Source organism: Acinetobacter sp. GD03645 (assembly GCF_029845285.1).
Classification (GTDB): Bacteria; Pseudomonadota; Gammaproteobacteria; order Pseudomonadales; family Moraxellaceae; genus Acinetobacter; species Acinetobacter corruptisaponis.
On the sequence record NZ_JAOCLL010000011.1, the window covers coordinates 1 to 115,343 of the forward strand.

General features: G+C 41.6%; 108 protein-coding genes and 1 pseudogene (1 of these 109 running past the window's edge). 59 read left to right on the forward strand and 50 right to left on the reverse strand.

What is annotated here, in order from left to right; all coding sequences use genetic code 11:
• The first annotated feature begins 18 nt into the window (after window positions 1-18).
• The gene (locus tag N5J47_RS10285; protein ID WP_279959811.1) at window positions 19-624 is read left to right on the forward strand and encodes a hypothetical protein; all 606 of its coding nucleotides are present in this window, start codon (window positions 19-21) and stop codon (window positions 622-624) included.
• Window positions 621-1,250, forward strand: coding sequence for a transglycosylase domain-containing protein (locus N5J47_RS10290; RefSeq protein WP_279959812.1), 630 nt, complete (start codon window positions 621-623; stop codon window positions 1,248-1,250). Before N5J47_RS10285 ends, N5J47_RS10290 begins: the two co-directional genes overlap by 4 nt.
• A gap of 106 nt (window positions 1,251-1,356) precedes the next feature.
• Here N5J47_RS10290 and metH read toward each other — a convergent pair whose 3' ends face one another.
• On the reverse strand, window positions 1,357-5,043 hold the full coding sequence (metH, locus tag N5J47_RS10295) for a methionine synthase (RefSeq protein ID WP_279959813.1): 3,687 nt from the start codon (window positions 5,041-5,043) through the stop codon (window positions 1,357-1,359).
• A gap of 438 nt (window positions 5,044-5,481) precedes the next feature.
• Here metH and N5J47_RS10300 point away from each other — a divergent pair, with 438 nt between their 5' ends.
• From N5J47_RS10300 to N5J47_RS10330, 7 genes are all read left to right on the forward strand, one after another.
• A complete protein-coding gene (locus N5J47_RS10300; protein ID WP_279959814.1) occupies window positions 5,482-7,110 on the forward strand; it encodes an inorganic phosphate transporter in 1,629 nt (542 codons plus the stop codon).
• Between the two features lie 204 nt (window positions 7,111-7,314).
• The gene (locus N5J47_RS10305) at window positions 7,315-8,550 is read left to right on the forward strand and encodes a hypothetical protein (RefSeq protein WP_279959815.1); all 1,236 of its coding nucleotides are present in this window, start codon (window positions 7,315-7,317) and stop codon (window positions 8,548-8,550) included.
• 265 nt (window positions 8,551-8,815) lie between these two features.
• Window positions 8,816-9,997 (forward strand): helix-turn-helix transcriptional regulator, encoded by a 1,182-nt coding sequence (locus N5J47_RS10310; RefSeq protein ID WP_279959816.1) that lies wholly within the window; start codon window positions 8,816-8,818, stop codon window positions 9,995-9,997.
• A gap of 128 nt (window positions 9,998-10,125) precedes the next feature.
• Complete coding sequence (locus N5J47_RS10315) at window positions 10,126-11,268, forward strand: helix-turn-helix transcriptional regulator (protein ID WP_279959817.1); 1,143 nt, start codon at window positions 10,126-10,128, stop codon at window positions 11,266-11,268.
• A 210-nt stretch (window positions 11,269-11,478) separates the two neighbouring features.
• Window positions 11,479-12,888, forward strand: coding sequence for a hypothetical protein (locus tag N5J47_RS10320; RefSeq protein ID WP_279959818.1), 1,410 nt, complete (start codon window positions 11,479-11,481; stop codon window positions 12,886-12,888).
• A gap of 102 nt (window positions 12,889-12,990) precedes the next feature.
• Complete coding sequence (locus N5J47_RS10325) at window positions 12,991-14,115, forward strand: DUF1566 domain-containing protein (RefSeq protein ID WP_279996979.1); 1,125 nt, start codon at window positions 12,991-12,993, stop codon at window positions 14,113-14,115.
• 13 nt (window positions 14,116-14,128) lie between these two features.
• On the forward strand, window positions 14,129-14,641 hold the full coding sequence (locus N5J47_RS10330; protein WP_279959820.1) for a DUF1566 domain-containing protein: 513 nt from the start codon (window positions 14,129-14,131) through the stop codon (window positions 14,639-14,641).
• 49 nt (window positions 14,642-14,690) lie between these two features.
• On the opposite strand, the gene N5J47_RS10335 is transcribed toward N5J47_RS10330, so the two are convergent.
• Window positions 14,691-15,695 (reverse strand): Tim44-like domain-containing protein, encoded by a 1,005-nt coding sequence (locus N5J47_RS10335; protein WP_279959821.1) that lies wholly within the window; start codon window positions 15,693-15,695, stop codon window positions 14,691-14,693.
• Window positions 15,696-15,799: 104 nt separating this feature from the next.
• Window positions 15,800-17,188 carry a DNA repair protein RadA gene (gene radA / locus N5J47_RS10340; protein WP_279959822.1) on the reverse strand — a complete coding sequence of 463 codons (1,389 nt, stop codon included), beginning with the start codon at window positions 17,186-17,188 and terminating at the stop codon, window positions 15,800-15,802.
• A 282-nt stretch (window positions 17,189-17,470) separates the two neighbouring features.
• On the opposite strand from radA, the gene N5J47_RS10345 reads away from it, so the two are divergent.
• The 12 genes from N5J47_RS10345 to N5J47_RS10400 all read left to right on the forward strand — a co-directional run bounded on the left by N5J47_RS10345 (window position 17,471) and on the right by N5J47_RS10400 (window position 30,349).
• A complete protein-coding gene (locus tag N5J47_RS10345) occupies window positions 17,471-18,886 on the forward strand; it encodes an amino acid permease (RefSeq protein ID WP_279959823.1) in 1,416 nt (471 codons plus the stop codon).
• 122 nt (window positions 18,887-19,008) lie between these two features.
• Window positions 19,009-19,221, forward strand: coding sequence for a lipoprotein (locus N5J47_RS10350; RefSeq protein ID WP_279959824.1), 213 nt, complete (start codon window positions 19,009-19,011; stop codon window positions 19,219-19,221).
• A gap of 22 nt (window positions 19,222-19,243) precedes the next feature.
• Window positions 19,244-20,494, forward strand: coding sequence for a diaminopimelate decarboxylase (gene lysA, locus N5J47_RS10355; protein WP_279959825.1), 1,251 nt, complete (start codon window positions 19,244-19,246; stop codon window positions 20,492-20,494).
• 6 nt (window positions 20,495-20,500) lie between these two features.
• Window positions 20,501-21,355 (forward strand): diaminopimelate epimerase, encoded by an 855-nt coding sequence (gene dapF / locus N5J47_RS10360; protein WP_279959826.1) that lies wholly within the window; start codon window positions 20,501-20,503, stop codon window positions 21,353-21,355.
• A 71-nt stretch (window positions 21,356-21,426) separates the two neighbouring features.
• Window positions 21,427-22,104 carry a hypothetical protein gene (locus tag N5J47_RS10365; RefSeq protein ID WP_279959827.1) on the forward strand — a complete coding sequence of 226 codons (678 nt, stop codon included), beginning with the start codon at window positions 21,427-21,429 and terminating at the stop codon, window positions 22,102-22,104.
• A complete protein-coding gene (locus N5J47_RS10370) occupies window positions 22,101-22,703 on the forward strand; it encodes an alpha/beta hydrolase (protein ID WP_279959828.1) in 603 nt (200 codons plus the stop codon). The genes N5J47_RS10365 and N5J47_RS10370 overlap by 4 nt, the downstream gene beginning before the upstream one ends.
• 37 nt (window positions 22,704-22,740) lie before the next feature.
• Window positions 22,741-23,634 (forward strand): site-specific tyrosine recombinase/integron integrase, encoded by an 894-nt coding sequence (xerA, locus tag N5J47_RS10375; protein ID WP_279959915.1) that lies wholly within the window; start codon window positions 22,741-22,743, stop codon window positions 23,632-23,634.
• 431 nt (window positions 23,635-24,065) lie between these two features.
• On the forward strand, window positions 24,066-24,815 hold the full coding sequence (locus N5J47_RS10380) for an electron transfer flavoprotein subunit beta/FixA family protein (RefSeq protein WP_267980519.1): 750 nt from the start codon (window positions 24,066-24,068) through the stop codon (window positions 24,813-24,815).
• A gap of 17 nt (window positions 24,816-24,832) precedes the next feature.
• Entirely contained in the window at window positions 24,833-25,768 is a 936-nt protein-coding gene (locus N5J47_RS10385) for an FAD-binding protein (RefSeq protein WP_267980521.1), read from the forward strand.
• Window positions 25,769-25,885: 117 nt separating this feature from the next.
• On the forward strand, window positions 25,886-26,401 hold the full coding sequence (locus tag N5J47_RS10390) for a DinB family protein (RefSeq protein ID WP_279959829.1): 516 nt from the start codon (window positions 25,886-25,888) through the stop codon (window positions 26,399-26,401).
• A gap of 356 nt (window positions 26,402-26,757) precedes the next feature.
• On the forward strand, window positions 26,758-29,487 hold the full coding sequence (gyrA, locus tag N5J47_RS10395) for a DNA gyrase subunit A (RefSeq protein WP_279959830.1): 2,730 nt from the start codon (window positions 26,758-26,760) through the stop codon (window positions 29,485-29,487).
• 148 nt (window positions 29,488-29,635) lie between these two features.
• Window positions 29,636-30,349 carry a hypothetical protein gene (locus N5J47_RS10400; protein ID WP_279959831.1) on the forward strand — a complete coding sequence of 238 codons (714 nt, stop codon included), beginning with the start codon at window positions 29,636-29,638 and terminating at the stop codon, window positions 30,347-30,349.
• A gap of 29 nt (window positions 30,350-30,378) precedes the next feature.
• On the opposite strand, the gene N5J47_RS10405 is transcribed toward N5J47_RS10400, so the two are convergent.
• The 4 genes from N5J47_RS10405 to N5J47_RS10420 are packed head-to-tail and all read right to left on the reverse strand — an operon-like array spanning window position 30,379 to window position 35,285.
• Window positions 30,379-31,485, reverse strand: coding sequence for an ABC transporter permease (locus N5J47_RS10405; RefSeq protein ID WP_279959832.1), 1,107 nt, complete (start codon window positions 31,483-31,485; stop codon window positions 30,379-30,381).
• Window positions 31,482-32,612, reverse strand: coding sequence for an ABC transporter permease (locus N5J47_RS10410; RefSeq protein WP_279959833.1), 1,131 nt, complete (start codon window positions 32,610-32,612; stop codon window positions 31,482-31,484). The genes N5J47_RS10405 and N5J47_RS10410 overlap by 4 nt, the downstream gene beginning before the upstream one ends.
• 3 nt (window positions 32,613-32,615) lie before the next feature.
• Entirely contained in the window at window positions 32,616-33,776 is a 1,161-nt protein-coding gene (locus N5J47_RS10415) for an efflux RND transporter periplasmic adaptor subunit (protein WP_279959834.1), read from the reverse strand.
• A gap of 12 nt (window positions 33,777-33,788) precedes the next feature.
• Window positions 33,789-35,285 carry a TolC family protein gene (locus N5J47_RS10420; RefSeq protein WP_279959835.1) on the reverse strand — a complete coding sequence of 499 codons (1,497 nt, stop codon included), beginning with the start codon at window positions 35,283-35,285 and terminating at the stop codon, window positions 33,789-33,791.
• A 349-nt stretch (window positions 35,286-35,634) separates the two neighbouring features.
• Between N5J47_RS10420 and serC the strand changes: the two genes are divergently transcribed.
• Entirely contained in the window at window positions 35,635-36,714 is a 1,080-nt protein-coding gene (gene serC, locus N5J47_RS10425) for a 3-phosphoserine/phosphohydroxythreonine transaminase (RefSeq protein ID WP_279959836.1), read from the forward strand.
• Between the two features lie 81 nt (window positions 36,715-36,795).
• Here the strand turns inward: serC and N5J47_RS10430 are convergent, their stop codons facing one another.
• The gene (locus N5J47_RS10430; protein WP_004761646.1) at window positions 36,796-36,939 is read right to left on the reverse strand and encodes a hypothetical protein; all 144 of its coding nucleotides are present in this window, start codon (window positions 36,937-36,939) and stop codon (window positions 36,796-36,798) included.
• A gap of 36 nt (window positions 36,940-36,975) precedes the next feature.
• Window positions 36,976-37,914 (reverse strand): hypothetical protein, encoded by a 939-nt coding sequence (locus N5J47_RS10435; RefSeq protein ID WP_279959837.1) that lies wholly within the window; start codon window positions 37,912-37,914, stop codon window positions 36,976-36,978.
• A gap of 182 nt (window positions 37,915-38,096) precedes the next feature.
• Here N5J47_RS10435 and N5J47_RS10440 point away from each other — a divergent pair, with 182 nt between their 5' ends.
• Together N5J47_RS10440 and N5J47_RS10445 are read left to right on the forward strand one after the other, a co-directional pair.
• The gene (locus tag N5J47_RS10440; RefSeq protein ID WP_279959838.1) at window positions 38,097-38,588 is read left to right on the forward strand and encodes a YaiI/YqxD family protein; all 492 of its coding nucleotides are present in this window, start codon (window positions 38,097-38,099) and stop codon (window positions 38,586-38,588) included.
• Between the two features lie 10 nt (window positions 38,589-38,598).
• Window positions 38,599-39,492: an EamA family transporter gene (locus tag N5J47_RS10445; RefSeq protein ID WP_279959839.1), complete on the forward strand. Its 894-nt coding sequence runs from the start codon at window positions 38,599-38,601 to the stop codon at window positions 39,490-39,492.
• Window positions 39,493-39,511: 19 nt separating this feature from the next.
• On the opposite strand, the gene N5J47_RS10450 is transcribed toward N5J47_RS10445, so the two are convergent.
• Complete coding sequence (locus tag N5J47_RS10450; protein WP_279959840.1) at window positions 39,512-40,093, reverse strand: PilZ domain-containing protein; 582 nt, start codon at window positions 40,091-40,093, stop codon at window positions 39,512-39,514.
• A gap of 25 nt (window positions 40,094-40,118) precedes the next feature.
• Here N5J47_RS10450 and N5J47_RS10455 point away from each other — a divergent pair, with 25 nt between their 5' ends.
• From N5J47_RS10455 to N5J47_RS10465, 3 genes are all read left to right on the forward strand, one after another.
• Window positions 40,119-41,354: a lipoprotein-releasing ABC transporter permease subunit gene (locus N5J47_RS10455; RefSeq protein WP_279959841.1), complete on the forward strand. Its 1,236-nt coding sequence runs from the start codon at window positions 40,119-40,121 to the stop codon at window positions 41,352-41,354.
• The gene (gene lolD / locus N5J47_RS10460; RefSeq protein WP_279959842.1) at window positions 41,347-42,033 is read left to right on the forward strand and encodes a lipoprotein-releasing ABC transporter ATP-binding protein LolD; all 687 of its coding nucleotides are present in this window, start codon (window positions 41,347-41,349) and stop codon (window positions 42,031-42,033) included. The genes N5J47_RS10455 and lolD overlap by 8 nt, the downstream gene beginning before the upstream one ends.
• Before the next feature lie 84 nt (window positions 42,034-42,117).
• Window positions 42,118-44,544 carry a DNA internalization-related competence protein ComEC/Rec2 gene (locus N5J47_RS10465; protein WP_279959843.1) on the forward strand — a complete coding sequence of 809 codons (2,427 nt, stop codon included), beginning with the start codon at window positions 42,118-42,120 and terminating at the stop codon, window positions 44,542-44,544.
• Window position 44,545: 1 nt separating this feature from the next.
• Here the strand turns inward: N5J47_RS10465 and N5J47_RS10470 are convergent, their stop codons facing one another.
• Window positions 44,546-45,502, reverse strand: coding sequence for a lysophospholipid acyltransferase family protein (locus tag N5J47_RS10470; RefSeq protein WP_279959844.1), 957 nt, complete (start codon window positions 45,500-45,502; stop codon window positions 44,546-44,548).
• Between the two features lie 138 nt (window positions 45,503-45,640).
• On the opposite strand from N5J47_RS10470, the gene sppA reads away from it, so the two are divergent.
• Window positions 45,641-46,663: a signal peptide peptidase SppA gene (sppA, locus tag N5J47_RS10475; protein WP_279959845.1), complete on the forward strand. Its 1,023-nt coding sequence runs from the start codon at window positions 45,641-45,643 to the stop codon at window positions 46,661-46,663.
• 165 nt (window positions 46,664-46,828) lie between these two features.
• Window positions 46,829-47,620, forward strand: coding sequence for an alpha/beta hydrolase (locus N5J47_RS10480; RefSeq protein ID WP_279959846.1), 792 nt, complete (start codon window positions 46,829-46,831; stop codon window positions 47,618-47,620).
• A 37-nt stretch (window positions 47,621-47,657) separates the two neighbouring features.
• Here the strand turns inward: N5J47_RS10480 and purN are convergent, their stop codons facing one another.
• Both purN and purM read right to left on the reverse strand, forming a co-directional pair.
• Entirely contained in the window at window positions 47,658-48,299 is a 642-nt protein-coding gene (gene purN, locus N5J47_RS10485; RefSeq protein ID WP_279959916.1) for a phosphoribosylglycinamide formyltransferase, read from the reverse strand.
• Window positions 48,296-49,366 carry a phosphoribosylformylglycinamidine cyclo-ligase gene (gene purM, locus N5J47_RS10490; protein ID WP_279959847.1) on the reverse strand — a complete coding sequence of 357 codons (1,071 nt, stop codon included), beginning with the start codon at window positions 49,364-49,366 and terminating at the stop codon, window positions 48,296-48,298. Before purM ends, purN begins: the two co-directional genes overlap by 4 nt.
• 133 nt (window positions 49,367-49,499) lie before the next feature.
• Between purM and cxpE the strand changes: the two genes are divergently transcribed.
• The 4 genes from cxpE (at window position 49,500) to N5J47_RS10510 (ending at window position 55,864) form a co-directional block, all read left to right on the forward strand.
• Complete coding sequence (gene cxpE, locus N5J47_RS10495; RefSeq protein WP_279959848.1) at window positions 49,500-50,693, forward strand: chloramphenicol efflux transporter CxpE; 1,194 nt, start codon at window positions 49,500-49,502, stop codon at window positions 50,691-50,693.
• Window positions 50,694-50,713: 20 nt separating this feature from the next.
• Window positions 50,714-51,412 (forward strand): DnaA regulatory inactivator Hda, encoded by a 699-nt coding sequence (hda, locus tag N5J47_RS10500; protein ID WP_279959849.1) that lies wholly within the window; start codon window positions 50,714-50,716, stop codon window positions 51,410-51,412.
• Between the two features lie 112 nt (window positions 51,413-51,524).
• On the forward strand, window positions 51,525-53,405 hold the full coding sequence (gene rbtA, locus N5J47_RS10505; protein WP_279959850.1) for a rhombotarget A: 1,881 nt from the start codon (window positions 51,525-51,527) through the stop codon (window positions 53,403-53,405).
• A 14-nt stretch (window positions 53,406-53,419) separates the two neighbouring features.
• Window positions 53,420-55,864 carry a CSLREA domain-containing protein gene (locus tag N5J47_RS10510; RefSeq protein WP_279959851.1) on the forward strand — a complete coding sequence of 815 codons (2,445 nt, stop codon included), beginning with the start codon at window positions 53,420-53,422 and terminating at the stop codon, window positions 55,862-55,864.
• 91 nt (window positions 55,865-55,955) lie between these two features.
• Here N5J47_RS10510 and N5J47_RS10515 read toward each other — a convergent pair whose 3' ends face one another.
• The 5 genes from N5J47_RS10515 to N5J47_RS10535 form a co-directional block, all read right to left on the reverse strand.
• Window positions 55,956-56,345 carry a DUF3106 domain-containing protein gene (locus tag N5J47_RS10515; protein WP_279959852.1) on the reverse strand — a complete coding sequence of 130 codons (390 nt, stop codon included), beginning with the start codon at window positions 56,343-56,345 and terminating at the stop codon, window positions 55,956-55,958.
• Entirely contained in the window at window positions 56,335-56,658 is a 324-nt protein-coding gene (locus tag N5J47_RS10520; RefSeq protein WP_279959853.1) for a hypothetical protein, read from the reverse strand. Before N5J47_RS10520 ends, N5J47_RS10515 begins: the two co-directional genes overlap by 11 nt.
• Window positions 56,645-57,262, reverse strand: a complete 618-nt coding sequence (locus tag N5J47_RS10525; RefSeq protein ID WP_279959917.1) for an RNA polymerase sigma factor — start codon at window positions 57,260-57,262, stop codon at window positions 56,645-56,647. Before N5J47_RS10525 ends, N5J47_RS10520 begins: the two co-directional genes overlap by 14 nt.
• A 157-nt stretch (window positions 57,263-57,419) precedes the next feature.
• Window positions 57,420-58,196, reverse strand: a complete 777-nt coding sequence (locus tag N5J47_RS10530) for an RNA methyltransferase (protein ID WP_279959854.1) — start codon at window positions 58,194-58,196, stop codon at window positions 57,420-57,422.
• A gap of 57 nt (window positions 58,197-58,253) precedes the next feature.
• A complete protein-coding gene (locus N5J47_RS10535; protein WP_279959855.1) occupies window positions 58,254-59,228 on the reverse strand; it encodes a class 1 fructose-bisphosphatase in 975 nt (324 codons plus the stop codon).
• 173 nt (window positions 59,229-59,401) lie between these two features.
• On the opposite strand from N5J47_RS10535, the gene N5J47_RS10540 reads away from it, so the two are divergent.
• On the forward strand, window positions 59,402-59,596 hold the full coding sequence (locus tag N5J47_RS10540; protein WP_267980558.1) for an NF038105 family protein: 195 nt from the start codon (window positions 59,402-59,404) through the stop codon (window positions 59,594-59,596).
• Window positions 59,597-59,634: 38 nt separating this feature from the next.
• Here N5J47_RS10540 and pal read toward each other — a convergent pair whose 3' ends face one another.
• The 9 genes from pal to N5J47_RS10585 all read right to left on the reverse strand — a co-directional run bounded on the left by pal (window position 59,635) and on the right by N5J47_RS10585 (window position 67,850).
• The gene (gene pal / locus N5J47_RS10545) at window positions 59,635-60,201 is read right to left on the reverse strand and encodes a peptidoglycan-associated lipoprotein Pal (RefSeq protein ID WP_004761618.1); all 567 of its coding nucleotides are present in this window, start codon (window positions 60,199-60,201) and stop codon (window positions 59,635-59,637) included.
• A gap of 22 nt (window positions 60,202-60,223) precedes the next feature.
• Window positions 60,224-61,507 (reverse strand): Tol-Pal system beta propeller repeat protein TolB, encoded by a 1,284-nt coding sequence (tolB, locus tag N5J47_RS10550; protein ID WP_279959918.1) that lies wholly within the window; start codon window positions 61,505-61,507, stop codon window positions 60,224-60,226.
• Window positions 61,508-61,606: 99 nt separating this feature from the next.
• Entirely contained in the window at window positions 61,607-63,103 is a 1,497-nt protein-coding gene (gene tolA, locus N5J47_RS10555; RefSeq protein WP_279959856.1) for a cell envelope integrity protein TolA, read from the reverse strand.
• A 3-nt stretch (window positions 63,104-63,106) separates the two neighbouring features.
• Window positions 63,107-63,559 (reverse strand): protein TolR, encoded by a 453-nt coding sequence (tolR, locus tag N5J47_RS10560; protein WP_279959858.1) that lies wholly within the window; start codon window positions 63,557-63,559, stop codon window positions 63,107-63,109.
• Window positions 63,559-64,257, reverse strand: coding sequence for a protein TolQ (tolQ, locus tag N5J47_RS10565; protein ID WP_279959859.1), 699 nt, complete (start codon window positions 64,255-64,257; stop codon window positions 63,559-63,561). Before tolQ ends, tolR begins: the two co-directional genes overlap by 1 nt.
• Before the next feature lie 24 nt (window positions 64,258-64,281).
• Window positions 64,282-64,689, reverse strand: coding sequence for a tol-pal system-associated acyl-CoA thioesterase (ybgC, locus tag N5J47_RS10570; protein WP_004676848.1), 408 nt, complete (start codon window positions 64,687-64,689; stop codon window positions 64,282-64,284).
• Window positions 64,690-64,748: 59 nt separating this feature from the next.
• Entirely contained in the window at window positions 64,749-65,747 is a 999-nt protein-coding gene (gene ruvB, locus N5J47_RS10575; protein WP_279959860.1) for a Holliday junction branch migration DNA helicase RuvB, read from the reverse strand.
• A 7-nt stretch (window positions 65,748-65,754) separates the two neighbouring features.
• Window positions 65,755-66,363: a Holliday junction branch migration protein RuvA gene (ruvA, locus tag N5J47_RS10580; RefSeq protein WP_279959861.1), complete on the reverse strand. Its 609-nt coding sequence runs from the start codon at window positions 66,361-66,363 to the stop codon at window positions 65,755-65,757.
• A gap of 146 nt (window positions 66,364-66,509) precedes the next feature.
• Window positions 66,510-67,850, reverse strand: a complete 1,341-nt coding sequence (locus tag N5J47_RS10585; protein WP_279959862.1) for a deoxyguanosinetriphosphate triphosphohydrolase — start codon at window positions 67,848-67,850, stop codon at window positions 66,510-66,512.
• Window positions 67,851-68,230: 380 nt separating this feature from the next.
• On the opposite strand from N5J47_RS10585, the gene purL reads away from it, so the two are divergent.
• The 4 genes from purL to N5J47_RS10605 all read left to right on the forward strand — a co-directional run bounded on the left by purL (window position 68,231) and on the right by N5J47_RS10605 (window position 74,618).
• Entirely contained in the window at window positions 68,231-72,082 is a 3,852-nt protein-coding gene (gene purL, locus N5J47_RS10590; RefSeq protein WP_279959919.1) for a phosphoribosylformylglycinamidine synthase, read from the forward strand.
• A gap of 202 nt (window positions 72,083-72,284) precedes the next feature.
• Entirely contained in the window at window positions 72,285-72,758 is a 474-nt protein-coding gene (locus tag N5J47_RS10595; RefSeq protein WP_279959863.1) for a hypothetical protein, read from the forward strand.
• A gap of 167 nt (window positions 72,759-72,925) precedes the next feature.
• A complete protein-coding gene (locus tag N5J47_RS10600) occupies window positions 72,926-74,140 on the forward strand; it encodes a multidrug effflux MFS transporter (protein ID WP_279959864.1) in 1,215 nt (404 codons plus the stop codon).
• A gap of 70 nt (window positions 74,141-74,210) precedes the next feature.
• Window positions 74,211-74,618 (forward strand): NUDIX domain-containing protein, encoded by a 408-nt coding sequence (locus N5J47_RS10605; protein WP_279959865.1) that lies wholly within the window; start codon window positions 74,211-74,213, stop codon window positions 74,616-74,618.
• A gap of 43 nt (window positions 74,619-74,661) precedes the next feature.
• Here N5J47_RS10605 and N5J47_RS10610 read toward each other — a convergent pair whose 3' ends face one another.
• Entirely contained in the window at window positions 74,662-75,306 is a 645-nt protein-coding gene (locus N5J47_RS10610) for a 2OG-Fe(II) oxygenase (protein ID WP_279959866.1), read from the reverse strand.
• A gap of 142 nt (window positions 75,307-75,448) precedes the next feature.
• Between N5J47_RS10610 and N5J47_RS10615 the strand changes: the two genes are divergently transcribed.
• Both N5J47_RS10615 and N5J47_RS10620 read left to right on the forward strand, forming a co-directional pair.
• Entirely contained in the window at window positions 75,449-75,580 is a 132-nt protein-coding gene (locus tag N5J47_RS10615; RefSeq protein WP_279959867.1) for a KGW motif small protein, read from the forward strand.
• Window positions 75,581-75,642: 62 nt separating this feature from the next.
• Window positions 75,643-75,957, forward strand: coding sequence for an NGG1p interacting factor NIF3 (locus tag N5J47_RS10620; protein ID WP_279959868.1), 315 nt, complete (start codon window positions 75,643-75,645; stop codon window positions 75,955-75,957).
• A 2-nt stretch (window positions 75,958-75,959) separates the two neighbouring features.
• Here N5J47_RS10620 and N5J47_RS10625 read toward each other — a convergent pair whose 3' ends face one another.
• Window positions 75,960-76,721: a nitroreductase family protein gene (locus tag N5J47_RS10625; RefSeq protein ID WP_279959869.1), complete on the reverse strand. Its 762-nt coding sequence runs from the start codon at window positions 76,719-76,721 to the stop codon at window positions 75,960-75,962.
• A 113-nt stretch (window positions 76,722-76,834) separates the two neighbouring features.
• Window positions 76,835-77,635: an enoyl-CoA hydratase-related protein gene (locus tag N5J47_RS10630; protein ID WP_267978935.1), complete on the reverse strand. Its 801-nt coding sequence runs from the start codon at window positions 77,633-77,635 to the stop codon at window positions 76,835-76,837.
• A 107-nt stretch (window positions 77,636-77,742) separates the two neighbouring features.
• On the opposite strand from N5J47_RS10630, the gene N5J47_RS10635 reads away from it, so the two are divergent.
• Complete coding sequence (locus N5J47_RS10635) at window positions 77,743-78,309, forward strand: nicotinate-nicotinamide nucleotide adenylyltransferase (protein WP_267980002.1); 567 nt, start codon at window positions 77,743-77,745, stop codon at window positions 78,307-78,309.
• 1 nt (window position 78,310) lies between these two features.
• Here N5J47_RS10635 and N5J47_RS10640 read toward each other — a convergent pair whose 3' ends face one another.
• Window positions 78,311-79,228, reverse strand: a complete 918-nt coding sequence (locus N5J47_RS10640; RefSeq protein WP_279959870.1) for a LysR family transcriptional regulator — start codon at window positions 79,226-79,228, stop codon at window positions 78,311-78,313.
• Between the two features lie 97 nt (window positions 79,229-79,325).
• On the opposite strand from N5J47_RS10640, the gene gstA reads away from it, so the two are divergent.
• From gstA to N5J47_RS10655, 3 genes are read left to right on the forward strand one after another with little or no spacing between them, the layout of a single operon-like run.
• Entirely contained in the window at window positions 79,326-79,928 is a 603-nt protein-coding gene (gstA, locus tag N5J47_RS10645) for a glutathione transferase GstA (protein WP_279959871.1), read from the forward strand.
• Window positions 79,929-79,971: 43 nt separating this feature from the next.
• A complete protein-coding gene (locus N5J47_RS10650; protein WP_279959872.1) occupies window positions 79,972-80,199 on the forward strand; it encodes a 4-oxalocrotonate tautomerase family protein in 228 nt (75 codons plus the stop codon).
• A gap of 5 nt (window positions 80,200-80,204) precedes the next feature.
• Window positions 80,205-80,585, forward strand: coding sequence for a nuclear transport factor 2 family protein (locus N5J47_RS10655; RefSeq protein ID WP_279959873.1), 381 nt, complete (start codon window positions 80,205-80,207; stop codon window positions 80,583-80,585).
• 42 nt (window positions 80,586-80,627) lie between these two features.
• On the opposite strand, the gene N5J47_RS10660 is transcribed toward N5J47_RS10655, so the two are convergent.
• From N5J47_RS10660 to dapD, 8 genes are all read right to left on the reverse strand, one after another.
• Complete coding sequence (locus N5J47_RS10660) at window positions 80,628-80,990, reverse strand: glyoxalase superfamily protein (protein WP_279959874.1); 363 nt, start codon at window positions 80,988-80,990, stop codon at window positions 80,628-80,630.
• Between the two features lie 11 nt (window positions 80,991-81,001).
• A complete protein-coding gene (locus N5J47_RS10665) occupies window positions 81,002-81,571 on the reverse strand; it encodes a CAP domain-containing protein (protein WP_267978941.1) in 570 nt (189 codons plus the stop codon).
• 113 nt (window positions 81,572-81,684) lie between these two features.
• Window positions 81,685-82,149, reverse strand: a complete 465-nt coding sequence (locus N5J47_RS10670; RefSeq protein WP_279959875.1) for a peroxiredoxin — start codon at window positions 82,147-82,149, stop codon at window positions 81,685-81,687.
• Between the two features lie 19 nt (window positions 82,150-82,168).
• On the reverse strand, window positions 82,169-82,855 hold the full coding sequence (locus N5J47_RS10675; RefSeq protein ID WP_279959876.1) for a diphthine--ammonia ligase: 687 nt from the start codon (window positions 82,853-82,855) through the stop codon (window positions 82,169-82,171).
• Window positions 82,856-82,948: 93 nt separating this feature from the next.
• Window positions 82,949-83,368: a hypothetical protein gene (locus N5J47_RS10680; protein ID WP_279959877.1), complete on the reverse strand. Its 420-nt coding sequence runs from the start codon at window positions 83,366-83,368 to the stop codon at window positions 82,949-82,951.
• Window positions 83,369-83,398: 30 nt separating this feature from the next.
• A complete protein-coding gene (queC, locus tag N5J47_RS10685) occupies window positions 83,399-84,067 on the reverse strand; it encodes a 7-cyano-7-deazaguanine synthase QueC (RefSeq protein WP_279959920.1) in 669 nt (222 codons plus the stop codon).
• Between the two features lie 71 nt (window positions 84,068-84,138).
• Window positions 84,139-84,849 carry a 7-carboxy-7-deazaguanine synthase QueE gene (gene queE / locus N5J47_RS10690; protein WP_279959878.1) on the reverse strand — a complete coding sequence of 237 codons (711 nt, stop codon included), beginning with the start codon at window positions 84,847-84,849 and terminating at the stop codon, window positions 84,139-84,141.
• An 86-nt stretch (window positions 84,850-84,935) separates the two neighbouring features.
• Window positions 84,936-85,757 (reverse strand): 2,3,4,5-tetrahydropyridine-2,6-dicarboxylate N-succinyltransferase, encoded by an 822-nt coding sequence (dapD, locus tag N5J47_RS10695; RefSeq protein ID WP_267978946.1) that lies wholly within the window; start codon window positions 85,755-85,757, stop codon window positions 84,936-84,938.
• A 291-nt stretch (window positions 85,758-86,048) separates the two neighbouring features.
• Here dapD and carO point away from each other — a divergent pair, with 291 nt between their 5' ends.
• From carO to N5J47_RS10710, 3 genes are all read left to right on the forward strand, one after another.
• On the forward strand, window positions 86,049-86,783 hold the full coding sequence (gene carO, locus N5J47_RS10700) for an ornithine uptake porin CarO (RefSeq protein ID WP_279959879.1): 735 nt from the start codon (window positions 86,049-86,051) through the stop codon (window positions 86,781-86,783).
• Between the two features lie 273 nt (window positions 86,784-87,056).
• The gene (locus N5J47_RS10705; protein WP_279959880.1) at window positions 87,057-88,184 is read left to right on the forward strand and encodes a ferredoxin reductase; all 1,128 of its coding nucleotides are present in this window, start codon (window positions 87,057-87,059) and stop codon (window positions 88,182-88,184) included.
• 11 nt (window positions 88,185-88,195) lie between these two features.
• Window positions 88,196-89,350, forward strand: a complete 1,155-nt coding sequence (locus N5J47_RS10710) for an acyl-CoA desaturase (protein ID WP_279959881.1) — start codon at window positions 88,196-88,198, stop codon at window positions 89,348-89,350.
• A 59-nt stretch (window positions 89,351-89,409) separates the two neighbouring features.
• Here the strand turns inward: N5J47_RS10710 and N5J47_RS10715 are convergent, their stop codons facing one another.
• The 6 genes from N5J47_RS10715 to N5J47_RS10740 form a co-directional block, all read right to left on the reverse strand.
• On the reverse strand, window positions 89,410-90,333 hold the full coding sequence (locus N5J47_RS10715; RefSeq protein ID WP_267978950.1) for a CysB family HTH-type transcriptional regulator: 924 nt from the start codon (window positions 90,331-90,333) through the stop codon (window positions 89,410-89,412).
• 76 nt (window positions 90,334-90,409) lie between these two features.
• Window positions 90,410-91,480: a sulfate ABC transporter ATP-binding protein gene (cysA, locus tag N5J47_RS10720; protein ID WP_279959882.1), complete on the reverse strand. Its 1,071-nt coding sequence runs from the start codon at window positions 91,478-91,480 to the stop codon at window positions 90,410-90,412.
• 11 nt (window positions 91,481-91,491) lie between these two features.
• On the reverse strand, window positions 91,492-92,376 hold the full coding sequence (gene cysW, locus N5J47_RS10725) for a sulfate ABC transporter permease subunit CysW (protein ID WP_279959883.1): 885 nt from the start codon (window positions 92,374-92,376) through the stop codon (window positions 91,492-91,494).
• Complete coding sequence (gene cysT / locus N5J47_RS10730; protein WP_279959884.1) at window positions 92,373-93,206, reverse strand: sulfate ABC transporter permease subunit CysT; 834 nt, start codon at window positions 93,204-93,206, stop codon at window positions 92,373-92,375. Before cysT ends, cysW begins: the two co-directional genes overlap by 4 nt.
• Window positions 93,207-93,290: 84 nt before the next feature.
• On the reverse strand, window positions 93,291-93,893 hold the full coding sequence (locus tag N5J47_RS10735) for an alpha/beta hydrolase (protein ID WP_279959885.1): 603 nt from the start codon (window positions 93,891-93,893) through the stop codon (window positions 93,291-93,293).
• Window positions 93,894-94,048: 155 nt separating this feature from the next.
• Entirely contained in the window at window positions 94,049-95,056 is a 1,008-nt protein-coding gene (locus N5J47_RS10740; protein WP_279959886.1) for a sulfate ABC transporter substrate-binding protein, read from the reverse strand.
• 271 nt (window positions 95,057-95,327) lie between these two features.
• On the opposite strand from N5J47_RS10740, the gene pabC reads away from it, so the two are divergent.
• Genes pabC through tmk form a run of 3 tightly spaced genes read left to right on the forward strand, consistent with a single transcriptional unit; the run spans window position 95,328 to window position 97,817 of the window.
• Entirely contained in the window at window positions 95,328-96,140 is an 813-nt protein-coding gene (gene pabC, locus N5J47_RS10745; RefSeq protein WP_279959887.1) for an aminodeoxychorismate lyase, read from the forward strand.
• Between the two features lies 1 nt (window position 96,141).
• Complete coding sequence (gene mltG / locus N5J47_RS10750; RefSeq protein ID WP_279959888.1) at window positions 96,142-97,218, forward strand: endolytic transglycosylase MltG; 1,077 nt, start codon at window positions 96,142-96,144, stop codon at window positions 97,216-97,218.
• Entirely contained in the window at window positions 97,218-97,817 is a 600-nt protein-coding gene (tmk, locus tag N5J47_RS10755; protein ID WP_279959889.1) for a dTMP kinase, read from the forward strand. The genes mltG and tmk overlap by 1 nt, the downstream gene beginning before the upstream one ends.
• On the opposite strand, the gene N5J47_RS10760 is transcribed toward tmk, so the two are convergent.
• The 3 genes and pseudogenes from N5J47_RS10760 to N5J47_RS10770 form a co-directional block, all read right to left on the reverse strand.
• Complete coding sequence (locus tag N5J47_RS10760) at window positions 97,810-99,027, reverse strand: HAMP domain-containing sensor histidine kinase (protein ID WP_279959890.1); 1,218 nt, start codon at window positions 99,025-99,027, stop codon at window positions 97,810-97,812. The genes tmk and N5J47_RS10760 overlap by 8 nt on opposite strands.
• Window positions 99,028-99,711 (reverse strand): Fe2+-dependent dioxygenase, encoded by a 684-nt coding sequence (locus tag N5J47_RS10765; RefSeq protein ID WP_267978959.1) that lies wholly within the window; start codon window positions 99,709-99,711, stop codon window positions 99,028-99,030.
• 99 nt (window positions 99,712-99,810) lie between these two features.
• Window positions 99,811-102,159 (reverse strand): annotated as a pseudogene (locus N5J47_RS10770) (TonB-dependent receptor).
• Between the two features lie 473 nt (window positions 102,160-102,632).
• Here N5J47_RS10770 and N5J47_RS10775 point away from each other — a divergent pair.
• Window positions 102,633-103,064: a transcriptional repressor gene (locus tag N5J47_RS10775; RefSeq protein WP_279959891.1), complete on the forward strand. Its 432-nt coding sequence runs from the start codon at window positions 102,633-102,635 to the stop codon at window positions 103,062-103,064.
• 86 nt (window positions 103,065-103,150) lie between these two features.
• On the opposite strand, the gene nadB is transcribed toward N5J47_RS10775, so the two are convergent.
• The gene (gene nadB / locus N5J47_RS10780; protein ID WP_279959921.1) at window positions 103,151-104,791 is read right to left on the reverse strand and encodes an L-aspartate oxidase; all 1,641 of its coding nucleotides are present in this window, start codon (window positions 104,789-104,791) and stop codon (window positions 103,151-103,153) included.
• Between the two features lie 520 nt (window positions 104,792-105,311).
• Here nadB and N5J47_RS10785 point away from each other — a divergent pair.
• The 5 genes from N5J47_RS10785 to N5J47_RS10805 all read left to right on the forward strand — a co-directional run bounded on the left by N5J47_RS10785 (window position 105,312) and on the right by N5J47_RS10805 (window position 111,727).
• The gene (locus tag N5J47_RS10785) at window positions 105,312-105,854 is read left to right on the forward strand and encodes a hypothetical protein (RefSeq protein ID WP_279959892.1); all 543 of its coding nucleotides are present in this window, start codon (window positions 105,312-105,314) and stop codon (window positions 105,852-105,854) included.
• 125 nt (window positions 105,855-105,979) lie between these two features.
• Window positions 105,980-106,720, forward strand: coding sequence for a molecular chaperone (locus N5J47_RS10790; RefSeq protein ID WP_279959893.1), 741 nt, complete (start codon window positions 105,980-105,982; stop codon window positions 106,718-106,720).
• Between the two features lie 23 nt (window positions 106,721-106,743).
• The gene (locus N5J47_RS10795; RefSeq protein WP_279959894.1) at window positions 106,744-109,368 is read left to right on the forward strand and encodes a fimbrial biogenesis outer membrane usher protein; all 2,625 of its coding nucleotides are present in this window, start codon (window positions 106,744-106,746) and stop codon (window positions 109,366-109,368) included.
• Window positions 109,369-109,370: 2 nt separating this feature from the next.
• Complete coding sequence (locus tag N5J47_RS10800) at window positions 109,371-110,960, forward strand: fimbrial protein (protein WP_279959895.1); 1,590 nt, start codon at window positions 109,371-109,373, stop codon at window positions 110,958-110,960.
• On the forward strand, window positions 110,957-111,727 hold the full coding sequence (locus tag N5J47_RS10805) for a molecular chaperone (protein ID WP_279959896.1): 771 nt from the start codon (window positions 110,957-110,959) through the stop codon (window positions 111,725-111,727). The genes N5J47_RS10800 and N5J47_RS10805 overlap by 4 nt, the downstream gene beginning before the upstream one ends.
• A 7-nt stretch (window positions 111,728-111,734) precedes the next feature.
• Here N5J47_RS10805 and N5J47_RS10810 read toward each other — a convergent pair whose 3' ends face one another.
• Window positions 111,735-112,748: an AraC family transcriptional regulator gene (locus tag N5J47_RS10810; RefSeq protein ID WP_279959897.1), complete on the reverse strand. Its 1,014-nt coding sequence runs from the start codon at window positions 112,746-112,748 to the stop codon at window positions 111,735-111,737.
• Window positions 112,749-113,052: 304 nt separating this feature from the next.
• Between N5J47_RS10810 and N5J47_RS10815 the strand changes: the two genes are divergently transcribed.
• The 3 genes from N5J47_RS10815 to lepA all read left to right on the forward strand — a co-directional run.
• Window positions 113,053-114,429 carry a Do family serine endopeptidase gene (locus tag N5J47_RS10815; RefSeq protein WP_279959898.1) on the forward strand — a complete coding sequence of 459 codons (1,377 nt, stop codon included), beginning with the start codon at window positions 113,053-113,055 and terminating at the stop codon, window positions 114,427-114,429.
• Window positions 114,430-114,539: 110 nt separating this feature from the next.
• A complete protein-coding gene (locus N5J47_RS10820; RefSeq protein ID WP_279959899.1) occupies window positions 114,540-114,998 on the forward strand; it encodes a thioesterase family protein in 459 nt (152 codons plus the stop codon).
• Window positions 114,999-115,155: 157 nt separating this feature from the next.
• Window positions 115,156-115,343: the beginning of a translation elongation factor 4 gene (lepA, locus tag N5J47_RS10825; protein WP_279959900.1), read on the forward strand. Its footprint extends 1,630 nt past the window's final position; 188 of the gene's 1,818 nt are visible here — the first part of the coding sequence; the start codon lies at window positions 115,156-115,158; its stop codon lies off the right edge, out of view.

The window sequence follows — 115,343 nt, forward strand, 5'->3', positions numbered from 1 at the left end:
ATTTAGTATGGGGAATATATGAGTATACCTATGACTGCTAGTTTCATCTTTGAGGATTTTGCATTAGGGGATGTTTGGGAAGCTGTTCTTGCTGCTATAATTATTGCAATAGTTTTTTTCTGGGTTAGAGAAAGAGTTTTTGGAATTCCAGATTTTTCAGGTCAATGGTATTTAAAATCAAAAACAAATACAACTGCATATAGGCCTTATGAAAAAATGGAGTTACAACATAATTTATTTTTAAGATTAGAGGGAAATAATATAAGAGGTGCTTCTGAAAAAATTTACGAAGACTCAAGTTATGGGAAAAGAAAAACACATCGGAGACATATTTTAGAATATACAGGTAAGAATAGAGCACGAGCTAGTATAGAAGGTTCGATTCAAAAGAATATCTTTGGTCCAGATATATTGACTTTACATGCGACAGAATATGGTGAAAAAAGACAATCAACTATTTATTGTCGTTTTGAATTGAAGAAAAAGTATTTCTTTTTTAGTGATCGTATGGCAACAAGGTTTGATGGAGATTTTTATTCTATGGTTGCTGATCAAAGAGGAATAGTTTGTCTATCCAAAACACCATTTCAGAAGTTTATTCCTGAAGTTCGAGAAAAAGTATGAGAATTTTATACTTTTTCTTAACGACTCCATTTTATGTTTTAGGCAAGGTCTTTATATTTTTTAATTTAGATAATTCAAATAATGATTTTTTAAAATGTTGTAATTATTTAGAAAATTTAGATATATTATTAGACGATGAAATTATAAAAATATTATATTTAGCAGAAGATCATAGATCTAATTTTCATTATGGTATTGATCACTACGCTATGTTGAGGGCAATTTATTTTACGCATGTAAGGAAAGATTTTCAAGGAGCAAGTACTGTAGCTCAGCAATTTGTAAGAGTCATTACGGGACGGTATGAAAGGACTTTATTTCGTAAATTAAGGGAACAACTATTGGCAGTTTTAATTACTTATGAGTTCAATACTAAGATTATTGGGACTGCATATTTAAATATAGCATTTTTAGGATCTGGAATGAATGGTTTGACTGGCTATTTAAGGCGTAAAAAAATATTTTTGGATCAGCTTGATACATTAGAGAAAATAAAAATAGTTAGCAGATTAAAGTATCCAGAGCCTATTAAAGATAAAGAAAGATGGTCATTTAAAATGAAAGTTAGAGTGGGAAATATTCAGTCTAAAATTGTAAAGTACAAATCCCTCCCAACCTCCCTTTGAAAAAGGGAGGAGCTGTCACATAATTCATTTAATTACATGACATCCTCCTCTTTTTAAAGAAAGTGAAAAGCATTGCTTCGTAAGGGAGTTAAAAGGACTTTCTAAATTACCCAATCGAATCATCTAAATTCGGAGCTAACCACCGTTTCGCTTCGTCCAAAGTCCAATTTTTACGTTTTGCATAATCTTCTAACTGGTCTTGCGAGATTTTACCCACATTAAAGTAGTCACTGTCAGGATGTGAATAATAGAATCCACTGACCGAAGATGGTGGCATCATGGCAAAATGTTCAGTCAGCTTGGTTCCAATCTTTTCCTCAGAGCATAACCAGTCAAATAACACGGCTTTTTCTGAATGTTCAGGGCAGGCAGGATAACCAGGGGCAGGACGAATACCGACATATTTCTCTTTGATCAGTTCTTCATTATCCAACACTTCATCAGCTTTATAGCCCCAGAACTCTTTACGGATACGCTCATGCAAATGCTCGGCAAATGCTTCAGCAAAACGATCCGCTAAAGACTGAACCAAAATCGCAGAATAATCATCACCTTTGGCTTTATATTCATTAGCGAGTTCTTCCGCGCCGAAAATGGATACAGTGAAACCACCTAAATAATCCGTATTTTCTTTGGAAGTACTAATATAATCTGCTAGAGATAAATTCGGTTTGCCTGTGACTTTATCCGATTGTTGGCGTAAATGTTCAAAGCTATGTGTGACATTCTGACCATTTTCATCAAACACACTGACGGTATCCGCATCGGTACGTTGTGCAGGATATAAACCAAACACGGCACGAGCATCAAAAAGCTGATTGTCGATAATGTCTTTCAACATGATCTGTGCCTGATTATATAAATCAGTCGCTGCTTCACCCACCACTTCATCTTCCAAAATTTTCGGGAATTTTCCTGCCAAGCTCCAAGAGATAAAGAATGGTGTCCAGTCAAAATATGGTACTAAAGTTTCAAGCGGATAATTTTTAAGAACCTGTGTGCCTAACGTATTTGGTTTTGGTGGTACATAGTTGTCATCAATTTTAAAGCCATTTTCAATGGATTCTGCATAGCTCAATTTAGCCGCTTTCGGTTGCTTGTTGGCTAGGCGTTCACGAATCTTGGCGTATTCAGCACGATGCTCGGCAATAAAGTTACCACGCATTTCCTGAGACAGTAGAGTCGTCGCTACACCGACCGCACGAGAGGCATCTGCCACATAAATCACAGCATCATTTGAATATTGTGGGTCAATTTTAACCGCAGTATGCGCTTTAGAGGTGGTTGCACCGCCAATCAGTAAAGGAATGCTAAAGCCTTTACGCTGCATTTCTTTGGCAACAAATACCATTTCATCTAACGATGGCGTAATTAAACCTGATAAACCGATAATGTCACATTTTTCATCAATGGCAGTTTGCAGAATTTTTTCAGCAGGCACCATAACGCCCAAGTCAACGATGTCATAGCCATTACAGCCCAAGACCACCCCCACGATATTTTTACCAATATCATGTACGTCACCTTTGACGGTTGCCATCAACACTTTACCTTTAGACTGGCTACCTGTTTTTTCCGCTTCGATGTACGGATTGAGCCATGCCACCGCTTGTTTCATGACACGGGCAGATTTGACCACTTGCGGCAGGAACATTTTCCCTGAGCCAAACAAGTCACCGACCACATTCATGCCATCCATCAATGCGCCTTCAATCACATCAAGGGGACGCTTGGCTTTTAAACGGGCTTCTTCGGTATCTTCATCAATATAAGTGGTAATACCTTTCACTAAGGCATATTCAAGACGTTTCTCAACAGACTGATTACGCCATTCAAGGTTTTCAGCCTCTTTGGCTGCACCGCCGTGACTACGGTATTTTTCTGCAACTTCAAGTAGTTTTTCAGTGGCTTCCTGTCCACTTTCACCCTGATTTTGATTCAGGATAACGTCTTCAACCGCATCTTTGAGTTCTTTGGGAATGTCGTCATAGATTGCCATTTGCCCAGCATTGACGATCCCCATGGTCATGCCTTGTTTAATGGCATAGTAAAGGAACACAGAGTGAATCGCTTCACGCACAGGTTCGTTACCACGGAAAGAGAATGATACGTTGGACACACCACCTGAAATCATGGCATGTGGCAAGTTTTGTTTAATCCAGCCTGTCGCTTCAATAAAATCGACACCGTAGTTATTATGTTCTTCAATCCCTGTTGCGACTGCAAACACATTCGGATCGAAAATAATGTCTTCGGCAGGGAAGCCAACATCATTGACCAACACATCATAAGAACGTTTACAGATTTCACGTTTACGCGCAGCCGTATCTGCCTGACCTGTTTCATCAAATGCCATGACGATAATCGCCGCACCATATTGACGGCATAAACGTGCTTTTTCCACGAACTCATCATAACCCTCTTTGAGGGAAATCGAGTTCACCACAGGTTTACCCTGAACACATTTCAAACCCGCTTCAATGATTTCCCATTTAGATGAGTCGATCATAATCGGTACACGGGAAATATCGGGTTCAGAAGCGACTAAATTCAGGAAATGTACCATCGCATTTTGCGAATCGAGCATGCCTTCATCCATATTAATGTCGATGATCTGTGCGCCAGCTTCAACCTGTTGCTGTGCAACTTCTAAAGCTTCGGCAAAGTTTTCTTCACGGATTAAACGCAAGAATTTTTTTGAACCTGTGACGTTGGTACGTTCACCGACATTGACAAATAGTGAATCATCATAAATGTTAAACGGTTCTAAACCACTGAGGCGACAAGCAGGCTTAGTTTCAGGAATCTGGCGTGGCTTGATATCTTTAACAGCATGATAAATGGCACGGATATGGTCTGGCGTTGTACCACAACAACCGCCTGTAATATTAATTAAGCCACTTTCAGCAAACTCTTTAATAAATGCTGCGGTTTGCTCGGGCGTTTCATCATATTCACCGAACGCATTTGGCAAACCAGCGTTTGGATGCGCTGATATAAAAGTATCTGCGACATCACTAATGGTTTTAACGTGTGGACGCATCGCATCTGCACCGAGTGCGCAGTTAAAACCAATCGACAATAAATCACCATGACGCACTGAGTTCCAGAATGCTTCAGCCGTTTGTCCTGTCAGGGTACGACCAGAGGCATCGGTAATGGTGCCCGAAATCATTAAAGGCAATTCATAACCGATTTGCTTAAACACTTCTTTAACCGCAAAAATCGCTGCTTTACAGTTCAGCGTATCAAATACCGTTTCAATCAGAAGAATATCGGCACCACCTTCGATGAGGGCATGTGCTGCCTCGATATAGTTTTCTTTGAGTTCATCAAAAGTAATGTTGCGGAAAGCAGGGTCATTCACATTCGGTGAAATGGAACAGGTACGGGAAGTGGGACCAAGCACACCTGCAACAAAACGTGGTTTGTCTGGGGTGGAATATTTTAAACAGGCTTGTTTAGCGAGACGTGCAGCCTCACGGTTGATTTCTGGAACGAGGTCTTCCATGTGGTAGTCAGACATGGAAACACGGGTGCCGTTAAAGCTGTTGGTTTCAATAATATCTGCACCAGCATCCAGATAGGCTTCATGGATGCCCTGAATAATCTGTGGCTGGGTTAAAACCAGTAAGTCGTTGTTGCCTTTAAGGTCTGATGCCCAATCTGCAAAGCGTTCACCACGATAATCTTCTTCTTGTAATTTATGGCGTTGAATCATGGTTCCCATTGCGCCATCAATAATCAGGATACGCTGGGCAAGAAGTGATTTCAGGGTGGCAAGTGTGGACATAAGGAACCCCAGTACATAGCAAGTTTAAAAAGCAGTCGCATTGTAACAGAAGCTACGCCAAAGCGTGTATTTTCAATGCCCAGTCAGGGTGATTCATCAGACCAAATGGAAAATGTCATAAAAGCTTCATTAAGTTGTCATAATTGAGCTGAATAATGCTTAAAAAAAACGCAAATAATCTGAAATATGACAGTAAGATGTCATATTTCATTGTATTTGTTGCAAAATCAGACAAACAGTTTTGGTTTAAAAGTATTTTTATTAACATACTGTTTTTAATAATTAATTTTTTAAAAAATAGTGAGATTGTCCTAATAAAATCCCAGAAAATGTGACAAAACTATGAAATTTTGGCTTCATGTGACAGTCCTTTGTCATATAATTGTCATAATTTAATTAAACAATACAGGGGATTTAATTATCCTCTTGCCGTCATACATGAATTCTAATCTTCCTCCTGTTTCGGATTCACCGCTTGCCAGTTCACAGGCAAAATCGACGAATGTGCATGTTCCTACACCGAAATTCTTTATGCCGGTGTTTTTAACAATTATTATTGCAACACTTATTTATATTGGTTTTCAGGTGAGCGCTGATTTGGCGCATGTTCCACCATTAAGTTTATATTCAGTTATTCTTCTATCAACGGCACTTTTTATTGCGTTGGGCTTTGAATTTGTTAATGGTTTTCACGATACAGCAAACGCTGTAGCCACGGTGATCTATACCAATGCATTGCCTGCACCAGTGGCCGTCATGTGGGCGGGCTTCTGTAACTTCCTTGGCGTTATGGTGGCGAGTGGTGCGGTTGCATACGGTATTATTGCCTTACTTCCTGTTGAACTCATTATGAATGTGGGAAGTGGGGCTGGTTTTGCCATGGTGTTCGCCATGTTGATTGCCGCAATTTTATGGAATTTGGGAACCTGGTTTCTGGGAATTCCAGCATCAAGTTCACATACTTTGATTGGTTCGATTTTAGGTGTAGGCATTATGAACTACATTCTAAATTCGAGTAATGGTGGTGCATCTGGCATAGATATGGATCAGGTGATTAAGGTCGGTAAGGCCCTACTGTTCTCTCCACTGATTGGTTTCGCCTTTGCGGCTATCGTCTTTTTATTGGTAAAAACAGTCTTTAAGCGTCAACTGGAGTTATTCCAGCCGCCAGAAGGCAACAAGCCACCGCCACCATTAATCCGTGCCATCCTGATCTTTACCTGTACAGGGGTAAGTTTTGCGCATGGTTCAAATGATGGGCAAAAAGGTATGGGGCTGATCATGTTGATTCTGATTGGTTTGGTGCCGTTGGCGTATTCTTTAAACAAGAATCTTGATGCAAAACACTTACAGTCATTTGAACAACTTTCAGTACAAACAGCGACTGTGCTTAATGTCAATCAAAATGAGCTGACAGATGCCAAAGCACGTGATGTGCTAACCAAATACATCCAGACCAAAGAACAGACACCTGAGGTTGTGCCTGCACTTGCCAGCATGACTGCACATTTGGGTGAGCGTGTTGCCAATTATGGTGACTTGAAAGCCATTCCAGAGGCAGCGGTAAGTGAAATCCGTAATGATATGTACTTAAGTACCACCACATTCAAGCGTCTGGACAAGGCTGAGGCTTTACCTGCAATGAATCAGGATCAGGCAAAAGTTGTCAAAGAATACCGTGGCAATCTGGATTCATTCCTGCAATACATCCCGAACTGGGTGAAAGTTGCAGTAGCTTTGGCACTGGGTCTGGGCACGATGGTCGGCTGGAAGCGTATCGTGGTGACTGTAGGCGAGCGTATTGGTAAGAACCATATGACCTATGGGCAGGGGATGTCGGCTGAACTGGTTGCGATGAGTACGATTGCTGCTGCCGATGGCTTGGGTATGCCTGTATCCACAACACACGTTTTAAACAGTGCAGTTGCAGGTACAATGGTTGCGAACAAGTCAGGACTCAACTTTGCGACAGTGAAAACAATCCTTTCCGCATGGATATTTACCTTGCCAGCAACGATTGCAATCTCAGGCGGATTATACTGGTTGTTCCTACAGTTCGTGTCTTGATTGCAAAGAATTGAATCTGTTTTAAATGCCTTGCTTCAGCAAGGCTTTTTTTTGATCAAAATACCTGTTTTGTATCGCCTTATCTAAAAAAATATAAAAAGTCTATTCCTCAAATGAGGAATATTTTTTTAACAAAAAATAACATACCATCTACCAGTTGAAATATTTGTTTTTTAAAATGGATTCATTCGGGGGAATGGTTAAATGAATATCAAGATTTGGACAACGGGTCTAGCAATTGCTGTGATGGGAACAGGTTCAGTATTTGCAAAAGATATCTTCACTGCTGAAGTGCAGGTGGATGGTGTGACCCAGATGATTGGCTATAACAAGATCCTGAATGTTGCCGATCAGTATGAATCTGAAAATATGCGTAAAATATTCCCAAATTATTCAGATACATCAGCAGTGAATGCAAAACTTGATTTGCGTAGTGTTCCTGTCAATATCAGTTATGCCCAGAACTCATCTACCTTGGTTTTCAAGATTCCATCTTTAGGTATTGAGCGTAGCTATACGGGTGCAACCCGCGAGGAAAGTAAGGAAAAATTTGTTGATGCGCTGGAAGGCATGGATAAAGACCTGTTAAAGGCATTAACCAAGGAATGGGTAAAGAACTCACCAATTGATCCTGTTGCAGGCAACCCAACCAGCTTGCTTTCAAACATGGCTGTTTCAATGACAGATAGTTTATCTGACATGGCAACCAATCAGGCATTCGGCTTAAAAGACCAGTCATCTTCCAGTTTTTCAATGATGCCTCGTTTTGGCCGCTATACCCAACAAGGCTATGGTCTCAATGTTTATAACCTGCCATTGGCTTATTCACATTGGTTTGACTCCAAAAAAATGGGTTTGGTGATTGATGCGCCAATTACCCTGGTGGATACAGAAGATGCACTTTCTGGTAGCCTGAATCTTGGGGTAGGCCTTAACTTCCAGGTGACTTCAAATGATGCAATGACCTGGTATCTCATGCCACAGGTTCGTGTTGGTGCAACAGGATCACAGGATTTTGGTACAGCGGCACTGATTTATGGTGGAGGGTTAAGCAGCAACGCCCAATTCCCAATCAATGAGCATTCCAATATCTCCATCATCAACATGATTTCTTACTATAAAACGGATGCGTTGCAAGTGGGTGATTTTGACAGTGGTTATGACCTGCAAAACACCATTTTCCGTAATGGGGTGGAGTATAGCCATGTCCTGCATAAAACAGTTGCAGGCAGTCCATTGATTGCCAAGTTGCAGTATGCAAGAACAGATTTCTATGGCGCTCAACTGTATTCTGATTTCCAGCATGATCTTTCTGGCTCAATTGGTTTTAAAAACCTTAAACCAAAAGCATGGATTGATGAATACCGTGTTGGATTTACCTACACCTACGCGGACAATAACTTAAAAGGCTTTATGGTAAATGCGGGTTATACATTCTAATGTGTCTGATCTAAAAATTATTCCACAAATGAGGAATGGTTTTTAGATTAGTTTATCTATTAAGATAACAAGAATGATAATCTGGTGATGGATTTTCCATTTTAATGGAATCACATGACTGGGTAGCTTACCTTTACACTCCGCCATTCCCTGTATAGGGAATGGCTTTTTTTATCGTATTTTGTAGAGATGTATTTCAAATACTTGAAATAACAAATTAAATACAATATGGTGATACAGGAATGAAACTTGATACACAAATGTAATGGATTTACTTGAAAATTACTATAATGAATTATGTGAACTGATTTATCAGATTCCCCTAAATAAAGATGGATGGTTTAACTTTTCCAAAGAATTACTTAAAATCTTGAATGTGTCTTATGTGCATATTCAGGCTATCGACTTTTCTTATAATGTGTTGTCCTTTAGCAATGGTGTTGGTTCACTGCCATTGGAGGCGTATGCTTCGGCTGAATTGGATTATCTGCGTTATCCAACTGAGGCAGACCCACGTTGGGGGAAATTTCTGGACCCTGAACGAAAGGGCTGGTATCAATGTCACACGCATGTACCTGAAGAATTTGTGGAAAATTCTGATTTATATCAGAAAATCCTTTTGCCTTATGGTCTAAGGTATGTGGCAACCCATGAACTGATCTGGGATGAGAAACTGTGTGTGTTCTGGAGTATTAGTACATCACAGCAACGGCAGCCACTGAATCCGCAGGAGTTGGAGTTTCTGGATCGCCTATTGCCACATTTAAAGCGTATTGTCATGGCACAGCGGCATTTATATGAGTTTTCCTTGGATAATATCGTTGGCTATAACCTGATCGATAAACTGAACCAGCCAATTATGCTGCTGAATTTGTCAGGGCAAGTTGTACACAACAATCCAATGATGGATGTTTTTTTGGAAGAAAATGAATGGGTGCAGGTCATTGATCAGAGATTGACCTTACCTGAAAAAGATCAGGTACAGTTTTTAGAAAAGCTTTATCAAATTGAGGAGGCATTTCGATACAAGCAAGCGCAATTGGAACAGTATAAAGACATAAAGTTTTTAATTGCAGGAACAGAGCGTAGTTTATCCTGCACAATTAATTTATTGGCTTCAGAAAAGGAAATGTCATTTTTTGGTATTCGTCCCTTGGTGATGCTGAGTTTTGATGATGTGCCAATGGCATTAAGAGATGAACAAGAGAATAAGCAAAAATATCATTTAAATCATAAATATTTAAAACAAACCTATAATCTGACCAAAAGGGAACTAGAGCTTTGTGACCTGTTTGTGATGGGGATTAATCTGGAACAGGTGGCAGAGCAAATGGGGCTGACTAGAAGCTCAATACGCACCTATCTTAGAAATATCTTTGCAAAAACGCCTTGCAGTTCTCAGGTGGAACTGATGCAGTTACTCATGAGTATCCGTAGCTCATATTAAGCCAGATTAGAATTTTATTTCAGCGAAAGCTTAAATTTTGCTTAAAACATCCTTAAATGAGGATATGTGTATTTTGTGTGACTCAGTTAGCATGAATCTGTGTACGATTTAACTCGGGGGATACACGGATGTTGGCTGAACAAGAAAATAAAGTGATTGGCATGATCTACGAGGCTGCCTTAAACCCAGCCTTATGGCAGGATGTGTTGACGGAAATTGTTGATTTTACAGGAAGTACTACCGCGATTTTTACCGCAACAGACCAGTTAAGTCCTAATTATGATTTTGTCTTTACCCACAATATACCGCCTGAAAGTATGCGGGCCTATCAGGATGAACAGGTTAAAGTACTGGATATGCGTTTACATGCACCTTATTGGGCAGAAAAAACATTGGGCGATACTGTACTGAATACATTTGCACATTATGCAGCCATGCCTGCGGAAACAGATGAGTTTCTGTTTTATGAAAAATGTGCAAAACCAACTAATGTCAGCCATGTGGCGGCAGTTTTGTTGGAGCGAAGCGCCTATAGTTGGGCTGTATTTGCAGTACACCGTTCACCACAGTTAAATGAATATAGCGAACAGGAGGAAAAAATATTAAAGCGTTTAGGTGTACATTTACGTCGCGCATTACAGATTTATCGTCAGATGACGGTGTTGCAGGAAGATAAGAAGAACATTTACCAGGTATTGGATCGTTTTAAAATAGGTGTGATCTTAATAAATCAGGATTACCGTTTATGTTATGCCAATGCAATTGTAAAAAAAATATTTGAAAAGTCGTCTATATTAGAACTGGATAAAAATAATAGTTTAAAGACTTTAAAAAACTTTCAGGAAAAATTAAATCAGCTGATTCGTAGTGCCTTGTTTGAAAATGATGATCTGAATAATGAAGCGGGTGGAGTATTGGCCCTCTATGATGATAATGATAGCTCATTAATGCTCAGTATTTTACCTTTTTCAGAAACAGAGACACAGTATCACCAAAAACAGGCCATTATTTTTTTGACCCAAACCAATCAGGCACAATATTTAGCTAAAGATTATCTTATCCAAAAATATAAACTGGCTAAACGTGAACTGGAAGTTTGTGATTTATTTGTCAATGGTCTGAGTCTTGAACAGATTGCTGAACACATGGATATTACCTATGGTTCCATTCGTGTCTATATTAAAAATATTTTTGCCAAAACGGGTTGTACTTCGCAAACTGAATTGATGCAGTTGTTGATGGGCGTGACACTTGAGTTTGAGCATATTTAATTTCATCTGTTTTATTCAATTGTCTTAATTTTAACTCATTTGATAGACCAATATTCGATGCAGGGGGAACTGCTCATACTGAGTCTATCAAATGATTTATGCCTTGAGTTTATCTTAAATTTTTATGACGTGATATTCCCATTTGGGAATGTCTATAAAGTATGTGATTCAGTTAGCATATTTATTAATATCTATAGGTGGGGAAAAGTTATGAAACGTTCAATTTTATATACAGCAGTTTTTAGTGCTATGTTAGTAATGACAGGGTGTGGTGGCGATGATGGTAATGATCATCAAAATGCAGAACAAAATGAGAAACCATCAACACAACAGCAAAAAGAAAAGATATTAACAGTTTCGGAACACTCACATCATATTGCTGCAAGAGAAAGTCTAGCCTTGGGTATGGTGGATACAGCGATTTATGGCATTGATGGAATTGTGGAAGATGATGAGCAATGCACTTCAGGTACTTACACTAATATCAAGGGTGTGATTAATTTTAATCAGTGCGACGGTTTATTTTATAAGTTTGAGGCAGGTCAATATCAGAGTCTTATCGCAAAAAGTGGTACAGTTACCGTTAAAAATGGAGAATATAGTTACCAGAATTTAGTACTGGAAAATCCAGAAACAAAGGAAACGCAGACAATTACAGGTTCATTAAAATCAGATGTAAATGATACCTCTGCCACACTTGCAACAAATAATTTGATAGTCAATGCAAGTGAAAAAACACAAAATAGTTTTTATAATGTTAAATATGTATTTGAAAATTATAAACTAAACTATAAGTTGAAAAGTGATACTGAACTAAATATCACCACTAATGGTACATTATCTGTAGTAAATAGTCCTGTTGGTGATTATAAAATTAAATTTGAAACACCTACACCTTTAGCACTTCGAGTAAGTGAAGATGATGAAGACAGCTTTCCACATCAAGGTGTGATTAAAGTTGAGGATATAAGTAATAAGGCGACTACGACATTATCTGTTATTCCAAATACCAATAATGTGCAGTATAGGGTAATGTCTGGAAATGAAAAACTTGCAGACCGTGTTGAAAAATGGGAAGAAGTTTTTAGTTATAAAAGTCAGCAAAATAATACTGTATTGCAAAATGCAACAACAAATGATGTAAGTGGGGTGAAGAGTGATATTACAGGAGCGAATCCAGATAAAACCTCTAGTCAAACAGTCAATAAGCCGACAGTAAATTCAGCAAATGTAGCGACTTGTACATATAACTCAACGACATCATCGACTAATAAAGTACGTGCATTTAGTGCAAATCAGATCGGAAATTTACCACAATGTTCCTCTAGCTCATCAGCATCTTCAAGTAGTTCTATAAGTAATGGTAGTGGGAATAATAACAGTGATGATAAGAAGATAGAAAATTGTACAAAAAAAACATATACGGGTGATTCATCAGATCCTCAGATTTATACCTATGACTATATTGCTCAGGTTGCTCAGTGTTCGTATCGGGCAACAGGAAATACGAACTATTTAACATATGGAGATACACAGTGTAAGGTATTAGATGGATTATTGTCATCTATAAAACATAACTTTAGACCTCAATATTGTTCTGGTTCAAAAATGATAAGATAATACTTTAAATAATAATAGATACTTTTTATTTTAAAATAGAAAGTATCTATTTTATAAGGACTATGATTATAGTTATATGGAGAATATATTAAGGAGAAAATAATGGATAAATGCCTTATACAAGCTGTTTTAATCAGTAGCTTATTTATTCTGACAGGTTGTGGTGGTGGTGAGGAGAAAGAATCATCTTCACCAACACCAACACCAACACCAACACCAACACCAACACCAACACCAACACCAACACCAACACCAACACCATGTAATGAAAATCAATATTTAGATGAAAATGATTGTAAAAATAAAAAAGAACAAACTCTCTCAGATTTTGTATTGCCTAAATATCTAGGGGTACAACAAAGTATTGGTTTGTCTGTCAAATCTAGTGCAAATTTAACAGTTACTTATCTTAGTAAAACCCCAACTATTTGCAGTGTATCTGGAGAAGTCCTAAAGGGTTTAGCTATCGGTACATGTAAAGTAGAAGTTAGCCAAACTGGTAACACTCAAACTTTGGCAGCACCGCCAGTAACGGCAGAAACAGAAATTATGCAGGCAGGGACAAAAGGCATACTTGCTGCCACAGGGATTATGACTTGTAGTGATACTAAAAAGTCGGGCTTATTATGTAATCTAGACCAATTGGGAAGCCTATATCAATTAGGACAAGATGGTGAGATACAATATGGTAAACCAATGCATTATACTTTATTGATAAGTAAAAATGCTGATCAGTGTATTCAGGATCATGTGACTGGATTAATTTGGGAATTAAAAACCAAAGATGGGGGGCTGCAAGATTTAGGTTGGCGATATTCTTGGTATAACCCTGATATGAAAAAAAATGGTGGTTTTGAAGGTTATCAAGATAATAGGGATTACGATAAAAAAGTCACAGATAGTAGTTGTGGTGACACACTAGCAAAATGTAATACTAAAGCTTATATCGATGCTTTAAATGCTCAAAATTACTGTGGTTATAGTGATTGGCGGATGCCAAATGTAGAGGAGTTATCCAGTATTATTGATTATGGTCAGGATAATCCAACAATTAATCCAATTTTTATTAATACCTCTAAAGCAACTACATATTGGACATCACAGCCTAGATTTGCATTTAATAAAAGTGAGAATGCATGGAATGTTCACTTTTATACTGGAACAGTGAATGAATATGGTTATAAATATAGTAATCGTGCAATTAGGGCTGTGAGAGCTGGACAATAATAAGGAGATCAAAATGAAAAATAAAACATGTGTTAGCTTATTAGTTATCCTATTATTGAGTAGTGGTTTAGTCCATGCTAAAGAGTGTAGTACCAATGTTGAGCCAACAGCTCCAGATAGTCGTTATGAACTATTAGGTGGTGGTAAAGAAGTGCGAGATAAAAAAACAGGTTTAATTTGGCAACGTTGTAGTTTGGGACAAACTTGGGATGGTAAAACTTGTGCCAATGCTACAGGCTCTTATACATGGGAAGAGGCATTAAAAGAAAGCAAAGCATTAGGTAATGGTTATAGGTTGCCAAATATTCGTGAGCTATTAACTTTGGTAGAATATGCTTGTCGTGATACTGCCATTAATGAAACATTTTTTCCAAAAACTTCTTATAGTTTTTATTGGTCCTCTTCACCTGTAGGGCAGTCAGAAAATTCAGCATCTGCTTATTATGTCTATTTTGAAGTAGGTAGTTCAGGTACAAATCCAATGTGGAGTAAAAACAAGGTTCGAGCAGTACGAACAGAAAATTAAATTATATAAAAATGGCTACCCTAAAGTAGCCATTTTTTGATGTCAGGTTTTAAGCTTGTTGAATACCAGCAACAACCCAATCCTGTTGTGAACCAGCAGGTTTAACAAAATGCCAAATTTCAGTAAATGGCTGTGGCAAGCTGTTTAAATCTTCGCTTACAGTTCCTGTAAAACGTACACTGACAATGTATTGACCATTTTCAGTTGCAGTGTCTGCCACCATCGCATTCAGGTTACTAAATTCAGCAACATCCTGATCCTGATTGGCCATGATGTCCTGATACATTGAGTTAAAAAGCTCAGGTGTTAAATAACGGCGAATTTCTTCAACATTACTTGCACTATTGATAGATTGAATATGGTTGAAACGTTGACGTGCAACACGCAGGAACGCAGCAGGTTCAGTACCATCAGGAAGTTGATTGCCATTGCTCATCGAAGCTCCACCAAAAGGCGCTTGAGTTGCTGAACCACCACCAACAGACTGACCAAAGATATTGGTATTGTCACCTGTTTGACGAGCATTGACCTGAGGTGGGGTTTGGCGGCCAAAATTATTCTGACCACCATTATTGTTTGGCGCGTATGGATTATTACCCGCTAATTTTTTTTTTGCGCCCAATTTACGGAACACAAAGAAAGCAATGGCAGCAGCGAGAAGTACCCAGATCCAGCCTGGAATTCCACCTTTTTCTTCTTGCTGCTGAGCTTGGGCTGCCTGTGCATCTGTAGCCTGTTGCTCAGTTGCAGTTGGGTTGTGAGGTTTATCATCTGCCAATGCATTAGCCGCCACAGCACCCACCGCTGCACCAGCAACACCCGCAGCGACCATTGAACCTACACCTGGACCTGATCGTTGAGGGGCGGTTTGTTGAGGTGCTGGCGCTGCTTGACGTGGTTGTTGGTAAGACTGGTTATAAGACTGACTAGATGAACTAGATCTGCTCATGCCGTGGCTTTTACCACCACCTGCACGCTTTGCTTCCGCAAGCGGTGCAGCAACCAAGGTTGCCATTAAAAGAGCTGCCATCAAGCCACGCTGGTGTACTTGCATCGAAAATTCCTATTTAAATCCAATTTGTAAATGTATTTATGCAGGTATTTATGCGTAATTTCAACCAGAAAAGTATGTTTTTTTATGTCAAAGCCTGTTTTAGCCTAGCCTAATTCATCACTAAGCTGCATGGCCTCGGTCAATGCCTCATGTAAACGTGCTACAGCAATGATCTGAACACCATCAACTGATTTCTGTGGTGCATTGCCCCTTGGTAAAATCACATATTTAAAACCATGCTTGGCAGCTTCCTTTAAACGTTCCTGACCATTTGGAACAGGGCGGATTTCGCCAGATAAACCCACTTCACCAAAAACGGCCAATTGTTGTGGCAAGGCCTTGCCTCGTAGGCTGGAGGCACAGGCCAGTAAAACGGCAAGGTCTGAGCCTGTTTCGGTAATTTTTAAACCACCAACCACATTGACATAGACATCCTGACCAGACGTCTGTACACCGCCGTGACGATGCATTACGGCAAGCAGCATATTTAAACGGTTTTGTTCAAGACCCAATGCCACACGTCGTGGTTGTCCGTGTGCATCATCCACCAGTGCCTGCACTTCAACCAGCAGCGGACGGGTACCCTCGCGGCTAATCATTACAATTGAACCAGGAATGGCTTCATCATAACGACTGAGGAAGATGGCGGATGGATTGGCGACTTCACGCAGGCCTTTATCGGTCATGCCAAACACACCCAGCTCATTGACTGCACCAAAACGGTTCTTGACTGCTCGAATCATGCGGTAACGGGAGTCAGATTGTCCCTCGAAGTACAATACACAGTCGACCATGTGTTCCAGAACACGAGGACCCGCAAGCGAACCCTCTTTGGTGACATGGCCTACAATAAACAATGCTGTGCCACTATTTTTAGCGAAACGGGTCAGTAGGGCGGCAGATTCACGAATCTGTGACACACCACCTGGGGCAGACTGTAGGGTTTCGGTATAGAGTGTTTGAATTGAATCCAGAATTGCCACGACAGGCTTTTCCTGTGCCAAAACCTCACAAATACGTTCCACACAGGTTTCTGCCATCACTTTTAATTGATCTGTGGGAAGATCAAGGCGTTGTGCGCGTAGTGCGACTTGAGAAAGGGATTCTTCACCAGTGACATATAAGGCAGTACTTTTCTTGCTTGCCATGTGTGTTGCGGTCTGGAGCAGAATGGTCGATTTTCCAATACCAGGATCACCGCCAATCAACACCACAGAACCCGTGACCAGTCCACCACCGAGCACACGGTCAAATTCACTGATTCCTGTCGGAAGACGGGTTTCACGTGAGACTGAAATTTGATTCAGTGTGGTGATATTGGCGACCTGACCTGCATATCCCCCCATTTTGGGGCGGGCACGATGGGAAATTGTTGGTTCTAGACGTACCTCAGTTAAGCTGTTCCATTCACCACATTCTGAACATTGTCCTGCCCACTTGGGGTGATCAGCACCACACTGTTCACAACGATAAACTGTTTTAACTTTGCTCATATTTAAGATACGTGATAGATCAATCAAAATTATTGAAAATGTAGCAATAGCACATCCGAAATACAAATTTTATCTACAGACAGTCGCCAAACTTGAGTTTGGCACGTAAACTGCTACGCACAAGGAATGCCAGTTTAAATATGAAAGAGAGGAAAATTGAGTGAAAAAGCAACTAAAAAACCTGAAATTTTAAAAATCTGAAGAAAATCTGCAAAAACTTTTTCTATTGTTAAAGTTTTTAAGCTAATTTTGTGACATAAAAACTGAGAGTTGAATATAACAATGTCAAATGAGTTTCTTGAGCCATCCAGTGAAAATGGAGGGCTGCACCGTAGTTTGTCCAACCGACACTTACAGTTGATTGCAATTGGTGGAGCAATTGGAACAGGATTGTTTATGGGATCGGGCAAAACCATTAGTTTGGCTGGTCCATCCATTCTGTTCATTTATGGCCTAATTGGTATCATGGTGTTTTTCGTCATGCGTGCATTGGGCGAACTACTTTTATCCAATCTGAACTATAAATCTTTTATTGATTTATCCACGGATTTAATCGGTCCTTGGGCGGGTTATTTTGTGGGCTGGACCTACTGGCTATGTTGGGTCACTATTGGTATCGCCGATCTCTCCGCTATTATCTACTATCTGGAATTTTTCAATGGGGGTGAATCCTTTACACCAATGGGTGGATTGCTGATCAGTACCGTTGCAATTCTATTTGTACTTGGGTTGAACCTAGTCACTGTGAAGCTGTTTGGTGAAATGGAATTCTGGTTTGCAATGGTCAAGATCACCGCGATCATTGTGCTGATCGCCGTTGGTCTATGGATGATCTTTACTGGATTTACTAGCACAAATGGCACGATTGCAAGCATTTCCAATCTTTGGACGCATGGAGGCATGTTCCCGAAAGGTCTGGATGGTTTCCTAGCTGGGTTTCAGATTGCCATCTTCGCCTTTGTTGGGGTGGAACTGGTAGGTACAACCGCCGCTGAAACACAGGATCCAAAGCGCAATTTACCAAAAGCGATTAACTCAATTCCAATCCGCATCATTATTTTCTATGTATTGGCATTGTTTGTGGTGATGTGTGTCACCCCTTGGGATCAGATTAATCCTAAAGTCAGTCCATTCGTGAATATTTTCTCACAGGCAGGTGTCGCCTCTGCTGCAATTATCATGAATCTGGTGGTGTTGTCCTCGGTGATGTCATCCATGAACAGTGGGGTATTCTCGACCAGTCGTATGCTATTTGGTTTATCAACGGATCAACAGGCGCCAAAATTATTTGGTACATTGTCTAGATCGGCGGTTCCTGCAAAAGCACTGATTTTCTCATCAATCTGTATCTTTATTGGTGCATTTGTACAGTTCATCTATAAAGTACAAACTGGAACCAATGATGAAGTGACAGCGTTTACTCTAGCAACCACTTTGTCAACCATCTTGTTTATCTGTGTGTGGATCATCATTATGTGGAGTTATATCAACTACCGCAAAAATAGACCTGAACTGCATGCACAATCAACTTTTAAACTGCCAGGTGGTGTGTTTACCTGTTGGGTGGTGATTTTATTCTTCCTTGCAACCATCTATTTCCTTGCGCTGGATGAAACCACGCTGGAATCGTTAAAGGTCAGCCCAATCTGGTTCGTTATTTTGGCAATTGGTTATTTCTTTTATAAAAAGAAAAACTAGCAAGTAGCAAAACCCTTTTCTAAAAACGTCAGCGAAACGCTGGCGTTTTTTTATGGTTTTAGACTTTAGCCAATCTAATGATCACGCTATACTGCTCCGAATTGTAAAAGTTAGGTGCTCAGATGCTTAAAGTCATTTGTTCCATCGGTTTATTATTCAGCAGTATGTTACTGACTGCATGTGGTCAGTCAGGTGCATTGCAATTGCCATCTGACCCAAACCATGACAAACGCGCAAAATACCTGCTGTATAAAAATGAAGCCGCTCAAGTCAAGGCTTCACCTAATGTAAATACTGAAAGTCAGGCAACACAATCACAGACCACCTCACCTTAAGTTTGTAAATAAGGACATCTTCATGAGTTTCACTCGCATTAATGGGGTATTGCACGCTGAGCAATGTTCATTGGACCAGCTCGCGCAGCAATTCGGCACGCCTTTATATGTTTATTCAAAAGCAACTTTTGAGAAACATTATTTGGATATGGATCGTGCCTTTGATTTTATTGATCATCAAATCTGTTTTGCGGTGAAGTCAAACTCAAACATTGCGGTGCTGAACGTCCTAGCAAAATTAGGCGCTGGTTTTGATATTGTCACGGGTGGTGAGCTTGCTCGTGTATTGGCAGCAGGCGGCAACCCAGCAAAAATCGTATTTTCTGGTTTAGGTAAATCCGAAGCGGATATTGAAAAAGCACTCAATGTTGGGATCGCCTGTTTTAATGTTGAATCACATGCCGAGCTGGACCGTATCCAGAAAGTAGCGGCGAAACTCGGTAAAAAAGCCCCGATTTCCTTACGTGTTAATCCAGATGTGGATGCGAAAACCCATCCTTATATTTCTACAGGCTTAAAGGAAAATAAGTTTGGTATTCCAAGCGATACGGTGAATGAAACCTATCAATATGCAGCGTCGTTACCGAATCTTGAGATTGTCGGTATTGACTGCCATATTGGTTCACAGTTGACAGAAACCAAACCATTTGTCGATGCGCTTGATCGGGTCATTTTAATGATTGAGCAGTTGAAAGGTCTGGGCATCAGCCTCAAACATATTGATATCGGTGGTGGTTTGGGTGTTTGCTATAAAGATGAAACACCACCAAGTGTTGCTGAATATGCCAATGCCATGCGTCCAGCTTTGGAAAAACTAGGCTTAAAAGTATATATGGAACCAGGGCGTAGTATTTCTGCCAATGCAGGTGCATTACTCACCAAAGTGGATTTACTTAAACCGACCAATCACCGTAACTTTGCCATTATTGATGCGGCAATGAATGATCTGATTCGTCCTGCTTTATATGAAGCATGGATGGATATTCAGTCGGTCAATCCAAATTCTGATGTTGAGGTCAAAACCTGGGATTTGGTTGGTGCAATCTGTGAAACTGGTGATTTTCTGGGTAAAGAGCGTGATTTGGCACTTCAGGAAAATGATGTTCTCGCTGTGTTGGGCGCAGGTGCTTATGGTTTTGTCATGAGTTCAAACTATAATACCCGTGGTCGCGCTGCCGAAGTTATGGTCAATGGTGATCAGGCCTATTTAATTCGTGAGCGTGAAACCATAGAATCACTTTGGGAAAAAGAGCGTTTGTTGCCTGAGGAGTAAATTGAGATGTATTTAGAATTTACCAAAATGCATGGTCTGGGCAATGATTTTATGGTTGTTGACCTGATTACCCAGCGTGCTTATTTAGATGTTGTCACCATTCAGCGTTTGGCAGATCGTCATTTTGGCGTGGGTTTTGATCAACTGCTGATTGTTGAGCCACCTGATTTTCCAGATGTTGATTTTAAATATCGGATTTTTAATGCTGATGGTTCAGAAGTCGAGCAGTGTGGCAATGGTGTACGTTGCTTTGCCCGTTTTGTACATGAGCGTCAATTGACCACTAAAACCAAAATTCGTGTACAAACCAAAGCAGGTATTGTTGAGCCTGAATTAGGCGCAAATGGCTGGGTTCGAGTCAATATGGGGCCACCAAAATTTCTTCCTGAAGAAATTCCATTCATCACTCAGGAACATGAAGATGCTGAGGGTTTATATACACTGGCATTGGCGGATGAAAAAAGCATCAATATTGATGTGGTGAATATGGGTAATCCACATGCGGTGACCATTGTACCTGACGTATTAACAGCAGATGTTGAAAATATTGGCCCACAAGTCGAATCACATACACGTTTTCCTGCGCGTGTAAACGCGGGTTTTATGCAAATCATTGATGAAAAGCATATCCGTTTGCGTGTGTTTGAACGTGGTGTGGGTGAGACGCTGGCCTGTGGTACAGGAGCGTGTGCGGCTGCGGTCAGTGGTATGCGCCGTGGTTTACTTGCCAATGAGGTTGAGGTTCAGCTTGCAGGCGGTAAATTGCATATCGCCTGGCGTGAGGGTGATGTGGTCTGGATGACAGGTCCAACCACCCATCTCTATGATGCGCGTCTGGATTTAAGATATTTTCAGGGTTGAAAATTAAACAAGCATAAACCTATCTTACGGGATGTGGGATAGGTTTTTTTATAACTAAAAAGGACATAAAAATGAATGGTTTTGCAGCAGGGACATTGGTTCATACGGATAAAGGTTTAGTGCCAATTCAAAATATTAAAGTGGGTGATCTTGTTTTATCTATGACAGAAGATGAGCTAGGACAATATATTTATAAACCCGTAACTAAAACAACTAAAATGAAGAGAGAAATTTACAGACTACTTTATTGGGCAAGAGACCAATATGAGGAAGACACACCAAAAATACATTATATTCTAACTACATTGGGGAATTATATTTGGTCAATAGATAAAGAAAAATGGTTAAAAACCGATATGTATTTGATTGGTGAAAATATTGGTGATGAATTATGGGTAAAAGATCAACAACAACCCTATCATTTTCTATATATCAATCAGGTTTATCAAGGATATGATGAGAATCATAAAATTTATGGATATACCATTAAGCCCTTTGCAAGAGATTGGGCTGATTCTGGAGGCATAGAGACTTTTTTAAAGATTAATGATGAAGCCATTAAGCATTATACTGAGCCATATAAAAATGAATATATTCCTAATATTGCAGAGGATATAGATATGCCAACACTAATTTATATTGCTCATCATGCAGATGGAACACCTTTATTGGTTAATACTTATCATATAGAGATAGAAGATTTTAAAACTTATTTTGTTGGCGAATTAGGGCTTTGGGTACATCAATGACTCATTTGGTTTTTCTTCCAGGTGCATCAGGCAATACACAATTTTGGAATCCGTTGACTGCACAATTTCCTAAGAGCTATACCAAACAGGTCATTGCCTATCCAGGTTTTCATGGTGTGGCTGCACATCCAGATATAAATAGTTTTGATGATTTAACCGATTATGTGGTTGCACAGATTCAACAACCCTCGATTTTAATTGCTCAATCCATGGGTGGTATTTTTGCCATCGCAGCCACATTACAAAAGACTGATCTGGTCAAAGGCTTGGTTCTGATGGCAACTTCGGGTGGCATCAATTTAGACCCGTTTCAAGTTCAGGATTGGCGACAGGCGTATCAGCAAGAATATTTGCAATATCCTGATTGGTTTGTTACAGCAAAGGTAGACTATGAAGCCGAATTGGCACATATTCACCAACAGGTTTTATTATTGTGGGGAGATCAAGACCTGATTAGCCCTGTTTCTGTGGGACAACATTTACAGCATATCTTTAAGAAATCTAAGCTTTATGTGATTCAAGGTGGACAACATAATTTTGCTGAGCAGTATGCAGATGAAGTTGCTATTTATATCAACGATTTTATAAAGCAATTTTAGGGAGTTGAGTGTGCAGACAGCTTTACAACTACTTTCCATGTGGTTAAAAGAGCGGACGATTCAAAATCAGTCTGAGCATACCATTACGGCCTATCAACGTGATCTTACTGATTTCTTTAAATTTTGTGAAAATAAACAATTACAACTACAGGATGTTGAAGCTTCAGACTTACGTGAATATTTAGCCGAGCGTGTTGAACGCGACCAACTCAGTTCCAGTAGTCTGCAACGTCACTTAACCTCTATCCGTCAATTTATGAAATGGGCTGAGCAAGGACAATATTTACAGCAGAATCCATCAGAAGATTTTAAGTTAAAACGTCAACCCCGACCTTTGCCAGGCATGATTGATATTGAAACCATCAACCAGATTCTGGATCAGCCTGCACCTGAAAAACCAATTGAGCAGCAATTATGGTTCAGGGATAGGGCAATGCTTGAGCTGTTATATTCAAGTGGTCTACGTTTGGCAGAGTTACAGGGCTTAACTGTCAAGGATATTGATTTTAATCGGCAGTTATTACGCATTACAGGTAAGGGCAATAAAACCCGAATTGTGCCTTTTGGGTCTAAGGCTAAAGAAAGTCTGGTTGAATGGCTAAAAATCTATCGGATATGGCAGGGTAGTTTTGTAGCAGATTCAGCCGTGTTTATTTCACAGAAAGGGAATGCACTGACTCCACGACAGATTGAAAATCGGGTCAAGTTACAGGCCCAGCGAGCAGGAATCAGTGTCGATTTGCATCCACATTTATTACGACATTGTTTTGCCAGTCATCTGCTTTCTGCCAGTGGCGATCTACGTGCAATTCAGGAAATGTTGGGTCATAGCAATTTATCCACCACTCAAATCTACACCCATGTAGATTTTGAACAATTGATGAATGTGTATGATCAAACCCATCCACGCGCACAAAAAGCGGGGTCCTGATATATTATGTTGCAAAATTGAGTGTTAAATAGACAACTCATTTTTGGGTTTGCCATTGAATACTACTTAAACAATGTTCTTACTTTATTGCCCATTTTTTGCAAAAAGTGCTGGGTATTTGGATTTGCCCGAAATGATCAGTTACAGAACATCCGCTTTTTGTTTGCAAGATGTATTTTAGATTATTGAATTTTATAAAATATTAATAAAATCAAAATGTAATATTAATAGGAGTAGACAACTCAATTGAGTTGATTTTTCAGTGCCTTAAATTAGTGAACTGAGCATTTCATCTTTTTTACAGCCACATGGGAAATTGTGACTTGACCGAAATGCCAAATACATTGCAAGATATAGCACCTAAAAAGTTTCAAACGAAGAGTTAGAATGCTCTTCACTACATTTACTTGCTTAGAACAGCCGAGGATTACATGAAGGCTCTTGTCGCTGTAAAACGTGTGGTTGATGCCAACGTTAAAGTTCGTGTTAAGCCGGACAATAGTGGGGTTGACCTTACCAACGTTAAGATGTCAATCAACCCATTCTGTGAAATCGCAGTGGAAGAAGCGGTTCGCTTAAAAGAAAAAGGAACGGTTTCAGAAATCGTTGTTGTTTCAGTGGGTTCTAAAGACGCTCAGGAACAAATCCGTTCTGCAATGGCTTTAGGTGCTGACCGTGGTATTTTGGTTGAAACTGCTGATGAGATTGGTGCTCTAGAAGTTGCTAAAATCTTGAAAGGCGTTGTTGATGCTGAAAAACCAGAACTTATTCTTCTTGGTAAACAAGCGATTGATGACGACTCTAACCAGGTAGGTCAAATGCTTGGTGCTTTGCTTGGTGCAGGTCAAGGTACTTTTGCATCTGAAGTTAAAGTTGAAGGCGGTAAAGTTCAGGTTACTCGTGAAATCGATGGTGGTTTACAAACTGTTGAGCTTGCGCTTCCTGCAATCATCACGACTGACCTGCGTTTGAATGAGCCACGTTATGCTGCTCTTCCAAACATCATGAAAGCACGTAAGAAGCCGCTTGATGTTAAGTCACCTGCTGATTATGGCGTTGCAACTGGTACTAAACTTAAGACAATTAAAGTTGAAGCACCTGCTGAACGTAAAGCTGGCGTACAAGTGAAGTCTGTAGACGAACTTGTTGAAAAATTGAAAAACGAAGCGAAAGTGATCTAATACAGAAGGATAAAATCATGAGTATTTTAGTTATCGCTGATCACAACAACCAGACACTTAACGGTGCAACTTTAAACGTTGTTGCGGCAGCTCAAAAAATCGGTGGTGATATTACTGTATTGGTTGCTGGTTCTGGCGCTCAGGCAGTTGCAGACGCTGCTGCCAAAGTTGCTGGTGTGAGCAAGGTATTACTTGCTGACAATGCTGCTTATGCGAACCAATTGGCTGAAAACGTTGCTGGCTTGGTTGCCGACATCGCGAAAGGCGGTTACAAATACGTATTGGCTGCGTCTACAACCACTGGTAAGAACATTCTTCCACGTGTTGCTGCGCTTCTTGACGTAAGCATGATCACAGACATCATTGCTGTTGAATCTGCAAACACGTTCAAGCGCCCAATCTATGCAGGTAACGCGATTGCAACTGTTCAGTCTGATGAAGCAATCATCGTTGGTACAGTTCGTGGTACAGCATTCGATGCGGTTGCTGCTGAAGGCGGTTCTGCTGCGGTTGAAACTGTGGGCGAAGTGAATGATGCTGGTCTTTCTAGCTTTGTAAACGAAGAAATCGTTAAACTTGACCGTCCAGAATTGACTGCTGCGCGCATCGTTGTTTCTGGTGGCCGTGGTGTCGGTTCTGGTGAGAACTACCACAAGGTACTTGATCCATTGGCTGACAAGCTTGGTGCTGCTCAAGGTGCATCACGTGCTGCGGTAGATGCTGGTTTCGTACCAAACGACTTCCAGGTTGGTCAAACTGGTAAAATCGTTGCGCCAGACCTTTACATGGCAATCGGTATCTCTGGTGCGATCCAGCACTTGGCAGGTATGAAAGATTCTAAAGTTATTGTTGCTATCAACAAAGACGAAGAAGCGCCAATCAACAGCGTTGCTGACTACTGGTTAGTTGGTGATTTGAACACTGTTGTACCTGAATTGGTATCTAAACTTTAATTCTCTGAATTAAAGTCTAAAGCGCTCTTGCGCAGGCAGTTAAAGCGATGCTTTGCTGCTCTGCTCAGGAGCGTTTTTTTATGCTAAAAATAATAATAAATTAAAGGGATATCATTTATGAATTATCGTTTTAAAACCTATTTTTTGATGTTGGCACATTATAATCAATGGGCAAATAACAAGTTGTTTGCAGTTTTAGAGGCTTTGCCTGAAACACAGTTGAATCAGGACTGTGGCGCTTATTTTAACTCACTGATTCAGACTGCAAACCATGTGTTGGTTGGGGATTTCCTCTGGTTTGAACGTATCTGTGGACTACAACCCTCAAGTTATGCACTGGATGATGTTTTATATCCAGACATAAAGGAATTAACTCAAGTTCGTAAAAACCATGATCAATCTTTAATTGATTATGTTCAGGTTCATGATGAATCAGCTTTTCATCAAGCATTGACCTATATTCGCCGTAACCAGACCTATACAGAGCCATTGATTGAGGTGTTGGCTCATATGTTTAATCATCAAACCCATCATCGTGGGCAAATGCATAATATGGTTTTCCAGTTGACGGGTATATCACTTGAGCTGGACTTGATTTATTTCCAAAGGGAAAATGCTTGCCTATATCATTAAATCGCGAGTGCCAGACGCTGGAAAAATGAGTGTTGTTACCTATCTTTAGTTGCTTATTTTTTAAGGAAAATATAAGTGAAATGGTCGAATTTTCGAGGATGCTGTGAGGTGAATCAAACAACTGGTCATTATAGGATGATCAAGAATCATCATCTAATTTTAACTATATAATTTATATAATATTTTTATTGTAAAAAAATGCTATTTTCCATGCTGAAAACTCCCAGTTAACTTGTCCTTTGTGCTATAATTTTTCGCTGTATTTTTTATTTTAGTTCAAGTTTTTGAACTGAATTTTTGCAAGATTGAAGACATAAAAACAGGTGGAACCATCGACCTGTAAACAAGGAGTATGCATGAGCGTATCGGAAATCAGACCGATTGCCATTGAGGACGAACTCAAGCATTCATATCTAGATTACGCAATGAGCGTAATTGTATCTCGTGCATTGCCAGATGTTAGAGACGGTCTAAAACCTGTTCATCGCCGCGTATTGTTTGCGATGCACGAATTGGGCAATGATTATAACAAAGCATATAAAAAGTCTGCCCGTGTGGTCGGGGACGTGATCGGTAAATATCACCCACACGGTGATAGCGCAGTTTATGAAACGATCGTTCGTATGGCGCAGGACTTTAGCTTGCGTTATATGCTGGTGGATGGTCAGGGTAACTTCGGTTCTGTCGATGGCGATAGCGCGGCTGCGATGCGTTATACCGAAGTGCGTATGCAGAAGCTCACCCATGAGATTTTGGCTGATCTGGAAAAAGATACAGTTGACTGGGAAGACAACTACGACGGTTCTGAGCGTATTCCCCAGGTGATGCCAACCCGTATTCCTAATCTTCTGATTAATGGTACAACGGGGATCGCGGTGGGGATGGCGACCAATATGGCGCCACACAACATGACAGAAGTGGTCAATGCCTGCCTTGCCTATGCCAATGATCCGAATATTTCTGTCGAAGGTTTGATGGAGCATATTACTGGCCCAGATTTTCCTACAGGCGGTATTATTTACGGTAAATCAGGGATTGTGGATGCCTACCGTACAGGTAAAGGCCGTTTGCATATCCGTGGTAAATATCATTTTGAGGAAGACCAGAAAACAGGTCGTACCACCATCGTCTTTACTGAGATTCCTTATCAGGTCAACAAGGCAAAAACCATTGAGCGTATTGCCGAATTAGTCAAAGAAAAGAAGCTGGAAGGTATTTCTGAGCTTCGTGACGAGTCTGATAAAGAAGGCATGCGTATTGCCATTGACTTGAAGCGTGGTGAAAATGCGGAAGTTGTGGTGAATAACCTGTTCCTGCATACGCAATTACAGAACTCGTTCAGCATCAACATGGTTTGTCTGGATAATGGTCAGCCTCGGTTGATGAACCTGAAAGACATCATTGCGGCGTTTATCCGTCACCGTCAGGAAGTGGTGACCCGCCGTACCATGTTCGAATTGCGTAAGGCACGTGAACGCGGTCATATCTTGGAAGGCTTAACCGTTGCCTTGGCCAATATTGATGCCATCATTGAAACCATTAAAACCTCTGCAAACCCAGCCGAAGCGCGTGAACGTTTACAGGCAGGTGAGTGGGCTGGCGGTGGTGTGGTTGCACTGCTTGAAAAAGCGGGTGCGATCTCTGTTCGTCCAGATGAAATTGAAGGCGAAGATCCAGCGCGTCCATTTGGCTTGTCAGGCGATATTTATCGCTTATCACCAACACAGGTCGCCGCAATTCTAGAATTGCGTTTACACCGTCTAACAGGTTTGGAACAAGACAAACTGCATGCGGAATATACGGAAATCTTGGGTCAGATTGCTGAATTAACCGCAATCCTGAATGACTTCAATTTATTGATGAATGTGATTCGTGAAGAACTCGCCTTGATCCTGCAGCAATATGGTGATGGTCGTCGTACTGAAATTGTTGAGTCTGGTGTTGATTTCTGCCGTGAAGACCTGATCCCAGAAGAGCAAGTTGTATTGACTGTGTCTCAGACAGGTTATGCGAAAACTCAACCACTTTCTGATTATCAGGCGCAACGCCGTGGTGGTCGTGGCAAGTCCGCAACCTCAATGAAAGATGATGACATCATCCAGCATTTAATCGTTGCATCGAACCACGCAACGGTGTTGTGTTTTACCAATGTCGGTAAGGTCTATCGCTTAAGGGTGTTTGAAGTTCCACAGGCTTCCCGTGGTGCCAAAGGTCGCCCAATCATTAATTTACTTCCGTTGGAAGCGAATGAAACAGTGACAGCGATCTTGCCATTGACCGATTTCCCTGAAAATCACTATGTATTTATGGCAACTGCGTCAGGTACGGTGAAACGTGTGGAACTGGCACAGTTTAGCAATGTGCGTTCAAACGGTTTACGTGCGATTGAGCTCAATGAAGAAGATACCTTGATTGGTGTTGCGATTACTGATGGTAATCAGCAGATTATGTTGTTCTCGAATGAAGGTAAGGCAATCCGTTTTGCAGAAACCGATGTTCGTGCCATGGGACGTACCGCCAAAGGCGTGCGTGGTATGCGTGTCAGCTTTGCCAGCAATACCATTGAAGCCGAAGATGCTGATGTTGAAAATGATGACAGCGATGACAATGATGATTCAGTAGATTCGAATGTTGTCAGCCGCATCGTTTCATTGGTGGTTGTACCTGTCACAGGTGAAGTGCTGTGTGCATGCGCCAATGGTTATGGTAAGCGCACTCCAGTGGATGATTTCCCAACCAAGAAACGTGGTGGTAAGGGTGTGATTGCCATCAAGACCAGCGAGCGTAATGGTGAACTTGTTGGTGCGGTATCCATTGATGAAACCAAGGAACTGATGTTGATTTCTGATGGGGGCACACTGGTGCGTACCCGTGCGGCTGAGGTTGCAACTACAGGTCGTAATGCACAGGGTGTTCGCCTGATTCGTTTAAGCGATGCTGAAACACTGGTGGGTGTGGTTTCAATTGAAGCTGTTGAAGATGACGAAGTGTTGGAAGCGACAGAAGAAATGGAAGCTACTGAGGCTGAAGCGGTAACTTCTGAAGACGTTGTAGTAGAACCAAAAGATGATGCTACTGAAGAGTAATTAGTCTCGTGGTAAAAAACCCAAAGTCAGCTTTGGGTTTTTTATGCTTGTTGCTTTATTGACTGAGCTTCTTATATATTGGTCAATCTAATATTTTTGTTTTAAATGTATAAAATATATTGATATTAAAATAACTGAGAAAATAATCATGACAAAAAAATATGCACCTATTTATCCACACGATCCAATTGTTGAAATATTTGAGAATATTTATTTGTTGAGGGGAAGTGTAAGGCTTGGATTGGGTCTTTCAATGAATCGTAACATGATGATTTTGAAACAGGGGAATGAACTGACATTAATCAATGCTGTTCGAATCTCTGAACCTGAATTAAAAAAATTGGAAAGCTTGGGACAAGTGCGGCATATCATTCGTTTAGGCGATTTTCATGGTTTGGATGATCAGTTTTATATTGACCGTTATCAGGCAACATTCTGGAGCCAATCTCATCATGTGAATTATCCCAAGCTTATTCCCCAACAGATTATTCAGGCAGATACACAGCCACCTATCAAAAATTCCGAATTCTTTATCTTTGAGCAGGCAACTTGCCCAGAAGCAATCTTATTTATAAAAGATAAAAAACTGTTGATTAGCACAGACAGTATTCAATATTGGAATGACTGGAAATATTTTAGTTTTCTCAGCAAGATCATTATCTATCTCATGGGATTTCGGTTGGGGCTATTTATTGGTGGACCTTGGCTAAAGCGGGTAACACCGAAGCAAGGTAGCTTAAAAAGTGATTTTGATCGATTGTTACAACTGGATTTTCAACACCTGATTTCTGCACACGGCGTATTGCTACAGGATTCCGCTAAAGACAAGCTAACATCACTGATAAATAATTCCAATATTTAACAATGCTCTATATCGTAAAGGGAAGCTAATCAGCTTCCTTTTATCGGTTTCATCATTACCAAGCGATAATAGGAAAGCACCAATAAAATAGCGCCTACAGTCGCGAGATAAATCAGTTTTGGCACAACAATGGTAGTGGGTACACCCATCTGATTGAGCTGCACAAACATCTGTACCCCATGAGTGGAGGGCAGTGTCCATGCAAACCACTGCATCCATTCAGGCATTGCTTCATGTGGCCATGCGGTTCCCGTCAGTAAAAACAGGGGAACGGAGGTCACCACAATCAAATGCCCAACTCGTTCAGGCATATCTACCAGTGAACCCACCAGCATCGCTAGGCCTATAATACAACTCACATAAATCGGTACAGCAAGTAACATGCCCCAGAAATTGCCGCCATGAGGATATTCATAAAACCAGAAAGTAAAACCGAATAGATACAGGCAACCCAGACAACTGATGGTGAGAATGGCTGCAAAAATCGCCCAGAATTCTAATCTTTCAGCAATCCAGCCTTTTTCACGGTAACTGGCGATGAGCATTGCCAAGCCAAGTAAAATGGTCTGATGAATAATCAGGCTGGCCACCGCAGGAAAGATATAACTCCCGTAACCTGACAGGGTATTAAACAATGGGATTTGGTGAATTGAAAGTTCAGGATGAAATTGTGAAGCCTCACCAAACTTTTCAAAATAGTCCTGTAAGGTCGATTCAATCGAACCCGCCAAGCCTGTTCCCACTTCCTTGGTTCGGATGAAGTAGGCAGTGCTGAGATACAGACCAATCCCACCCATTTCACCATGTTTTAGGCTATTGGTCAGGTTTTCTGGCAATAACAGGATACCCTCGGCTTTCTGGTTTTTAACCAATTGCTCTGCTTCGAGAAAATTATCAGTCACCGTGATGATGTGGATGTGTGGGCTGTTGGAGGCCTGACTGATGATCTTTGAGGTCAGGATACTTTGTTCCTCATCCACAATCACAATCGGAATATCTTCTGCTGACTGGGCTTTATAGGCGGTTGGATAGAAAAAACTGTAGAGAATGATTGCTGCAATCAGGGTGGTAAATACTGAGGTATTGGCGGCAATATTTTTAAAGGTTTGAATGTAATAACAGAAAAATGACTTCATGAGCATTGCTCCTGGGTATTTTTCCTTAACAGGCGAATACTTAAAGCAAAATACAAGGCTGAGAAAATGATCAGGATACCAAAGGGAAGCAGTGATACCGATAGGTCACTGCCGATTACCCATTGCTCGGTCTGTAGTTTCGCATAGGGCGTATAGGGAATAATCATTGACCAGAACTGGGTAAATGCAGGTGCATTGTTCAAGGGTAGGGTAATGCCCGAAAAACTTGGAGATGAGCCGCCATAGAGTGCAATAAAACCAAAGGTTTTGGGTAAATCCTTGGTTGCCAACACCACCGTGCTGCTAATCACTGCATAGGCAAAATACAGCAGAAACTGGGCAATTAAAATCAGGCTGAGTGAACCAGCAATAAAATAGCCACGAATATGTGCCAGCCAGAACATCCAGCACCATGTCCAGAAACAGAAAATGAAAACATAGGGTAGGATTTTTCCAAGAAAACTGGAAACAATCTGTTTGGGATCAACCCATTCAACAAAGGTATTTCTTTTAAATTCCTGTCCAATGGCAAAAGCCACACAACAGCAAAGCAGTAGATGTAGCACCGCAGGCACCATGAATGGTTCCAGAAACAGTTCATAGCTCATGCTGGGATTATACAGGGTGGAAATCTTGATATGCGGTGTGGGCATGTCCAGATAAGGTATGTTATTTGATAAATAACTTTCTCCCATGTAATCCGCCATGCCATTCAATGTGCTGATCAGCATGGCGGAGGAAATGGTGTTACCAATACTAAAAAAGGACTGGTTATAGGCAATGCTGATTTGGGCATCCTGTGCCTTGACCAAACGCTGTTCGGCACCATCTGGAATCAAGACAAATCCCCATACCTGCGTACTGTTGACCAGCCGCTCGGCTTCATCCTGACTGGCAGTAATGGTTTTTACCTTGAGGGTATGGTTGATGCTGAGCGCATGAATCACCTTGCGGCTCATTTCACTTTGGTCTTGGTCAATAATGGCAATAGGCAAATGATCAGCCTTACCTGATGAAAACATGCTTGCAAAAAGAACAATCACCAGCAAAGGGGCAACCACCGCCATAAAAAGATCGGCTTTATGGCGTTGTAAATAGCGTAATTCCCGAAGCATGACAGCAAACATCGGTTATTTGGCCTCTTCAATCTTGAACAGGACACTCATGCCCACTTTTAGGTCAGGAATAGATTGTTCAGGAACCAAGTGAAACTTGAAGCTGCGAATATCATAACCACCTGTCTGGCGGGTGGTTTTAATGGTGGCAAAGTCACCCTCAGCATCAATATTCTTTACTTTGAAGCTGGCCTTGCGATTCAGTGCAGGGATAAAACCATCCAGGGTTTTGCTTTTATAGATGGAGCTATACATATCTTCACGGACATTCAGGCTCACCCATAAATCATGGTCTTCAATGATGCTGACCACTGGAATTCCTGTCGCCACCAGTTCAGTGGGTTTGCCATAGGTTTTGGACACGGTTCCATCAGTCGGGGAATACAGCTTGGTTTCTTCATCCAGGGCATTGGCTTCTTTCACCGCAGCCTGAGCCATGGCAACCTGTGCATCAGCAGTGGACTTTTGTTGTTCAGTACTGCCACGTTTGGCGCGTGCATATTGCTGATAGGATGCTTCCGCCGTTTCACGGGCAGAGGTCTGGGTCGCCAGCATTTCATCACGGCGCTGACGGGAAATCACCCCTTGCTGGTAAAGGTTTTCACCTCGTTTATAGGTGGTTGCCGCCAATTCGGCCTGAGTTTTCATGGCTTGCCAGTTGGCATAGAGGGTATCAATATTTTCCTGCTGGGCACCACGGTAGACCGTTGAATGGAATGCCATTGCACTTTGCAGGGCTGCCTGTGCCTGTTCCTTTTTAGCCTCCAGTTCAGGACTGACAAAGCGCACCACAGCCTGACCCTTTTTAACGGTTTGCCCCTCAGTGACATAAAATTCCTCAATACGGCTAGGTACCTTGGTGCTGATATGTACCGTTTCCGACTCAACCCGACCTTGTAACTCAATCGTTTTTGGGAGATAGGCTTTCCACAAACCGTAGGCAATCAGACCAAGTAAAATGACAACCACAATAAACACGATCAGTTTCAGTTTATTGCCCTTGCCTGATCCAGTTGAGTCAGCTTTGCTGTTCGGAGTCGTTGTGTTGGCTGAAACATCCTCATGCTGTTTTTCTGGTTGAACAGGTTCAACAGAAGCTGCTTTCTGATTTTCAGTCGGAATCGTCTCTTGACCTATATCACGTTCTGAATTGGATGATGATTGATCTTGACTCATAAATTTCTCCAATTAACGGATATAGTCAGTACGGGGTTGATTGACATACAGCTTAAATTTATCAATCGAACCGTAGCTTTGCAGTAAGGTTGCCAGTGACAGGATGTATTTATAGGCATTGATCGCCATTTCAGTTTTTAAACCGTTTAGGGCATTCTGGGCATCAATGACCTGAGTGGCCGTCCCCATGCCTTCCTTAAAGGACAGTTGCTGGATACGCAGGTTTTCCTGAGCTGCCTTAATATTTTGGCTGAGAAGTCGATGGCTGGTTTGAGAGGAATTTAATTCACTGAAAGATTTATACAGCACATTTTCAACTTCCTGCTTAGTGCGCTCAGTCATCAACTCTGCGGCATATTTTTTTAACTCGGCCGCACGAATATTCTTGTTGTTATCAATTCCAGAGAATAGGTTATATTTTGCCATCACACCGACAATCCAGTTCTCTTTACTGTCCAATCCATATTCCCCAAAAGCAAAAACACTGGGTTTCTTGGCCGATTGCTGCACCTTGACATTCTCATTGGCAAGTTGGGTATCCATCTGCAATTTCTTGATCAGGCTTGAATTTTGATCATAGTTTGCAAGTAGTGTATCCAGGGAATGATTTTGGGTTAAATTCACAAAAAGCGGGGTGGAGAGCTGAATACTTTGCTTGGTTTGCAACAGGTTTTGCAGACTAAACTGGCTTGCCCTTAAGTTTGCCTGTGCATTTTGGTAGCTGCGTTCAGCATTGTTGCGGGCAACTTCAAACTGCATCCGCTGGCCTTTGTTAATAAAACCCTGCTGCTCAAGCTTGACTGCGTTGCCGTAGTGTTCCTGCATTGCATTTAAATTAAACAGGGCAGAATTGCCCAATTGTTGCTGCAACTGCACATTAAAATAAGCCTGAATCATTTCAAAGCGCTGTGTGTCCTGTTGCTGCTTTTCGCTGATGTTGGAACGCTGTGCCTGAATATTGGCGATTTGCTTGGCGCTGTTGATTTTTCCGCCCATATACAGGGGCATCACCATGGAAACCGAGGTGCGGACATCATGATCCTGAATGGTGACATCCAGGTCGTTTGGAACCTTATTCAGACCGTCACTGACCACCTGATCAAAACTCTGGCCAACCTGGTCAATCACTTCTGGTGGGAGTACATTTTGCCATTGCGATAATTTGTCATCAAAACCACGGGTCAATGAGTTTTCCAGTCTACGTTTACTGGATTCCAGAGGAACACTGGTTTCACTGTGAAATGAATAGGCACGGGCATTTAAATCAATACGGGGCAGGCCAAGATTCTTTACCGCCTGCATTTCAAGTTGAGAGGCTTGCTGTAGCGCCTGCTGCGCTTGTGTGGCATAGGCATGCTCCACAACGTATTGTTCAGCTTCACCATAGCTCAGGGTTTGGGCAAATACAGGCATGGAGAACAGGGCACAACTGATCAAGCTGATACTCAAACTCAACTGCCCTGGAAACCGTTTGACCTTAAAATTCGGTTGATGATGCCGTTTCAACATGATTTGATGTCGCAATTTAATAATATCCTGCGTTAGTCTAAATTATTTTTATAAAATTCAAATATTATGTTTTTAATTAAATAGTTATATGGTCAAGAATGGTGTAGTGAATTTGTAAAAAATAGAGTTTTTAGTCTAGTTCCAACATGGATTTATCCAGTTTTTTGATGATAAAAACATCAAACTGATGAATGAGGCGTTGCTTTAAACCAGATACAAAAACACGATTGAAAAATTACCGATTATTTTCAGTTAAATCGAAATATTTACGCGATAAGCTGCTGCAAGCTTTAGCAATCTGTGATTAAATGCCCATTTCAATTTGTTTCACTTTGACAAGGGAAAACTCATGCGTGCTTATAATTTCTGCGCTGGTCCTGCTGCACTACCTACTGCCGTTTTAGAAAAAGCTCAACAGGAAATGTTGGATTGGCAGGGTAAAGGCTTGTCGATCATGGAAATGAGTCATCGTAGCAATGACTATGTTGCTGTGGCAGAAAAGGCGGAAGCTGATCTACGCAAGCTCATGAATATCCCTGAGAACTATAAAGTATTGTTCCTGCAAGGTGGTGCATCCTTACAATTCTCCGCGATTCCTTTAAATCTGCTTGGAAAAAATAACAAGGCAGATTATATCCATACAGGAATCTGGTCTGAAAAGGCACTAAAAGAAGCGAAACGTTATGGCGATATTAATATCGTTGAGGCGGGTACTTTAATCGATGGCAAACATGCGATTACTGAACAAAGCACTTGGAACCTTTCTGATAATGCGGCTTATGTGCATTATGCAGATAATGAAACCATTGGTGGTTTACAGTTCGCGGCTGTTCCAGAGGTAAATGCGCCGTTGGTGTGTGACTTTTCTTCAAGTATTTTGTCTGCGCCATTGGATGTGAGCAAATTCGGTCTCATCTACGCGGGTGCGCAAAAGAATATTGGTCCTGCGGGATTAACCATTGTCATTATTCGTGATGATTTGCTGGATCAGGCAAAACCTGAAATTCCAAGCATCCTAAAATATGGCGACCAAGCCAAGAATGGTTCAATGGTCAATACGCCAGCGACCTATGCATGGTATTTGTCTGGTCTGGTATTTGAATGGCTGCTTGAGCAGGGTGGTGTAGATGCAATCTACAAAATCAACCAGGACAAGGCAAAACTCCTTTATGGTTATATTGATTCTAGCGATTTCTATAACAATCCAATCGCCATTGCAAACCGTTCAATGATGAATGTGCCATTTACCCTAGCTGATGAAGCACTTGAGAAAACATTCCTGAAAGAGGCTGAACAGAACCATTTACTTAATCTGGCAGGTCACCGTTCAGTAGGTGGTATGCGTGCAAGTATCTATAACGCAGTTCCTTTAGAGGGTGTTCAGGCACTTGTGAACTTTATGGATGATTTTGCCAAACGTCATGGTTAAGCAGTAAATAACATCCCTAAAACAAAAGCCCTCAACATCGAGGGCTTTTGTTTATATGTATAAGTTGGAAATGGTCAAAAATTAGAACAAGCCAATTTGATGAAAAATAAGTGCTGCTAAAAACATACCAAGTAAAAAAAAGCAAAAAGCACCAACATCAAGTTTAAGGCCTTGATCACTCGATGGAATAAGACTGGTGGTCGTTTGTTCTGGTATAATTTTCATTAGAACGCCTAAAAATGCCATTTATGTGATTTTTTGTCACTTTAGTGCAGTTTTAGCATAAATATTCGCCTGAATCCATAGGTTGCCGCGAATATATTCACCAATGTTAAAGTTTTTATACAAAACATTTTTAGTTGCAATACGTATTAAAATTGCGGGTAAATCATCTTCCAATACCAGCGTCACATCATACAGGGTATATTCATCCTGCATAAACTGCATGGTGGTTTTACCCACGATATTTCCCTGAAACCATGCTTCATCTTCCTGACCTAATGTCTCACCATATAAATAGGCGACCATTTTAGAAAAGTCGACAGTGACAGGTTCTTGATCTTCTGGGGTTTTTGGTTGCCACTCATTAATCAGTTCCTGTAGGTTATCGGGGGCAATCCCATTATGTTCCGCCAGAATTGCATTTAATGCGCGGTGGTGCTTAATTGAGGCTGGATCATCAACAATGATTTTCTCATCTTTAGAAACGGTTTCCAGTTCGTATGCCCAGGCATTAAATTGAACCTGATAACTCTGGTTTTTGTCATATTGACAGCGATTTACACTAAATAAACTATCAAAGGCATAAATAACCGTATTTTTATTTAGGCTTAATCTTAATACTGCCTGGGTTGCGGAATCACAGGTAATTACTCGTTCAATTTTTGCTTCGTATTTATATGGGCTTTCAAAACTTGGAAATGCGGTTTTTAACGCGCGTGGCTTTTGGTCCTCAACCGCAATAATTTGATTAATCGAGATCGCCTCACCACTTGGCCCCTGAATCAGCCAGAATGACTGGTCCATCTCCTGTTCATCTTCACATAGACCCATGGGCATCACAGGTGCATCCAGCGCCAGTCCCAACCATTGTGGTACATCTGTTTCGGGTGTTTCTGTCAATAGGTTCCAATGCTCGACATGATGACCGAAATTTTGATCTTGAATTTTAATGGTTTCTGGACTGTTCTGATTTTTCATAAAAACATAATACAAAGAGATTGAACTTATTCTATTAAATCGAGGGTCACAGCATTTTTTCAAGTCTGGATATGTAATTCTATGGAATTTAATTCATTTTTAGATGTAAAAAATACCTGTCTCAACATTGGCAGTATTGTTCGTTCCACTGTCATGGCAATCTGCTACACTATATTTTTTCCTTGTTGAGCCTATCCAACGTGCTGCCATTTAAATTGTGGGTGGATGCCGATGCGCTGCCTAAAATTTTGCGTGAGGTGATTTTACGTGCCTCTGACCGTTACCAACTGGAAGTGACTTTTGTAGCCAACCAAAATGTGGGCATTGCCCCATCGGTGCGGATTAAATCAATTCAGGTGATGAGTGGGGCAGACCGAGCCGATCAGGAAATTGTGGAACGAATGCAGGAAAATGACATTGTGATTACGCAGGATATTCCGCTTGCCGCCCAGGTAATTGAAAAAGGTGGCATTGCCATCCATCCTCGTGGTGAGATTTATACCACTGCCAATGTCAAGGCACGTCTGCATTTGCGCGATTTCATGGACACCCTGCGTGGCGCAGGTGTGCAAACAGGCGGTCCACCGCCAATCTCGGAACGGGATAAACGTGAGTTTTCAAGTTCATTAGACCAGACCATTTTAAAGCAAAAACGGAAAACAGCTTCTTCTTGAGCCTGCTATTATGCCATCACGTATGAATCTCATGCTTAGCTATGCATTGCTGGTGTTTATCTGGGCAACCACACCGTTGGCAATTGTCTGGAGTGTGGCTGATTTACATCCCATGTGGGCTTTGGTGTTACGCTTTTTCATTGCCTTGCCTCTGGCTGCAACCATTTTAATGCTGTTAAGGGTTCAGTTTCCCACGCATAAAATTGCATTACTCAGCTATATCGCAGGTTCATTGAGTCTGATTGGTTCACAGATCTTTACCTATGCCGCCACCGCGTATTTAAGCTCAGGTTTAATCGCACTGATGTTTGGATTGGCACCGATTATGGCGGGACTTATAGGACGCTTTGGCTTCCAGCAAAAACTAGCAGGATTGCAGTGGGTGGGCATGGGTACATCAATTGCTGGATTAGCCTTGATCTGTCTCAGCGGTAGTCAGAAGCATGTACAGCCGATAGGCATTGTCCTGATGCTGATCAGTGTATTTGCGTATTCACTCTCGATTTTTCTGGTGAAAAAGATTAATGCGGATGTGCAGCCTATGGCGCAGGCAACAGGTTCAATCCTCGTCTCAACCGTGTTGGCAACTTTGCTTTTGCCGTGGATTTGGCAGTATGCACCCACTCATTTTCCCTCAGCCAAATCGCTATTGGCACTCAGTTATACCGTGATTATGGCCTCACTGATTGCCATGTTCTGCTATTTTAAACTGGTGCAGAACCTAAAGGCGACCACACTATCATTAACAACGGTGATGACACCAATGCTGGCGATATTGATCGGGGCTTACTTGAACCATGAGCAATTGTCAGCTCAGGTATTTGTGGGTGCTGTGGCAATTTTGTTTGGCCTATTCCTTTATTTCTATAAAGATTTAGGCCTGTATCGCCGTTTAAAGATATAAGTTATATCTTATATCATGACTAATTCGGCTCATCCTGTTGTGTCTGTTGAATACTGGCAGCCAGCTTGGCACGGTCCTGCGGGTTTAATGTGATGAAATAGGCACCAATGCGGAACTTGCCCTGTTCTTCAGGGTTGCAATAGGCCACTTGGGCAATGGCTGCGATGTGAAAGAAATTTTCAGGGTGGCTCAGGGTAATATGAATATAGGTCTCTCCAGCAATGGCTTGAGTGCTGGAAAAGCTTAATCCATGTTCAGAAACATTGACCTGCTCAGGTACAGGCAACAGTGACTGCACGATATTGTCATAAAAAGAGCCTGTAATCAGGTTCAGTTTCTGGTTAAAAAGGGATAAGATGCGGGCAATTTGTTGATCTTTTTCATTTAATTGTTCTAATTCGTAGCGAAATGCATGATCAAATTGATCTAATTCAGCAAGTAGTAGAAAATAGCGTGGCAATACAAAATGAGAGTCATACGGGTCATTCAGCGCAACATCGTCGGGAATGACTTGATAGTTGATTCTCAACACGGCATCAATACGAGACATCACACGACGTTCAGTGTTGTCGTCAACAACATGATGCAGTGTATTTTCCATAATAAATCACCTCGGACTAGATGGTATGTTTAAGCCAATTTCGCTGTATATAGGGTTGAGATACACTCGTGCTCGGCGGAGTAATCATTTTATTTCTTTTATCGCCCTGGTTTCCATGATTGGTTTAACCCTGGGCGTTGCTGTCCTCATTACAGTGTTATCTGTCATGAATGGTTTTGACCGCGAATTAAAAAATCGTGTTCTGGGAATGGTTCCACAAGCCACTGTTTCTTCTACTCAAATTCTAACAGATTGGCCTGAGCTTGTAAAAAAGGTTGAGCACCATCCGCATGTCACTGGAGTTGCGCCATTTACCCAGTTACAGGGCATGTTGACTGCCCAGGGACAAGTGGCTGGCATTATGGTAACAGGGATTGAGCCTGAATATGAAAAAAAGGTTTCGATCATTCAAAACCACATGGTCTCTGGTGATTTAAATGCATTGAAAAAAGGTGAGTTCGGTATTGTCCTTGGTAAGGATATGACTGATGCACTGGGCTTGGGCCTAAATGACAACGTGACTTTGGTTCTGCCAGAGGCGACACCATCCCCAGCAGGCGTGGTGCCGCGTTTTAAACGTTTTAAGGTCGTTGGTATTTTTAGTGTGGGGGCAGAGGTGGACTCGATGGTCGGCTATATCGCCCTAAATGATGCCTCAACCTTGTTGCGTCTGCCAGCTGGTGCGCAGGGCGTTCGCTTAAAACTGGATGATATTTTTGCTGCCCCTAAAGTGGCCAATGATATTGTGAGCCAGTTACCAAGCAACTTCTATGCATCCAACTGGACCTATACACATGGCAATTTGTTCAATGCGATCCAGATGGAAAAGACTTTAGTTGGTTTATTATTGGTGCTGATTATTGTGGTGGCCGCATTTAACATCGTTTCATCGTTAGTCATGGTCGTGACTGATAAAAAATCTGACATTGCAATCCTGCGTACCCTGGGTGCCTCACCTTCCATGATTACCAAAATCTTTATGGTGCAGGGGACAGTGATTGGGGTTATTGGAACGATTGCAGGGACAATTTTAGGTGTGACTTTGGCCTTGACCATCAGTGATATTATTTCATGGTTCAACACCGCTTTAGGCTTGAACCTGTTTGATGCCTATTTTGTGCATTACCTACCATCCTATCTCAGATGGCAGGATGTGGTGGTGATTGTCACAGTTTCATTATTGTTAAGCTTCCTTGCGACCATTTACCCTGCATTGCGTGCAGCTAAAGTCCAACCTGCCGAGGCGTTGCGTTATGAGTAAGATTGTTTTGGAAGCCAAAGACATCTATAAACATTTTGATGATGGCAAAAGTAAGGTTGAAGTCATCAAAGGCTTGTCACTGCAAGTGAACGTGGGTGAGTTCGTATCTATTGTCGGTTCGAGTGGTTCAGGTAAAAGTACACTGCTGCATGTGTTGGGTGGTTTGGAGCAACCCTCACAGGGACAGGTATTTTTACAAGGGCAACGTTTTGACAATTTAGGCGAAGCGGAGCGTGGCTATAAGCGTAATCAATATCTGGGTTTCGTTTATCAGTTCCATCATTTACTGCCTGAGTTTTCGGCTCTGGAAAATGTGGCAATGCCGTTAATGTTGCGTCGTGAAAGTAACTTTAAGGATGTGAAGAAACAGGCTGAATACTTGCTTGATCGTGTTGGCTTGTCACACCGCATGGATCATAAACCTGGTGAACTTTCTGGCGGTGAACGCCAGCGTGTGGCTTTGGCCCGTGCCTTGGTGACCAAGCCTGCTGTAGTGCTTGCGGATGAACCAACAGGCAACCTTGACCGTAAAACGGCCTTGAGTATTTTTGAGTTACTGACTGACTTGAAAAAAGAGCTGAATATGGCGATGCTGATCGTGACCCATGATGAGCAGTTGGCACAGTCAGCTGATTCAATCCTGCATATGCAGGATGGTTTATGGATTGGACAATCATAAATATTTTACATAATTTCTTGTTAAAGCCCTGAAAATGGGCTTTAATTTTGCCCTCAGAAAAATCAAAAACTTTATTAAAAATAGATGTTAAAGCTTATTTTATTGGGATGGATTGCTGGTATTGCAGTCATGGGGAAAAGTCTACCGTTTGTTGATCAGACATGGTGGAGTTGGCTACTTTTGGCAGTTGCAATATTTGGTTTTGGGTTATATGCAAAACGATTCTATCTGAATCAGCCTCTGTATAAATTTCTTATCCTGATCAGTGCCAGTTGGGCACTCTTTTGTGGAGGGTATCATTTTGCAGATTCTGCCTTACAACAGCGACTTCAGCTTAGGGAGCTTGAACCACAGCCATTTGAAGCCATTGTTTATATTAAGAACCTAGATGAACTGACAGAAGATGGACACAAACAAATTGCGGAGGTGCTCAATCGACATGCCCAACCCTTAAATTGGTTGCTTTATCTCAAGCAGGATAGAGATCAAACTGTTCAGTCTCAATCCTTACAGCTTGGTCATTATTACCGAGTCTATGGCAAGATTAAGCCAGCACATAGTTATGCGGTTGCAGGCGCATTTGATCAGGAAAAATGGTTTTTACAGCAAAATGTGATGTCGGCATTTTCCGTACAGCAGATTCAGCCTTTAAGCCCTGATGAGATTTATGCCTTGGGTTATCAGCAGCACTTAAAGCAGCAACAGGGCTTTCGGGCTAAGTTGCTGTTAAATGTTGAAACAAAACGTTTGGCATTTCGGCAGATGCTACAGAGTTCAAATCTACATTACAAAGGTCTGCTTTTGGCCTTGCTGACAGGTGATGAAAGCCTATTATCCAGTGCTTTAAAACAACAGTTTCAACAGCTTGGAATCTCTCACTTATTGGCGATTTCAGGGCCTCATGTATTGATTTTTGCCTTAATGTTGACTTGGATTTTGCAAAGATTGGTACAATGTTATTATCCGAAGCTGTATTTGTGGCAACCACGACAGATTTTAGTGCTACTGCCATTTGGATTAAGTGTTCTGTTATATGTCGCTTTTGTCGGTTTTGAAATTCCAGCAATTAGAACCTTGTTAACAGTCATCATTGCCAGTGTTTTTCTGGTATTTCGGCAAGCGATTCAACCCTTTGCATTGCTGGTGTATAGTGTAAGCCTATTATTGATTTATGATCCATTTAGCATTTTATCAGCAGCTTTTTGGTTGTCTTATGGCGCATGTTTTATTCTGCTCAGGATTTATCAAACCATCAATGACCTACCCAAAGATCAGGTGGCAACAAAAACGCAAAAAGTCATTTTTGCGATAAAAGTTTTAATTGAGTCCCAGTGGAAAATATTCGTTGCCTTATTGCCCTTGGTCTTGATTTTCTTTCAGCAGATTTCATGGATTGCACCACTCACTAATCTGATTGCCATTCCAATATTAAGTGGTCTGGTTGTGCCTTTGGATATTATTGCTGCGTGTGTCTGGTTGATCATTCCAGCCTTGGGGCAGTTGTTGTTTCAGCTTAATGATATTCTATTATCGTTGTTAATATGGATTTTAAATGGATTACAGCAGATTTCTCCTCATTTATATGGTGTCAGTTGTACACCATTAATGATGGTCAGTTTGATTTTGGGTTTAATCATTTTATTTATGCCCAAAGGGACGTTGCCAAAAGTTTGGGCTTTGGTTTGCTTCTTACCTATTGTATGGGGGGTAAAATCACAACCCACGATTTTAAATATTCTGGACGTGGGGCAAGGACAATCGGTTCTTTTACAGCATCCTCAGCAGATATTAATGATTGATACAGGTGGGTCATATGATGAGAGCAAGTTTAGTTTAGGTGAACGGGTGGTGATTCCATTCTTACGCCAACAGGGCGTTCGATATCTGGATCACGTGATCCTATCGCATCTCGATCAAGACCATAGTGGCGCATTTCCCGCGATTCAAAATGCCTTTGCAATCACTCAGGTTCAGTCCAATGAACGCAATGAAAAAATGCAGTTCAAGGATAACTTTTCATTTTGCCAGCAAGGTCAAAACTGGTCTTACGCAAATGTAAAAATTGAAATTCTATCCCCACGCCCTGAAGAATTGGTTTATGCAAAAGATCAGCAAAATGAACAATCCTGTGTGGTGTATCTACAGTTTTTAGATGCTCAGCCGTATCAAAACTTCCTCATTATGGGCGATGCAGGCTGGGAAACTGAATATAAATTGTTGCGACAATATCCTGATTTGAAAGTGGATGTCTTGGTACTTGGTCATCATGGCAGTAAACACAGTTCAGCTTATGATTTTCTGGCAACATTAAAACCGAAACTTGCGATTGCCTCGGCTGGTTTTAATAACCGTTATGGTCATCCAAGTCAGGAACTACAAAACCGTTTACAGGCGTTACACATTCCTTTGTTCACGACAGTACAGGCAGGAACCATCAGTTTTGTATTTGAAAATGGCAAAGTGGAGCTAAGGCAACAACGTCAACAGGTGAAATGGCTGGAAAGAAAATAGCCTAAGCATTTTCCTGAGATTGGTATTGCTGACGAACCTCTGCAACCTTAGTCAAAGCGTCATTCTCATCAATATCATAAATTTTTTTAAGGGCAGGATTGGCGCTAAAACGTTTATAACTCCAGTGGTAATGCGCGGGGTAGCGTTGAATTAGCTGCTCCAGAGTCTGGTGAATGATCAGCGTGCCATCTTCGGCACTTCCCTCATAAATCTGAGGATTGATCGGTTCAATATGCATGTCAAAACCATCTTGTTCATTTCTCATGGTATAGAGTAGGAGTGCTTTGGCCTTGGTTTTTTGAATGAGTTTCGCACTCAGACTGCTTGAAGCAAGTGGAATACCAAAATAGTTGATCATTTCACCACCATGATCAGGGGTATGATCAGGCAGGATTGCGGTTGTTCCACCTTGTTTCAGGGCCTTAAAAATCTGCCGAACACCGCTTTCATCGGTAGGGACAAGATGAGCCTGTTCACGACTGCGTGCATCACGGACAAATTGGTCAGCATCAGGATTTTTGACAGGTTTATACAAAATGGTCATCTGTGTATATTTTGAGAGCCATGCATTCATCACTTCCCAGGTTCCAAAGTGGGGAATAATCAAAACCAGACCTTTTTGTTCTGCCAATGCTGCATGGAAATAATGTTCACCATGAATCTTTTGAATTTGTTGAATATTCTTTTGATTGGAGGCTCCCCAAATACTGACAAACTCAAAATAAGAGGTTAATTCATTGCGAATCGCCTGTTTGGTGAGCTGTTCTCTCTCTGGTTCACCCAAGTCGGGAAACACAATTTGTATGTTGAGTCGAATAATTTTTGAAAGTTTGGAAAGCTGAAATGTGGTAAGTAAGACTGCAACCAAACGTGCAAAAAAACGTCCTAACTGAATCGGCTGGCGACTAATGAGCTTGAGTAGGCGATAACTTGAACGGTTTGAATTTGGCTGAGTCATGTATTGAAATTCTGAGAATTACAGGAAACCAGTATAATGCAAAAAATAATTATAAGTTCAAACAAGTTATTTAAACAGTTTTGTACCAATCAGCGTATATAATAAGGCCACTTTTAAAATACATTGGATTGGAATCTTATGTCCGATTGGCCACCAAAACCACAAAATGAACCAACAAATTCGAATAATGTGACAGGCAAAGAATGGCAGATTTTAGAAAAAGCTGTCTTGGCTTCTGTCGAAGAACAACGCCGTAGCCGCCGTTGGAGTATCTTTTTTAAATGTTTGGGTTTTGCATATTTACTGATTGTACTGATTGCAATGAGTAAGGGGTGTTCGACCAGCACAGAAAAATCAACCACCAGTATTGGCAGCAGTCATTTGGCAATTGTTGATATTGTTGGCACCATTGATTCCTCTGCGGGTCAGTCTACAGTCAATAGTGAAGATACCAACAAGGCCTTAAAACGGGCATTTGAAGCAAGTGGCAGCAAGGCGATTGTTCTCAATATTAACTCGCCTGGTGGATCACCTGTGCAGTCGGACGAAATCTGGCAAGAAATTCGTTATCAGAAAAAACAGCATCCCAATAAAAAGGTCTATGCCGTGATTGGTGATATGGGTGCTTCTGGTGCCTACTATATTGCTTCGGCAGCGGATGAAATCATCGTCAATCCATCAAGTTTGGTGGGTTCGATTGGTGTGATCATGCCGAACTATGGTTTAAGCGGTTTGGCACAGAAATTGGGTGTAGAAGACCGTACCTTAACATCGGGTAATAACAAAGATATCCTGAGTATGACCAAGCCGATTAACCCTGAACAGCGTGCGCACGTTCAGGCATTGCTGGATAATGTTCATGGTCACTTTATCAATGCGGTTAAAGAGGGACGTGGCAAACGTTTAAAATCGAATGATCCAGCGGTTTTCTCTGGTTTATTCTGGACGGGTGAACAGGCAATTGCGCTTGGTGTTGCAGATCGTAGTGGTAGCATTACCACCCTGATGCGTGAGTTAAAGGTGGATCAAAAAGTGGATTATACCGTTCAACGTAATCCTTTAGAGTCTATTTTGGGGCGTATGGGTGCAAAGATTGGCGAAGGGATTAGTAGCTCTCTTGCAGCACAATTGGAAACTCAGCAAAATGCGAAAATACAATAACATATCTGATGCAGCGCTTCGATAAAAGCGCTGTGTTGATCTTAATCAGGCTGTGTATATCACAGCCTTTTTATTGTAAAAATAACTGCACAGTTCTCCCTTTTATTTGCAATACATGCATAGAACGAGATAATTGACCAATCAGTGAAAATAAAAGACAAGTTTATGAAACCTTTGATTCATTTTGCCCATGCCAATGGTGTTCCATCAAAAGTCTATCAAAAACTGTTTGATCAGTTAAAAGATCAATATGACATTATTTATGTGGCAGAAATTGGAACAGATAAGCGTTATCCAATTACACATGGCTGGGCACATTTGGTTGACCAAATCATTGATAGCATTGTACAGCAGGCGCAAGGGCGAAAAGTGATTGGCTTAGGGCATTCCCTAGGTTCAGTACTCACCTTGATGGCAGCCTATCGTCGTCCAGAATTGTTTTCACAAGTGATTATGCTCGATCCACCACTGATTATTGGCAAAGCCTCGTTTGTCTTTCATCTTGCCAAAATTTTTAAACCTAAATTGGTCGATAAAATCACGCCAGCAGGTTTGTCGGTACGCCGACGTGATCACTGGGAATCCCGTGAGCAGGCGGCTGAGTTATTAGGTTCAAGAGGGTTTTACCAACATTTTGATGCAGACTGTTTTCAAGCCTACATTGATCATGCTTTGACCAATGATCCACAGCGTGGTGGTGTGACTTTAACCATTCCAAAAGATGATGAAGTGGCGATGTTTAGAACAACACCATCAATGTGGTGGTTGCCAATGCCTAAACCACCTGTTCCTGTACATCTCATGGTTGGAAGCGACAGTGTGTTTTTAAAGGAAAAATTTCCGCAAGTGGCAAAAAGAAAACTAGGCATTCCATTTTCAATTGAGCAGGGGGGGCATATGTTTCCTCTGGAACATCCTGTGGAAACTGCCGAAAAAATTAAAAATCTGGTTATTTAAGTCAAATAAAAAACGCATCCGAAGATGCGTTTCATTTTTAAAACTGGGCAAACTGAATTGGTTTTTCTAATGGTTTCTGGTTGAAATAAGCCTGACTATTTTCCCAGGTGAGCTGACCATTACATAACCATTGCAACACTTGAGGATAAATAAAATGCTCAAGCTGATGTACACGTTGTGCCAAACTTTCTGCTGTATCCTGTAAACTCACCTGAATCACAGACTGGGCAATACTTTGTCCCGCATCCAGTTCGGCTGTTACAAAATGAACCGTACAACCATGCAATCGATCTCCTGTATTTAACACACGTTGATGTGTATTCATCCCTTTATAAAAAGGAAGTAGGGAGGGATGAATATTTAACATCTTGCCTTGCCATTTACTGACAAAGTCTGGTGTTAAAATTCGCATAAAGCCCGCAAGAATCACAAGATCAACTTGCCATGCCAACAGCTGCTGATGCATGGCTACATCAAAAGTTTCCCGATTTGGAAAGTCTTTATGGGAAATCACAGCGGTGGCAATATTGGCGTCCTCGGCACGTCGTAATGCATAGGCATCAGCTTTGTTGGAGAGAACACCAACGATTTGTCCTGACAACTGTTTACCATGTTGGGCGTCGATCAGGGCCTGTAAGTTGCTACCGTTACCAGAAACAAGTACCGCAATTCTCATTATGCAAAGATCACACGAATTTTTTCGTCTGCACCCTCAACTGATTCAGCATTTTCCTGAATGTGACCAATTTTCCAGGCTTTTTCACCTTGAGCATTTAATAGGTCAATTGCTTTGTCAGCTTCGCTTGCGTCAACCGCAATCACCATGCCTACACCACAGTTAAAGGTACGGTACATTTCAAAGCGCTCTACATTGCCTTCACGCTGTAACAACTGGAATAATTCAGGCCATGTCCAGCTCGACTCATCAATAACTGCTTGTGCGCCGTTTGGAAGTACGCGTGGCAGGTTACCAGGTAAACCACCACCCGTGATATGAGCCATTGCATGAACATCGACTTGCTTGCAAAGTTCTAACACTGGTTTTACATAAATACGGGTTGGTTCCATTGCAACATCTGCAAGAGGGCGGCTATCAACCACTTGGGTTAAGTCTACATTCTTAACATCTAAGATTTTACGTAGTAATGAATAACCATTTGAGTGTGCGCCACTTGAAGCAACACCAATCAACACGTCACCAGATTTTACTTTAGAGCCATCAATAATTTTGCTCTGTTCAACCACACCCACGGCAAAACCAGCAAGATCGTAATCTTCGCCCTCATACATGCCTGGCATTTCAGCAGTTTCACCACCGACCAATGCACAGCCAGCAAGCTCACAACCTTTACCAATACCTGTCACTACATTTGCAGCCACATCAACATTCAAATGACCCGTTGCATAATAGTCTAGGAAGAACAATGGTTCAGCACCACAAACCAGCAGGTCATTGACACACATTGCCACCAAATCCTGACCAATCGTATCGTGACGATTGAGATTCAGTGCCAAACGTAGTTTAGTTCCTACACCATCCGTTCCCGAAACTAATACAGGTTCTTCATAACCTTTTGGAATTTTGCATAAGGCACCAAAACCACCTAAACCGCCCATGACTTCAGGACGAGTGGTACGCTTAGCGACAGATTTGATACGATCGACCAGTGCGTCGCCCGCTTCAATGTCGACCCCCGCATCTTTATAGCTTAAACCAGTATTTGGGGTAGAAGTTGAGTTGCTCATAGTGAAGTCTCCGCATTGGCGGCAGATTATAACCCGAATATACGAAACTCTTCTGTTATTTATGCCCGAAAATGCTATCTTTATTAAAAATTTTTTCCATTTATAACGATTACACCAAGAAAGGCTAGATTTTATGCAAGATCAGGTATTGCGTCGTATCTTCATCCTCGCGGGACTCGCATTACTACTCTGGGTATTATATCTGTTGAAGCCAGTGGTATTGCCATTTGTAGGGGCATTCTTTATTGCCTACCTGTTTAGCCCGCTTGTCGATACCCTTGTAAAGTTTAGGCTGCCACGCTGGCTGGCAATTAGTATTGTATTCGTTGGGATTGGTATCACTTTAACTGTGGTGTTATGGTTTCTTGTGCCGTTGGTCTGGAAACAGCTCATGTATGCGCGAGACAGCATTCCAGCAGGGATTCATTGGGTTAACTCCACGTTTCTGCCTTGGGTATCCAAAACCTTTAATGTTATTCCAATGGAACTGGATACCGAACAAATTTCCAAAACGATCATGGAATATGTCCAGACCAATTATAGTGCAGACAGTATTCAAACCATGTTGCTACGTTTGGCACAGTCAGGTCTGAATTTTATTCAACTGGGCGGAGTGGTGATTTTAATTCCAATTATTTCATTCTATTTCCTTCTTGACTGGGAAAGAATGTTGCAAAGCTTTAGACGCCTGATTCCTCGGCCTTATGAAGCCTCGACCTTGAGAATTGTGGGTGAATGTCATAGCGTATTGGGTGCATTTGTGAAAGGGCAGTTTCTGGTGATGTTATTACTGGGAATTGTATATGCTGTTGGATTGCAGTTGATTGGGCTGGAGGTTGGCCTGATTATTGGGATGATCGCTGGTTTGGCGAGTATCATTCCTTATCTAGGTTTTGCGGTTGGTATTATTGCGGCGGTTGTTGCCACATTGTTCCAGTTTGGACTGGACTGGACACAGCTTCTCTTGGTCGGTGTTGTGTTTATGATTGGACAAATGGTTGAGGGATATATTCTGCAACCTTTCTTGTTGGGCGATAAAATTGGCTTATCTCCAGTTGCGGTGGTGTTTGCAGTATTAGCTGGCGCACAACTTGGTGGTTTCCTTGGGATGTTGATTGCATTGCCTGTGGCAGCAGTGATTGTGGTGTTGCTAAAGCATGCGCGTGACAATTACGAAAAAAGCCGTCTTTATGGATTACCGATTGAGGTGAGTGTTCCCCAGGGTGAAATTCAGCACATAAATGTTGATGCGGGTGATGTAGAACTTGATATTGAAATTAAAAACTCTCAAGATACAGGCACTTCAAATTCAAATGACTTTAAGTAATTGGGGAACACATTAACGATATGCGTCAACTGCAACTGGATATAGAACCACAACTGGATGCCCGAATCAGCGATTTTTCAGGTCCAGGTTGGGGAAATGTGGTTGATGCAGTCCGACAGTTACACGCAGGCTTGGTCAGCCGATTTTATGTCTATGGTGGAGCTGGAACAGGCAAGAGCCATTTGCTGTCTGCAATTTGTGATTCATATCTAGAATTAGGCCGCCGAGCAATAAAAGTATCTTTGTTGGAATTATTGGATGCGCCTATAGAGGCAATTACCTCATTAGAGTTTTACGAATTGGTTGCTTTAGATGACATTGATGCAATCAGCGGTGTCCCTCATTGGCAAAAAGCGGTTTTCCACTTAATCAATAATCATGAGGGGCAACTGGTATTTTCTTCCCGTGTGGCACCTATTGAGTTAAAACTTGAACTACCTGATTTGCAGTCCAGATTAACGCAGGCGGTAAGTGTAAAAGTTCCAAATGGAAGTTCATATGCAGACCGACAAGCCTTGCTTCAATCAGTTATGACGAGGCGGGGCATTCATTTTGATCAGCAAATCGTTGACTATTTATTGAATAATGGCCCGCATCAAGCGTCAGTATTGTTACAAACGCTGGCCCAACTTGAAAAAATGCTAAAAGGCGAAAAAACCAGGCTCTCCAATATGACACTCAAGCAAATCTATGCATTGATTGATGAATATCGTCAATAATATAAAATTTCTTGAGAAATTGTGAGAGCTATGACAAAGTACGCACAAAGGATGTGGTTGCAAATTTAAATTTTGCAATACCAAGAAAAATGAAAAATAGAAGGAGATCGGTATGCTCAAACGGACGCTTGCCTGCGCTTTATTTGCGGTTACTGGGCATGTTTATTCTGCGGATATTCAAGTCACAACGTTGGTTGATGAAGACAAGGATGATACTGTTTGTTCATTACGAGAAGCCGTAGAATTTTTAAATAAACGTAGTCAAACAGAGTTTGAGAATGGTTATCATGGTTGTGGTAACAAGGAAGCTTCTTCTACTATTGTTTTAGAACGTGATAAAGAGTATTTATTAAATAAGGCCTTACAAGTTAAAGCAGCTATGACAATTAGTACTGCTTCTAGTGAAGACTTCAATGATAATAAAAAAGGTTTAAACAATGCAACCATCAAAATGGTTGGTACAGAACGTTTATTCACAATTGATGATGAAAGTGTCGAAAATAGTTTATTGGCAGTTAGTCTGGTTGAATTAAATTTAAAAGGATCATCTACTAAGATAAATGATGGTGGAATAATCCTAAATCGTGAGGCTCTATCAATTCAATACTCACGCTTAACTAATGGTAATGCGAGTAAAGGGGGGGCAATCTATAATGCGGGCATTTTTTCAGATTCGAAGAAAACAGCAGGTACTGTATTAATTGGTAATAGTATCCTACAAAACAATAAGGCTGATTCAGGTGCAGTTATTTATAGTGAAATGCCATTATATTATATTTCACAAACTATTATTCGTGATAATGAGGGGGGGATAGGTGAAAATGGAGCATTATTGTATGTTCAAACTGGATTTACAGATCCTACAACAGGTTTGAATATGTTGTATAATAATGCTGCAAGTATAAATAATAGTACAATTTTTCATAATAAAGGTGGTTATGTTATTAATATACGTGAGGGGATGAGTTTAAACAATGTTACAATGATTAAAAATGTAGCAGGACTTTTCTTGCAGGCACCAAAATGGAAATATACGACAACTAATAATGGTGAAACAAAACAAGAAGAAGCTCGTAGTTCATATATTTCAAATAGTGTTATTGTTGAAAATGGAAATAATTGTGCCTATGGTAATAATGATGCAACAGTTATACAGAATAACTTAACCACCTCAGAATGTAATATTAACCCAATAGTTGGGCAGTCAAACTTTATATGGGACAAAAACGATCCTAAACAACAATTAATTGCTGGTGGTGTGAATGATGAGGGTGTGTGTGCATCCCCACCTGCTAATGGTTTATTGTGCCCTTTTTATACTCCTAAAGATCAAATGCTGGGTTTCTTTAGACCACGTTTATTAATGTCTTATAACAAGCTGTCAGACTCTATTATTGTAAATAAAGGGCGAATTTATAGTGATGGTACAACATCTAACTTCGCGAGTTGTGAGTCAGTCGACCAACGTGGTAAAGATCGCAGTGGTTATGGCGAATTATGTGACTTAGGGGCGATAGAACTTATCATAAATCGTAGTGATGTACCAATCGCAGGCCAGGACATTTTGTATGGTGAAGTTGCAAAATTTAGTATTTTGGATAGCTTATTGGATGGTGAGTTAGTGGATCCAGTTTCATGCGAAGAGAAATTAGGTAAACGTTCAGATGGGCAAGCATGGCAACCAGGTTGTTTGGATATTCAGCAAACTGCAACTCCGTCTAAAGGTAAGTTAACTATAGACCAGGAGGGTAATGTGGTTTATGTGCCTGATAGTGATTGGCATGGGGCTGATAAGTTTAATTTACGTGTGATGACCACAACGACACGTTTTAATGATGTTTCAAACTACTACATTACAATTCCAACTACAATTGTTCAAGATCCACCAAATAACTTCAAAAGTAAAACAGTGAATGTTTCTGGTGGTAGCATTGGTTTTGGTGCAATATTTATGTTGTTAAGTTTAGTTGGGTTGCGCCGTTTTAAATCATAATCAAGGATGATGAGATGAAAAATTATAAAAAAGCTGTATTGACGACTATGGTTCTTGCGGCAATGCCATTGCTTGCCGCAACAAGCAATACGCCAATTAAAGTAACGACTTTTGACGATGAGGATGATGGTGCTCATCCGAACAAGACCTGTTCATTGAGAGAAGCATTAATAACAGCAGAAACACGAAAGTCGTATGGAGGCTGTGAGGTTACTGACATTATATCCTCGAATCAAAAAGTTATACAGCTTGAGGCAGGAACATATACTCTTCAGAAAGAGTTAACACCTAATGTAGATGTTTTAATTTTGGGCGCGAGTCCAATTGATTGGCAAGACAAAAAGGTATTGGTTAATGATATTGTTAATCAATATCCAGCTGAAACAACCTTGAAAACAACCATTAAAGCAGAAAACTCTCGTATTTTTAATACAACTGTTGGATCTCAAGCATTAGCATTAAATAATCTTATTTTAAAAGGTGGGCGAACTAATGACCGTGGTGGGGCAATTTATGCTGGAGCAGACATAACACTACAAAATACACAAATTCTGGATTCACAAGCTGACAAAGATGGTGGGGCAATTTATCTTGCTGGGCCATCTGCATCACTAACACTTTCCAAGACCTTGATTCAAGGGAATCATGCTCCTATAGGGAGTGTGCTTTCAATGAGCTGTTTAAATGATACTATTTATTCCAAGAGAACAATTAATATTTCGGGAAGTAGTATTATTAAAAATGGTGACCTGAATTCAAATAGTATGTTTGAGTTATGTGGGGAGCCAAAAGTAAATCTAGAGAATAATACAATTGCTCAGAATTTAGTAAAAGCATCATCGGGTAATCTGATTAAATTTACAGGAGATGCTATAGTTGGAGATGAGACAAGTAACCCATCAAGTATTTTAAGTAGTTCGAGTAGTTTAATTTTAAAAAATAATACTATTGTTGAAAATCAAGGATACACTACACTGTTATATGATAAAATTGGAACTAAAGAGCTGAGTTATAATATTATTGCATATAATGGAAATAGTAATAGCTATGCGTGCCGTTATTTATTAGGGGATGTTAAAGATCAGAAAGATTTTAAATTTAATTCTGTTTCTTATAATGCCTTTGCTTTGACTGGTAATAATCAATGTATTTTGCCAGATGAGTCTCTTAAAAATAATGAAACTAATATTGATATAAGTAATACTAATATTCTTTCATTATTGAGTCCATTGCAGGAAGCCTCAGCTTATACTGCCTTTTTGCCATTATATTATCCAAAAGATAATAATATAAAAACCGATTTGGTCGATACAGGTGCAACAGATTGTAGTACAACGGATCAGCGTAATTTATCACGTAATACAACCCAAATATTACATTATAATCCAGAAAAATCTAATACTTGTGATATTGGCTCTGTTGAGTTGATGAAGTTAACAGCAGGAGATATTAAGGATTTATCTAATACCTCAATTAGTGAAATGGTTACTAACTATCAGAATCAATATGATTTTTTTAATGATTTAGTAAACAATCCTAATGATGCTGAATTTTTAACTTATTACAAAACTAGACAAGGGCAATATAAAAATTTATTGGACTCTACTAAGAAAAATCTAAAATATCGTGGGATTTATTTAGACTTAAATAGTAATAAATTCCCTTTACCAGAAGATATTGAACAATCAGATGGTAGCCACAAACTACAATTTTTTAACCCTGATAATTATGATATCAAAGTAGAAAGCTTAGGTGTTGGACAACTTGAAACTATTCGACCTGATGATAACTTGGTGTGCGAGTGGAATCCATCATTACAACAAATTCTAATTTATCGTAAAGATGATATAGTTACACAATTAGGCGATAACGTATTCTGTAAATATACTATTCAGTCTAAAATTGATAATAATATTAATTCTTCAGGTTTACTTCAGGCTATATTTATTAATATGCCTCCTGTAGCCAAAAACACTTCTGTAACATTAAAGTATAAAGAAAAACAAAAAGTTAGTCTAAATTTGTTGAATTTTGCCAATGATGATGGAGATACTGGAGAGGGTGGTGCGGGTCCTGAAACAAATCCGAATAAACCACATTTTTGGCGTAATGAAGAAGGCATAGAATTACCTATTCACTTGACTGACGTACCAGAAAAAGATTTGCACATCACAGCAGATCGCCAAGGTCCATGTCCTGAGCCAGATCAAAAAGAAATTTGTTATGGTGGAAATATTTATATTCAGGAAGTGAATGCATTTAACCCATTTAACTTTTCATTCAAGTATCAGGTTTATGATGCTGATGGAGCTGCTTCAAATTCTGCAACAGTAAGTGTCATTAGTACAGCTACAACAACTGATGATACTCGTCCTGCGAGTAGTGGCGGTGGTAGCAGTGGTATTTTCTCTATATTTGGATTATTAAGTTTACTTGCTTATCGCCGATTCAGAAAATAGAAACAGTGAATTAAAAAAATAGCGCTATTTATAGCGCTATTTTTTATATTCTGAGTAATCCTTTAGGGGTAGTTTAAGTTTTAAATTATAGTCAGTGCTCAGAATATTTACTTAGATATTCATCTCTAATTGTTACACGTTCTTCCAAACTTGCATTTTGCATGCGTTTACGTAAGTTATTTCGCTCTTGAGTGCTCATTTTCTGCCAGACGTCACGCATTTTTTGTTTTTCATCATCTGGTAATTGCGTAAACCACTCCATTCTTTGCTGGAGTTGTGAGCCTTGGTCTGTTGGAATTTCTTTCAATGTTTGGTAACGTTTAATTAAGATACGCTGTTCTTCAGGGGATAAATCATCCCATGCTTCTTCAGTTGTCGGTTTGCTTGGTTTAGAGAAAACCCAAAACCGTTCTGAACCAGCAAAACTAGTTTGTAATAAACCCAATGTACACACAACAAGTGCTAACTTTCTAGCTGCCATGTGGAACTTTATCCTCACCTAAGACCATTAGCATTTCCATATCTTCAACCATTTGTGGAGAAAGCTTTGGATTCACGATGATCTGGTTTTGCGGTTTGTCTGCGAGTTGCAGAGAGCTTGGGAGAACTACAATGCCCATGATTGCAGCGGCAAATGCAAAACCAGTCATTTTCCAGATACTGTAAAAAGACGTAGGTCTCTTTTGAACAGAATCCAGAACATGATTTATCACCAGCATTTTATTGTGATGTTGTTCTCTTGCGAGTTGGTCAAGCTTGGAAGTCACTCGTTTGGTGAATTCATCTTTTTTCATTTGATGATCCTCCCGTATGTGGGTTTAAATGCTCTAAAGCGATTCTGAGTCCCTGAATTGCACGGTGATAATGTGTTTTCACACTGCCTTCACTGCAATCCATGATTTGAGCTGTAGTCATGGTATCAAAACCCTCCCACGCTCTCAGCATAAATGCCTGTTGTTGACGCACTGGTAATTGGTTGATTGCAGTCTGAATTTCTTCCATTGTAACTTCCTGATCAAGAAAATCGAATGGATTAGGCGTGGATTCATCTACAATATCAATGATTTCATCATCATCATCCAAATTCACTTTTTTAAACAATGAAAATGGACTTGCTCGGCGTGCTTCTTTGCGTCGCCAATCCTGTAGTTTGTTATTTAAAATGGTATAGAACAGGGGATACCATTCTTCGGTGCTTTTATCTGAATATGACTTATGCAATGAAATAAACGCTTCCTGAACCAAATCCATTGCAATGCCTTGTTGTCCCTGGGTTGCACTTTCCATCATCACAAGCGCACGACCTGTAACGTCTTGCATAAAAAAACGCAGACGTTGTTCAACAGTACTGCGGTCAGTACCATTATCGGTTCGGGCCTGTTTCGGTGCTAAATCCATAGAGATGGAAAATCCTGTCATGGATACCCACCATTATTTCAATTCATTAGTTCTATAACGTTGAAAATGGTGGATGCGTTGACAACTTAAGCAATTATTTTTAGTAGTGTAATTGATTTTCTCGGCGGAGAAAGCGTATTTAAAATAATTTAACGTTTTACTGACGTTGGCGAACCATCTCAAACAGACAGATTGATCCCGCAATTGCAACATTCAAGGATTCCTGACCACCAGGTTGAGGAATAGTGACAGCCTGGGCATGTTCAAGGGCATAGTCACTTGCACCTTGTCCTTCGTTACCTAGAATCCAGACACAGGCCTGGGTTAAATCCTTGCCATATAAACTGGTGGAACGGTGAGAGCTGGTGACAAACACGGGAATATTAAATTTTGGTAAAATATCTGTAAGTTGATAATTCTCAAAACAATTTAAACTAAAATGTGCGCCCATGCCTGCACGTAGTACTCGGGGAGACCAAAGTAATGCTGAACCCTGGGTACAAATGACTTGTTGAACATTGGCCGCTGCTGCTGAGCGTAATAATGTACCCACATTACCTGGATCCTGAACATTTTCAAGAATCAGGGTGTCTTTGTTAAAATCAATAGTTTGAATATTTGAGGGCAAATCAATAATGGCCAAACAGGGTAGGGTTGTACCTAGTGTACTGAGATCTTTATATAAAACCTCACTGATCACAAAGATATGCCCCTTGTGCAATTCAATTATCTTTTGCAAATCTGGATGGGACAAGGCTTGTTCAGTGGTAAACAGGGAAAAGATTTTCTTTTGTTGTTGTAACCATGTTAGGCACAGATGTGTTCCTTCGAGTACCGTTTGTTGATGTTTTTTTCGGGCACTGTTGAGTTCGATGAGTCCACGCAAATGTTTGATTTTTGCATTGTCTTTTGATTCTAAAAAAATAACCGCCATAGGGTAAATATCCAAAAGGACATTACAATTTATAATGCCCTGATTATTAAAAAATAATTAATGATAACTTGTTACGCGTTCCACTTCATTTTTAGAGCCGATAATCACAGGAACTCGTTGGTGTAACTCAGTTGGCTGGATGTCCATAATGCGAACACGACCTGTTGTAGATGCACCACCAGCCTGTTCAATCAGCATGCTCATTGGGTTTGCTTCATACATCAGACGTAAACGCCCAGCTTTTTTCGGGTCCTTAAGGTCATAAGGGTAGAGGAAGACACCACCGCGGCATAGGATACGATGAATGTCACCGACCATACACGCCACCCAACGCATGTTGAAGTCTTTTTCACGGACTGAGGTTTTTCCAGCCAACAGTTCATCAATATAACGTTTTACAGGATTTTCCCAGTGGCGTTGATTGGATGAATTGATTGCAAATTCCTGGGTATCTGCTGAAACCTGAACTTGTTCAGTAGTAAGCAGGAAAGTTTGTGTGGTTGGATCAAATGTGAAGAAAGCAACGCCTGCACCTACAGTAAGTGCCAGCATGGTGGATGGACCATACAGTACATAGCCAGCAGCGACCTGTGCTGTGCCTGCCTGCATAAAGTCAGCAGATTGGGTTACGGCATTTTTAGCAGGTAAGATGGAGAAAATCGTACCCACACACATATTGATGTCAATATTGCTTGAACCATCAAGAGGATCAAACAAAACCAGATATTTACCATTTTCCTGTGCAGGCGTGAAGTCATCCAGCTCTTCTGAAGCCAAGCCACCCACCTGTGGATGAACTTTCAGAGCATCAATCAGGTAATCGTTTGAAATGACATCCAGCTTTTTTTGTGTTTCGCCCTGAACATTTTCATTGCCCGCGCTGCCTAAAATACCTGCCAGAGCACCTTTTTGCAGAGCCTGGTCAATGGTTTTGCATGTGTCTGCAATGGTTTCAATGACTTGAGCCAACTCTGGTGTCAAATTCCCATTTTGTTGTTGTAAATATTGAGACAAAGTAAGGTTTGACGACATACTGAATAGCTCCGATTTTGCTGCATCAAAATTGATAAAAGAATGCGGCTATTCTAGATGAGAACGCCAAAAAATAAAAATTATCTTACTTTATTTATGTTGCTTTTATGATTACAAGCATTCATTTACATGCTATGTTGGGTGCATATTAGACAGGATGTTTGGAGAATAAAATGTCAACCAAGAATTTTGAAGCGACCCCCACCCCAAGTGAGCCGATTAGTTTGGATGAAATTTCCAAGGAAAATGTGAAAGATGCATGGAAAGATTATGAAGCCAAGCCTGAGTATAAGGACTTTAATAAGCACGATATGATTGAGTCGATGCAGTCATCTAAACAGGATGATAATACCCAACAGCAGCCATAAAAAATGCTCACATGATGTGAGCATTTTTTCTTAAAGCATTATCTTAATAATGGCGGAACGGCTTCATAGTTGATTTCCACACGGCGGTTTTCTTTCCATGCAGCTTCATTATGCCCCTGATTGACAGGTGCTTCTTTACCATAGCTTACAGCTTCAAGCTGCTGTGGATTTACACCATTGGTAATCAAAAAGCTTTCTACAGCTTTAGCACGGCGTTCGCCAAGTGCCATATTATATTCACGTGTACCACGCTCATCGGTATGGCCTGTTAAAGCAACTTTTGAATTGGCATTTGCAACAAGAAATTGAGCATGTGCCTGTAATGTCTGATAATCTTCCTGGGATAAGTCGCTGCTGTCATAGTCAAAATGTACAACACGTTTTGCTAAAAATGCTTTATTCGCTGCGGTTACGCCTTTTGAGGATGCACCTGCCAAGTTTTGTGCATTTAATGCAGCATCTTCACTTAGACCATCGGTGCTTACCGTTGTTGCGCTGTTTGGCGTATTACCTGCGGTAATTTCAGCAGCAGGTTTACGGCTGGCACAGCCTGTAAAAGCCAAGGTCGCTGCCAGTAGGGGAAGTGTAAGATATTTAATATTCATATGTTTCTCCAATTAATCAAATTTATTTAGGTGCCCAAGCTGGTTCGCGAACTTCACCTTGCTCACTTGGTAAGTTCATACGGAAACGACCATCTGTTGACATGATGGACAATAAGCCGCGCTCTCCCTCACGTGTCGCATAAACCACCATTTGCCCATTGGGTGAGAAGCTTGGTGATTCGTCCAGACTGGTTGGCGTCAGGATATTGGTAATGCCTGTATTAATATCCTGAATGGCAACTTTATAGTTGCTTCCACTTGGACGATGAACTAATGCAATTTTTTTACCATCTGCACTTAATGTGCCACGGGCATTGAACGCACCTTTAAATGTTAAGCGTTTAACTGAACCATCATCAAAACGATAGCTATAAATTTGTGGAGAACCGCCACGGTCAGAAGTGAAGATAAATGACTTACCATCTGGTGCATAACGTGCTTCGGTATCAATCGCTGAATCGTTGGTCATCCGCTTGACTTGGCGGCTGGCTAAGTCCATTTGATAGATTTCAGGGTTACCATGCATTGAAGCGGTAAAGAGCATGGACTTGCCATCTGGTGAAAAGCTTGGTGCACCATTCAAGCCCCTGAAGCTTGCTAAAACTTCACGCTGGCCTGAAGCCAAGTCCTGAAGATAGATTGCAGGACGTTTGGTTTCAAAAGAAACGTAGGCGATTTTCTTTGCGTCTGGAGTCCAAGCTGGAGAAAGGATTGGATCACGTGACGAAAGGACGGTTTTAGGTTGTTCGCCATCGGTATCAGCAACCTGTAGGGTATAACGTTGAGCTGGGGTTGCCTGATTACGCAACACATAGGCAATACGACCACTAAAATCACCTGCAATACCTGTCAGTGCCTGATAAATCGCATCACTGATCATATGTCCCGCCTGACGGATGCGTGAACTTGGTACAGTCAGGACTTCATTGAGTAGGTATTGCTGTTTTTGTACATCATACAACTGGTATTGAATTTCAAATGTATTGGCATCAATAGCTTTCATTTGTCCGACAACAACATAGGGAACGCCAGCATTTTGCCAGTCGCCAGCCTGAATCTGATCAATACTTGCAGTAGCAGGTAAATTTTGTGATGCACTGGTAAAACGACCTGAACGGTTTAAATCGCTTTCAACAATTGGATAAATCGCCTTGTCATTGGTAAATGGTACAATCGCAATTTTAGGCGCCTGTTCAGGGGCTTTGGCAATTTCAAGATGGAGTTGTGCAAAAGTTGTTGCTGGAACAACGGTGCTAATGGCAGTAAAAACTGCTAAGGAGATGAGATGTTTACGAGTCTTGTCCATAATTACAATAATTTGCATAGTATTGTTGTGGCTGTTGATTATTTAACATAGTTACATGCTTTGTGCTATGACAGGCATGTAACTATTCACGATAAATTACTATTTTGCTGTGAAACTTGAAGTAAAGCTTCTTGCCTCACGACGGGCATCAGGATCTTCTGGCATTGGGTAAGGTGCGGCGGCACGAACTGCTGCTTCTACACTGGCTTTTACATCTGGATCGCTTGCTGAAACAATCACTGATAAAACGGCACCGCTGTCACTTAAGGTGACACGGGCAGTTGCCTTTTGACCCGATGAACCTGATGGTATGTCCCAGGCACGTTTAATTTTGCTTTCAAAATCCCGTTTGGCTGTTGAAGCAACTTTCTTGGCATCTGCCTTTTTCTGCGCTGCTTCCTGTTCAGCTTTTTTAGCGGCAGCAGCTTTGGCTTCTTCTGCATCCGCTTTTGCTTTAGCGTCGGCATCTGCTTTACGTTTTGCATCGGCTTCAGCTTTGGCTTTAGCATCTGCGTCTGCCTTACGCTTGGCTTCAGCATCCGCTTTTGCTTTGGCGTCGGCATCGGCTTTTTTCTTGGCATCAGCGTCCGCTTTACGTTTTGCGTCTGCCTCTGCTTTTGCCTTAGCATCCGCATCGGCTTTTTTCTTGGCATCAGCGTCTGCTTTACGTTTTGTGTCTGCCTCTGCTTTTGCCTTAGCATCCGTATCCGCTTTTTTCTTGGCATCAGCATCGGCTTTACGCTTTTCTTCAGCAGCCTTGGCCTTGGCATCTGTTTCAGCTTTTTTCTTAGCGTCAGCGTCTGCTTTACGCTTTTCCTCAGCAGCCTTGGCTTTGGCATCTATTTCAGCTTTTTTCTTGGCGTCCGCGTCTGCTTTACGCTTTTCTTCCGCGGCTTTTGCCTTGGCATCTTGTTCAGCTTTCAACTTGGCTGCATTATCTGCCTTGGTTTTAGCGGCCAGATCAGCTTTACGTTTTGCTTCCTGTTCAGCCGCTTTTGTTTTTGCTATGGCATCTGCATGACGTTTTTCTTCTGCCTGTTTGGCTTTTGCCTCATTTTCAGCTTGTCGTTTTTGCTCCGCAGCTTTTGCTTTCACCTCGGCATCGGCTTTACGTTTTTCTTCGGCAGCCTTGGCTTTGGCATCAGCTTCTGCACGTTGTTTTTGTGCGACAGCTTCCGCTTGCTTCTGTTGTTCTTCTGCCTGTGCTTTTGCTTTGGCGGCTTCCTCAGCCTTACGTTTTTGTTCAGCCAACTTTGCCTGTTGCGCCTGCTCAGCTTTCTGCTTTTCGGCAGCAAGTTGCTGAGCAGTAGGTAGTGGAGGGGCAACAGGAAGATTTTCAGGCTGAGTTTCATCTACAATTGGACTTAATATTTCTTCTGCCTGATTTTCAGCCGTCGTTTCCTGTTCTAAAGGTTTTGCCAATGGAGGAGGTAAGTCTTCAGGCTTAACTAAAATGGTGGTTAGCTTTTTAGGCTGCTCAGGTGGTTTACTCAAGCCTAAAAAAAGTAAGCCAACAATGGCGATGGCATGAACGCCGAGTGTAAAACCCAGTGCAATCGCATTTTGCTTAAAAGGTGGCTCTTGAAATCTTTTCATAACTTATTTTAATGGCTCTGTCAGTAAGCCGACTTGGGTTAAACCTGCTTCTTGTAAACTTGCCATTAGGGAGACAACTTCCCCATAAGGGCGAGATTTATCACCATTAACCAGTACAGTAAGTTGCTTATTTTCCTGTTCTGCCTGTTTTTGAGCATCACTTAACACAGACTCAAGTTGTGCTAGAGAAAGTGGTTCACTGTCTTTATATTCTTGATATTGCAAATAGATATTGCCATCTTTGCCAATGGTGACCATTGCAGGCATATCTTTGGATTCAATTGGGTGATTATTGGCTTGTGGCAAATCCACCTTGATCCCACTGGTGATCATTGGTGCAGTGACCATAAAAATGACCAAAAGCACCAGCATGACATCAATATATGGCACGACATTCATGTCACTTTTCAGTGGCTTCTTGATGCGTTCAAAACGTCCAGATCGTTGAATCGCCATTATGCATCTTCCTGTGTCGTTCCAATCGCTTGACGCTGTAACAGGGCAACCATTTCTTCGGCAAACAGGGCACGGTCTGAATAGATGGATTCACCTTTTGCGGTGAAATGGTTAAAGGCAAGTACCGCAGGAATTGCGGCAAACAAGCCAATCGCGGTTGCAATCAATGCTTCTGCAATACCAGGTGCCACAGTTGCCAAAGTCACCTGATCCACTGCGGCAAGACCTATAAAGGCATTCATAATGCCCCAGACTGTACCAAACAGGCCGATATAGGGAGCGACAGAACCAATACTTGCCAATGCGCCTAGACCTTGCTCCAATCCGCCCTGATCACGGCTTAAGCCAACACGGAGGATACGTTCAGTTCCCTCGATGGTCTGGTTGGTGTCGGCCTTGCGCTTTTGCAGCTTGAAAAATTCACCCAGCCCCTGATAGAAAATATCTTCCAGCCCATGGCGTTTGGAATTGAGCTGGGCGTTGTTGTATAAAGTGTTCAGTTCGGCACCTGACCAGAACATTTTTTGAAAATGCTCATCATCCTGCGCTGCCTTTTTAAAGCCCATATGTAGTTTGGCAATCAAATACCAGCTAAAAATAGAAGCAAGTAACAGGATCAACATGACCAATTGTACAACAGGGCTTGCCTGTAAAATCAGGTCAGAAATGTGCAGGGAAGATTCTAAATTTGTTGCCATAAGTTGAGTGCCGAAAGTTTATTTTTAGTCCTGTGCCAATTCTTTTTGAATCAGGTCACGAATTTCATCAGGAAGTCTGCGTGGCATCAAATCCTTGTTTAAACATGCCAACGTAACCTCACCTGAAGCCAGCAAGATTTCACCACGATATATATTTTGTTGCAACACAAATGACGCGGCTTTACACGAAATAACACGTGCTGTAACGGTAATTAAATCGTCCATTAATATAGGGCGTACATATTTGACCTGAATCTGGTGGACAACAAAGCTGTAATCCTTTTGATGCCAATAGTGTGCGATGCCTGTGGAGCGTAGCCATTCTGTACGGGCACGTTCCATAAAACGGATGTGATTGGCGTGGTAGACAATCCCACCTGCATCTGTATCTTCGATATATACACGAATATTAAATTCAAAATGATTGGCCATGATGACGTCCTTATACAAAACTCTCCTGAATATTCAAGAGAGTTGGAAGAAATTTAAACTTATGCTTCTGGCGGGGTTAATCCAAACTGTAAATACGCCATATTGGTGGCAATACGACCACGTGCAGTACGCATGACATAACCTTGCTGGATGAGATAAGGCTCAATCACATCTTCCAATGTGCCACTGTCCTCTGCCATCGCAGCAGCTAAAGCCTCTACACCAGCAGGCCCACCATCAAAACGCTCAAGCAACATGCTGAGATAACGGCGATCCAGCGTATCCAAACCTGCCTTATCCACATTCAGCATATCCAAGGCACGCTGGGCCATATCCTGAGTCACTTCACCTGTACCCTTGACTTGGGCATAGTCACGAACTCGACGTAACAGACGGTTGGCAATACGTGGTGTTCCTCGGGCACGGCGTGCAATTTCAGCAGAGCCTTCGTGTGTGATTGGTACATCCATCAAGTTTGCTGAACGTGTGACAATATGGGTTAAGTCCTCAACTGAATAGAACTCTAGACGTTGCACAATCCCGAAACGGTCACGTAAGGGTGAGGTGAGCAGGCCAGCACGGGTAGTGGCTGCAACCAGTGTAAATGGAGGCAAGTCCAGTTTAATTGAACGGGCAGCGGGGCCTTCGCCAATCATGATATCCAACTGATAATCTTCCATCGCTGGATAAAGAATTTCTTCAATCACTGGAGAAAGGCGGTGGATTTCATCAATAAAAAGAACATCCCCCTCTTCAAGATTGGTCAGCATTGCGGCCAAATCGCCTGCACGTTCCAACACAGGACCAGAGGTTGATTTTAAATTACCACCCATTTCCCGAGCGATAATGTTGGCAAGCGTGGTTTTACCTAAACCAGGTGGGCCAAAAATTAGAGTATGGTCAAGCGCTTCACCACGTCCACGTGCGGCACCAATGAAGATTTCCATTTGTTCACGGACGACAGGCTGTCCAATATAGTCTGCCAATGAAGTTGGACGAATTGCACGATCAAAATGATCTTCTGGTTTTTCTGTTCCGCTAATAAGACGATCTTGCATATAGGTATTACTTCATCATGGATTTAAGTGCCGCACGAATAATATCGGCAGATTCTGTATAGTCTGCCTTAACGGCTGCAACCGCTTTTTGTGCCTCAGCAGGTTTATAGCCGAGTGACTGCAATGCCGCTTCGGCTTCAGCAACAGGTGAGTTTGCCATAAACTGGATTTGAGCCGTGGTTGAGCTTGCATTGCTACTACTGGTTGACTGTGCCAATGCCTTGAAACGGTCCCGTAATTCAATCATTAACCGTTCAGCCGTTTTTTTACCTACACCAGGAACCTTGATCAGGGTATTGATGTCATCGTGTTCAATGGTATGAATTAATAATTCAACACTTAAAGTGGATAATATCCCCAAAGCCATTTTAGGACCGACACCATTCACTTTCAGTAATGTGCGAAAAATGGTTTTTTCCTGTGTATCACTGAAACCATAGAGTTGCTGAGCATCTTCACGGACCACCAAGTGCGTCCATAATGTCACTTTCTGGCCCTTTTGTAATTGGCAAAATGTCGAAAGTGGTGTGTCGATTTCATAGCCAACGCCATTCACATTTAACAGTACTGTTGGGGCTTCCAAGGCAAACACTTCGCCAATTAAACATCCGATCATTGAGTCATTTTCACTTGTTTATTAATGGTTGAATAGTAGAGGCCATTTGCTCTAAACGCAAAATGGCTTTTCATATTTATTTGTGATTTCGCGTGGATTTTATTCAAATCAATCAAAATAAAAATAGCCTGAGTAAATCTTATTTCCTAGAAGAACCCAACTTTATTGCCTTGTAACTCCTGTGCCAAACTATAGGCTTGATGGTCAGAAAACTTACTAATAATATCCAGAACTTGCATAATATTGTGGTAGTGGTTGTTTTGGAAATTTGCGCCTGAATGTTGCAATATTGACATCAACCGTTGTTCCTTAAAGCTTAGGGTTTTATGTGGCATGGTTAAGGGCACAAAAGCATCTAAAATGGTCTGTAAACTTTGATGTGCAATAATTTCCAGACCTGATTTTTGTGGATGCTCAAAAATTCGATCTCTGGCGAGATTCTTGGCAGTTTGAATACCTGCCTCAATATCAGGTGAACAATATTGGAGTAAACTGCCCTGAAGCTGTCCTGTCAGGATTTCGTACTGATATTTGGCAAAAGCTGTGGTGACTTCATCGACCAGACGTTTCATCACACGGCCACGCAGGGCGGCGATTTTTTGTTGCCATGTGGTATGTGGTAAATGCAGCTCTTCTGGGTAGCCATAATCCGCAATCAGGTTCAGGAAAATAGGCTCAACTTCGGCATAATTCAGCATGTTGAGGATGATGCCATCTTCCAGATCAATCAATGCATAGCAAATGTCATCGGCTGCTTCCAGCAAATAGGTGAGTGGATGACGGCAATAATGATATTCGCCCAACTGAATCAGTCCGAGTTGTTCGGCAATCTGTTTTAAAATTTCTTTTTCAGATTGATAGCAACCAAACTTGGCCCGCTTATGTGACGGAATATCACCTTGTTCCTCAATGGTTTTGGAGAGCCACGGATATTTTAAATAAGCACCTAATGTTGCATAGGTTAGGCGCATACCACCATCATCGGGATGATAGTCAATACGGCTCAACAAACGAAGTCCTTGCGCATTACCTTCAAACTGACGGACATCCGCTGCTTCTTCTGGCGTGAGTTTAGTTAAAAAGTCCCGATGTGAGGCATCATCAAACCATTCCCGAATCGCATATTCACCTGCATGACCAAAAGGTGGATTGCCAATGTCATGGGCCAAACAGGCTGCCTGAATAATCGCACCGACATCCGCAGGGGAAATCCACATCGGTAGTTCATCTTTAATCTTCTCCGCAGCCAACATGCCCAGCGAGCGGCCAATACAGGAAACCTCAAGCGAATGAGTAAGGCGGGTATGGATACCATCATGTTGAGTGAGTGGGTGAACCTGTGTTTTTCTATTTAGTTGACGAAAGCTTTGGGAAAATATAATTCTGTCATAATCTTTGTGGAATGGGCTTCGAGCCAATTCTGTACTGCTTTTTTTACTGCCTAAACGAATTGCGGAAAGCAATTCCAACCAACGCATTTGTTCCATTGATTATTATTCACTATGAGTTCAGCTTCATCATGCCAAAAAAAAGATGAAAGCACTAGGGTAGGGCGACACAAGTTGTCTTTGATCATGAAGTGAATAAGAGTTTCATATTTTATCTATCTTGGTAATTAAAGTTGAATGGTGTAGGAAAAAAGAATCCCAGACTGGAAATGTGATGAACTCTACAAAGCAAATGAATTGTTACGAATATGGAAAAGCGATAAAGCGAGAAGAAATTAAACGACTTGGCATAGAAAACTCTGATTTTTAAGATGGATATGGCTAGCTCAAAGCAGGCTTTCACAGTAGAATATGCGCTCTCTCATAAGTCACATTGCGGTAGGCTCGTTAGACGACCTGCCCGTGGAGCCAAAGTCAGCATGTTTATCGTGGCAGGTGCAGCAGCACACTCTTCTTTTAAGAAAACTCAACTCGTAAATCGTTTAGCGTCAATGAGTTCTGTTCAGTCTTTTGACAGCCAGTGGGTTTATTTGTTTGATCAAGCGCTCAACGAGCAGCAACATCAATCTGCATTACAACTGTTAAACGATGGTCAATCGTTTGAACTGCGCCAAGCCGCAAGTGATGAAATCCAGATTCTAGTGACACCACGTGTCGGCACAATTTCGCCGTGGTCATCGAAAGCAACCGATATTTTCCAGAACTGCAATACCCCAATTCACCGTTTGGAACGTGGAATATTGTTTACACTGAAAGGTGTGAAAGAAGTTTCCAATGAAATGAAATTGGCTCTGCATGACCGTATGACAGAGAATGTTTTTGCTCAAATTGATGATGCAAAAGCCTTATTTTCGGAAACAGCGCCAAAGCCATTGAACTCAATTGATATCTTGGGTCAAGGTAAAGAGGCTTTGGTCAAAGCCAATAATGAGTTTGGTTTTGCCTTATCAGAACAAGAAATTGATTACTTAACCGAAGCATTTACCAAGCTGGGGCGTAATCCAAATGATATTGAATTGATGATGTTTGCACAGGCCAACTCTGAGCACTGCCGTCATAAAATCTTTGGTTCTGAATGGACAATTGATGGTGAAAAACAACCATTATCATTGTTCCAGATGATTAAAAATACCTATAAAGAATCTCCGACTGACGTATTATCGGCATATAAAGATAATGCCTCTGTGATCGTGGGTTATGACACCATGCGTTTTTATCCAAAAGCGGATGAAAATGGTCACTTCGTTTATAAATATAAGAGCCAAGCCGCTCATATCTTAATGAAAGTGGAAACGCATAACCACCCAACCGCAATTTCTCCATTTGCTGGCGCTGCAACAGGTTCAGGTGGTGAAATCCGTGATGAAGGGGCAACAGGTCGTGGGGGTAAACCGAAAGCGGGTTTAACTGGCTTTACCGTTTCAAACTTGAATATTCCAGGTTTTGAACAGCCTTGGGAGGAAAACTACGGTAAACCAAGTCGTATGGCTTCGCCATTACAAATTATGATCGAAGGCCCATTGGGTGGCGCTGCGTTTAATAACGAATTTGGTCGTCCTGCGTTAAATGGTTATTTCCGTACTTTTGAACAGAATGTCAATGGTGAAGTGAAAGGCTTTCATAAGCCAATCATGATCGCTGGTGGTTACGGTAACATCCGTCCTGACCATGTTGAAAAAGATGCGATTCAACCAGGTGACTTATTGATTGTGTTGGGCGGCCCAGCCATGTTGATCGGTCTTGGGGGGGGCGCAGCGTCTTCTGTAGATAGCGGTACCATGGGCGAGAACTTAGACTTTGCTTCGGTACAACGTGAAAATCCAGAAATGGAGCGTCGTTGTCAGGAAGTGATTGATACGTGCTGGCGCTTGGAAGACTTTAACCCAATCGTGTCGGTACACGACGTGGGTGCGGGCGGTTTATCCAATGCCATGCCTGAACTGGTGAATGATCATGAGTTAGGCGCGGTATTGAATCTTCGTAAGATTCCATCTTTAGAGCCAGGCATGAGCCCGATGGAAATCTGGTCAAATGAAGCGCAAGAACGTTATGTGTTAGCGATTCGCCCAGAATCCTTAGAACACTTTGAAGAAATCTGTGCCCGTGAGCGTTGTCCGTTTGCGGTACTCGGTGAAGCCACCGAAGCACGTCATTTAACCGTTGAAGACCCATTATTTGAAAATAATGCCGTCGATATTCCAATGCAAGTGATGTTGGGTGGCACGCCACGTATGCAACGTGCTTATGAAACGATTGAGCGGACAGGCAATGACTTTGATGCTGCAAAAGTTGATTTGAAAGATGCGATTTTCCGTGTATTGAAAAACCCAACTGTTGCGTCTAAATCGTTCCTGATCACGATTGGTGACCGCTCGATTACAGGTATGGTTGCACGTGACCAGATGGTGGGTCGCTGGCAGGTTCCTGTTGCCGATGCAGCAGTAACCACCACAAGCTTGCAAGGCTTCACAGGTGAAGCAATGGCAATGGGTGAACGTCCGCCAGTCGCCTTATTGAATCCTGCTGCATCTGCACGTTTAGCGGTTGCGGAAGCGATTACCAACATTGCGTGTGCCAACATCGAACAAATCAGCGATATCAAACTTTCTGCGAACTGGATGGCAGCGGCAGGTCAAAAAGGTGAAGATCAAGCCTTGTTTGAAGGTGTGAAAGCGATTGGTATGGAAATGTGTCCTGCGCTAGGCATCGCAATTCCAGTCGGTAAAGATTCACTTTCAATGCGTACCACTTGGAATGATGGTGAAGACAAAGCCGTGACTTCGCCAATGACAGGTGTGATCACTGCGTTTGCACCTGTTTTAGATGTTCGTAAAACCTTAACGCCTGAATTGAAAAACTTAGCAGACTCTTTAGGAAACGCTGAAGGCTCTGTACTCGTTCGTATTGATCTATCTAAAGGTCAGTTCCGTTTAGGTGGTTCAATCCTTGCGCAAGTGTATAAAGCCATTGGTTCAGTGACACCTGATGTCGATAGTTTTGATGACTTCAAAGCATTCTTTGCCTTGATTCAGGACTGGAACAATCGTGGCGTAATCAAAGCTTACCATGACATCGGTGATGGTGGTTTATTGGCGACTGTTGCCGAGATGATGTTTGCTTCACGCTTAGGTGTCGCTTTAGAAAATCAAACAACTGAAAGTTTATTCGCTGAAGAAATTGGTGCTGTGCTGCAAATTACAGCGGCTGATTGGGTGCAATTGCAAGTTGAAGTTGCAGCATCAAGTTTGAAAGATGCAATTGCGGTTGTGGGGCGTGTCAATACGACGGATCAATTGGCTGTCAATGGATTGACTTTAGAACGTGCTGAATTACAACAGGCATGGGCAGAAGTTTCACATCAAATCCAGCGTTTACGTGACAATGTTGAAACTGCTGATCAAGAGTTTGCACTTATTGCAGATCAAAACCATAAAGGTTTGATCGCACAAGCAACGTATGATTTAAATGAACCTGTTGAAGCGCCGTTTATCAATACACGTCGTCCAAATATGGCAATCTTGCGTGAGCAGGGTGTCAATGGTCATGTGGAAATGGCGGCTGCTTTTGACAAGGTTGGCTTCAATACCATTGATGTCCACATGAGTGACTTGCTTGCAGGCCGTGTTAGCTTGAGCGACTTTGAAGGCTTGGTGGCATGTGGTGGCTTCTCATACGGTGACGTGATGGGTGCTGGTGGTGGCTGGGCGAAATCAGTATTGTTCAATGCAAAATTACGTGATCAGTTTGAACAGTTCTTCCATCGTGAAAATACATTCAGCTTAGGTGTATGTAATGGCTGTCAAATGATGTCGCAACTTGCACCATTGATTCCAGGTGCAGAGCATTGGGGCCGTTTCCACCGTAACATTTCAGAAGTATTCGAAGCGCGTGCAGTCAACGTTCGTGTAGAAAAATCTGTTTCGGTATTGCTCGAAGACATGCAAGGTTCGATTCTGCCAATCGCGGTTGCACATGGCGAAGGTCGTCTGGTTGCCACTGAACAGCAACTTGCTGCATTAAATGCTGAGAATCAGGTGATCTTGCGTTATGTCGATAGTTTGGGTAATCCAACGCAACATTATCCGTTGAACCCGAATGGCTCACCTGAAGCGATTACAGGCTTAACCTCGAAAGATGGTCGTGCAACAGTGATGATGCCGCATCCAGAGCGTAACTTCCGTGCCTTACAGCATTCTTGGAAGCCAGAAGACTGGGCGGAAGATGGTGCTTGGTTACGCATGTTCCGTAATGCACGTAGATTTATTGGTTAATTAAGCAACCAATTGTTGAAAATGCCACTTATTTAGTGGCATTTTTTTTCATAACAGACTGATTTTATAAATAGAATATAATTCACTATTCAATTAAAAATAAATGTTTGATAATCATTTATTTTTTATAAATATAATGAATTGTCTATTATGCGGTAAATATGAATCTGTTATTCTTTTTTATTATGAGGGGAGAAAAATTATGAAAAAATTACTGATACTTACGATGTTGTTAACAGGATGTGCAAGCTCTTATCAACCGCATACTGCTTTTAATAAGAGTGGCTTTAACGAAACAGAACTGACACAGAATCATTTTAAAATCACATTTCAGGGCAATGAAAAAACTTCCACAGAGCGAGCAAGTGACTTGGCTCTGTTACGTGCTTCTGAGTTGATGATTGCCAAAGGTTGCAGCAATTTTAAAGTATTGAGTGCTGCCAATGAAAATATCGGCAGTTTAGTGCTACCGCAAACTCATAAGATTAATGCCTATTCAAGCACAATAGAAAACCGCATTCATGCTGATGCGAATGAATTTTCCAAAGTCTATGCACCTAAATCGACAGTTGAAGTTGGCTGTGCAACAGAAAATGTAGGTGATGAAAGTAAAGTCTATGCTTCAGCCTCCATCAATGAATCAATCAGGCATAAATATGGAATTAGCGTAAAATAGGCAGATTTATGATTCTAGGCATATTGCGATAAGCTTTAGTGGCTTTTGAAAGGCTAAAGTAGAAATAATGCATGATTTTAGAATCTTTCTCATATAAATTAAGCAGATTAGCCACCGTAAGGTGGCTTTATATTGGCTAAAAGATTGAGCAATCGTAGAGAACAATAATGAAATCAAAAATCCATTTCCATGAATTTGCCCTGTTAATGGCATTGTTGATGTCGATTGTATCTTTTTCCATAGATGCGGTCTTGCCCGCGCTAGGTGAAATTGGAAAGGTTTTTACACTGCAAAGTGGCAATCAGGCGCAGTGGGTGATTATTGGTATCTTTTCAGGAATGACGATAGGCCAATTGATCGCAGGGCCATTATCCGATGCGATTGGACGTAAACGGATTTTATTCACGGGAATCGTCATTTACCTTTTGGGAAGCTTGTTGTGCTTCTCCACACAAAGTTTTGAATGGTTTTTGGCTGGACGTTTTATTCAGGGAATTGGGGTTTCAGGGCCGTATGTCGCTTCCATTTCCATCGTGCGGGATAAATACAGCGGTGCACAAATGGCACGTATCATGTCCCTGATTATGATGGTGTTTATGGTTGCACCTGCAATTGCACCAAGTTTGGGGCAGTTGATTATCCATTTCTTTGGCTGGCGCGATATTTTTGTTTTGTATATGGTTTATGCCACGGTTGTAGGCGCATGGGTAGCTTTACGATTGGAAGAAACCCTTGTTCCTGAAAATCGCCTACCCATGCGTTTAGAGGCGTTCCAGCATGGCTTTAAGGAAGTGATCAGTAATAAAACCACCATGAGCTATCTGTTATGTGCTGGCTTCTGTTTTGGTGGGTTTATTGGCTATCTGGGAACTTCACAGCAAATCTTTATGCAGCAGTTTGGTAAAACAGGACAGGAATTTAGTGCCTATTTTGCCGTATTGGCAGGCGTGATGGGGATTGCTTCATTTACCAATTCTAGAATCGTGATGAAATTTGGTATGCGCCCAATCTGTATTTATGGCTTTCTGGGTTTATGCCTGATTTCACTTGCTTTCCTGATCATTCAGTTGATGGGTGTTTCCATCTCTTTCTGGATGTTTATGATGTATGCCTGCATTTTGTTTTTACTGTTTGGAACTTTATTTGGGAATTTAAATGCGATTGCAATGGAACCAATGGGGCATGTTGCTGGTATGGCATCTGCGATTATTGGGGCTGCATCTTCGGTGCTCTCCCTGATTCTGGCCTCTATTATCGGGCAGCTTTATAACGGAACACTCATTCCAATGACCTGCGGTTTTGTGGTTTTATGTGGTTTGGCCTTTGCCATGACCTTATATGAGAAAAGACATTTAAAGGTTTCAGAAAGTGTAGGTGCTTAAATGTGGAAAAGTAGAGAGTAGTTAGCTTTTTTAGCTCCTAAATATTAAAGCATCTGAGAGATAAGAAATCATGAAAAAAGCTGTTCCAGTTGTGGTAAGAAATCATGGGCAAGGCTTGGAAATATTGGCTTTTCGCCATCCATTGGCTGGAACTCAATTGGTCAAGGGGACAATAGAACATGATGAACAATATGAACAGGCCGCTGTCCGTGAACTATTTGAAGAATCTGGATTAGTGGCTAAACCAAAATTCATGGGAAATCTTTTGCTTCAATTTAACCAGCAGGATTGGTATTTCTATCTATGTGACATTAGCTATGCGATTCCTGAGACCTGGGTTTATCATTGTCAGGATGATGGTGGTCTGGCATTTGAATTCTTTTGGTATCCATTAAACCAAAAACCGAATGCAGATTGGCACGAGACTTTTCAGGAAGCATTAGCTTTTATAAGAAAGTATTTTGATCTGGAAAAGTAAAAGCCATCATAAAATGGCTTTTACCTGTATAAGTTTATGGGATTTAGCAATCCTGAGATTTTAGGATCATTGGATGCTTATACATCACATCGGTACGCAGCACATATTTCTGACCTGAAAGCACAGGTGCTCCCTCATGCAACTGTTGATGCTCAAAGACTAGAATCTGTCCAAGTTTTGGTTGGATGTTGGCGATTTGAGTTTCCTTGCATGGTTTCAGCATACCGCTATTACGATAGAAAATCGTTTCGCCACCTGTAAAATCTTCGCTCAGATAGATCAATAAAGTAAGTTGGCTACTGTGCCAATCGTTCACTTCATAAATACCATCATAGTGTGGTCTAAACGTTTCGCCATTTTCATAACGATAAAAACGAAAACGTTCATTTAAGCCACTTAATGTCCAGCCATTGAATTGTTCAGGCAGGAAATGTTTAAGTCTGGAAAATAGGGTTTTGGCAAGCTGAATATCATCATAAATTACACGTTTGTTATTTCTGACATTGGTGAGCACTTGACGAGCTGAGTTTACAAATATATCTGCTGTTTCATAATGATATTTATTGCTGAGCGCGATAAAAGCACCACATTCTTCACTTGAAAACACTTTGTCTACGGTAAAAATCAAAGGTGAGTCTTGATATGTTTGTAGATTTTCTTGTTGTAGTGGCGGTGTTTGTTTGGACATTATCCCATTTTGTAACCTATTGATTTAAAGTTTGGAGTGGCTATTTTAGCATCATTATTTCTTAAATGTTTTACATGGTTCAAATTTTGCTTTTCTTATTGTGGTGATCAGAACTTAGATATTTTGAGTCTTGGAGAGCAGAATGATGAAACATAAAAATCATATTGGAACAATATACACAAAAGATAAGGGTTGGTTTTGGTTTGGATTAACGGTGGTAATCCAGATTTTATGTATTGTGGTGAGCTATCTTGTAATCAATATTTCACTTTGATTGTTGGTGTTTTTTAACGCTATGATTCAATGACTGGTCATCCTATTTGAGTCATTCTATCCATGCTAAAACTTATTTATTACGTTCCTGAGTCACATCTTGATTCTACCAAGCTCGCTATTTTTGAAGTAGGGGCAGGAGGTATTGGTAATTATGAACAGTGTGCATGGCAAGTGAAAGGAATAGGGCAATTTAAGCCTGTTCAAGGTGCAAATCCTTTTTTAGGTCAATTGGATGAACTAGAACAACTTGAGGAATGGAGAGTAGAAACCATTGTTGCAGAAGAAAAGGCAAGTGCTGTTGCAAAAGCATTAAAGGCAAACCATCCTTACGAAGAGCCTGCCTTTGAGTTTATCCAGATTTTGGATATTCAGTAAGATTAGACCTTTTGAATGAACAGGTCACGATCAAATCGGTACTGAGGAAAGAACACGCCGTCTTTGGCACGTTCACCCGCACCAATTACCATGACAGGATATTGCTCATCATTCAGTTTCAGGATTTTACGAACTAGTGGTTCATCAAAACCCTCCATCATACAGCTATCAAAACCGTAGGCACGCAAAGCCAAGACTAAGTTTTCACAGGCCAAGGCGGTGGTTTTGGTTGCCCATAATTTTGCATCAGCAGGATTGAATGCAGTCACAGGAAGTTGTTTATCCAGTGTACGTACTACCTTAAAGGCGACTTTCTTAAAGTTGCCCAATGCGTTGAAGTAACCTGTTTTATAGTTGTATGGAATAAAGCGGTAATACTTCTGTACGGCAGGTGGGGCTTCTGGAAAAGGAAACTCACTAATGTTACGTTTTGCCATTTCATCAAGACGGTCTGTACGGGCAACACAGACAATCAGTTCAGAGGCGGTTTTTGCAGCCAGTTGGTTTAAACAGGCTTTGACCAATTGTTTTTTCTTACCTGAATTTTGCACCACATAAAAAGTCCACGGTTGTAAGTTGGATGAGTTGGGTGCAAGCAGCGCCAAATCCAGACAGGCATCTAAAACTTCGCTAGGAATCGGCTTGTCGGTAAATTTACGCACTGAACGGCGGCTTTCAATCACCTTGCGGAAATTGTCAACATCAATATCCTGTGGCGCGGCTTCATAATAACGTTTCTTTTCTGTTTGTGTTTGTTCTGACATGAGGAAAATATCATCCTAAAGTTATTTTATATTCATATTGGGACGTTCAATAAAAAAACCACCTCGATTTTGCAATGAAGTGGTTTTGTTTTCATTAATGAGTTATTGCCTCATTAATTGAACTGGGAAAAATCAGGTTTACGCTTTTGCATAAAGGCCTGTACCGCTTCCATCATTTCAGGTGAGCGGACACGTTGCATAAAGATTTCTGCTTCATCATCCACACAGGCAATAATTTCAGCCAGGTCTTTTTTCATGAGTGCCTTGCTTTGTTTCAGTGAAGCCAATGGCAGGGCAGCAAGATGTTGTGCCGTTTGTTGTGCCGTTGCATAAACATCTTCAACCACATCATTCACCAGATTTGCTTTTACTGCTGTTGCAGCATCAAACTTTTTCGCCGTGAATAATAGTTCGGCTGCTTTTTGATAGCCTGCCTGTTTCACCAATAAACGGCTTGCAGCACCTTCTGGAGAAAGGCCAAGACTCACAAATGGAATCTGGAACAGGGCTGTATTGTCAGCAAATACCATATCGGCATGTAACAGGATCGTTACACCAATACCAATTGCCACGCCTTTTACCGCAATAATCAGTGGCTTAGAAAAACGAGCCGCAGCTTTTAATAATACAAATGGCGGCTGGTCACCCGCTTTGCCTTCATATGGCTTTTGCATAAAGCCCATGAAGTCTTTCATGTCATTACCCGCCGTAAAGTCCTGTTCTGCACCACGGAAAATCACCACGCGAACGTCCTTGTTGGTATCTGCTTCATCTAAAGCCTTTGCGATCCACAGGTAAAGTTCACCATAAAGTGCATTTTTTGCTTCTGAACGGTTAATGGCTAAGGTGAGTACGCCATCTTCTAAATTTGCTTGCAAATGTTGATGAGGTTGTTGAATACAGCTAAGTGTCATCGTACTATCCTTGCTTTAATCCAGATTGATTTTTAAGTGTCCTCATTATGTCGCATATTTACCTGAATGGTGCAACTGATGAGTTCACAAAAAGTGAAATGACGCCTATGTACACATTTGACTATCTTGTTTTTATTGGACGCTTTCAGCCATTTCATCTGGCTCATATGCAAACCATTGAAATTGCCTTGCAGCAAAGTCAGCATGTGATCTTGGCTTTGGGGTCGGCACAATTGGAACGGAATATCAAGAATCCATTTTTGGCGACTGAACGTGAGCAGATGATTCTCTCCAATTTTTCAGAGCAAGACCAAAAACGGATTCACTTTGTGCATGTGATTGATGTTTATAATGATGAAAAATGGGTGAAGCAGGTTAAAGGGCTTGTTAACCAGATCATCCAGCCAAATGCGAAAGTTGGCCTGATTGGTCACTTTAAGGATGAGTCCTCCTATTACTTGGCCTTGTTTCCTGAGTGGGAAATGGTGGAATTGGACAGCCTGAAAGATGCGATTTCGGCAACACCAATGCGAGAAGCCTATTATCGCGGTGAGATACATACGGAATTTTTTCCAGAGGGGACAGTCCAGTTCCTTACGCAATTTCAGAAGTCCCCAATCTACACTGAATTACAGAAAAAATATCTCGCCGATGACCGCAGTAATATTCAGTAAATTAGTTGAATGTTTTTAACTCATTGATGAGGAAATCAATAAAAACACGGATATGAAAAGATTCGTGTTTTTTAGATGGATAAACCAAAGAAAAAGGGCGTGATGCTCCAGAAAAGTCTTTTAGGACTTCAACAAGTTCATTATTTTCGAGTTCTTTTTCCACAATAAAGCGATAGGTCTGCAATAAACCTGCACCATGTTTGGCTAAGGTGACGGTTCCTAAAATATCATCCAGACAACGTAGTTTTGCGGTGGTGACATATTCAACAATTTGGCGATTTACATTGAATAGCCAGGCTACATTTTTTCCTGTGCTGGGGAGTACAAACTGAATGCATTGGTGCTGCTGCAAGTCCTCAATGTTTTGCGGTGTACCAAATTGCTTTATATATTGCGGTGATGCAACCACAACCAGTTCCGCTTGTTCGAGTTGGCGTGCAATCAGGCTTGAATCAGCAAACTGTCGTCCACGAATCGCCAGATCATAACCCTCCGCTATAAAGTCCACATTTTTATTGGTGAGCTGTATATCAATCTCGATCTTTGGATATTGCTGTGAGAACTTTGCCAGTAAAGGCAATATTCGATAATGCCCATAAGGTGTGGGAACGCTGATTCTGATGAGACCAGTAGGTTGCTGGTTCTGGTTTTTTAATTGTTGCTCCGCTTCAAGAATCTGGTTCAATGCCTGTTTGCATTCATCGAAATATATTTTGCCTTGCGGGGTTAAACGGACCTGACGAGTGGTTCTGACAAAAAGGGGGATGGTCAAATGCTTTTCCAGACGGGCAATGGAACGACTCACGGCTGCTGGGCTGACCCCCGCATGCAGTGCCGCTTTGGAAAAACTTTGATATTCAGCAACCAGACAAAACAGTTCTACACTGCTAAACATCATGCGTTTGAGTTGTTGAGTCATTGATTACACCATGTAAAAAATGATTTGAGTTATATGCTATTTAAGCACATAAATGTAAATAATAAGATGGCTACATCCTTTGTGATGGAGTGATTATATGAAACTATTTTATTCACCAGACGCCTGTTCTTTAGCCCCGCATATTGTTTTAAGAGAACTTGGAATTTCCTTTGAGTTGATCAAGGTGGATTTACAGCAGCATCTGACTGCGTTGGGCGAGGATTTTTATCAGTTTAATCCAAAAGGACAGGTGCCTTTGTTACAGCTTGGGGATGGTTCATTTTTAACTGAGGGTGCTGTCATCAGCCAGTTTCTGGTTGATCAGGCTGGTCGAAGAGATTTGTTGGCTGAAATCAATACACCGCAACGTTATCAAGTGCTGGCATGGATGAACTTTATTGCTTCAGAAATTCATAAGGCATATTCACCATTTTTCCATGAATCGTATGGTGAGCAGAGCAAAGCTGTATTTAGCGAAATCTTAAATAAGCACTATGAATGTGTGGATCAGCAATTGGCTGGGCAAGACTATTTAACTGGAAATGATTTCACCATTGCGGATATTTACCTGTTTGTCGTAACGCGATGGGCTGGCTTTATTGACTTAGAGCTGGGACATTTTATTCATTTGACCAGATTTATGCAGCAAGTTGCCAACCGTCAAACAGTCCAGGAAGCGATTGCAGCCGAAGCTGCTTAGAAACATCTATCTTAATAAAATAATACCAGAGGAGAGGAAAATCATGCCTTATATCCTGATTCAAGTGACGAAAGAGAATGTTTCAGTACAGCAAAAGCAGCAACTGATTAAAGAGGCGACAGAGCTTGTGGTTCGGGTGCTGGACAAAGATCCTGCAACCACATTTGTGGTGATTGATGAAGTGGATACAGATAATTGGGGCGTGGCGGGCGAATCGGTATCCATGCTAAGACAGAAACAGAGCATAAAAGTAGGCGATGGAATTGGGTGACAAATATGGTTAAACACACAATTTTAGATATTCATTCGCAACTCCAGAAATATTTTGATGGTTTATATTTTTGTGATGTGAATCAACTGCAAGATGTGTTGCATCCTGATGCAGTTTATATCAATGCAAACGATGATCCTCTCTTGAAAATGGATATGGAATCATATTTTGCAATTGTGGAAAAACGTGTTTCACCCGCATCTAAAAATGAGTTAAGACAGGATAAAATTGTCTCAATCAACCTGATTCATGATCAATTGGCGATAGTGCATGTTGAGTGCGCTATCCAACCGAAATACTTTTATGATGCATTAACACTGATATATGAACAGCAGCAATGGAAAATTATCGCCAAAGTTTTTCATTATGAAACTCTGTCATCTTGAATCTTTCAAGATTAAAAAGGAAGTTGCTTGGGTTTATGTGACTTAAGCATCTTCCCAAAAGATGATTCGGTTTGAAAATGGATCGGTGATGCTCAGTTCCAGAGTTTCCCAGTCTGTTTTTTCAATTTGAGGCTTGGCAAACCTATAATCACTTTTAGTCAGTTCAGCATGCAGCGAGGCAAGGTCTTCCCAATAAATACGGATGGCGCTATGCGGACTAGCATCACCAAAATGCTCTGAAAGGTGAATGATACAGTCGCCTTTGGAAACCTGTAGGTATAAAGGAAAGTTGTCTCCAAACCTGTGCTGCCAGTCAATCTGGAAACCTAGATATTCCAGATAGAAACTATTGGCCAACTCAAGATCAAAGATCCGAAAGATGGGGGTAATTGTACCAGACTGCATGATGCTTCCTCTTAACGAACACCAAATTGTTGCACCCAGTATGCCTTGGGTTTTTCTGATTGATCAAAGCTACAGGCAACTGCGTAATCGGTAAATTTTGACTGCATCAGGTTGCTGCAATGCACAGGGCTGCTGACCCAGGTTGCCATGACTTCATCCAGATTCTTTTGTCCACGTGCCACATTCTCACCGCCACCCCGCGTTTTAACCTGATACAGTTGAAGACGTGACCTTAAATTCAAGCCTGTGCTACTGGTATGACCCAGAAAATTATGTTCTGCCATATCCTGTGCATGGGCAAGAGAACTCCTATGCAGACCGCTATTCCATGTTAGTGGTGCCACAGCGGCAAAATATTGTTGCCCACATTGACGGGGATGTTGCCGAATTTCATTAATTGCATTCATGATGACCTGCTGATAGGCGGGATTCTGTAAATCCTGACAGCTTATTTCCAGGGCGGGTTTTTGAATTTGGGGAATGGACGCAGCAATGTCCTGTGGCATCGTGGTTGAACTCACCCCACATGCTGAGATAAAAAGATAAAAAGGCAACGAGATAAATACCTTGAACTGACTCATTTGGATGCCTTTGGTTGAATTATTTGAATATTTTCATCATACGCCAAGCTCAAAGATAGGAGCAATTTGCCGCAACAAAAAAGCAAGTGAAACTTGCCTTTTGTTACCTAGGTTTACGAAGCTGCTTGCAGTGTTTTTAAATCTTCAAGCACCTGTTCGGCATGTCCTGCGGCCTTTACTTTTCTATAGCTTTTAACCAGTTGTTTGTTATGGAAAATAAAGGTAGAGCGTTCAATACCCATCACCTGTTTGCCATACATATTTTTTTCCTTAATCACATCAAAGTGTTTACAAAGCACTTCTTCCTTATCGCTAATCAGGTCAATGGTCAGTGCCTGTTTTTCGGTAAAGTTCTGGTGTGCCTTGACCGAGTCGCGGGATACACCAATGATTTTACAGTTCAATCCATCAAACTGGTCTTTTAGGCAGGAAAAGCCAACCGCCTGGGTTGTACACCCAGGAGTTGAGTCTTTTGGGTAAAAATATAATACCAGCCATTCATTTGTGAGTTCGGCTAGGTTGATTTCGCCCTGAGTGGCTGGAAAGGTTTGATTGGGTAACTGGATTTGTTCAGACATTTTGTATCCTTTGCCAAAGCTAAATTTGATCTAATTCAAGGGGTAAAAAAGCATATTCTTCATGATAAACAATATTTCCCTGACGTACAGGAATAGCTTTGTTAAAAATTGGCCCGTCAATCACAGTGGTATGGAATTCTCCACCCTCACCGCAAGGATCAATGCCACGATGCTCAAGTTCCTGAATGTATTCCAGTGTCAGGATTTTGCCTAAATCCTCAACTTGCATGCCCAGTTTTAGGTTTACGGTGACAATCACGCTACGGAAGCCAAGATTGATAAACTCTTCAACCACCTCTCGGTGAGGGCGTAGCCATAGCGGCATACCCAGTTTCAGCCCGACTTGTTGGGTAACGCGATCATGCCAGCAACCATGCTGGGGCATATCCAGGTCCCCTGTGACCAGTACCTCAGCCCTTTGTTGTTTGGCCTGACGGAGTAGCTCTATGAACTTGCTTTCATAATCTACCCAACTTGAGGAGGCCATAAAAACAGGCAAACCAATTGAGTCAGCTTGTGCTCGGATAATATCAAGCGGCATGGCATGTGAACGGGAGCGCTGACCCTGTTCTTCCAGCATCACAATCAGTCCAATGACCTTGCCTGTTTGCAGGGTATGATACAAGGCGAGGGAACTATCCTTGCCACCACTAAAGGAAACAATACATTGGCTGTGGTGGGCATTGGTTTTCCATTGGTCCTGCATGGTATTGTTCAACTTATTAGAGATAAAGGAAATTTTAACAGAACTTATAAAAAAGCCTGCATCAATGCAGGCCTTGTTTACAACAGCGCAGGATTATTTTTTAGGTGCCTGTTGCTGGGCAGCTTTCATTGCTTCCTCAGTCAACTTTTCTAGCTTGGTAACAAGCGGTGCACCTAGGCAAGCCTGTAAATCCTTATTCTGTTGCTGTACAAAGGCAAGGGAGCTTGGACTTTTCTTGGTATTGATTGCACTTTGAATTTCCCATTTCTGTGCTTCAGTTACTTTGCCCTGTGCTTCAATATTACAAGAACAGAATTTGCTGACTTCTGCCGCAGTCAGTTTTCCACCCTTTGTGGTCTGGTCTTTACAGACGTTGATCAATGCAGATTTGACATTGGTACTTTTATACGCAGCTTGGAGTGGATTCTCATCCGCAGCATGGGTTGCCGTTGCAAGTAGGGCAGCCGCTGACATCATTGTGGAAAGAATAAGATTTGATTTAAAAAACTTCATATATTGTACCTAATTATAACCCTATATCGTCTATTCGGTATAACGTGTAGGATCCGCAATACCTGCTTCGATAAAACCTTGTTGACGTAAACGGCAACTGTCGCATTTGCCACACGCACGTCCTTGAGCATCTGCTTGATAGCAGGATACCGTTTGACTATAGTCTACGCCATGTTCGATACCTAAGCGTATAATATTCGCTTTGGATAAATGTAACAAAGGTGTTTCAATTTTAAGGGGTTTTCCTTCCACACCCGCTTTTGTTGCCAAACGCGCAAGATTGGCAAATGCATCAATAAACTCAGGACGACAGTCAGGATATCCTGAATAATCAACGGCATTGACTCCAATCACGATGGCTTCGGCATCAAAAACCTCAGCGGCGGCAAGTGCATAGGACAGGAAAATTGTGTTACGTGCAGGAACATAAGTTACAGGAATACCTTCCTGTAATTGTTCTGGCACATCAATGTTATGGTCTGTAAGTGCCGAGCCACCTAAATTTCCAAGATCAATATTAATGACACGGTGCTCAACACCCGCATGCTGGGTCAAGGCCCTGGCTGCATCAAGTTCTGTGGTGGAGCGCTGTCCATACATAAAACTAATGGCAATACATTCATAGCGTGCTTGTGCCCAGGCAAGGCAAGTTGTTGAGTCTAAGCCACCAGACAATAATACGATGGCGCGGGAACGCATATTATTTTCCATGATTCAACCTAAATATATTTAATGAAAGCAAATTCGAAAATGAACCGAGTTTGAACTGTTTAGCGACCAGATTCATCATTCCACAACAGTTTATGCAACTGTAGCTGGAAGCGAACAGGGAGATGGTCATCTAAAACCCACTGTGCCAGGTCACGCGCAAAAGCAGGCAGGACAGCAGCACCTTTTTCAACGGCAAAGGCAGGGGAGAACCAAACGGTACTGACCTTATCCTGCAATTGAAAATTGATCAATTGTTGCTTCGACCATTCATAATCCTCACGATTACAAATCACAAACTTAATTTGATCATGTAGGGTTAAATAGTCAAGATTGGTTAATAAATTACGATGGTCTTCTTTTGATGTCGGTGTCTTTAAATCAAGCACTTTGGAAACACGGGGGTCAACCTTGGAAACATCCAACGCACCACTGGTTTCAAGTGACACCTGAAAACCTAAATCACATAAGCGTTGTAATAATATTAGACAATTGGGTTGTGCCAGAGGTTCACCTCCAGTGACACAAATATAAGGTGTTTTATATTGGCTTGCTGTTTCAATGATGTGTTCAAGTGACAGACGTTCACCGCCCTCAAATGAATAGGTGGTATCACAATAACTGCAACGTAATGGGCAACCTGTCAGGCGAATAAAAACGGTAGGTAAACCAAAAGTGTTCGCTTCGCCTTGCAAGGAATAAAAAATCTCGGTAATGCGTAAACCAGCCGCAGGATCGGAGACAGGAATTGCAGAAGAACGTAAGGAAGCCATAGATTCAGAACCACACCATATAAAAGAACAAAATCCCTACAACCATGACTGGTTGTAGAGACGAAGAATAACGGGATTAGAGTTGCTTAGTCAGCGCGTAACAAGTCATTCAAGCTGGTTTTTGCACGTGTTTTTGCATCCACTTTCTTCACGATAATCGCGGCATAAAGGCTGTAGGTACCACACTTAGATGGCAGACTGCCCGCAACAACCACAGAACCTGCTGGTACTCGGCCATAATGGATCTCGCCAGTTTCACGGTCATAAATCTTGGTGGACTGGCCAATGAAAACGCCCATTGAAATCACAGAACCTTCACCAACAATCACGCCTTCAACGATTTCAGAACGGGCACCGATGAAACAGTTGTCTTCAATAATGGTTGGATTTGCCTGTAATGGTTCTAACACACCACCAATACCCACACCACCTGACAGGTGAACATTCTTGCCGATTTGTGCACATGAACCTACAGTAGCCCATGTATCCACCATTGTACCCTCATCCACATAGGCACCAATGTTGACATAAGATGGCATCAACACCACATTTTTTGCCTGGAAGCTGCCACGACGAGCAACCGCAGGTGGTACAACACGCACGCCAGCCGCTTTAAACTGCTCTTCAGTCCAACCTGAGTATTTGGTTGCCACCTTGTCATAGAACTGTAGATCACATGCTTCGATTGGCTGGTTGTCATTCAGTTTGAACGAAAGTAAAACGGCTTTTTTTAACCATTGGTGAACAACCCACTCACCATCGATTTTTTCAGCAACACGAAGTGTGCCATTGTCCAAACCTGCCAATGCTTCTTCTACAGCCTGACGAATTTCAGTAGGGCAGTCCGCTGCGCTATAGTTGGCACGGTCTTCAAATGCTTGCTCAATGATCGTAGAAAGCTGAGACATGATCTTCCTTCTTCCAAAAAAATTTTGAAGATTTTACACTAATTTGCTACAAGAATCTTTGAAAAAAATAGTTACAATAATTTGTTTTTAAAATATGGAATAAAACGGTAATGAAAGCGGATTTAGTTGTTTTTTATTCATTATTTTGGAATACACAATTATCCTGAATTTGTATCAAAAAATAACAAAAAGTAATCAGTTTCTGTATAAAAAGATATGAATCATTATTTTAATATAAAACCACGGTAACAATTATATTTAAATAAAAGCGTTTTTTTTGAGGAGACTTCAATGAAAGCTGTACGTATTCTTTTAAGTGCTGGTATTTTAACTGCAATTGCTGGAACAACTTTTGCGGCTGATGAGCGTATTGTGACAGATGAGGGTGTAGCAACTTTCTCTTTCTTGAAACCAGCATCTGTTCGTGCTGAAGTTGGTACAACAGGTTATGGTGGAGCAATTTCTTACAATGCCAATCCATATGTGGGTGTAACACTGGGTTATAACGGTGGTGATATCTCATGGTCAGATGATCTCAAGATTAATGGTTCAAAGTATGACCTTGATATGGATAACAACAACGTTTATTTAAACGCTGAGATTCGTCCTTGGGCAAATTGGTTCTATGTTGCAACTGGTGTATCTTACCTTGACAATGATTATGGTTTGGAGCGTCGTGCGGGACAAAATGCTTCATTTAAGGTTGATGGCGCACGTTTTGCAAACCCTCTAGGCACTACTCAAATTAACGGTACGATGAAATACAAAAATGATATCGTACCTTATGTAGGTGTAGGCTTCTCTCCTGCAATTACTAACCGTTGGGGTGTATTTGGAGAGTTGGGAGCTTATTATACAGGTAACCCAACTGTTAGTTTAAATGCTGACGCAGCTTCATTGGCATTAGTTGGCGATGATGGACGTACATTAGGTCAGGCAATTCGCGCTGAAGAACGCAAAATTGAGAACAAAGGTACTTATGAATGGTTGCCTGCTGCTAAACTTGGTGTAAGTTTCCGTTTCTAATACTTAGTTGTTATAAAAAACGAGCGTAATGCTCGTTTTTTTATGTCTGTTTTATTGCAATATTCAAGTATATCCAAGCTTTTCCATCTTTAAAAAAGCTACCGCTTATCTATTGTCGGGCTGTGATTATAAAAAAACCTTGATTGTATGTTTCACTTTGTTTAATGATCAAAACAACAGCATTATGAAATAAAGGAGAACAATTCCAGAAAGTTTATAAAATAAAAATGAATCAGGATGAAATTCAATATAATACGATAAGGATAAGATAATATGCAGCCATCCAACGGAACAGCCACAACTTCATTATGGTCAAAAGTTGCAGTCATCACCGATTTATTTGCTTTTCCACTGAGAACCTCTCATTACCTTGAGTTGGTAAATCCACTCTGGTCAACCCATAAATTACAGGCAAGGATTGAGCGTGTATGGGATGAGACCAAAGATGCCCGTACCATTACCTTAAAACCTGGTCTAAATTGGCGTGGTCACCGTGCTGGTCAGCATGTTCGGGTCGGTATTCCTGTTGAGGGAATGCACTATACCCGAACCTATACCATCTCTTCCTCACCTGAACGGGAAGAGCAGGATGGATGTTTTACCATTACGGTAAAAGCCATTGCAGATGGACGTATCTCACGCCACATCGTGCGTAATTTAAAGGTTGGAGATTATTTACCCATTGGTTTGCCACAGGGCGATTTTTATCTGCCCGATGCACAGCCCGTAAAACCTCTATTTATTACCGCAGGCAGTGGTATTACTCCAGCCAGAAGTATGATCACCAGTTTGATTGCACGGGAACGTTTGGCTGATAGTGTGCATATTCATTATGCACCGCATGAGTTTGACATGATTTTTGGGCAGGAGTTGCGGCAACTGGCGCAACAATATCCACGTTACACCTTGCATGAAGTGCATACCCATGCATTGGGGGATGAACAGGAAAAACGCCGTCAATGCTATTTTAATGAAGACCAGCTCTCCCGACTTTGCCCTGACTGGCATGAGCGGGAAGTCTATGCCTGTGGTCCACCAGCTTTGCTGGATGCGGTTGAACAATTGTTTGAACAGGCTGGGCGTTCCCGCTACGTGCATACTGAACGCTTTCGTGCCGCATTTGCAGAAGTACCTCAAGATGCGGTGGGTGGTCTGGTGCGTTTTGCGCAAAGTGATATTGCGGTACAGGCCGATCATCAGACTCCATTATTGCGTGTTGCCGAAGATGCAGGGATGAATCCACCGCATGGCTGTCGAATGGGGATTTGTCATACCTGTAATACCACGCTGGTTTCAGGTTGTGTCCGTGATTTGCGTACAGGCAAGATTATTAATGAAGCAGGCAGCATTGTACAAACCTGTGTTTGTGCAGCGGCTGGTGATTGTGAACTGAATCAATAGGAGCGGATGAGATGACACATAAACTTCCTGTAAATCTTACTGATGCCCAGATTGAAGAGTTCGGTCGTGAAATGGATGCCATTTATAACGAAGTCATGGACAGTCGGGGAGAGAAAGACCGTGCCTATATTCTCAAGGTGATTCGTACCCAACGCAGTATGGCGGTGATTGGACGGATCATTATTTATGCAGGCCTGTTTTTTATTCCTGCATGGGGGCATGCCCTAGCGTCATGGGGAATCGCATTAGGCATTATGGCAATTGGTACATTTATGCTGGGGTGTGCCAAAATTCTGGAAAATATGGAAATTGGCCATAATGTGATGCATGCCCAGTGGGACTGGATGAAAGACCCCGAAATTCAGTCCAATACTTGGGAATGGGATAACATGAGCCCGTCTGATCGTTGGATGAACTCGCATAATGTGGTACACCATACCTGGACCAATGTATTGGAAAAAGATTTGGATGTGGGGTATGGCATTTTGCGGGTGACACCGATGCAGCCGTGGAAACCCTCTTTTTTATTGCAACCCCTTTGGTTTATTTTGTTGATGCTGCTGTTTGAGGAGGGTGTAGCCCTGCATGAACAGGTCATTGATGACACACTGAAAGGCAAGAAAACATGGAAAGAAACACTTCCGATGTTTCGGCACATTGGCCGTAAAGTTCGTGGGCAGGTGATTAAAGATTATCTGATGTGGCCTCTGGCAGCCATGCTGGTCAGTATCCCAATTTCTTTTTATGTGCCTGCCTCACCGTTCTTGGTGTTTGGGCTGGTGGCTGGTGCAAATGCGATTGCCAATATCATTCGTAATGTCTGGGCCTTTGTGATTATTTTCTGTGGACATTTTCCAGCAGGGGTTCATACCTTTACCCTGGAGCAGGTTGAGGGAGAAACACGAGCAAGATGGTATTTACGTCAAATGCTCGGTTCAGCCAACATTGAGGGCGGTAAACTGTTCCATATTATGTCGGGAAATTTAAGCCATCAGATTGAGCATCATATTTTTCCTGATATGTGTAGCAACCGTTATCCAGAAGTGTCGCCCCGTGTTGAGGCATTGGCTGCACGCTATGGGATTCCCTATAACAGGGGTTCTTTAACACGACAGTTTGGCACAACATGGTGGAATAACATTCGTTTGGCATTTCCTAATTCATGAATAAACCCATAATTTTATAATTTAAAAGCCTATTCAGTGTAAGTTGAATAGGCTTTTGATTATTCATCAGGATAGGCAACTTTTTTAAGCGCCCTGATATCGGTTTCAGGTGAGCATAAGGAAATAAACTCATAACCATAACCACGAAGCAAATGTCCTTTGCGTACAGCAATCCATGTGGTATTGGCACCAAAAATATCGGTTTTGATCTGTTGTAGACGATAATCCCGCTCAGCATCATAGGCGACATCATTGACAATCCCTACACCCATATTCAGTTCAACATAGGTCTTGATGACATCGGCATCAAGTGCAGACATCACAATGTCAGCATGCAGTTGCGCATCTTCAAAGGCCTTGTCAATTTTTGAACGGCCTGTAAAACCACCATGATAGGTAATCAACGGATATTCCGCCAAGACTTCAAGGCTAATTTTGTCCAATTTGGCTAATGGGTGATCTTTAGGCGTAATGATGCTGTGATGCCATTCATAATAAGGCACGCTTGCCAGATTTTCTTCTGTGGTTAATGATTCCGTTGCGATGCCAATATCCGCCTCGCCCTGAAGTAGCATTTCTGCAATTTCTACTGGACTGGCCTGTTGTAAGACCAAGTGAACTTTTGGAAATAATTTCTTGAATTGATTCACAATCGGTGGAAGTACATAACGTGCCTGAGTATGGGTGGTGGCAATGGTCAGTGTTCCTTCATCCACCTTGTTAAAGTCATCGGCAAGACGCTTGATATTGTCTGCATCGACCAGCATGCGTTCAACAATACTCAACAATGACTGGCCTGGTTCAGTCAGCCCCAGTAAACGTTTACCTTTACGGACAAACAGTTGTACGCCTAATTCATCTTCCAGATCTTTAATGTGTTTACTGACACCTGACTGGGAGGTATAAAGTGCCGCAGACGCTTCGGTTAAATTAAAGTTTTGACGAACAGTTTCCCGAATAATTCTGAGTTGTTGAAAGTTCATAAATATTTTTCCACATATAGAGGTGGGGAACAACTAAAGTTCAGTAGGGAAGTTTAGTGTTCCTCCATATATTATTTTAAGCCACTTGAGTCGTTTGGTCTGCAAATAAATGAAGTTGAGCTGCACTAATCCAAACGGTTTGGTTTGGTCTGAACTGATGTAAGTTCGCTTCTTCTACACTTAATAAAATCTCGATGTTGCGTCCACTGCGATCTTGTAATTCAGCAATGACTTTACCTGCAATCCAGACTTCACGTAAGAAGGTTGCCTCAATGCTATTGGGTTGGGGTTGCGCATGAATATGCAGTTCATTTGGCCGTGCAAAGGCGATCACCTTGCCTTGTGGCGCATCAATAGCAGTTGGTAACTGAATACGGTCATCCCCAAGGCGAATGATACCGTCCGTATGTTCACCCTCAAAGCGGTTGGCCTGACCCAGGAAATCAAACACGAATGGTGTGGCTGGTTTTTCATACACTTCACGTGGTGAACCGATTTGCTCGACATCACCCTTGTTCATCACAATGATTTGATCGGCAACTTCCAGTGCTTCTTCCTGATCATGGGTCACAAAGATCGAGGTGATATGCAGTTCATCATGCAGGGTACGCAACCAGCGACGCAATTCCTTACGCACCTTGGCATCCAGTGCGCCAAAAGGTTCATCCAGAAGCAATACACGAGGTTCAACCGCCAAGGCACGAGCCAAAGCAATACGTTGACGTTGACCACCCGAAAGCTGGGCAGGATAACGGTCTGCCAAGAATCCCAATTGAACCAGGTCCAATAAACGGGTTACACGTTTTTTAATTTCGGCTTCTGTTGGACGGGTAGCACGTGGGCGCACTCGTAAACCGAAAGCAATATTGTCAAATACAGTCATGTGGCGGAACAGGGCATAGTGCTGGAACACAAAGCCGACCTGACGTTCACGCACATGGATATTGGTGGCATCCTCACCCTCAAGCAAGACCTGACCGCCATCCGCAGATTCAAGTCCTGCAATGATGCGTAACAGTGTGGTTTTACCGCAGCCAGATGGACCGAGCAATGCAACCAGTTCACCCTCAGGAAAGTCTAGGGAAATGTTTTTTAGCGCATGGAATGCACCAAAGTGTTTTTCAATATTTTTAACTTGAATACTCATGTGTTCATTCCTTATGTATTTGGCTGATGTTCATTGGCTTGGTCTTGACGGATTTCTAACCATGTTTTCAAAATCAGGGTAATGATCGCTAAAAATGCCAGTAATGAAGACACAGCAAATGCAGCACTAAAGGTATATTCGTTATAAAGAATCTCAACGTGTAACGGTAAGGTATTGGTCTGACCACGAATATGTCCTGACACCACCGATACCGCACCAAACTCACCCATTGCACGGGCATTACATAGAATCACACCGTAAATCAGACCCCATTTAATATTTGGCAGGGTCACTTTCCAAAAGGTTTGCCAGCCTGAAGCGCCCAAAACAATTGCAGCTTCTTCTTCCTCTGTGCCTTGCGCTTCCATTAGGGGAATCAATTCACGGGCAACAAAAGGAACGGTAATAAAAATGGTCGCCAATACAATCGCAGGAACTGCATACAGAATCTTGATGTCATGATCCATTAACCAGCCACCAATCCAGCCTTGTGTACCAAAAATCAGCACCAGCATTAAACCTGCAATGACAGGGGAAACCGAAAACGGCATATCAATAATGGTGGTGAGGATGGCCTTGCCACGGAACTGGAATTTAGCCACCGCCCATGCCGCGGCAACCCCGAATACCACATTGATTGGAACGGCAATCACAGCAGTTAATAAAGTCAGCTTCACCGCAGACAGGGTATCTGAATCGGTCAAGGCATTGATATACACTTCAATCCCTTGTTTAAATGCTTCTACAAACACCAGAATTAGCGGCAAAATCAGGCAGCTCAGAAAGAAAATCATTGCCACTGTGATCAGCGTATAACGTACCCAGGTCGGTTCACGGGTTGCATCGCGGGCCTGTAACTTGAGTGCCAAGGCATTGCTATTGTTATTTAAGCTCATTGTGCAACTCTCCCTGTACGACGGCTTGCCCATGCCTGTAATAAGTTAATTAAAAATAGGATGGCAAAGGAGAGGACCAGCATCACCACGGCAATGGTGGTTGCACCTGCATAATCATATTCTTCCAGACGGGAAATAATCATCAATGGTGCAATCTCGGTCTTATATGGCATATTCCCAGCGATGAAAATAACTGAACCATATTCACCCACACCACGGGCAAATGCCAGCGCAAAACCTGTCAGTAATGCAGGGAATAAAATCGGCAGAATCACCTTGCTAATGGTTTGCCAGCGATTTGCGCCCAGTGCAGAAGCCGCTTCTTCCAGTTCCGTTTCAATGTCACTGAGTACAGGTTGTACGGTACGCACCACAAAAGGCAGGCCAATAAAGATCAGCGCAAGGGTAATACCCAGCGGGGTATAGGCCACATGAATACCTAAGGGTTCAAGATATTGTCCAATCCAGCCGTTTTTCGCATACAGCGAAGTCAGAGCAATACCTGCAACCGCAGTTGGTAATGCAAAAGGAAGATCAACCAGTGCATCGACAATTCTTTTGCCTGGAAAGCTATAACGTACCAAGCACCATGCCAGTAATAAGCCAAAAATCACATTGACTGTGGCGGCAATCAAGGCGGCACTAAAGCTCAGTTGTAAAGACTTTAAAATTCGTTCTGAAGTTAAGATTTCCCATAATCCGTCCCATCCAATCCCAAAAGATTTGATAAATACAGCAGATAAAGGAATAAGCACAATCAAAGACACGTAAGCGAGGGTAAAGCCTAAAGAGAGACCAAACCCAGGCAGCACTCGGGAACGCTGCGACATGATATTTCCTCAAGAAGAGAGATGCTTGCTAAAGACCAGTAAGCAAATAAATAACGCGAAAACCAAAAGTATGAAGAGCTGAGCTTAGGCAAATTTCAGGTTAAAATTTGCCTGACTCATTCGGTTTACAGGCTGTATCTTTTTTTCGGGCAGCATGTAATTGAGGATTTCAGGAAAAGGACCAAACCCAGATGCCACATTGATATGACCAACCTGACCCAGATTAATCGGAGTGAGTTTCCATGCCTGTGCAAGTTGTAATGCATCGACATAACCCAGCCACGGATCATTTTCACTAATTAATAAAGTGGTCGGTACATCAATGCTGAGCTGATGAAAATATTGCTTGTAGTCCGTCAGACTATGACGGGCAAAACCACTTTCACCAAAACGGGCAGGGTTGGCAGGTGCCACCAGAATCAGGTTTTTCACTTTTGCCCTGAGTTCAGGATGTTCAGCAAGTGCCGCAACACTGGTTAGGCAACCAAAGCTGTGTGCAACGATTTGTACAGGCGATTTAACTGCCGCAACTGTTTTGACAAACTGGGCAACCCATTCATTTAATACTGGTCGGTCCCAGTGTTTTTGCTGCACACGAGAACTAGACACGAGTTGCTGTTGTAACCACGACTGCCAATGTTGTGCTTCACTGCTACCAACACCAGGAACAATGACTGTATGAACCATGTCTATTCTCCTTTAAATTTTCTTAACCTCTCCCTAGCCCTCTCCTAATAAGAGAGGGAATATCACGAATATGAGTAAGTCTTTGTATTCGTGGGAAGTCTCCCTCCTTTTAGGAGGGATGAGGAACGATTATAGTTCCGCAAGAGGGAGGGATTCTATTTGCCTGTGCTATTGGTCTTAACGATCTGGTCGAAAATACCGCCGTTGTCAAAGTGGGTTTTTTGTACCTTGGTCCAGCCACCAAACTCTTTATCAATGGTGACAAGTTTGAGCGGCTTAAATACATTGCTGTATTTCTTCAATGTGTCTGCATTACGCGGACGGTAGAAGTTACGCGCTGCAATTTCCTGACCTGCTGGTGAATACAGATAGTTCAGGTAACCACGGGCAATTTGCAGGTTACCTTTCTTCTCGGCATTTTTCTCAACCACTGCCACAGGCGGTTCAGCCAGAATTGAAAGTGATGGCGTCACAATCTCAAACTTGCCTGGCTGCTCACGTACGGCAAGGAACGCCTCATTTTCCCAAGCCAGCAACACGTCACCGATTCCACGTTCAGCAAAGGTCGTGGTTGAACCACGGGCGCCTGAGTCAAGCACCTTGGTTTGTTTATAAATCTGGCGTACGAATTCCTGTGCCTTGGCATCATTACCACCTTTCTGGTGTTTTGCCCAAGCCCACGCTGCTAAATAGTTCCAGCGCGCACCACCTGAAGTTTTAGGGTTCGGTGTAATGATTTCTACACCTGGCTTAATCAGGTCGCCCCAATCTTTAATCTGTTTAGGGTTGTCTTTACGCACAAGGAAAACGATGGTTGAGGTATAAGGTGTTGAGTTGTTTGGCAGTTTCTTCTGCCAGTCTGCTGGAAGCAATTTTGCATTTTCAGCAATTTCATCAATATCCGCTGCAAGGGCAAGTGTCACCACATCAGCATTTAAGCCATCAATCACGGCACGGGCCTGCTTGCCTGAACCACCATGGGATTGTTTGAAGTCAATATCCTGACCTGTACGCTGTTTCCAGAAAGCACCAAACTGCTTGTTGAAATCGGTATAAAGCTCGCGGGTTGGGTCATAAGAGACATTTAAAAACTCTTGTGCTGCAAAAGAAGACACTGAGAGTAATGCAGCAATGACACCAACTTTTAACTGAGATAAACGCATGAAAAACCCCTTTAATTGATCTGTTATAAACAGATCTTCAATCTTGATTTGGAATATGGATGCAGCATAACGCTAGTTTTTTTGCAAAAAAAATAATTAAAAACGAATTTGATATGAAAAAAATGCAATTGCATAAAACAGATAAGCTATGCTGAATTATTGATAAATAATAAATTTTTATTCCAATGCTTAAATTGTTATAATTATTTAAAATCAAAGAGTTATTTGTTGTTAATCATGTGTGCTATTTGGATTGAAAGGTGTTTGAATCATGCAATGCTATAAAAATGGACAATTCATTGATTCTATCCCTTTACTTGATCGGGCATTTCACTATGGAGATGGATGCTTTACCACAGCACGTATTTTTCAGGGAAATTTTGAACTAAAAGAATTGCACTTTGCACGTTTAAAACGGGCTTGCCAGAGCCTGAGTCTGGATGCTGATTTAACTCAAATTGAAAAATCAATGGAGCAGTTACAACAACAGCATCCAAGCTTAAATGGAACCTTAAAGATCGTGATTAGTCGTGGAGAGGGAAACCGTGGCTATAGCTTGCCTTTACATCCCGCCGATATTTACCTTTGGTATTATCCAGCCACATTACAGGCTTTCCAGCCTGAATGGATTGCCAGTGGAATGCTAAATCGGGCCTTGGGCCTGACCATGCCGAATCTGGTGGGCTTAAAAACCCTGAACCGTTTGGAGCAGGTGCTATTGAAACAGGAAGCAGACCAGCAGGGTTGGCTTGAGGCATTGGTCAGTGATGTACAGGGCTATATCGTTGAAGGCGTGAGCAGTAATTGTTTTATTCGTATAAATGGACGGTGGATTACGCCAGAACTTCGCTATAATGGCGTCCACGGTGTCATGCGGGCAACCATCCTGTCGCGGATGCAGCAATCACAGATTGAATGTGAGCAACGTTATATTGGAATAGATGAGCTTGGGCAGATTCAAAGCCTGTTTTTCTGTAATGCCTTACACTCGATGAAAGCGGTTGTTCGATTTCATGATCGAGCTTTAGAGCAACAACCCTGCCTTGATTTATTTAAAACTTTAAAACTGAACCAGATTGATTAATATGCCAAAGCCGCCAAATTCAAGCAAAAGCAAGAAAAAACCGAAAGCCAAGCCGAAATCCAGATTTCCAGTGAAAGCATTTTTGGGTGCAATCATTGTTTTATTTGTCATCCTGTTGAGCATTGTGGGGACAAGCCTGTTTAAAAACTATCCTGTTGAGGGCAAGAAACAGCTTTTAGTCATTTCTTCGGGCGATACCTATTCCAGATTTATTGACCGTCTCGCAAAAGAAAATAAGGTGAATTTTCCGATAATATTAAAGCTGTACCAGAAGTTCATGATTCATGACAGCATGAAAGCGGGTGTGTATGAAGTCACTCATGGCATGAGTGTTCGTCAGGTACTGGATATGTTGTCGAATGCTGAAAATGCACAGATGAACCGTATTCTGGTGATTGAGGGAACAACGTTTAAGCAACTGGTTCAGAATCTTAAAAAAGACCCAAATGTCAGCAAAACCATTCTGGATTTGCCACGGGATCAATTACTCAAGGAACTGGATATTCCATATTCACATCCAGAAGGTTTGTTTGCGCCTGATACCTATTTCTTTGCCAAAGGTGAAACGGATAAGAAAATCCTGACCGATTTATACCGCCGTCAAATGAAATCACTGGATGAGGCATGGGCAAATAAAGCGGCGAATCTCCCTTACAAAGATAAGTATGAAGCATTGATCATGGCTTCAATTATTGAAAAGGAAACCAGTCTGGACAGTGAGTTGCAACAGGTTTCAGGCGTGTTTGTGCGTCGTCTGCAAATCGGGATGCGTCTGCAAACAGACCCAACCGTGATTTATGGCATGGGGGATGATTATAAGGGCAATATCACACGTAATGATTTGCGTACTCCAACAGCTTATAACACCTATACCATTAATGGGTTGCCGCCAACACCGATTGCCTTGCCAAGTAAAAAGGCGATTGAAGCCGCCATGCATCCAGATGACTCAAAAAATGTTTATTTTGTTGCCACAGGCAATGGTGGGCATAAATTTACAGCATCATTGGAAGAGCATAACCGTGCGGTGCAGGAATATTTAACTGTGTTACGTTCAAAGAAAAATCAGGGTGAATGATGTTTATTAGTTTTGAAGGGACGGAAGGTGTAGGGAAAACCACGCTGATTCGTAAAATTCATCAGTACTTTGAACAGCAGGGTAAACAGGTGGTGCTCACCCGTGAACCAGGGGGAACACCATTGGCGGAACAGATTCGCTCGTTGCTGTTGGCGGTGAATCATGAAGAACAAATGAGCCATGATACTGAGTTGCTACTGATCTATGCAGCGCGCGCGCAACATTTACAGCAGGTAATTGTTCCTGCCCTGAAAGCTGGCAAGATTGTGTTAAGTGACCGTTTTACCGATGCCAGTTTTGCCTATCAATGTGCTGGGCGTGGCTTAAGTCAGGAAAAGTTGCAGCTACTTAACCAGACTTTCGTTTCCCATATGCCGAATATTACCTTTTGGTTGGATGCACCAATTGAACTGGGCATGACCCGTGCCAGAGAGCGTGGGGCACTGGATCGTTTTGAACAGGAAAAGCTGAGCTTCTTTACCAAGGTGCGGGCAGGATATGAATCCTTGTGGCAGGCTGAACCTGAACGGATTAAGCGACTCGATGCCACACAGAACCCTGAACAGGTGTTTAAGGATGCGATGGGTTATTTTAACTAAACTTTAAAATCGCAATGGTTCCTTTCTCTGGTTTGGATTTAAAGGTGAGTGACCAGCCAAAATGGTCACAGATTTTTAAAATCAATGGAATGCCAATTCCTGCACTTTGATTATTGCCCATTCTGGCACGCGAGGTATAAAAGGCACTCAGTGCCTCAGCCGACATGCCATGCCCCGAATCTTCAATCATGATTTGCGTGTCATGTTGATATATTTTGATTGTGTCATCATCACAGTTTTCTATGGCGTTCCTCAGTAGGTTACTCACCACCACCCGAATCAATTGTGGGGGCACATTAATTCTAAATGGCTGGTTGACCAGATTTAATATCTCCACATTTTTTCCTTTACACAGGGAAATATGATGTTCAATCATCACTGGAATTTCATGGTACAAATCCACCTCTTCAGCATAACGGTTTAAACGTTCCTGATCACGTGCCAGAAATAACAGACATGCAATCAGTTCCTCCATATCTTGTGTGATCCGTGCGATTCGGTCCAGATGTGGCAGCACAGTGGCAGGGATGGATTGATGGTGTTGCAGCACATCAATTGCACCCAAGATTACGGAAACAGGGGTGCGAAGTTCATGACTCACTGTGGAAAAAAATACCTTTTCCTTTTCTAGATAATGTTGTGACCTTTCAACATAATTCTGAATGGCATCAGATAAAACATAGGACTCATAATATTTTATTTTTGAACGGTCAATTTGAATCTGGTCCTGAATCGGGGTTAGTCTGGACAGATCATTGGCCAAGCTTAGTAATGGATTAATCAATTTACCAAGCTGGTTATAGGCGATATAGGTAATCAGTGTGATTGAGAAAACCATCAATACAAAGGCGAAGAATACGACATAGAATTCCTGTTTCTCAATCTCGGTAATGTCCAGCGCAAGAATCTGCTTTTTATCATTCTTTTCAGTCACCCGAATGACATAAACTCGATCCTGATATTCCACCTCATCATGGATGCCAACCTCAAAATCGCTAAATTCCGCAGGAATACGGTCATTCTGGTTTTCGTCATACCATTTGAGGTTGTTGTTTGATGAATCCTGATTGTTCTCCGCACGAATCTTGTTCAGGTTAAAGTTTTCAAAATCAATGCCCAGAATATTTTGCCAAACCAGTTTTTCAATATGCTCATTAACCAGAAAGCCATGCAGACCCACTGCAAAGCTATGCATTGCTATGAAAATCATTTAAAGCTCTGCCCATTTTCGCATCAGGTTGTGATAAAGGCTGGTGAGTTTAATGACTTCTTCATGATGGTCTCCCAACTGTATTCTCAGGTTTTGTATGGTCTGGTCCAGATTAAACAGGATATGGCGTTCAGCATCATCCCGAATCATGCTTTGCACCCAGAAAAATGAGGCGATTCGGCAGCCCTGTGTAACAGCCGTCACCTCATGCAGACTGGTGGATGGATAAAGAATCATGTCACCAGCGGGCAGCCTGATTTCATGGTAGCCATAGGTATCTTCCACAACCAGTTCACCGCCCTCATATTCATCTGGTTCGCTAAGAAAAACGGTGCAGGACAGGTCAGTTCTCAGTCGGTCCTTGGTTCCGCGAATGCGTCGGATCGAGTTATCGACATGAAAACCAAAATGCTCATTATGCTCGTAACGGTTAAACAGGGGAGGAATGATATCCAGAGGAATGGCGGCGGATAAAAACAGAGGATGCTGGCCTAAAGACTCTAAAATAATATTGCTCAAATGATGAGTCAGTGGATGGTCTTCGGGAAGCTGCTGGTTTTGTTTCACGCTTGCAGATAAGGTACCAGCAGTGACCTTGCCATTGACCCATTCAATTTTATTCATTTCATCTCGGAAGTACCGCACTTGTTCCTTGCTTAATACTTGAGGAATATGATGAATCACAACAACCACCTTATTTATGTGTAATGCCAATAAACAGAAAAGAGATAGCCTTAGTTTTAAAGCTATCTCAAAAGACTTTTATATAGGATTAATCAGCAATTAGTATTTAAAGTTTACTGATAATACTGCGCTGCGACCCTCAGCTTCTGTGGCATAGTGTGAACCATAGGCTTTGGTAAAGTAACGCTTGTCAGACAGGTTGTTTACGTTTAACTGTAAATCCACATTCTTGTTGACGTTGTAACGGGCCATTGCATCGTAGCGTACATAGCTTGGAACCCATTTTTCAGAGGTTGATGTTTGGGCACCAAACACTTTATCCATATAGGTTGCACCACCACCGACAGTGACTTGTGGCAGGACTTGGTAGGTTGTCCAAAGCGTGGCACTGTTTTTAGGAACGTTTGGTAAAGGTAAACCTTCATTTGCCTTGGCATTGTAGGCCGCTTTTACCAACTCGCTGTCCAGATAGGTATAGCCAAATGACATAGCCCATGCATCAGTGATATTACCATTTAGGCCAAGCTCAACACCGTCCACCTTGCTTTCACCAGCATTCATGGTTGTGTTGGCATCAACAGCAACACGGGTATTGGTTTTTTCAGTGCGGAAGATCGCCGCGGTTGCATTGAGTTTATTGTTCAATAAATCCCATTTTGTACCCACTTCAATGGTACGTGCCTTTTCAGGATCAAGGTCCTTGATTGCCAGAGATGGGCTTGATTCTGAATACTCGCCTGAGTCTACACCGACTGGTGTTGCGGAAGTTGCATAGCTGGCATAAACCGCACTATTTTCAGTTGGTTTAAATGTAATACCTGCATTATAGCTCCAGAAATCTGAATCACTGTTTACTACCGTTGGCGTTGGAAGTAGGTTAGCGCCACTCTTGTAGGTGGTTAATTCTGTTTCGAATTTATCCTAGCGTACACCTAAGTCAATCAGTAACTGGGGATTAATTTCAATGTTGTCAAAGAAATAAATACCAGTTGTTTCTGTTGTGGTATTGCTGACACGAGCATTCTTGGTAATTGTACCTAAGAATAGGTCATTTGCATTTGGATTAAGTGCATCTGTACACCAATAATGTGATGCTGCACCTTTACCAAGACCATAATAAGGATTGCTACTACATGCACCACCTGCTACTCCTACTGCGCCACCGATAGGATTATTCATTACAGGTTTGCCATCTTTATCTACAACAGGCTTACCATCTTTATCAATTTGCTGTTTTGGTTTTAAGCTATCGGTAACAAGATAAATACCAGCATCCTTATCTACTTTTGAATATTCGACACCTGTATTAAAACTATGTTTTAAGATACTGGTATTGAACTTACCACGTAAGGAGAGTTGATCACTAAAGGTATCACCATCTGTGGTACGGCTGTTTACACGACGCCAAACCCCATCACCTCCCAATTGTCCAGTCGTTGGATTTAAGAAGTTTCCTTGGGAATCATCAGGCTGCGTCCAGATATAGTCATTTTTGGATTTATTATAGGTTGCAATATTGCTGATTGTTAGGTTTTCAGTGAGATCATGCTCTAGTTTCAACGTCCCGATCTGATTTTCCTGCTTTTGGAAATCGTGGTCTTTCCAGCCGTAGTAAATGCCCTGTCTAACACTGATTGGTTCACCTGTACCTGTCGTGTAGTTACGTGGGTTGTTATAAGGTACGCCCGAATCAGGTTCATCATCTGTTTTAAGGTAGTAGTAGCTTAAAGTCGCACGGGTTGGTGTACCTAAACCAATACTGATACTTGGCGCAATACCCGCACGTTTATATTCCGCACCGTTATCCTGAGCCGCTTTATTATTTTCATGACCCATTGCCACAACACGTGCCGCAATGCCATTGCCAAAGTCTTTGTTCCCATCAAGCACAATACGACGATAGTCATCCGTACCTTGGGCGATGGTTCCCTCAATGCTGTCACCCGCTTTTGCCAACTTGGAAACCAGATTGATATTACCGCTGGCATTGCCGCCACCGCCCAGGGCAGAAGAGGAGCCTTTGGTCACTTCAACCTGTTCAACAGCGAACATTTCACGGTTTTGTGAGGCGCCACTACGCACGCCATCCACATACATGGAACCCTCAGAGTTGTAACCACGAATAAATGGACGATCACCATTCGGATTTCCACCTTCACCCGCACCTAATGTGATGCCTGGTACTGTGCGCAAGGCATCCGCCAAAGTCGTCACCTGGGTATCTTCAATCAGTTGTTTTGAAATAATCGAAACTGATTTTGGTGTATCCAATAAGGGCGCAACATATTTTGTATTTGCCGAAGAATCTACTTTTAAACCTTGGGTTTATTCTGCTTTTACATCAATGGTTGGTAATTGTGTCGCATTATTATCAGCATTTGCTACCGCTGACAGAGTAGAAAGAATTGCCGTACTGACAATTTTCTTACGGGATTTAATAAAAGACATGGTCAACCTTAATAAATGGTTACAAATGTGGAGAAATAATAGTAATTCTTATTTACATTCACAATATGAATCTAACAGTATTAATAAAGCATAAACATAATCTCCATGATAATGGAGATTATGTATTTAATTTGTTTATTTTTAAACAGCGATTATATTAATAAGAATTATTATTGTTTAATAATAATCTATTTTATAAAAAATAAAAATAAATTTTTATATTTTGAAATTTTCATATTATATTGATTTGTCTGAATAAAACTTGAGATAAATTTTATTTTGTGGATATTTCATTGGAAAAATCTGACATTTTTTTGACATTGAGTATGCCATAATTTTAAAGTTTTAGGCTAAAGTAAGCTCGGGATGTTAAGTTTTACTTTAGATAAAATCCTAGAAAAAGCGGAAGCTTATTTGATCATAAGCCTTTATTTTGAGTGTGGATTTCTGGTATTAAATGTGAATAAAGAAAGATGAATCATACTGTTAACATGGATGAACTCGTAAAGAAGTTACGCGCTGCCAAGGTTCGCGCCACACTGCCCCGATTATTAATTTTAAGGATATTGAGTGAATCCAATCAGGCGATGACTGCCTATGAAATTGAAAAAGCTGTGGCGGAATTAAATAGTACGCTATTTTTAACCAGTATTTATACTGTGTTAAGGTCATTGGAACAGGCGAATATTATCCAGCGTTATCATAAACCAGGTGAGCGCCAGGCTGTTTTCTCTATAGGTACGCAATCGGGTTCTGTTATTTGTGAATGTATTAAGTGCAAAAAACGAATAGAAGTGGACCAACGTGAATTAGACCAAAATTTGCAGCAATTTTATCAGCAGCAACAGTTGAATGTTAAATCTTATAATTTGATTATCCAGGTTGAATGTAAGGAATGTACCTGATTCTGGATATAAATAAGTATTGAAAAGAATAGGGCCTGTTTATATTCATAAGCTGAAAAACAGACCCTGATTTTTATTTATTAATTTTAGAATTGATTGACCAATGGCTGTTCCACTGCAAAATTTGGTGGCGTCAGAACAGTTTTACGAATTTCACTGGAAAGTTCAGGATAATCCAGCGTGTAATGCAGGCCACGGGATTCCTTGCGTTGCATGGCACAGCGAACAATCATCTCAGATACAAGTACCAGATTGCGCAGTTCAATCAGGTTCTTGCTGACACGGTAATCCTGATAATACTCCGTGATTTCACGTTTTAACATTTCAATACGGTGCAGGGCACGTTGTAAACGTTTGGTGGTACGCACAATTCCAACATAGTTCCACATGGTTGAACGTAACTCATCCCAGTTTTGCAGAATCACCACATCTTCATCCGCATCGGTGACCTGTGATTCATCCCATGCAGGAACCTCAGGGAATTTAAAGCCCGCATCAAATTTCTGTTCAATATCTTCCGCTGCGCTCATGCCATACACAAAGCACTCAAGCAAGGAGTTGCTCGCCATACGGTTTGCACCATGTAGACCTGTATATGAGGTTTCACCAATGGCATACAAACCCGTCAAATCGGTCTGGCTGCTGGAATCCACCACCACGCCGCCACAGGTATAGTGGGCAGCAGGTACAACAGGAATCATGTCCTTGGTAATATCAATGCCAAGCTCTAGCAGGCGTGCATAGAGTGTAGGGAAGTGTTCGGTAATAAACTCTGGTGATTTATGGGTAATGTCCAGCCATACATGACGGATACCTAAACGCTTGATTTCATAGTCAATGGCACGGGCCACAATATCGCGGGGTGCAAGTTCGGCACGTTCATCAAAACGTAGCATAAAACGCTCACCATCAGGTAAACGCAGATAGGCTCCTTCACCACGCATTGCTTCAGTAATCAGGAACGAACGTGCTTTGGGATGGTATAAACAGGTTGGGTGGAACTGGTTAAATTCCATATTGGCAACACGGCAACCCGCACGATAGGCCATTGCAATACCATCACCTGTCGCGATGTCAGGGTTCGAGGTATATAGATAGGCTTTCATTGCCCCACCACATGCCAGAGCGGTGAACGGTGCCAGAAACGTATGAACCTGTTCAGCACTTTCATCCAGGGCATATAAGCCAATGGCACGGTTAGGCTGGTTCTGGTGGCCAAGTTTATGCAAGGTGATCAGGTCAATTGCAATGTAATTTTCAAAAATGGTGATGTTGTTGCGTTCTTTGGCGCGTTCAACCAATGTGGTTGAAATTGCTTTGCCTGTTGCATCTGCTGAATGGATAATACGGCGTTGTGAGTGCCCCCCTTCACGGGTAAGGTGTAATTGCTCATCATCATCCAGTGTGAACTGCACACCTTGTTTTAGCAGGAAGTCAACAGAGGGTTTGCCACCCTCAACTGTATGTTTGACTGCATCCATTTCACATAAATGTGCGCCTGCAATCATAGTGTCACTAATGTGTTGTTGAATGGAATCAGTCTCGTCCAGTACCGCAGCAACACCGCCCTGAGCATAAAAGGTACTGGCTTCTGTGAGCGCCGCCTTTGCCAAAATTGCAATGTTGTAATGACTTGGTAAAGAGAGTGCGAGGCTTAAGCCTGCACCACCACTGCCTACAATAATCACATCAAAATGGTGAATTGTTTCTAAATCAGGCATGACGATCTGCTTCATTTTCAAACGTTCGCTAATGACAACGCTTTTTAATGAAAAAGGCAAGTGCCAATCTGCCTAGAATTGCTCAATTTTTTTGCGAATAAAATACTTTTAATGAAAGTTATTGGAATATAAAACCGACAAAAAGGGTCAGAATTAAAAATAAATTGGTAAAAAATGATGAGTTTTCTTTTTGAAAGTTTAATGGGTTTTACATTTTATTTCGACAATGGAGGACCGAGAACAGGAGATACCAGAATATGAGATGGTTTTTTTGATCAAATGGAGATTTTTAAAATATAAACCTTTCATTATAAATGGAAAATTTAAATAAAAATAAAACATAAAATACTGAAAATGAATTGTCAAAAAATAATCTATATCTATCAATGAGCTTTTCATGCTGTTCTGTTAATTTTTAAAAAGAATGCTAACAACTTCACATAATTGGTGAGGTGTGAGACGTATTCTTATGTGATCTCCAAGGACAAAATAATTTATTTTTTGCGTTTGAAAAGGAAGACTTTTTATGAAAATTAAACATTTAGCGTTGGCATTTGTTGCGATGGGTGCAGCAAATATGGCAATGGCAGATGCAGGAACAATTAACTTTACTGGACAGGTTATTCAGGATTCTTGTGCAACCGCCTTAACGGGTGGGGCAAGCGCAACGGCAGTGACTTTGGCGACGGTAAACAGAACTGCTTTGGCTACAGCTGGAGATACGGCGAATGAAACTGCATTTTCACTGGATGTAACGGGTTGTGAAGGTGCTGATGCCCGTGGTGTACATTTTACCCTCACGCCTGCGAGCTTTGATACAACGAATAATAGCTTGATTGCCAATACAGGTACGGCCACCAATGTTGGGATTGAAATTGCAAGAGGAACAATAGGTTCATCTACACCATATGCATTTGCTGGTGCGGCAGCAAGTTCAGGTAATGTGGCTATTACAGGCGCTACAGCAGGTACTGGTTCGTTACCACTCACTGCCAAATATAAGGCAACAGGTAATGCAACAGCAGGTACTGTATTGGCAGCACTCGGCTGGACCTTGGTTTATGATTGATTTTTACACAAGCGCGTAACTTGCTGAACATCACTTGCCATACCCCTTGAACCGTTTCGATATGGCAAGTGATCCTATTACTTTATTGATGGTGTTAATCAGGATAAGACTCAAGGAATAGAGGAATGATCATGATTCGATATATGGCGCTTGCTTTTCTGCTGTTTTGCCAGATGTTCGGGATAACAATGGCGTATGCGGGAGTCACAATGGCAGGGACGCGTGTCGTTTTTCCTGCGGAAAGCAAAGATCAGTCACTTCAGTTTAGTAATAAAGACAATCTGCCTTTTTTAGTGCAGATCTGGGTTGATCAAGGGAATGATCAATCCACCCCTGAAACGGCAGATGCACCATTTATGGTGAATCCACAGGTGTTTCGGATTAATCCACAAGCAGGGCAAACCGCACGATTATTCTATACAGGTGATGGTCAATTACCCAAAGACCGTGAATCGATTTATTACCTAAATTTCAAGCAAATTCCAGCCATGAGCAAGGATGTGGTTGACCAGAATAAGCTGGTCTTAATTGTCAAAAACCGTTTTAAAATTTTTTATCGTCCCAAGACCATTGTGGGCAAGGTTGAGGATGTACCAAAACAATTACGTTATCGCCTACAGCAGGATGCAAAAGGCATCTGGTTACAGATCAATAATCCAACAGGCTATTACGCAAATTTAACCCAAGCCTTTATTAAGGTGGGTGAACAAACCACCGAAATGCCAATTGGCATGGTTGCGCCAAAGTCCAGTGAAAAATGGCTGGTGCAGAAAAACATGACCCATACAGCCTCGGCAACCGTTACGGTGACTCTGGTGACAGATTACGGTGCATACACCAAGTATGACCTTATTGCACAACCATAATAATTTAAAAAAGGAAGTATTACATGGAACGGTATACGCCCCTTTTTCGTCTTTCATATCTGGCGGCTTTGGTCAGTGGTATTTTATTGCAGACAGTACAAGCACAGGTGATGGCATCTGTTTCTGAAGACACAACTGATACGGAAGTGAAAACGGATCACAGTACGAAGCAACAGGAAGAGTATGCTTTTGATCCCAACCTGTTTAAGGGGAGTGGTTTAACACCCAGTATGATTGAACGTTTTAATCATGCTGATCAGGTTGAGGCAGGAATGTATAAAGTTGATATTTATATCAACGGAGGTTTTTTTGAACGGGGCAATATCAAGTTTGAAAAAGATGAACAGAACAAACAAGGTGCTGTTGCATGCTTAAATGCTGATTTAATTGAGCGAGCAGGTATTTTAGGGGATATGGATTATCGGCAGCAGCACAAGGAAAATACCCAGGTTCAGTCAGCACAATGTTTAACATTGGCACAAGTCGCAACTGGAAGTGTCAGCTCTTTTGATTTTTCAAACTTGCGCCTGGATTTAACCGTACCACAAAGTTTAATGAAAAACTTACCCCGTGGTTATGTCAATCCCTCAGAACTGGACGTAGGCACCAGCATTGGTTTTATTAACTATATGGGGAACTATTACTACACAGAGAGCCGTTTAGGTAATCATCTCAATAATGAATCCGCATTTCTGAGTTTAAATGGTGGGATCAATATTGGAAAATGGCAGTATCGCCAGCAGTCCAATCTATCGATGAATGATGACCATGAAACCACATGGCAGAATATCCGTAGTTATGTCCAGCGCCCGATTGAGCAGCTACAGTCACAACTCACCCTGGGGCAGTTATATACCTCAGGCCGATTTTTTTCAGGGTTGGCGTTTAAAGGATTAAATTTGGCAACAGATGAGCGTATGCGTCCAGAATCATTGCGTGGTTATGCGCCTGTGATTCGGGGAACAGCACAAAGTAATGCTAAAGTTTCAGTTCAGCAAAATGGTCGGGATATTTATCAGATCACTGTTGCGCCAGGACCGTTTGAAATTACGGATCTTTATCCGACCAACTACAATGGCAACTTGACGGTTGTGGTGACTGAGGCGGATGGTTCAACCCATTCCACTGAAATTCCCTATGCTGCCGTTCCAACATCCTTACGTGAGGGGATCTCCAACTACAGTTTTTCAGCAGGAAAAACTGACCAGAACATGGGTTTGAATAGTTATTTTGCCGACCTAAATTATGAATATGGTGTGAATAACCTGATTACCCTCAACAGTGGATTGCGAATTGCTGATGATTATCAGGCAGTCGCTTTAGGCAATGTATTGGGTGGTCGTTATGGTGCAATTGGTTCAAATATTACTTACTCCAGAGCGAAACTTCCCACAGACAATAATGACTATGTCGATGGCTGGATGACCGATTTAACTTATAGCAAAACCCTGACACCAACCAATACCACCTTTTCGCTGGCAAGTTATCGGTACTCGACCAGTGGCTATCGGGACTTAAATGATGTTTTGGGAATCAGGCAGGCTTGGCAGGATGGTGTGGTTTATACATCCTCTACCTATTTGCAGCGTTCGCGTTTTCAGGTCAGTATGAGCCAGCCATTGGGGTGCTATGGTTCCTTTTATGTGACAGGTTCAACCCAGGATTATCGAGATGGACGTGATCGGGATACCTCTTTACAGTTGGGCTATAACAAGAACTTTGGCATTTTGAGTATGAACCTGACCTATACCCGTCAGAAAATCCATACCCTTAATAATGGCGTACTTAAGGAAGAACGTTTTGACAACTTTGGTGGCTTATCCATCAATATGCCGTTGGGTCGTTCCCGCAATGTCATGACACCAAATCTCAATGCCAATTATAACCGTAGCAATGATATGGATAATTATCAGGTGGGTGTCAGTGGGGCGTTGGATCAGGACTATAGTTTAAGCTACAACGTGGGAATGAATGGCATGGGGAATGATCAGCAAACCTACAATGCGGGCTTATACAAGCGCTTCTCGAATGTTCAGCTTGGACTAAATACAGCCTATAGTGATCAATACTGGCAAGGCTCAGTCAATGCCAGCGGTGCGATGGCAGTTCACTCGGGCGGCATCACACTCGGGCAATATGTGGGAGACACCTTTGCCCTGATTGAGGCGAAAGATGCCACAGGTGCAAAAATTGTCAGTGCCCCGACCAGCAAAATTGACCGTTTTGGCTATGCGCTTTTACCAAGTGTTAGCCCTTATCGTTACAACACGATTGCACTTGACCCGCAGGGTATGTCTGGTGATGTGGAATTGGAGGGGGGTGAACAACGGATTGCCCCTTATGCAGGTGCAGCGGTTAAGGTTAAATTTAAAACCCGTCGTGGTTATAGTGTGCTCATTCAAAGCAGACTTGCAGATGGACAAATCATTCCAATGGGAGCCGATGTCCTGAAAGATACAGGCGAGGTGATTGGGATGGTGGGTCAAAACGGACAGGTGTATGTACGTGTAGAACAGCAGCAGGGTCAACTGACCTTACGTTGGGGGAACGATGCTGGACAAAGCTGTCAGCTTCCATACCAGCTTGACTCCCAGCAACTGGGCCAGGCACTGATTAAGTTACAGGCAACGTGTACGGTTGAGGAATAATAATGAAAAAAATAGACATTTTAAAACTGATCACGTTGGCAATATGCTGCTGTAGTGGGAAACAGGTATGGGCAGCTTGCCAACAGGTAGATTGGCAAACTGGCGTTTATTACACAGGTTTTTCAAACTCAAGGACCATTACCCAAACAGAAGATGGCCATGCCGCCAAGATTCGGGTGGGTAATATTCATCTTATGGATATTGCCATCCAGCCTATAGGCAGTGTTCTGGCCCAGGCCTCTGTACCACCTACAGAATATAAAATCCGTAATGCCAATGCTGAAAGTTTGCTTTGGGCATGTACGGCTGGAACGGATATGTCCAAAATCCGTTTCCTGACCTCTGTTAATGGAGATGATCGGGTTGGCGGTTTTTTCCCAGTTGACCCAAGCGATGCGGGAGGGCAAACCAATGTTTACTATACATGGTTTGCTGGTGTAGGGATTCGCCAGGTGATGAATGGCGTAACTCTAGCACCTCAATGGACTGAGCTGCCTATACAATATGAAACGGGGACGGGAGGAACAACAGCTGCCAAAGATCGATGTCAGACAGGGTGGTATTGTATCCGTTTAAAACATCTACCCATTCTACAGTTTGAATTGGTTCGGGTGGCTGGTTTACCGCCTTATAGTACCAGCACAGGTGGAACACATAACAAGTGGTGTACAGACCAGACACCAAGCACTGGTGTGTCTGGAGACCTTCGGGATTTAGGACAGTATGGTAATTATGACTGTCCGCAACCTTCATCCTACATTACCTTGGGACATACGGGAACTGCCCATACAGGTGGCAATGATGATGGTGATAACTTTGTTAGTTTTCCACATGATACTGTAGGGGTAACCCATGGTTATAGTGATACAACCTATAATTTTTGGGGGGCAGATAATGGCTTTGGTTATACTCTATACAATGCAGCTAGGTTGGTTAATAATGTGCCAGCCTGTAAACTCAATATGGTAACTCCAACAGTTGACTTTAATTCCACAACAACCAGTCATTTAAATAGTGGTAATGTAGTTAGTCGAAATTTTGAAGTACAGGTTGATTGTCAAAATACGGCTGTATCTGGAACATCAGCTAATCAAATGGCAATTGGTATTCAACCCTCACAACAGGCATATAATGCAATTAAAAATAATCCTTTATTGTCTTTGTATAATGGAGATACGACTCAGAGTGTAAAGGCATTGGTCGATAATAATTATGGCGCCACAGGTGTTGCTCAAAATGTGGGTATCTATATTAAATATCAGGGCGCAGGCAGTTACCTGACATTGCTTGGGCAACCAGGCGCAACTGGAACATTACCTGCGTCCACCAGAGATGTCTATGCCCAGACGTGTGGTCCGTCAAATAATCAATATTGTTATCCAGCTGTCACCTATCCACAGGGGAATACAGCGGGCTGGTATCCAGTCTTGAATTCAGGGCATTATACAAATATAGGTACACCTTTGACTGGTTATACACGGTATCGTATTAACTATACTGCTGATCTAAAGAAAATTGATGGTACACCAGTAAATTCTGTGACTGCTGGAACCATCAACTCAACAGCATATGTGGTTGTTAAAATCCAATGAAATGGTTGAATCTTATTATTACACCACTACTTGTGCTATTGCAAAGTGGGATGTGCCATGCAGGATTTGCAACCTCATCAAGCCGTATCATCTACATTGAGGGAGAACGGGAACGTTCCCTCATTCTGTCGAATATCAATGATTATCCAATTATTGCCCAAACCTGGGTGGATGATGGGCAGGGTAATCCTGATCAGGCAAATGCTCCGTTTGTTGTGCTTCCAGCAGTATTTAAAATGCAACCCAAAGCCATTCAAGCCTTACGTATTGTACAAAATGGCAGCACCATGCCACAGGACCGAGAAACTGTTTTCTGGTTAAATCTATATGAAATTCCAGGTAAAACCAAAGAGCACATGAAGCCTCTGGAACCCAACCAGGCTCGTCTGGACTTGGCAATGAATACCCAGCTCAAGGTGTTTTATCGACCTAAAAGCCTCCCTAAGATGGAATTAAGGCAAATTGCTGAACAACTGCGTTTTTCCTTGCAGCAGCAACAAGGGCAATGGCTTTTAACCTGCCAGAATCCAACACCCTACAATGTCTCATTTGCAGGTCTTACAGTTGTACAGGCAGAGCAGGGTGTTCAGGTTCCGCAGGATATGGATATGATGACGAAAGCATTAAGCCAACGGGCTTATTTATTACCCAGTGATTTTAATATTATTCAACCTGATAGAATAATATTTTCCTTAATAGCTGACGATGGCAAAACTTACCAAGGTGAGTTTGATTATAAACTAGGAAAAATAAAACTGGAGTTTTAGCTATATTTTATAAAGGGAAATATCTATTATTGTCGTTTCTCCATTTTAAAGGTGTTTCTCCTGACCAAGTTTTAAATGCCCGCTGAAAAACACTTTGTTCTGAATAACCGAGTAAATCAGAAATTTCATTAATACTTAGTTCAATATTGCTTAGATATTTCTTGGCCAGATCATACCTAACATCATTAAGAATATCATTAAATGTATAACCATATTCGTGAAGTGATTCTCTTAAGTTTTTAATACTTAAACCCATCTGGTCAGCAATAATATCAATGTTTATTTTCTTGTTTTTTAAACTGCTAATAATGCAGATTCTTATTTTTTGTTCGAACTGGTTGTAGGATGAAAGTTTATTTAATAGAGAATCTGCCTGTTTTTGTAATAATTTATGTAAAAATGGATCAGTTTTAGGGAGTGAAATATTTTTAACCTCAGTAACGGAAAAACATACGGAGGTGACGGCTGCGTTAAAATAAACAGGACACTTAAAAAAATCATTATATTTTGATATGTTATCTGGTTTTTCGTAAATAAAATGTACACTTTTGAGCGGAGGTTCTTGTGGGGCGATGGCATGCCGAACAATATTGATGAGCAGGGAGATTGCATTTTCATCAACTAACAATCCTGGTCTTGCAATATAATCACCCCAGCTAAATTCAATCTCATTGTCTTCTATTTGAAAGTGCATAAAGTTAAAGTCATAAGCTAAACGTCCATAATGAATAAACTCTGGTACAGCTTCAAATAATGTTGGTTTGGTAAAGGATAGATAAGAAACAATCCCTGCATAAGGAGGTTGAATAAAGTTGGAAATTTCTAAACCTAGGGCGGGAATATCGGTTTGTAACCTAATTTTCTCTAGAATATAACACCAAACATTAAATGGAATCCGTTCATCCATTTCATATAAAAAACATTCATTTGGTACATGAAGATTATGGGCTTTGCAGAAGTCAATTATCATTAACGTTAAGGAGGCACATACAGAGCCCTGATTTAATTTGTTTTCAAACATTTATTGCCTCCTTGCAATCTTATAATTGTTATTTTATACGAAAAACATGAATTAATTAACACTAATAAAACATATCTCTAATGATCTTGAAATATTTTTTAATTATTTTTTAAGATATCTTTTATAAAAAGTAAAGTAGTGTAAATGTGAGCAGACTCGTCTCCATAATTTATCCATATTTTGTCATTCTATTTCGTTGTATGCCTTGAAAATATAAACATATTTTTACGAAAAGAATGCTAGGGTTATGATAAAAACATAATCTTGAATTTTATTTGATCATCAGTATGTAGGTTCTTGCTTCATGAAAAGTCGCTATTTACAACAAGGAATGTATGCTGCGGTATTTACGGTGGCAGCTGCTCAAGTCAATGCTGCATCGCCAGTAGATTTTTCTAGTCTCGTTGAGCAGGTGAGTCCTGCTGTGGTGAGTGTCAATGTTGTGAAGAAAATGACTCAGGAAGAGTTGTTGCAGCAACAGGTTCCCGAAATTCTACGTCGTTTTTTTGGTAATCAGGTGATTGTTCCCCAACAGCAGGGACCCCAGGAAAAAACAGCTTATGGTAGCGCATTCTTTATCAGTAAGGATGGTTATCTGTTAACCAACCGTCATGTCATTGACGATGCATCACGTATTACTATTACCTTAAATGACCGCCGCGAGCTTGATGCAACCCTGGTTGGAAGTGATGAGCGCACTGATATTGCCTTGTTAAAAGTGAATGGCGCGAGTTTTCCTGAATTGAGAATTGGTGATTCAAATCAGCTAAAAGTGGGTGAACCTGTGTTGGCAATAGGTTCTCCTTTTGGCTTTGATTATTCAGCATCGGCAGGTATTGTCAGTGCCAAATCACGTAATATGAGTGGTGAAACATCAGTTCCATTTATTCAGACTGATGCAGCCTTAAACCCAGGTAACTCTGGTGGCCCATTGTTTAACCAACGTGGTGAGGTAGTGGGCGTAAACTCGCGTATCTTTAGTGGGACGGGTGGTTATATGGGCTTGTCATTCTCTATCCCAATTGATGTAGCGATGGATGTTGTGCAGCAGTTGAAAACCAATGGTAAGGTAACGCGTTCTTATTTAGGGGTGATGTTGCAGGATATTGACCGCAACTTGGCCGATGCCTATAAACTGCCAAAACCAGAAGGTTCATTGATTAATCAGGTTTCGCCAAAATCTCCTGCCGAAAAAGCAGGCCTAAAACCAGGCGACGTGATTCTGAAACTGGATGGCAATAGCATTAGCCGTACCAGCGACCTGATTTATCGCTTAAACCGTATTGCGCCAAATCAAACTATCCAGCTCGAAGTTCTGAGAGATGACAAGATCCGTACCATTGCTGCGACTTTAAGTGTGGCGCCAGATGATACACCTGCGGCTGAGGATAAAAACAATCCAACCAATGGCTTGGGTATGAATATCCGAGACTTAACGGAAGCTGAACAAAGCCGTTTAAATGTTAATGGTGGTACTCTGGTCCGAGAAGTGAAGCGCGGTGGTTTAGCTTCATTATCGAATCTGGTTGCGGGGGATGTGATTGTACAAGTCAACAGCACACCTGTTCCCAATAGTCAGGCATTTGCCAAGGCAATTGCAGCATTGCCAAAAAATAGTGTGGCCCGTATTGTGATTATCCGTCAGGGGCAACGTGCAATTGTCGGTTTACGTCTTCAGTAATTTATCTTGATTTTTAAAACCACTCCTCATTGGAGTGGTTTTTATTTTGTAATGACGATGGGTTTAGACTAGTGTATGCAACGAAACTTTGACTAATGAAATATCAGACAATGAGTACCATTTTTGATTTAAAAATACAGGTTCAGCCAGCACATATTGATGTGCTTGGGCATGTCAACAATGTGATTTATATCCAGTGGATGCAAGATGTTGCTGAGGCGCATATCGAAGCATTGGGTTTGGGGCTGGCCCAATATCTGGAACTTAAACATGCGATGGTCGCGGTTGAACATCATGTGCAATATCGTAAGGCTGCACTTGAGGGGGAGGAAGTCATCTTAAGGACGTGGCTTGATGATATTAATGCATTATATTCTTTTCGCCAGTATGCATTTTACCGTCCCAGGGATCAAAGTATCCTGTTTGTTGGCAACACTAAATGGGCCTGTATTGAAATTGCCACAGGCCGTCCCAAACGCATGTCACCAAGTTTTACCCATGCCTACCAGCCCATTTCAGCCGATATAGATCCGATGGATTTTTCAATTTCCTATGCTGTTATAGAGTGAATCAAGGTGTTGCGTGAACCATGAAGCCTTTAAATGAAACTCATTATTTTGGATACTTTGAAAAGCTGTTCTGTTATAATCTGCGACAATTTTGTTAAACCGCTTTGGCCTATTGCTTTTTTAAAGTATCAGGCGTTCTATTTTCTCAAGGTAACCCATGGCGCAAGCTAAAAAATCCGTAGATATCAAAAATATACGCAATTTCTCGATCATTGCACACATTGACCACGGTAAGTCAACACTGGCTGACCGTTTCATTCAGATGTGTGGTGGCTTACAGGATCGTGAGATGCAGGCTCAGGTGTTGGACTCTATGGAGCTTGAGCGTGAACGTGGGATTACCAT

What these genes read in the sequence shown, in the direction of transcription:
- N5J47_RS10285 (WP_279959811.1), top strand. Translation starts at nt 19, where the DNA reads ATGAGTATACCTATGACTGCTAGTTTCATCTTTGAGGATTTTGCATTA.
- N5J47_RS10290 (WP_279959812.1), top strand. Translation starts at nt 621, where the DNA reads ATGAGAATTTTATACTTTTTCTTAACGACTCCATTTTATGTTTTAGGC.
- metH (WP_279959813.1), bottom strand. Translation starts at nt 5,043, where the DNA reads ATGTCCACACTTGCCACCCTGAAATCACTTCTTGCCCAGCGTATCCTG.
- N5J47_RS10300 (WP_279959814.1), top strand. Translation starts at nt 5,482, where the DNA reads ATGAATTCTAATCTTCCTCCTGTTTCGGATTCACCGCTTGCCAGTTCA.
- N5J47_RS10305 (WP_279959815.1), top strand. Translation starts at nt 7,315, where the DNA reads ATGAATATCAAGATTTGGACAACGGGTCTAGCAATTGCTGTGATGGGA.
- N5J47_RS10310 (WP_279959816.1), top strand. Translation starts at nt 8,816, where the DNA reads ATGGATTTACTTGAAAATTACTATAATGAATTATGTGAACTGATTTAT.
- N5J47_RS10315 (WP_279959817.1), top strand. Translation starts at nt 10,126, where the DNA reads ATGTTGGCTGAACAAGAAAATAAAGTGATTGGCATGATCTACGAGGCT.
- N5J47_RS10320 (WP_279959818.1), top strand. Translation starts at nt 11,479, where the DNA reads ATGAAACGTTCAATTTTATATACAGCAGTTTTTAGTGCTATGTTAGTA.
- N5J47_RS10325 (WP_279996979.1), top strand. Translation starts at nt 12,991, where the DNA reads ATGGATAAATGCCTTATACAAGCTGTTTTAATCAGTAGCTTATTTATT.
- N5J47_RS10330 (WP_279959820.1), top strand. Translation starts at nt 14,129, where the DNA reads ATGAAAAATAAAACATGTGTTAGCTTATTAGTTATCCTATTATTGAGT.
- N5J47_RS10335 (WP_279959821.1), bottom strand. Translation starts at nt 15,695, where the DNA reads ATGCAAGTACACCAGCGTGGCTTGATGGCAGCTCTTTTAATGGCAACC.
- radA (WP_279959822.1), bottom strand. Translation starts at nt 17,188, where the DNA reads ATGAGCAAAGTTAAAACAGTTTATCGTTGTGAACAGTGTGGTGCTGAT.
- N5J47_RS10345 (WP_279959823.1), top strand. Translation starts at nt 17,471, where the DNA reads ATGTCAAATGAGTTTCTTGAGCCATCCAGTGAAAATGGAGGGCTGCAC.
- N5J47_RS10350 (WP_279959824.1), top strand. Translation starts at nt 19,009, where the DNA reads ATGCTTAAAGTCATTTGTTCCATCGGTTTATTATTCAGCAGTATGTTA.
- lysA (WP_279959825.1), top strand. Translation starts at nt 19,244, where the DNA reads ATGAGTTTCACTCGCATTAATGGGGTATTGCACGCTGAGCAATGTTCA.
- dapF (WP_279959826.1), top strand. Translation starts at nt 20,501, where the DNA reads ATGTATTTAGAATTTACCAAAATGCATGGTCTGGGCAATGATTTTATG.
- N5J47_RS10365 (WP_279959827.1), top strand. Translation starts at nt 21,427, where the DNA reads ATGAATGGTTTTGCAGCAGGGACATTGGTTCATACGGATAAAGGTTTA.
- N5J47_RS10370 (WP_279959828.1), top strand. Translation starts at nt 22,101, where the DNA reads ATGACTCATTTGGTTTTTCTTCCAGGTGCATCAGGCAATACACAATTT.
- xerA (WP_279959915.1), top strand. Translation starts at nt 22,741, where the DNA reads ATGTGGTTAAAAGAGCGGACGATTCAAAATCAGTCTGAGCATACCATT.
- N5J47_RS10380 (WP_267980519.1), top strand. Translation starts at nt 24,066, where the DNA reads ATGAAGGCTCTTGTCGCTGTAAAACGTGTGGTTGATGCCAACGTTAAA.
- N5J47_RS10385 (WP_267980521.1), top strand. Translation starts at nt 24,833, where the DNA reads ATGAGTATTTTAGTTATCGCTGATCACAACAACCAGACACTTAACGGT.
- N5J47_RS10390 (WP_279959829.1), top strand. Translation starts at nt 25,886, where the DNA reads ATGAATTATCGTTTTAAAACCTATTTTTTGATGTTGGCACATTATAAT.
- gyrA (WP_279959830.1), top strand. Translation starts at nt 26,758, where the DNA reads ATGAGCGTATCGGAAATCAGACCGATTGCCATTGAGGACGAACTCAAG.
- N5J47_RS10400 (WP_279959831.1), top strand. Translation starts at nt 29,636, where the DNA reads ATGACAAAAAAATATGCACCTATTTATCCACACGATCCAATTGTTGAA.
- N5J47_RS10405 (WP_279959832.1), bottom strand. Translation starts at nt 31,485, where the DNA reads ATGAAGTCATTTTTCTGTTATTACATTCAAACCTTTAAAAATATTGCC.
- N5J47_RS10410 (WP_279959833.1), bottom strand. Translation starts at nt 32,612, where the DNA reads ATGTTTGCTGTCATGCTTCGGGAATTACGCTATTTACAACGCCATAAA.
- N5J47_RS10415 (WP_279959834.1), bottom strand. Translation starts at nt 33,776, where the DNA reads ATGAGTCAAGATCAATCATCATCCAATTCAGAACGTGATATAGGTCAA.
- N5J47_RS10420 (WP_279959835.1), bottom strand. Translation starts at nt 35,285, where the DNA reads ATGTTGAAACGGCATCATCAACCGAATTTTAAGGTCAAACGGTTTCCA.
- serC (WP_279959836.1), top strand. Translation starts at nt 35,635, where the DNA reads ATGCGTGCTTATAATTTCTGCGCTGGTCCTGCTGCACTACCTACTGCC.
- N5J47_RS10430 (WP_004761646.1), bottom strand. Translation starts at nt 36,939, where the DNA reads ATGAAAATTATACCAGAACAAACGACCACCAGTCTTATTCCATCGAGT.
- N5J47_RS10435 (WP_279959837.1), bottom strand. Translation starts at nt 37,914, where the DNA reads ATGAAAAATCAGAACAGTCCAGAAACCATTAAAATTCAAGATCAAAAT.
- N5J47_RS10445 (WP_279959839.1), top strand. Translation starts at nt 38,599, where the DNA reads ATGCCATCACGTATGAATCTCATGCTTAGCTATGCATTGCTGGTGTTT.
- N5J47_RS10450 (WP_279959840.1), bottom strand. Translation starts at nt 40,093, where the DNA reads ATGGAAAATACACTGCATCATGTTGTTGACGACAACACTGAACGTCGT.
- N5J47_RS10455 (WP_279959841.1), top strand. Translation starts at nt 40,119, where the DNA reads ATGTTTAAGCCAATTTCGCTGTATATAGGGTTGAGATACACTCGTGCT.
- lolD (WP_279959842.1), top strand. Translation starts at nt 41,347, where the DNA reads ATGAGTAAGATTGTTTTGGAAGCCAAAGACATCTATAAACATTTTGAT.
- N5J47_RS10465 (WP_279959843.1), top strand. Translation starts at nt 42,118, where the DNA reads ATGTTAAAGCTTATTTTATTGGGATGGATTGCTGGTATTGCAGTCATG.
- N5J47_RS10470 (WP_279959844.1), bottom strand. Translation starts at nt 45,502, where the DNA reads ATGACTCAGCCAAATTCAAACCGTTCAAGTTATCGCCTACTCAAGCTC.
- sppA (WP_279959845.1), top strand. Translation starts at nt 45,641, where the DNA reads ATGTCCGATTGGCCACCAAAACCACAAAATGAACCAACAAATTCGAAT.
- N5J47_RS10480 (WP_279959846.1), top strand. Translation starts at nt 46,829, where the DNA reads ATGAAACCTTTGATTCATTTTGCCCATGCCAATGGTGTTCCATCAAAA.
- purM (WP_279959847.1), bottom strand. Translation starts at nt 49,366, where the DNA reads ATGAGCAACTCAACTTCTACCCCAAATACTGGTTTAAGCTATAAAGAT.
- cxpE (WP_279959848.1), top strand. Translation starts at nt 49,500, where the DNA reads ATGCAAGATCAGGTATTGCGTCGTATCTTCATCCTCGCGGGACTCGCA.
- hda (WP_279959849.1), top strand. Translation starts at nt 50,714, where the DNA reads ATGCGTCAACTGCAACTGGATATAGAACCACAACTGGATGCCCGAATC.
- rbtA (WP_279959850.1), top strand. Translation starts at nt 51,525, where the DNA reads ATGCTCAAACGGACGCTTGCCTGCGCTTTATTTGCGGTTACTGGGCAT.
- N5J47_RS10510 (WP_279959851.1), top strand. Translation starts at nt 53,420, where the DNA reads ATGAAAAATTATAAAAAAGCTGTATTGACGACTATGGTTCTTGCGGCA.
- N5J47_RS10515 (WP_279959852.1), bottom strand. Translation starts at nt 56,345, where the DNA reads ATGGCAGCTAGAAAGTTAGCACTTGTTGTGTGTACATTGGGTTTATTA.
- N5J47_RS10520 (WP_279959853.1), bottom strand. Translation starts at nt 56,658, where the DNA reads ATGAAAAAAGATGAATTCACCAAACGAGTGACTTCCAAGCTTGACCAA.
- N5J47_RS10525 (WP_279959917.1), bottom strand. Translation starts at nt 57,262, where the DNA reads ATGGATTTAGCACCGAAACAGGCCCGAACCGATAATGGTACTGACCGC.
- N5J47_RS10530 (WP_279959854.1), bottom strand. Translation starts at nt 58,196, where the DNA reads ATGGCGGTTATTTTTTTAGAATCAAAAGACAATGCAAAAATCAAACAT.
- N5J47_RS10535 (WP_279959855.1), bottom strand. Translation starts at nt 59,228, where the DNA reads ATGTCGTCAAACCTTACTTTGTCTCAATATTTACAACAACAAAATGGG.
- N5J47_RS10540 (WP_267980558.1), top strand. Translation starts at nt 59,402, where the DNA reads ATGTCAACCAAGAATTTTGAAGCGACCCCCACCCCAAGTGAGCCGATT.
- pal (WP_004761618.1), bottom strand. Translation starts at nt 60,201, where the DNA reads ATGAATATTAAATATCTTACACTTCCCCTACTGGCAGCGACCTTGGCT.
- tolB (WP_279959918.1), bottom strand. Translation starts at nt 61,507, where the DNA reads ATGGACAAGACTCGTAAACATCTCATCTCCTTAGCAGTTTTTACTGCC.
- tolA (WP_279959856.1), bottom strand. Translation starts at nt 63,103, where the DNA reads ATGAAAAGATTTCAAGAGCCACCTTTTAAGCAAAATGCGATTGCACTG.
- tolR (WP_279959858.1), bottom strand. Translation starts at nt 63,559, where the DNA reads ATGGCGATTCAACGATCTGGACGTTTTGAACGCATCAAGAAGCCACTG.
- tolQ (WP_279959859.1), bottom strand. Translation starts at nt 64,257, where the DNA reads ATGGCAACAAATTTAGAATCTTCCCTGCACATTTCTGACCTGATTTTA.
- ybgC (WP_004676848.1), bottom strand. Translation starts at nt 64,689, where the DNA reads ATGGCCAATCATTTTGAATTTAATATTCGTGTATATATCGAAGATACA.
- ruvB (WP_279959860.1), bottom strand. Translation starts at nt 65,747, where the DNA reads ATGCAAGATCGTCTTATTAGCGGAACAGAAAAACCAGAAGATCATTTT.
- ruvA (WP_279959861.1), bottom strand. Translation starts at nt 66,363, where the DNA reads ATGATCGGATGTTTAATTGGCGAAGTGTTTGCCTTGGAAGCCCCAACA.
- N5J47_RS10585 (WP_279959862.1), bottom strand. Translation starts at nt 67,850, where the DNA reads ATGGAACAAATGCGTTGGTTGGAATTGCTTTCCGCAATTCGTTTAGGC.
- purL (WP_279959919.1), top strand. Translation starts at nt 68,231, where the DNA reads ATGTTTATCGTGGCAGGTGCAGCAGCACACTCTTCTTTTAAGAAAACT.
- N5J47_RS10595 (WP_279959863.1), top strand. Translation starts at nt 72,285, where the DNA reads ATGAAAAAATTACTGATACTTACGATGTTGTTAACAGGATGTGCAAGC.
- N5J47_RS10600 (WP_279959864.1), top strand. Translation starts at nt 72,926, where the DNA reads ATGAAATCAAAAATCCATTTCCATGAATTTGCCCTGTTAATGGCATTG.
- N5J47_RS10605 (WP_279959865.1), top strand. Translation starts at nt 74,211, where the DNA reads ATGAAAAAAGCTGTTCCAGTTGTGGTAAGAAATCATGGGCAAGGCTTG.
- N5J47_RS10610 (WP_279959866.1), bottom strand. Translation starts at nt 75,306, where the DNA reads ATGTCCAAACAAACACCGCCACTACAACAAGAAAATCTACAAACATAT.
- N5J47_RS10615 (WP_279959867.1), top strand. Translation starts at nt 75,449, where the DNA reads ATGATGAAACATAAAAATCATATTGGAACAATATACACAAAAGATAAG.
- N5J47_RS10620 (WP_279959868.1), top strand. Translation starts at nt 75,643, where the DNA reads ATGCTAAAACTTATTTATTACGTTCCTGAGTCACATCTTGATTCTACC.
- N5J47_RS10625 (WP_279959869.1), bottom strand. Translation starts at nt 76,721, where the DNA reads ATGTCAGAACAAACACAAACAGAAAAGAAACGTTATTATGAAGCCGCG.
- N5J47_RS10630 (WP_267978935.1), bottom strand. Translation starts at nt 77,635, where the DNA reads ATGACACTTAGCTGTATTCAACAACCTCATCAACATTTGCAAGCAAAT.
- N5J47_RS10635 (WP_267980002.1), top strand. Translation starts at nt 77,743, where the DNA reads ATGTACACATTTGACTATCTTGTTTTTATTGGACGCTTTCAGCCATTT.
- N5J47_RS10640 (WP_279959870.1), bottom strand. Translation starts at nt 79,228, where the DNA reads ATGACTCAACAACTCAAACGCATGATGTTTAGCAGTGTAGAACTGTTT.
- gstA (WP_279959871.1), top strand. Translation starts at nt 79,326, where the DNA reads ATGAAACTATTTTATTCACCAGACGCCTGTTCTTTAGCCCCGCATATT.
- N5J47_RS10650 (WP_279959872.1), top strand. Translation starts at nt 79,972, where the DNA reads ATGCCTTATATCCTGATTCAAGTGACGAAAGAGAATGTTTCAGTACAG.
- N5J47_RS10655 (WP_279959873.1), top strand. Translation starts at nt 80,205, where the DNA reads ATGGTTAAACACACAATTTTAGATATTCATTCGCAACTCCAGAAATAT.
- N5J47_RS10660 (WP_279959874.1), bottom strand. Translation starts at nt 80,990, where the DNA reads ATGCAGTCTGGTACAATTACCCCCATCTTTCGGATCTTTGATCTTGAG.
- N5J47_RS10665 (WP_267978941.1), bottom strand. Translation starts at nt 81,571, where the DNA reads ATGAGTCAGTTCAAGGTATTTATCTCGTTGCCTTTTTATCTTTTTATC.
- N5J47_RS10670 (WP_279959875.1), bottom strand. Translation starts at nt 82,149, where the DNA reads ATGTCTGAACAAATCCAGTTACCCAATCAAACCTTTCCAGCCACTCAG.
- N5J47_RS10675 (WP_279959876.1), bottom strand. Translation starts at nt 82,855, where the DNA reads ATGCAGGACCAATGGAAAACCAATGCCCACCACAGCCAATGTATTGTT.
- N5J47_RS10680 (WP_279959877.1), bottom strand. Translation starts at nt 83,368, where the DNA reads ATGAAGTTTTTTAAATCAAATCTTATTCTTTCCACAATGATGTCAGCG.
- queC (WP_279959920.1), bottom strand. Translation starts at nt 84,067, where the DNA reads ATGCGTTCCCGCGCCATCGTATTATTGTCTGGTGGCTTAGACTCAACA.
- queE (WP_279959878.1), bottom strand. Translation starts at nt 84,849, where the DNA reads ATGGCTTCCTTACGTTCTTCTGCAATTCCTGTCTCCGATCCTGCGGCT.
- dapD (WP_267978946.1), bottom strand. Translation starts at nt 85,757, where the DNA reads ATGTCTCAGCTTTCTACGATCATTGAGCAAGCATTTGAAGACCGTGCC.
- carO (WP_279959879.1), top strand. Translation starts at nt 86,049, where the DNA reads ATGAAAGCTGTACGTATTCTTTTAAGTGCTGGTATTTTAACTGCAATT.
- N5J47_RS10705 (WP_279959880.1), top strand. Translation starts at nt 87,057, where the DNA reads ATGCAGCCATCCAACGGAACAGCCACAACTTCATTATGGTCAAAAGTT.
- N5J47_RS10710 (WP_279959881.1), top strand. Translation starts at nt 88,196, where the DNA reads ATGACACATAAACTTCCTGTAAATCTTACTGATGCCCAGATTGAAGAG.
- N5J47_RS10715 (WP_267978950.1), bottom strand. Translation starts at nt 90,333, where the DNA reads ATGAACTTTCAACAACTCAGAATTATTCGGGAAACTGTTCGTCAAAAC.
- cysA (WP_279959882.1), bottom strand. Translation starts at nt 91,480, where the DNA reads ATGAGTATTCAAGTTAAAAATATTGAAAAACACTTTGGTGCATTCCAT.
- cysW (WP_279959883.1), bottom strand. Translation starts at nt 92,376, where the DNA reads ATGAGCTTAAATAACAATAGCAATGCCTTGGCACTCAAGTTACAGGCC.
- cysT (WP_279959884.1), bottom strand. Translation starts at nt 93,206, where the DNA reads ATGTCGCAGCGTTCCCGAGTGCTGCCTGGGTTTGGTCTCTCTTTAGGC.
- N5J47_RS10735 (WP_279959885.1), bottom strand. Translation starts at nt 93,893, where the DNA reads ATGGTTCATACAGTCATTGTTCCTGGTGTTGGTAGCAGTGAAGCACAA.
- N5J47_RS10740 (WP_279959886.1), bottom strand. Translation starts at nt 95,056, where the DNA reads ATGCGTTTATCTCAGTTAAAAGTTGGTGTCATTGCTGCATTACTCTCA.
- pabC (WP_279959887.1), top strand. Translation starts at nt 95,328, where the DNA reads ATGCAATGCTATAAAAATGGACAATTCATTGATTCTATCCCTTTACTT.
- mltG (WP_279959888.1), top strand. Translation starts at nt 96,142, where the DNA reads ATGCCAAAGCCGCCAAATTCAAGCAAAAGCAAGAAAAAACCGAAAGCC.
- tmk (WP_279959889.1), top strand. Translation starts at nt 97,218, where the DNA reads ATGTTTATTAGTTTTGAAGGGACGGAAGGTGTAGGGAAAACCACGCTG.
- N5J47_RS10760 (WP_279959890.1), bottom strand. Translation starts at nt 99,027, where the DNA reads ATGATTTTCATAGCAATGCATAGCTTTGCAGTGGGTCTGCATGGCTTT.
- N5J47_RS10775 (WP_279959891.1), top strand. Translation starts at nt 102,633, where the DNA reads ATGAATCATACTGTTAACATGGATGAACTCGTAAAGAAGTTACGCGCT.
- N5J47_RS10785 (WP_279959892.1), top strand. Translation starts at nt 105,312, where the DNA reads ATGAAAATTAAACATTTAGCGTTGGCATTTGTTGCGATGGGTGCAGCA.
- N5J47_RS10790 (WP_279959893.1), top strand. Translation starts at nt 105,980, where the DNA reads ATGATCATGATTCGATATATGGCGCTTGCTTTTCTGCTGTTTTGCCAG.
- N5J47_RS10795 (WP_279959894.1), top strand. Translation starts at nt 106,744, where the DNA reads ATGGAACGGTATACGCCCCTTTTTCGTCTTTCATATCTGGCGGCTTTG.
- N5J47_RS10800 (WP_279959895.1), top strand. Translation starts at nt 109,371, where the DNA reads ATGAAAAAAATAGACATTTTAAAACTGATCACGTTGGCAATATGCTGC.
- N5J47_RS10805 (WP_279959896.1), top strand. Translation starts at nt 110,957, where the DNA reads ATGAAATGGTTGAATCTTATTATTACACCACTACTTGTGCTATTGCAA.
- N5J47_RS10810 (WP_279959897.1), bottom strand. Translation starts at nt 112,748, where the DNA reads ATGTTTGAAAACAAATTAAATCAGGGCTCTGTATGTGCCTCCTTAACG.
- N5J47_RS10815 (WP_279959898.1), top strand. Translation starts at nt 113,053, where the DNA reads ATGAAAAGTCGCTATTTACAACAAGGAATGTATGCTGCGGTATTTACG.
- N5J47_RS10820 (WP_279959899.1), top strand. Translation starts at nt 114,540, where the DNA reads ATGAGTACCATTTTTGATTTAAAAATACAGGTTCAGCCAGCACATATT.